At 67.6% G+C, this 82,889-nt stretch carries 78 protein-coding genes and 1 pseudogene; 52 read left to right on the top strand and 27 right to left on the bottom strand.

The window, feature by feature from the left end; translation table 11 throughout:
- The first annotated feature begins 145 nt into the window (after positions 1-145).
- From ABDZ95_RS11650 to ABDZ95_RS11635, 4 genes are read left to right on the top strand one after another with little or no spacing between them, the layout of a single operon-like run.
- Positions 146-664, top strand: a complete 519-nt coding sequence (locus ABDZ95_RS11650) for a hypothetical protein (RefSeq protein WP_343793902.1) — start codon at positions 146-148, stop codon at positions 662-664.
- Positions 661-2,667: a penicillin-binding protein 2 gene (gene mrdA, locus ABDZ95_RS11645; RefSeq protein ID WP_343793900.1), complete on the top strand. Its 2,007-nt coding sequence runs from the start codon at positions 661-663 to the stop codon at positions 2,665-2,667. Before ABDZ95_RS11650 ends, mrdA begins: the two co-directional genes overlap by 4 nt.
- Entirely contained in the window at positions 2,664-3,821 is a 1,158-nt protein-coding gene (rodA, locus tag ABDZ95_RS11640) for a rod shape-determining protein RodA (protein WP_343793898.1), read from the top strand. Before mrdA ends, rodA begins: the two co-directional genes overlap by 4 nt.
- 29 nt (positions 3,822-3,850) lie before the next feature.
- Positions 3,851-4,321 carry a DUF6173 family protein gene (locus tag ABDZ95_RS11635; protein WP_343793896.1) on the top strand — a complete coding sequence of 157 codons (471 nt, stop codon included), beginning with the start codon at positions 3,851-3,853 and terminating at the stop codon, positions 4,319-4,321.
- 144 nt (positions 4,322-4,465) lie between these two features.
- On the opposite strand, the gene pip is transcribed toward ABDZ95_RS11635, so the two are convergent.
- Entirely contained in the window at positions 4,466-5,440 is a 975-nt protein-coding gene (pip, locus tag ABDZ95_RS11630) for a prolyl aminopeptidase (RefSeq protein WP_343793894.1), read from the bottom strand.
- Between the two features lie 16 nt (positions 5,441-5,456).
- Entirely contained in the window at positions 5,457-5,831 is a 375-nt protein-coding gene (locus ABDZ95_RS11625; RefSeq protein ID WP_343793892.1) for a DUF423 domain-containing protein, read from the bottom strand.
- 48 nt (positions 5,832-5,879) lie between these two features.
- On the opposite strand from ABDZ95_RS11625, the gene ABDZ95_RS11620 reads away from it, so the two are divergent.
- On the top strand, positions 5,880-7,034 hold the full coding sequence (locus tag ABDZ95_RS11620) for an MFS transporter (protein ID WP_343793890.1): 1,155 nt from the start codon (positions 5,880-5,882) through the stop codon (positions 7,032-7,034).
- On the opposite strand, the gene ABDZ95_RS11615 is transcribed toward ABDZ95_RS11620, so the two are convergent.
- From ABDZ95_RS11615 to ABDZ95_RS11605, 3 genes are all read right to left on the bottom strand, one after another.
- The gene (locus ABDZ95_RS11615) at positions 7,031-7,630 is read right to left on the bottom strand and encodes a hypothetical protein (protein ID WP_343793888.1); all 600 of its coding nucleotides are present in this window, start codon (positions 7,628-7,630) and stop codon (positions 7,031-7,033) included. The two genes, ABDZ95_RS11620 and ABDZ95_RS11615, sit on opposite strands and share 4 nt — an antisense overlap.
- Positions 7,631-7,712: 82 nt before the next feature.
- Positions 7,713-10,217 (bottom strand): coiled-coil domain-containing protein, encoded by a 2,505-nt coding sequence (locus tag ABDZ95_RS11610; RefSeq protein WP_343793886.1) that lies wholly within the window; start codon positions 10,215-10,217, stop codon positions 7,713-7,715.
- A gap of 122 nt (positions 10,218-10,339) precedes the next feature.
- Positions 10,340-10,528, bottom strand: coding sequence for a hypothetical protein (locus ABDZ95_RS11605; protein ID WP_343793884.1), 189 nt, complete (start codon positions 10,526-10,528; stop codon positions 10,340-10,342).
- Positions 10,529-10,714: 186 nt separating this feature from the next.
- Here ABDZ95_RS11605 and ABDZ95_RS11600 point away from each other — a divergent pair, with 186 nt between their 5' ends.
- Positions 10,715-12,160, top strand: a complete 1,446-nt coding sequence (locus ABDZ95_RS11600; protein ID WP_343793882.1) for a phospholipase D-like domain-containing protein — start codon at positions 10,715-10,717, stop codon at positions 12,158-12,160.
- On the opposite strand, the gene ABDZ95_RS11595 is transcribed toward ABDZ95_RS11600, so the two are convergent.
- From ABDZ95_RS11595 to folD, 5 genes are all read right to left on the bottom strand, one after another.
- Positions 12,147-12,884, bottom strand: coding sequence for an endonuclease/exonuclease/phosphatase family protein (locus tag ABDZ95_RS11595; protein ID WP_343793879.1), 738 nt, complete (start codon positions 12,882-12,884; stop codon positions 12,147-12,149). The genes ABDZ95_RS11600 and ABDZ95_RS11595 overlap by 14 nt on opposite strands.
- 78 nt (positions 12,885-12,962) lie before the next feature.
- The gene (locus tag ABDZ95_RS11590; protein WP_343793877.1) at positions 12,963-13,655 is read right to left on the bottom strand and encodes a TPM domain-containing protein; all 693 of its coding nucleotides are present in this window, start codon (positions 13,653-13,655) and stop codon (positions 12,963-12,965) included.
- Positions 13,649-14,476: a TPM domain-containing protein gene (locus ABDZ95_RS11585; RefSeq protein ID WP_343793875.1), complete on the bottom strand. Its 828-nt coding sequence runs from the start codon at positions 14,474-14,476 to the stop codon at positions 13,649-13,651. Before ABDZ95_RS11585 ends, ABDZ95_RS11590 begins: the two co-directional genes overlap by 7 nt.
- Positions 14,477-14,486: 10 nt before the next feature.
- Complete coding sequence (locus tag ABDZ95_RS11580; RefSeq protein ID WP_343793873.1) at positions 14,487-15,182, bottom strand: LemA family protein; 696 nt, start codon at positions 15,180-15,182, stop codon at positions 14,487-14,489.
- A gap of 59 nt (positions 15,183-15,241) precedes the next feature.
- The gene (gene folD, locus ABDZ95_RS11575) at positions 15,242-16,171 is read right to left on the bottom strand and encodes a bifunctional methylenetetrahydrofolate dehydrogenase/methenyltetrahydrofolate cyclohydrolase FolD (protein ID WP_343793871.1); all 930 of its coding nucleotides are present in this window, start codon (positions 16,169-16,171) and stop codon (positions 15,242-15,244) included.
- 99 nt (positions 16,172-16,270) lie between these two features.
- On the opposite strand from folD, the gene ABDZ95_RS11570 reads away from it, so the two are divergent.
- Both ABDZ95_RS11570 and fni read left to right on the top strand, forming a co-directional pair.
- Positions 16,271-18,097 carry a PPC domain-containing protein gene (locus ABDZ95_RS11570; protein WP_343793869.1) on the top strand — a complete coding sequence of 609 codons (1,827 nt, stop codon included), beginning with the start codon at positions 16,271-16,273 and terminating at the stop codon, positions 18,095-18,097.
- 47 nt (positions 18,098-18,144) lie between these two features.
- Entirely contained in the window at positions 18,145-19,194 is a 1,050-nt protein-coding gene (gene fni, locus ABDZ95_RS11565) for a type 2 isopentenyl-diphosphate Delta-isomerase (RefSeq protein ID WP_343793867.1), read from the top strand.
- Here fni and hutH read toward each other — a convergent pair.
- Genes hutH through hutG form a run of 3 tightly spaced genes read right to left on the bottom strand, consistent with a single transcriptional unit; the run spans position 19,161 to position 23,226 of the window.
- Positions 19,161-20,690 (bottom strand): histidine ammonia-lyase, encoded by a 1,530-nt coding sequence (gene hutH / locus ABDZ95_RS11560; protein WP_343793865.1) that lies wholly within the window; start codon positions 20,688-20,690, stop codon positions 19,161-19,163. The genes fni and hutH overlap by 34 nt on opposite strands.
- Positions 20,691-20,692: 2 nt before the next feature.
- Positions 20,693-22,357: a urocanate hydratase gene (gene hutU / locus ABDZ95_RS11555; protein ID WP_343793863.1), complete on the bottom strand. Its 1,665-nt coding sequence runs from the start codon at positions 22,355-22,357 to the stop codon at positions 20,693-20,695.
- Positions 22,358-22,359: 2 nt separating this feature from the next.
- Positions 22,360-23,226, bottom strand: a complete 867-nt coding sequence (gene hutG, locus ABDZ95_RS11550) for an N-formylglutamate deformylase (RefSeq protein WP_343793861.1) — start codon at positions 23,224-23,226, stop codon at positions 22,360-22,362.
- A gap of 49 nt (positions 23,227-23,275) precedes the next feature.
- On the opposite strand from hutG, the gene ABDZ95_RS11545 reads away from it, so the two are divergent.
- The 3 genes from ABDZ95_RS11545 to hutI are packed head-to-tail and all read left to right on the top strand — an operon-like array spanning position 23,276 to position 26,558.
- Positions 23,276-24,664 carry a formimidoylglutamate deiminase gene (locus ABDZ95_RS11545; protein WP_425542987.1) on the top strand — a complete coding sequence of 463 codons (1,389 nt, stop codon included), beginning with the start codon at positions 23,276-23,278 and terminating at the stop codon, positions 24,662-24,664.
- Positions 24,661-25,362: a histidine utilization transcriptional repressor HutC gene (locus tag ABDZ95_RS11540; protein ID WP_343793857.1), complete on the top strand. Its 702-nt coding sequence runs from the start codon at positions 24,661-24,663 to the stop codon at positions 25,360-25,362. The genes ABDZ95_RS11545 and ABDZ95_RS11540 overlap by 4 nt, the downstream gene beginning before the upstream one ends.
- Positions 25,359-26,558: an imidazolonepropionase gene (gene hutI / locus ABDZ95_RS11535; protein ID WP_425542986.1), complete on the top strand. Its 1,200-nt coding sequence runs from the start codon at positions 25,359-25,361 to the stop codon at positions 26,556-26,558. Before ABDZ95_RS11540 ends, hutI begins: the two co-directional genes overlap by 4 nt.
- Before the next feature lie 137 nt (positions 26,559-26,695).
- Here the strand turns inward: hutI and ABDZ95_RS11530 are convergent, their stop codons facing one another.
- Positions 26,696-27,298 carry a nitroreductase family protein gene (locus ABDZ95_RS11530; RefSeq protein WP_343793855.1) on the bottom strand — a complete coding sequence of 201 codons (603 nt, stop codon included), beginning with the start codon at positions 27,296-27,298 and terminating at the stop codon, positions 26,696-26,698.
- A 45-nt stretch (positions 27,299-27,343) separates the two neighbouring features.
- On the opposite strand from ABDZ95_RS11530, the gene ABDZ95_RS11525 reads away from it, so the two are divergent.
- The 3 genes from ABDZ95_RS11525 (at position 27,344) to ABDZ95_RS11515 (ending at position 29,248) form a co-directional block, all read left to right on the top strand.
- On the top strand, positions 27,344-27,994 hold the full coding sequence (locus ABDZ95_RS11525) for an NUDIX domain-containing protein (RefSeq protein WP_343793853.1): 651 nt from the start codon (positions 27,344-27,346) through the stop codon (positions 27,992-27,994).
- 22 nt (positions 27,995-28,016) lie between these two features.
- Positions 28,017-28,838, top strand: coding sequence for a serine O-acetyltransferase (gene cysE / locus ABDZ95_RS11520; protein WP_343793851.1), 822 nt, complete (start codon positions 28,017-28,019; stop codon positions 28,836-28,838).
- 200 nt (positions 28,839-29,038) lie between these two features.
- Positions 29,039-29,248, top strand: a complete 210-nt coding sequence (locus tag ABDZ95_RS11515) for a DUF3126 family protein (protein ID WP_343793849.1) — start codon at positions 29,039-29,041, stop codon at positions 29,246-29,248.
- Between the two features lie 73 nt (positions 29,249-29,321).
- On the opposite strand, the gene ABDZ95_RS11510 is transcribed toward ABDZ95_RS11515, so the two are convergent.
- Positions 29,322-29,834, bottom strand: coding sequence for a hypothetical protein (locus ABDZ95_RS11510; RefSeq protein ID WP_343793847.1), 513 nt, complete (start codon positions 29,832-29,834; stop codon positions 29,322-29,324).
- A 181-nt stretch (positions 29,835-30,015) separates the two neighbouring features.
- On the opposite strand from ABDZ95_RS11510, the gene ABDZ95_RS11505 reads away from it, so the two are divergent.
- From ABDZ95_RS11505 to ABDZ95_RS11490, 4 genes are all read left to right on the top strand, one after another.
- Entirely contained in the window at positions 30,016-30,885 is an 870-nt protein-coding gene (locus ABDZ95_RS11505) for a 50S ribosomal protein L11 methyltransferase (RefSeq protein WP_343793845.1), read from the top strand.
- 57 nt (positions 30,886-30,942) lie between these two features.
- Positions 30,943-31,434, top strand: a complete 492-nt coding sequence (locus ABDZ95_RS11500; RefSeq protein WP_343793843.1) for a hypothetical protein — start codon at positions 30,943-30,945, stop codon at positions 31,432-31,434.
- Between the two features lie 37 nt (positions 31,435-31,471).
- Positions 31,472-33,286, top strand: a complete 1,815-nt coding sequence (locus ABDZ95_RS11495) for an aminopeptidase P family protein (protein WP_343793840.1) — start codon at positions 31,472-31,474, stop codon at positions 33,284-33,286.
- Positions 33,287-33,361: 75 nt separating this feature from the next.
- Positions 33,362-34,351 carry an aldo/keto reductase gene (locus ABDZ95_RS11490; RefSeq protein ID WP_343793838.1) on the top strand — a complete coding sequence of 330 codons (990 nt, stop codon included), beginning with the start codon at positions 33,362-33,364 and terminating at the stop codon, positions 34,349-34,351.
- 1 nt (position 34,352) lies between these two features.
- Here ABDZ95_RS11490 and ABDZ95_RS11485 read toward each other — a convergent pair whose 3' ends face one another.
- Both ABDZ95_RS11485 and ligA read right to left on the bottom strand, forming a co-directional pair.
- On the bottom strand, positions 34,353-34,724 hold the full coding sequence (locus tag ABDZ95_RS11485) for a VOC family protein (protein ID WP_343793835.1): 372 nt from the start codon (positions 34,722-34,724) through the stop codon (positions 34,353-34,355).
- Between the two features lie 19 nt (positions 34,725-34,743).
- Positions 34,744-37,065, bottom strand: coding sequence for an NAD-dependent DNA ligase LigA (ligA, locus tag ABDZ95_RS11480; protein ID WP_343793833.1), 2,322 nt, complete (start codon positions 37,063-37,065; stop codon positions 34,744-34,746).
- 112 nt (positions 37,066-37,177) lie between these two features.
- Between ligA and ABDZ95_RS11475 the strand changes: the two genes are divergently transcribed.
- The 3 genes from ABDZ95_RS11475 (at position 37,178) to ABDZ95_RS11465 (ending at position 39,473) form a co-directional block, all read left to right on the top strand.
- Positions 37,178-38,134 (top strand): M28 family peptidase, encoded by a 957-nt coding sequence (locus ABDZ95_RS11475; RefSeq protein ID WP_343793831.1) that lies wholly within the window; start codon positions 37,178-37,180, stop codon positions 38,132-38,134.
- Between the two features lie 45 nt (positions 38,135-38,179).
- Positions 38,180-38,734 carry a hypothetical protein gene (locus ABDZ95_RS11470; RefSeq protein WP_343793829.1) on the top strand — a complete coding sequence of 185 codons (555 nt, stop codon included), beginning with the start codon at positions 38,180-38,182 and terminating at the stop codon, positions 38,732-38,734.
- Between the two features lie 64 nt (positions 38,735-38,798).
- A complete protein-coding gene (locus ABDZ95_RS11465) occupies positions 38,799-39,473 on the top strand; it encodes a hypothetical protein (RefSeq protein ID WP_343793827.1) in 675 nt (224 codons plus the stop codon).
- 3 nt (positions 39,474-39,476) lie between these two features.
- Here the strand turns inward: ABDZ95_RS11465 and ABDZ95_RS11460 are convergent, their stop codons facing one another.
- From ABDZ95_RS11460 to ABDZ95_RS11445, 4 genes are all read right to left on the bottom strand, one after another.
- Complete coding sequence (locus ABDZ95_RS11460; RefSeq protein ID WP_343793825.1) at positions 39,477-40,985, bottom strand: Ppx/GppA phosphatase family protein; 1,509 nt, start codon at positions 40,983-40,985, stop codon at positions 39,477-39,479.
- Entirely contained in the window at positions 40,985-43,207 is a 2,223-nt protein-coding gene (locus ABDZ95_RS11455) for an RNA degradosome polyphosphate kinase (protein ID WP_343793823.1), read from the bottom strand. Before ABDZ95_RS11455 ends, ABDZ95_RS11460 begins: the two co-directional genes overlap by 1 nt.
- A 103-nt stretch (positions 43,208-43,310) precedes the next feature.
- On the bottom strand, positions 43,311-44,327 hold the full coding sequence (locus ABDZ95_RS11450; RefSeq protein WP_343793821.1) for an RcnB family protein: 1,017 nt from the start codon (positions 44,325-44,327) through the stop codon (positions 43,311-43,313).
- A 156-nt stretch (positions 44,328-44,483) separates the two neighbouring features.
- Positions 44,484-45,137: an RcnB family protein gene (locus ABDZ95_RS11445; RefSeq protein WP_343793819.1), complete on the bottom strand. Its 654-nt coding sequence runs from the start codon at positions 45,135-45,137 to the stop codon at positions 44,484-44,486.
- A 169-nt stretch (positions 45,138-45,306) separates the two neighbouring features.
- Between ABDZ95_RS11445 and ABDZ95_RS11440 the strand changes: the two genes are divergently transcribed.
- Together ABDZ95_RS11440 and ABDZ95_RS11435 are read left to right on the top strand one after the other, a co-directional pair.
- On the top strand, positions 45,307-46,026 hold the full coding sequence (locus tag ABDZ95_RS11440; RefSeq protein WP_343793817.1) for a glutathione S-transferase N-terminal domain-containing protein: 720 nt from the start codon (positions 45,307-45,309) through the stop codon (positions 46,024-46,026).
- A gap of 214 nt (positions 46,027-46,240) precedes the next feature.
- The gene (locus tag ABDZ95_RS11435) at positions 46,241-46,540 is read left to right on the top strand and encodes a sel1 repeat family protein (protein ID WP_343793815.1); all 300 of its coding nucleotides are present in this window, start codon (positions 46,241-46,243) and stop codon (positions 46,538-46,540) included.
- A 45-nt stretch (positions 46,541-46,585) separates the two neighbouring features.
- Here the strand turns inward: ABDZ95_RS11435 and ABDZ95_RS11430 are convergent, their stop codons facing one another.
- Positions 46,586-47,350: a polysaccharide biosynthesis/export family protein gene (locus tag ABDZ95_RS11430; protein ID WP_343793813.1), complete on the bottom strand. Its 765-nt coding sequence runs from the start codon at positions 47,348-47,350 to the stop codon at positions 46,586-46,588.
- 124 nt (positions 47,351-47,474) lie between these two features.
- Here ABDZ95_RS11430 and ABDZ95_RS11425 point away from each other — a divergent pair, with 124 nt between their 5' ends.
- From ABDZ95_RS11425 to ABDZ95_RS11415, 3 genes are read left to right on the top strand one after another with little or no spacing between them, the layout of a single operon-like run.
- A complete protein-coding gene (locus tag ABDZ95_RS11425; RefSeq protein WP_343793811.1) occupies positions 47,475-48,926 on the top strand; it encodes a GumC family protein in 1,452 nt (483 codons plus the stop codon).
- A gap of 60 nt (positions 48,927-48,986) precedes the next feature.
- Positions 48,987-49,688 (top strand): P-loop NTPase family protein, encoded by a 702-nt coding sequence (locus ABDZ95_RS11420; RefSeq protein WP_343793809.1) that lies wholly within the window; start codon positions 48,987-48,989, stop codon positions 49,686-49,688.
- A 30-nt stretch (positions 49,689-49,718) separates the two neighbouring features.
- Entirely contained in the window at positions 49,719-50,174 is a 456-nt protein-coding gene (locus ABDZ95_RS11415) for a hypothetical protein (RefSeq protein ID WP_343793807.1), read from the top strand.
- Here ABDZ95_RS11415 and metC read toward each other — a convergent pair.
- Positions 50,167-51,336 carry a cystathionine beta-lyase gene (gene metC / locus ABDZ95_RS11410; RefSeq protein ID WP_343793805.1) on the bottom strand — a complete coding sequence of 390 codons (1,170 nt, stop codon included), beginning with the start codon at positions 51,334-51,336 and terminating at the stop codon, positions 50,167-50,169. The two genes, ABDZ95_RS11415 and metC, sit on opposite strands and share 8 nt — an antisense overlap.
- Positions 51,337-51,416: 80 nt before the next feature.
- Between metC and ABDZ95_RS11405 the strand changes: the two genes are divergently transcribed.
- Both ABDZ95_RS11405 and ABDZ95_RS11400 read left to right on the top strand, forming a co-directional pair.
- Positions 51,417-52,532 carry an amino acid ABC transporter substrate-binding protein gene (locus ABDZ95_RS11405; RefSeq protein ID WP_343793803.1) on the top strand — a complete coding sequence of 372 codons (1,116 nt, stop codon included), beginning with the start codon at positions 51,417-51,419 and terminating at the stop codon, positions 52,530-52,532.
- A gap of 31 nt (positions 52,533-52,563) precedes the next feature.
- The gene (locus ABDZ95_RS11400; RefSeq protein WP_343793801.1) at positions 52,564-53,889 is read left to right on the top strand and encodes a dicarboxylate/amino acid:cation symporter; all 1,326 of its coding nucleotides are present in this window, start codon (positions 52,564-52,566) and stop codon (positions 53,887-53,889) included.
- A 28-nt stretch (positions 53,890-53,917) separates the two neighbouring features.
- On the opposite strand, the gene ABDZ95_RS11395 is transcribed toward ABDZ95_RS11400, so the two are convergent.
- Entirely contained in the window at positions 53,918-54,508 is a 591-nt protein-coding gene (locus tag ABDZ95_RS11395; RefSeq protein WP_343793798.1) for a 2'-5' RNA ligase family protein, read from the bottom strand.
- 63 nt (positions 54,509-54,571) lie between these two features.
- Between ABDZ95_RS11395 and ABDZ95_RS11390 the strand changes: the two genes are divergently transcribed.
- The gene (locus tag ABDZ95_RS11390; protein WP_343793796.1) at positions 54,572-55,282 is read left to right on the top strand and encodes an RlmE family RNA methyltransferase; all 711 of its coding nucleotides are present in this window, start codon (positions 54,572-54,574) and stop codon (positions 55,280-55,282) included.
- A complete protein-coding gene (locus ABDZ95_RS11385) occupies positions 55,279-56,292 on the top strand; it encodes a hypothetical protein (RefSeq protein ID WP_343793794.1) in 1,014 nt (337 codons plus the stop codon). Before ABDZ95_RS11390 ends, ABDZ95_RS11385 begins: the two co-directional genes overlap by 4 nt.
- Positions 56,293-56,299: 7 nt before the next feature.
- On the opposite strand, the gene ABDZ95_RS11380 is transcribed toward ABDZ95_RS11385, so the two are convergent.
- Positions 56,300-56,860, bottom strand: a complete 561-nt coding sequence (locus tag ABDZ95_RS11380; RefSeq protein WP_343793792.1) for a DUF2061 domain-containing protein — start codon at positions 56,858-56,860, stop codon at positions 56,300-56,302.
- Positions 56,861-56,989: 129 nt separating this feature from the next.
- On the opposite strand from ABDZ95_RS11380, the gene guaB reads away from it, so the two are divergent.
- The 6 genes from guaB to ABDZ95_RS11350 all read left to right on the top strand — a co-directional run bounded on the left by guaB (position 56,990) and on the right by ABDZ95_RS11350 (position 63,984).
- Positions 56,990-58,447: an IMP dehydrogenase gene (gene guaB, locus ABDZ95_RS11375; RefSeq protein WP_343793790.1), complete on the top strand. Its 1,458-nt coding sequence runs from the start codon at positions 56,990-56,992 to the stop codon at positions 58,445-58,447.
- A gap of 17 nt (positions 58,448-58,464) precedes the next feature.
- Positions 58,465-58,863 (top strand): MAPEG family protein, encoded by a 399-nt coding sequence (locus ABDZ95_RS11370; protein WP_343793788.1) that lies wholly within the window; start codon positions 58,465-58,467, stop codon positions 58,861-58,863.
- A 10-nt stretch (positions 58,864-58,873) separates the two neighbouring features.
- On the top strand, positions 58,874-60,175 hold the full coding sequence (locus ABDZ95_RS11365) for an RsmB/NOP family class I SAM-dependent RNA methyltransferase (protein ID WP_343793785.1): 1,302 nt from the start codon (positions 58,874-58,876) through the stop codon (positions 60,173-60,175).
- Complete coding sequence (locus ABDZ95_RS11360) at positions 60,172-60,882, top strand: 5'-methylthioadenosine/S-adenosylhomocysteine nucleosidase (protein ID WP_343793783.1); 711 nt, start codon at positions 60,172-60,174, stop codon at positions 60,880-60,882. The genes ABDZ95_RS11365 and ABDZ95_RS11360 overlap by 4 nt, the downstream gene beginning before the upstream one ends.
- Positions 60,879-62,441: a glutamine-hydrolyzing GMP synthase gene (gene guaA / locus ABDZ95_RS11355; RefSeq protein ID WP_343793780.1), complete on the top strand. Its 1,563-nt coding sequence runs from the start codon at positions 60,879-60,881 to the stop codon at positions 62,439-62,441. The genes ABDZ95_RS11360 and guaA overlap by 4 nt, the downstream gene beginning before the upstream one ends.
- Before the next feature lie 289 nt (positions 62,442-62,730).
- Entirely contained in the window at positions 62,731-63,984 is a 1,254-nt protein-coding gene (locus tag ABDZ95_RS11350; protein ID WP_343793778.1) for a tyrosine-type recombinase/integrase, read from the top strand.
- Here the strand turns inward: ABDZ95_RS11350 and ABDZ95_RS11345 are convergent.
- Complete coding sequence (locus ABDZ95_RS11345) at positions 63,941-64,231, bottom strand: helix-turn-helix transcriptional regulator (protein WP_343793776.1); 291 nt, start codon at positions 64,229-64,231, stop codon at positions 63,941-63,943. The two genes, ABDZ95_RS11350 and ABDZ95_RS11345, sit on opposite strands and share 44 nt — an antisense overlap.
- 173 nt (positions 64,232-64,404) lie before the next feature.
- Here ABDZ95_RS11345 and dinB point away from each other — a divergent pair, with 173 nt between their 5' ends.
- The 9 genes and pseudogenes from dinB (at position 64,405) to ABDZ95_RS11305 (ending at position 74,188) form a co-directional block, all read left to right on the top strand.
- The gene (gene dinB / locus ABDZ95_RS11340; RefSeq protein WP_343794295.1) at positions 64,405-65,481 is read left to right on the top strand and encodes a DNA polymerase IV; all 1,077 of its coding nucleotides are present in this window, start codon (positions 64,405-64,407) and stop codon (positions 65,479-65,481) included.
- Entirely contained in the window at positions 65,481-66,071 is a 591-nt protein-coding gene (locus ABDZ95_RS11335) for an alpha-ketoglutarate-dependent dioxygenase AlkB (protein WP_343793774.1), read from the top strand. Before dinB ends, ABDZ95_RS11335 begins: the two co-directional genes overlap by 1 nt.
- Positions 66,072-66,208: 137 nt before the next feature.
- Positions 66,209-67,219 carry an ABC-three component system protein gene (locus ABDZ95_RS11330; protein WP_343793772.1) on the top strand — a complete coding sequence of 337 codons (1,011 nt, stop codon included), beginning with the start codon at positions 66,209-66,211 and terminating at the stop codon, positions 67,217-67,219.
- Entirely contained in the window at positions 67,204-67,716 is a 513-nt protein-coding gene (locus ABDZ95_RS11325) for an ABC-three component system middle component 2 (protein ID WP_343793769.1), read from the top strand. The genes ABDZ95_RS11330 and ABDZ95_RS11325 overlap by 16 nt, the downstream gene beginning before the upstream one ends.
- Positions 67,709-69,568 carry a hypothetical protein gene (locus tag ABDZ95_RS11320; RefSeq protein ID WP_343793766.1) on the top strand — a complete coding sequence of 620 codons (1,860 nt, stop codon included), beginning with the start codon at positions 67,709-67,711 and terminating at the stop codon, positions 69,566-69,568. The genes ABDZ95_RS11325 and ABDZ95_RS11320 overlap by 8 nt, the downstream gene beginning before the upstream one ends.
- A 178-nt stretch (positions 69,569-69,746) precedes the next feature.
- A complete protein-coding gene (locus ABDZ95_RS11315) occupies positions 69,747-70,973 on the top strand; it encodes a hypothetical protein (protein ID WP_343793764.1) in 1,227 nt (408 codons plus the stop codon).
- Positions 70,973-71,086: pseudogene (locus ABDZ95_RS15340) on the top strand (SEC-C metal-binding domain-containing protein); the annotation flags it as partial. The gene ABDZ95_RS11315 and the pseudogene ABDZ95_RS15340, both read left to right, overlap by 1 nt.
- A 198-nt stretch (positions 71,087-71,284) precedes the next feature.
- Entirely contained in the window at positions 71,285-71,950 is a 666-nt protein-coding gene (locus ABDZ95_RS11310; RefSeq protein ID WP_343793762.1) for a hypothetical protein, read from the top strand.
- A gap of 237 nt (positions 71,951-72,187) precedes the next feature.
- Positions 72,188-74,188: a ParB/RepB/Spo0J family partition protein gene (locus ABDZ95_RS11305; RefSeq protein WP_343793761.1), complete on the top strand. Its 2,001-nt coding sequence runs from the start codon at positions 72,188-72,190 to the stop codon at positions 74,186-74,188.
- A 155-nt stretch (positions 74,189-74,343) separates the two neighbouring features.
- Here ABDZ95_RS11305 and ABDZ95_RS11300 read toward each other — a convergent pair whose 3' ends face one another.
- Positions 74,344-74,982, bottom strand: coding sequence for a hypothetical protein (locus ABDZ95_RS11300; RefSeq protein WP_343793759.1), 639 nt, complete (start codon positions 74,980-74,982; stop codon positions 74,344-74,346).
- Positions 74,983-75,080: 98 nt separating this feature from the next.
- Here ABDZ95_RS11300 and ABDZ95_RS11295 point away from each other — a divergent pair, with 98 nt between their 5' ends.
- The 7 genes from ABDZ95_RS11295 to ABDZ95_RS11265 all read left to right on the top strand — a co-directional run bounded on the left by ABDZ95_RS11295 (position 75,081) and on the right by ABDZ95_RS11265 (position 82,881).
- Positions 75,081-76,505: a hypothetical protein gene (locus ABDZ95_RS11295; RefSeq protein ID WP_343793757.1), complete on the top strand. Its 1,425-nt coding sequence runs from the start codon at positions 75,081-75,083 to the stop codon at positions 76,503-76,505.
- Complete coding sequence (locus tag ABDZ95_RS11290) at positions 76,489-77,364, top strand: DUF5677 domain-containing protein (protein ID WP_343793755.1); 876 nt, start codon at positions 76,489-76,491, stop codon at positions 77,362-77,364. The genes ABDZ95_RS11295 and ABDZ95_RS11290 overlap by 17 nt, the downstream gene beginning before the upstream one ends.
- Positions 77,361-77,939 (top strand): hypothetical protein, encoded by a 579-nt coding sequence (locus ABDZ95_RS11285; protein ID WP_343793754.1) that lies wholly within the window; start codon positions 77,361-77,363, stop codon positions 77,937-77,939. Before ABDZ95_RS11290 ends, ABDZ95_RS11285 begins: the two co-directional genes overlap by 4 nt.
- 106 nt (positions 77,940-78,045) lie before the next feature.
- Positions 78,046-78,963 carry a HEPN domain-containing protein gene (locus tag ABDZ95_RS11280; protein ID WP_343793752.1) on the top strand — a complete coding sequence of 306 codons (918 nt, stop codon included), beginning with the start codon at positions 78,046-78,048 and terminating at the stop codon, positions 78,961-78,963.
- A 16-nt stretch (positions 78,964-78,979) separates the two neighbouring features.
- On the top strand, positions 78,980-80,026 hold the full coding sequence (locus ABDZ95_RS11275; RefSeq protein WP_343793750.1) for a hypothetical protein: 1,047 nt from the start codon (positions 78,980-78,982) through the stop codon (positions 80,024-80,026).
- Between the two features lie 98 nt (positions 80,027-80,124).
- Positions 80,125-81,558, top strand: coding sequence for a hypothetical protein (locus ABDZ95_RS11270; RefSeq protein WP_343793748.1), 1,434 nt, complete (start codon positions 80,125-80,127; stop codon positions 81,556-81,558).
- 1,026 nt (positions 81,559-82,584) lie between these two features.
- Positions 82,585-82,881 carry a DUF736 domain-containing protein gene (locus ABDZ95_RS11265; RefSeq protein WP_343793745.1) on the top strand — a complete coding sequence of 99 codons (297 nt, stop codon included), beginning with the start codon at positions 82,585-82,587 and terminating at the stop codon, positions 82,879-82,881.
- Positions 82,882-82,889 lie beyond the last annotated feature (8 nt).

The raw sequence follows: 82,889 nt of genomic DNA, 5'->3' as shown, positions 1-82,889 counted from the left end.
CGGCCGCCGCTGCGCGGGCGACGCCTCCGCCTGCGGCGCAGCCCCGGACCACGACGCCGCCTCCTGCCGCGCGCCCGGCCCCGAGGCCAGCGGCGCCTGCGGCCGTCGCGCCCGAACCCGCCACGCCTCCTGCGGGAGACGAGGAATGAGACGCCCGGTCGCGGTCCGCGTCATCGGGCCGATGCAGTGGATCGTCTATCCGGCCCTGATCTCCGCCGCGATCACCTTCGTGCTGGCCACGCCGGTGCAGGTGTTCGGCCTGAACCTGCCCGAGCCGATCATCCCCTTGGTGCTGGCCTTCGCCTGGCCGCTGATCCGTCCGTCGATCCTCGCGCCGGTCGTTCTGATGGTACTGGGCCTGTTCCTGAACTTCATCCTCGGCGGGACGCTGGGGCTGTGGTCGCTGGCGCTGCTGGCCGTCTATTCCGTGGTCCTGTTCTCCCGCAGCTTCCTGATGGGGCAGGACACGGCGGTGCTGTTCGTCTGGTTTTCGGCCTGCTGCGGCCTGGCCTTCACCATCGCCTATCTGATCACGACCATCGTCGCCGGCCGGCCTCCGAGCATCCTGGCTCTTATCGGTCAGGTCGTGCCGACCCTGCTGCTCTTCCCGTTCGCGAACCACCTGATCGAGCGGTTCGAGGACGGCGACGTGAGGTTCCGATGAGCTCGGAACCGTCCATCTTCTTCTCCGATCCGAACGAGCGGCAGGGTTCGTTCCTGCGCCGCACATTCGTGGTCGGCGGGCTGACGGCGCTGGGCGGCCTGGCCCTGACCGGGCGGCTGGCCCAGCTGCAGGTGATCCAGTCGCAGCAGTATGCGACGCTGGCGTCGAACAACCAGTTCAACTTCCGCCTCGTGCCGCCGCCGCGCGGCCGCATCCTGGACCGTAACGGCGTGGTGATCGCCGGCAACCGGCCTAGCTTCCGCGTGCTGGTGGTGCGGGACGAGACCAAGGATCTGGACCAGACGCTGGATCTGTTGGGGCAGCTGCTGCCCGACACGGTCGACCGTCGCCGTTCGATCATTCGCGAGGTCAACGCCGCGCCGCGCTTCTCGCCCGTGCCGGTCAAAAGCGACCTTACCTGGGAAGAGTTCGCCAAGGTCAACATGTACGCCAACGAGCTGCCGGGCGTGATGGCGGACATGAACGAGGCGCGGTTCTATCCGTTCAGCGGCTCCTTCGCCCATGTGATCGGCTATGTGGCCAAGCCCAACGATCGCGATATCTCCGCGATCCGCGATCGGGGCGAGAAGGTTCCGGAATTGCTGTTCAACCCGGGTTTCCGCATCGGCCGGCAGGGGGTCGAGAAGTCCTTCGACACTGACCTGCGCGGCGAAGCCGGCGGCACGCGCGTCGAGGTGGATGCCCGCGGACGCGTCGTGGCCGAGGATGCCGGCGGTTCGCGTCCGGCGGTGCCGGGCAAGGACGTGGTCCTGACGCTGGACGCCGACATCCAGAACCGCGCGCTCGAGGTGTTCGGGGAGGAGGCCGGCAGCTGCGTGGTGATGGATGTCCGCAACGGCGACATCCTGTGCATGGTGTCGGCGCCGTCGTTCGACCCCAACCTGTTCGTCGCCGGCGTGCCCAGCTCGATCTATCGCGCCTGGGCCGACTATGAGCGCAGGCCGCTGACCGACAAGGCCATCAACGGGGTCTTCGCACCGGGCTCGACCTTCAAGCCGGTGACCGGCTTGGCCGCGTTGATCAAAGGCGCCAACCCGGATCGTCGCATCTTCTGCAATGGCGGCTTCTATCTGGGCCGTCGTTTCGCCTGTCACGCCACCCACGGGTCGCAGGACATGCGCGACGCGATCAAGAACTCGTGCAACGTCTACTTCATGACCCTCGCGGTCGAGATCGGCCCAGACGCCATCGCCGAGGTCGCGCGGACCATGGGCTTCGGTCAGAAGTTCGACCTCGGCGTCGGCAATCAGAACGCCGGACTGGTGCCCGACCGCGAATGGCGGCGGCGCAATCCGGTGCGGGGCGACGGCCGGTGGTATCCGGGCGAGACGCCCAGCTACGGGATCGGGCAGGGGGCATTGACCGTCAACGCCCTGCAACTGGCCGTCTACACCTCCCGCCTCGCCAATGGCCGCAAGGCTGTGATGCCACGCCTGATCAAGTCGGTGGGCGGTGTCGAGCGCCCGTCGTCCGGGGAGGTGGAGGATCTTCCCTACGACCCGTCGCTGCTGGCCATCCTGCGTGACGGCATGAACCGGGTGACGGACGTCGGCGGGACCGGCTTCCGCAACAGTCAGCTGGGGCTTGGCGCGGTGCGCATGGCGGGCAAGACCGGCACGGCGCAGGCCCGCAACTATGGCTCGGGCTCGCGCAAGGGCGCGGGGCGGCCGTGGGCCCAGAAGGACCACAACCTCTTCATCGCCTACGCGCCGATCGACAATCCGCGCTACGCCGTCTCGGTCATCGTCCAGCACGGCGGCATGGGCGGCGGCACCGCCGGCGCGCCCCGCGCCCGCGAGGTGATGAAGGTCGCCCTGCTGAAGGACCCGGAAATCCGGCAACGCCTCGAACAGGATGGTTTCGCCGAGACAGAAGATCCGGGCTCCCACGAGGCCGGAGCGCTGGGCGCCGCCGAGCCGACAGGTGACGTCGCAACTGACGTCGGTCTTCCTGTCCCGCCGGAAGGGGAGCCCCCGCAATGACCGCCTCGGCGCTGACGCGTCCCGGCGAGCGGGACCGGCTTTCGACCAAGATCAGCGAGCTGGACTGGCGGTTGATCGCCTTGCTGTGCGTGATCGCCGGCATGGGCACGGCCATGCTTTATTCGATCGCGGGCGGCCACTGGCAGCCGTGGGCGATCAAGCATCTGATCCGCTTCGGCATGCTGGTCGTCGTCATGCTGGCTATGGCGATGGTGCACCCGAAGTGGTGGTTCCGCGCGGCCTACCCGCTGTACGGCGTGTTGCTGGTTCTGGTGCTGATGATCGAGTTCACGCCGCTGGGCTATGTCGCCGGCGGCGCGCGCAACTGGCTGAACCTGGGCTTCATTCGCATCCAGCCCGCCGAGTTCATGAAGCTGGGTCTCGTGCTGGCCCTGGCCCGCTGGTACCACAACCACACGGCCAAGGAGGCCCGCTGGTCGTGGAAGCTGATCGTCCCGGCGGGCATGATCGGCCTGCCGTTCATTCTGGTGGCCAAGCAGCCCGATCTGGGTTCGGCCATGATCATCGGCCTGACCGGGGCGCTGATCATGTTCGTGGCGGGCCTGAGCTGGCGCGTGATCGCGGCCGGTGCCGCGGCGGCCGTCGCGATCATCCCGCCCTTCGTTATGTTCGGCATGCACGACTACCAGCGCAACCGGGTGCTGACCTTCCTGAACCCCGAAGCCGATCCGTCGGGCACGGGCTACAACATCATCCAGTCCAAGATTGCGCTGGGTTCCGGCGGCTTGCTGGGCAAGGGCTATGGGCTGGGCAGCCAGAGCCAGCTGGAGTTCCTGCCCGAGCGGCATACCGACTTCATCTTCTCGACCGTGGCCGAGGAGTTCGGCTTCGTCGGCTCCTTCTTCATGCTGGCCTGCTATGTCGGGGTGATCCTGATCGCCCTGCGCATCGCCTCGCTTGCGCACAGCCATTTTGGCCGGATCGCTGCGGCGGGAATGACGGCGTTCTTCGCCCTGTTCGTGCTGATCAACGGGGCGATGGTGATGGGGATGGCGCCGGTCGTGGGCGTGCCGATGCCGCTCCTGTCCTACGGCGGTTCGTCGATGATGACGGTGATGTTCGGCTTTGGATTGGTGCTGTCGACGCGGGTACACCGCTACGCCGAACTGCCGAAGGGCACGGGGCTGTTCTGATCCGGCGTTTCGGGCGTTAGGCTGAAGCCATGTCCGATACGCCGAAGCCCGACGCGCCCGTCACCGCCCCCGCCTCGATGTTCTCCGATTGCGGAGACCGACCCTGTCCCGAGCCCGTCCTGCCGACGGCCACGCCCGAACAGGCGGCGGCCCTGACCGACGGCGTGCGCATGCGCGAGAATCCCGCCGAGTGGGCGTTCGTGCGGCTGTCCAAGCTGATCGAGGATTATGAGAAGACGCTCGACAAGGACGAGGAGATCGGCGCGCGCATCGTCGGCCTGCCGGGCGACGGCGTCATGCAGATCGAGGATGTCGGCTTCTGGGGGCCGGACTTCATCCTGTTCCTCGGCCGGAACGGGGAGGGGCGACCGGTGCGCCTGATCCAGCACTACGCCCAGATCAATGTCCTGCTGGACGCCCGCAAGAAGCCCGATGAGCGTCCGGCGCGCCGGATCGGCTTCCAGCTGTCGGAGCTGGTGGAGAAGACGAACCCCAAGTAAGGGGCGGCACTAACCCCTCCACCCCCGCCTTCGGCGGCGGTCACCCTCCCCACCTTCGGTGGAGAGGTGAGGGTTCGCGTTCACCTCTCCACGCAGTGGGGAGGTGGCTCGACGGCGTCAGCCGGCGAGACGGAGGGGTAGCTTCTAAAGCCCCGCCGCCCAGTCCGTCGCGCGGACGAGGCTGTCGATGATGCCGGGTTCGCTGGAGGCGTGGCCGGCGTCCTTGACGATGTCGAGCTTCGCTTCCGGCCAGGCGCGGTGCAGAGCCCAGGCGCTGGTAATCGGGGTGACGACGTCGAAACGCCCTTGGGCGATCCAGCACGGGATGTGGCGGATGCGGTCGACCTTCTTCAGCAGCCAGCCTTCCTCGGGGAAGAAGCCGCCGTTCATGAAGTACCAGCACTCGATGCGGGCGAAGGCGACGGCGAATTCGGGATCGGCGAACTTGTCCGGGCGGGCGTCGGGGCCCTGGACGCTGACGGTGTCGCCCTCCCAGCTGGACCAGGCGATGGCGCAACGCTCACGCTCGGCCTTGTCGTCGCCGGTCAGCCGTTTGTAGTAGGCGCCCATCAGGTCGCCCCGCTCGGCCTCGGGGATGGGCTCGAGGAATTTCTCCCAGGCGTCCGGGAAGATCTGCGACGCGCCGTCCTGGTAAAACCAGTGCAGTTCCGGCTTCGTCAGCAGGAAGATGCCGCGCAGCAGAAGGGCGGTGACCCGCTCCGGATGGGTGATGGCGTAGGCCAGCGACAGGGTCGAACCCCAGCTGCCGCCGAAGACCGCCCAGCGCTCGATGCCCAGCAGTTCGCGCAGGCGCTCGATGTCCTCGATCAGTGTCCAGGTGGTGTTCTCTTCCAGCGAGGCGTTCGGGCGGCTGTTGCCGCAGCCGCGCTGGTCGAACATCACGATCCGGTACTTCGCCGGGTCGAAATAGCGACGCATGCCCGGATTGACCGCGCCGCCCGGTCCGCCGTGCAGGACGACCACGGGCAGGCCCTGCGGGTTGCCGCACTCTTCGTACCAGACCTCGTGCACGCTGCCGGTCGGCATGAAGCCGGTGGCATAGGGCTCGATCTCGGGAAACAGGTCGCGACGGGGCGTTTCAGGCGCGGGGAAGGCCATGCGGTACTGGTCTCTCTTACTCGGCGACGTCGGAATGTGACTGGAATGCGGCAACGAAAAGTAAAAGCCAGGCGGCGATCATGAGGAGGCCGCCGATTGGAGCCACGGCCCCCATCACGCGAAGGCCGAGCAGGCCGATCGACGACAGGGCGAGGGCGAAGATCAGTCCGCCGGACACGGACAGCCACCCACCGATTGTGACCAGCTTTGTGCGCGCGGGCCAAAGGGCGCACACCACGGCCAGCAGGGCGTGGACGATCTGGTAGTGCGAGCCGGTCGTCAGCAGGGTTTTCACCGCTGGCCCCGCGCCGTGGGCCGCGAAGGCGCCGAGGGCCACCGCCATGGCGCCGTTCAGGGCCGCAAAGGCCAGGAGAATCCGGTCGATCTTCATGAGTCGAACCTAGCCGACAGAATGTCCGTCGTCTGCTAGTTCCCGGCCATGAACTCCGCGCGCCGCATGGCCCTGCAATATGTGCTGCTGTTCGGCGCCAGCGGGGTCAGCCTGCCGTTCGCCGGCCTGTGGTTCCGGGAGCAGGGGCTGGATGGCGCGGCCATCGGGTTGCTGCTGGCGGCGCCCATGCTGGGGCGGGTGATTACGGGGCCGCTGCTGGCGGTTTGGGCCGATGGTTTCCGCAGCCGCCGCACGCCGATCGCGCTTCTGGGTCTGGTCATGGCGGCGGGGTACGGCGGGGCCGGGCTGTTCGAGTTCCTGCCGGTGCGAGGGCTCTGCTGGTTCGTCGGTGCGACTGCGGCGGCGGCCCTGATCCCCCTGACCGATGTTCTGACCCTTCGCCTTGCGAGTCGGGACGGGTTCACCTTCGCCCTGCCGCGCGGCTTCGGCTCGGCGGCCTTCGTGGTCGTCAACGTCGGCATGGGCGCGCTGCTGCTCAGGGCCCCCATAGATCTGGTTGTGATCTGGATCACCGTGCTGGGCGTCGGCATCGGTCTGGCAGGCGCCTTCCTGCTGCCGGACGAGCCGGTCGGGGAGGGAGCGCCGCTGAAGGGCATGGAGCGCTTCCGGGGGCTGGGGCGGCTGATGAAGGACCCGATCTTCATGACCGCCATCTTCGCCGTCGGGGCGGTGCAGGCGGCGCATGCCTTCCAGTACGGGTTCTCCACCATCCTCTGGAAGGCGCAGGGGATCAGCGAGGCGGTGACCGGCCAGCTCTGGGCGTTCGGGGTGGTGGTCGAGATCGCTCTGATGTGGGTGTTCGAGCCTTGGCGGCGAAAGGTCGGGATCGGGCCGTGGAGCCTGCTGATGGTCGGTTCGGGCGTCGCGGTGCTGCGCTGGACCGCGATGGCGTTCGCGCCGCCGCTGTGGCTGTTGTGGCCGTTGCAGGCGCTGCACGCCCTGACCTTCGCGGCCACCTTCCTTGCCGGGGTTCAACTGGTGGAGCGTCTGGCGCCGCGAGACAGCCAGACGGCTGCGCAGACGCTCAGCTCGGTGCTGTCGGCGGGGCTGCTCATCGGGCTGGCCACCGCTGCGGCGGGGACCCTGTACGATCGCTTCGGCGCGGGCGGTTATCTGGCGATGGCGGCGATGGCGGGTGCGGGCCTGTTGGCCGCCGCCAGCCTCAGGACCCGTCTCGTCTAGATCGCCCGGGCACGGCTGATCGGCGAGAGGTGGCGCGCCATCGCTTGGGCTGCGGTCTTCACGGCCTTGGTGAAGGCGGCGTCGGTGGCGCTTTCCGGCGCGCGGAGCATGCCGATGGCCGGGGTGTCGATGCCGTCCGGCAGGCCGGACAAGACGCTATAGAGCAGGAAGGTGCCGGTATCGTCCTCGGCTTCCGAAGTCGCCGCGGCCGGGACGCCGGCTTCGCCAAGCGCGCGCACCATCTCGGCGATGGGGGCGGTGGCGCGAGCCACGCTGGGGGCCGTGCCGTGGTCCGAGCGCGCACCATCCGGAGCCCGGTGCTCGGCGCGCAGCTGAAGCTGGAAACCGCCGGTGCGCTGGGTGCGGCCGACCAGCAGCAGTCCCCGACAGCGCGGGTCACGCAGGTGATCGGAGAGCTGGTCGGCGAGACGTGTCGGAGCGTCCGCCGGTACGGCGACGGTTCGTGCGCCTGTCGGGTTCCAGGGCTCGCCGGACAGGTCTTCGACCGGGTCCCAGCCCGTCTCGTCGGCGTCCCACGCACAAATTACGATCGCGGGTCGTTGATCCGTCTGCGTCGCGTCGGGTTCGGCGGTCATGCGGCGGGTCTATCGTGACAGTAACGTGACAACTGGTCACACCGTGTGGGTTGGGCGCGGGTCCGTCAAGATGAAACCCGCATCAGGACAGGTCGCCGATGGCGGCGTCCAGCAGCATGAAGGCCCGCCCGCCATCCGTGGTCAGGCGCGCGAGAACCGCGCCGGCGTCGCCCTGGTCGGCGAACCCGTCCAGTTCCCGGCCCAATGCGCGGACGAAGGCTTCGGAGTCGGCGCGCAGGTCCGGATCGGTCAGGACGCGGCGGGAAACGCTGCGCACGGCGGCCGGAGCCACGCGGCGCACGATCTGGCGGGCGCGGTCGGCGTCGTGCTGCGCCAGCGCCGAGGCGGCCTCCTCGACCCGTGAGCGGGGCAGCAGGGCATTGGGATCGACCCCCATGCGCCGGATCGCGGCGACCAGCTTCCCGGCCAGCACCTCGGTGCTTTCTCCTGCGGAAGGGCCGGCCGGCATGACTGGCGTTTCGAGGTCCAGCGGCGCTTCATCCGCCTGATCGTCGACGAGATCTGCCCAATCCAGGCGGTCCGGGGCCGGCGATGTCGGCGTCGGCTCCAGCTTCAGGCGACCGCGCAGGCCAAAGCCGCGCTCCTCGCGTCGGGGCGGGGTGCGTGCCGGCGCCGGTTCCGTCGGCAGGAGAGGGGCGGCCTCGCGGCGACGTGCGACGGCGCCGGGCGCCTCGCCGGACACCACGCCCATCAGGCGCACGGCCTCGGTCAGCATGTCGTAGTTGCGGCGCACGCGCTCCTGGAAGCTGGCGTCTAGCGCCTCGGTGTCGGCGGCAGCGCGCTGCGAGGCGGCGGACAGGGCGGTCAGGCCTTCCTCGACCGAGGCGCGGACTTCCTCGACGCGCTTGCGGGCTTCGTCGGGCAGGCGGATCGAACGGTCGTCCAGATCGCCGATCGCCTCGTCGATGCGGGCGAGGGCGGTTTCCATCCGTTCGACGGTGACCTCGAGACGCTCCAGCGCGCGTTCGCCGGCCTGATCGACCAGTGAGCCGGACTCCGACACGATCTTGCGGGCGCTCTCGACGCGGGCGTCAGCGGCCTCGTCGGCCTTGCGGGCGGCGTCGAACAGGGACTCGCTGAGCCGATCGGCGCGGAGCTGGGCCTGCTCGACGGCTTCGGCGGCTGCGGCGCGGGAATCCTCAGCCGTCGCCTGCAGGGCTTCCATCGCCCGGCGGGTTTCCTCGACCAGAGCGTCGCGGGCGTCGGCCGCGAGGGCTTCGAAGCGATCCAGCGCGACCTTGGTGGCGGCGTCGAAGCTGTCGGCTTCGCGCTGGGACATCTCGACGAGGGCGCGGAACTGATCGGCGGCGGCCTCGACCAGATCCTTGATGGTGTCGGTGGTGCGGCTCGAGGTCTCGTCCAGCTCGCCGGCGGCCGAGCGCGCAGCGGAGAGCTGCTCGGTTAGCTGGGCGCGTTGGCTCTCGACCTGGGCGGAGAAGTCCTCCTGATCGGTGCGGAGGGCGTAGGCGGCGGTGACCAGGGCGGCGCGCTGCTGGCCGAGGCCTTCCTCGACCGACTGGATCTGCTCGGCGACGCCGGAGCCGGCGTTCTCGAGGCGCAGGGTCTGGCGGGCCAGATCGTCGGCGGCCACGCGGGCGGCGTCCTGGGCCTCGCCGGCAGCGGCGGCCAGATCGGCGGCGCGGGCGGCGAGCGCGGCCTCGGCTTCACGGAGCTGGGTCTGGGCGAGATCGGAAGCGTCGACGACCATGCGCGACTGGCGCTCGACGGCGTCCAGCACCCCGGTGGCCTGGGTATCGAGCTGGGTCCCGAGGCCCTGAAGCTGCTCACGCTCTCCGCCCAGTTCCTCGACGAGACGACGGGCGGTGCGGCCGGCGGTCTCCGCGGCCTCGTTCAGGCGGGCGGTTTCCTCGGCCAGAGCCTCGCGAAGCAACTGCATGTCGCGACGAGCGCGTTCGGCGGCGAGAGAGGCCTGGTCGATGTCGGTGCGCAGGCTTTGCAGGACTTCGCCGGTCTGCTGGGCGGCGAGGGCGGTCGGGGCGACGAGGGCCTCGGACAGCTCGCGCGCGCGGCGGGTCTCGGCCGCGAGCCCGGCGCCCTGACGAACGGCGTGGGCCAGCATGATGGCGAGGCCGGCGGGGGCGAGGGCGATCAGGGCGTAGAGGGCCAGACGCAGGGGCTCGATTTCGGCTGATCCTGTCTCGAACGCGGCCCAGGCGGCGACGCCGGCGATCCACAGAGCCGAGGCGAAACCGGCGACCAGATAGGCGTTCGATCCGCTCGGCACGGGCTCCCGGCGACGAATGACCGGCTGACTCACGGGGCCGAGGGTGGCGGGCGGGGTGTCGGCGGACTGCGCCAGCGGCGGCGGCTCCGCCACGATGGCCAGTTCGGCTTCCCGAACGCGAGCCCGTTCCTCCGCCTCGGCCGCGGCGCGCTCGGCGGCGGCCTTTTCCTCGGCGAGGCGACGGCGGCGACGCTCCGACATCGGCCGTTCAACCGGACCGGACCCGACAGTCGCCTCGACGGCGACCTTGTCCGGTTCGGACGCGGATTCCGGCTCCGGATTGGTCAGGTTCAACGGCTGCCGTTGGCGAGGAGGCTTCATCACACGACGATCTTGCTGAATTACGGAGACTTCAGGCGCGCAAGGCGTTTCACGACCCTAACGGGTCAGTGGCGGCGCGGGAAGGTGAAGCCTGACGAAACCGGGGGATGTCCGGTTGTGGATCAGCAGTTGCTCTTGCGTTCGGCCGATGCGGTGAAGACCGCATTGCTCGCACCGTCACCGCAATCACGGACGCGGTGGATCTCCGCTCGGGGCTTTTCAGGCGCGTTCATGTCCACGCCGAACAGCGAGAGCGCTGCCGCGGCGAGCATGGCCACCAGTCCGGTAATAAGCTCGACCAGCGCTTGCACCGCCGATCCCCCTGCGAATGAATGTAACGATTATGCGCCCAATCCGTCGTCAGGACAATCCAAACCCGCCGATCAAGCGTGACTATTGACCGCAGCGCCGCGAGGATGGAACGGAAAGCGTCACGGCGCGTCTCCTGACGGGTGAGACGCATGCCGCCGTCATGCGAATCGGTCAGTGCGGGTGGCATGGACGATCTGGACGACAAGGTTTTCGAACCCGGCCGGAACTGCTGGCGCGTCGAACGCGCCGGACGGTTCGCCGTGCTCATGGAGAACGGGGCCTACTTCAAGGCTCTGCACTCGGCGCTGTTGAAGGCGAGGCGGTCCGTCGTGGTGCTGGGCTGGCAGTTCGATCCGCGCACGCGACTGGATGTCGAGGGGGCCATCGACGAGCACACCGATCAGGTCGGCCATCTGCTGCGCATGATGGTGAAGACGCGGCCGGAGCTGGATGTCCGCCTGCTGATCTGGAAGTCACCGCTGCTGATCGCCGCCTCGCAGGGCTTCTTCCCGCACCGCGCGCAGGCGTGGTTCCGCAAGCGGATGGTCGAGCTGCGGCTGGACCCCTTCGTACCGCTGGGCGCCTGCCACCATCAGAAGGTGGTGATCATCGATGACGCGGTGGCCTTCTGTGGCGGCGGGGACATTTCGGTCGACCGCTGGGACAGCGACGAGCATCTGGACGACGATCCCCGACGTTGTCAGCCGTCCGGGGTGATCGCGCCCCCGCGGCACGAGGTCATGTGTGTCATGGACGGGCCCGCCGCCCTCGCGCTGGGGGATCTGGCGCGCAAGCGCTGGACGCGGGCGACCGGCGAGGAGACCGTGGTCGAGATCGGCGAGGACGATCCCTGGCCTGACGGGGTCGAGCCGGATCTGGTGGACACGCCGGTCGCCATCGCACGCACCGAACCGGGGCGGGGCGATGATGAGGTGCGCGAGAATGAGGCGCTGCACCTCGATCTGATCCGGCGAGCGAAACGCCTGATCTATATGGAGAACCAGTACTTCACTTCGCCGCTGATCGCGTCGGCGCTGGCGGAGCGGCTGACGGAGTGGGACGGCCCCGAGGTGGTGCTGGTCAGCACGGGCGGCAGCCCCAGCTGGTTCGACCGCATGACGATGGACACGGCCCGGTCCGAGGTTCTGTACCGGCTGGAGCAGGCGGACCGGAACAATCGGTTCTTCGCCTATACCCCGCACACGACTGGCGGCGATCGCATCATCGTTCACTCGAAGATGACGATCATCGACGATGAGATCCTGCGGATTGGCTCGACCAACCTGAACAATCGTTCGTTCGGCTTCGATACGGAGTGCGATGTCGCCGCGGCGCCGACGACCGAGGCGGGCAGGGCGGCGATCCAACGCTACCGGCATCGGACGATGGGGCACTGGATCGGAGTGACGACGGAAGAGTTCGCCGCGGCGGAGGCGCTGACGGAGTCGGCGGGACAGGCCGTGCAACGGTTCGATACCGGGCGGATCAAACTGTTGGGCGCGACTCCGCCCTCGCGGCTGGAACAAATGATCGCCGAGTTCCAGCTGGGCGATCCGACCTCGGTGGGCGATGCGTTCCGGCCGTGGAAGCGACGGGTGACGTCGCAGCATCAGGCCGTCAGGAAGTTCTGATCTCGAAGTCGACGATCAGGGGCAGGTGATCCGAGGCGATGCGGGCCAACGGCGAGAACGGGGCGCTGACCGCCTTGATCTCGATGTGAGGGCTGACGAAGCAGTGGTCGATGCGGATCGCCGGGAAACCGGACGGGAAGGTCTTCACCGACGGCTTGAGCCCCAGCAGCCGCTGGGCGTCCGCCAGTTTGCGCACAAGCGTCTGGTACGGCCGGGTCACCGAGGTGGCGTTGAAGTCGCCGGTCAGCAGGGTCGGCCCCTCGCAGTCGGCGTGTCCCAGCCATTGTTCGCCGGTCAGGGCCGCCGCCTGCAGGCGCTGCTCGCGTGGGACCAGTCCGAAGTGGGTGTTGAAGACGTTCAGCCGGGCCTCGCCGATCTCGACCTCGACCCAGAGCGCGCCTCGCGGCTCGAGGCCCGGTACACCGCGAATGGTCGGCAGCGGCCCCGACCGGATCAGTCGCTCGGGCAGGTGGGTCAGGATGGCGTCGCCGTACAGCTCGGCCTCGACCTTCATTGCCGGATGGAAATGATAGGACATCGCCAGTTTGTCGGCGATCGACTGGGCCTGATCGACATAGCCTGTTCGCGCGCGACCGACATCCAGCTCCTGCAGGCAGACGATGTCCGGCTGATACTCGCCGATCACGCCGGCGATCCGGCCGACATCCAGCTTGCGGTCGACGCCGACGCAGCGATGAACGTTGTAGGTGAGAAGGCGGGGCATGAACTTCCGAAGCGGCCGTGCAGTCGGACCAGGCGGTCGTGTCCTCCCTGAATGCGACTTCAGGGAGGCGGGTTGCGATCAGATGATGACGAGACGGTCCGCCAGTTCGTTCCTGTCGCCGGTGGAGGGCGGGAAATGCTCTGCCAGAACCTCGCCGCAAAGCCCGATCGCCGCCTCGAAGCCCTCGACGGGATCGTTGCGCTTCAGCGCCGCGGCGAGGGCCTCGGCCGCGTCAGCCCAGACCTCGCGGTCGACCTTCGAATGGATGCCCTCGTCGGCGATGATCTCGACCTGGTGATCCTCGATGGCGGCGAAGATCAGCACGCCTGTCCGGCGTTCGGTCACATGCAGGCCGTGGGCGAGGAACTGTTCCAGCGCGGCGCGACGGACGCGGGCGCGACGGATGCTGCGCGGCGTGACCAGAAGCCTGACCAGAGGGATCGAGGTGATCAGCAGCACGACGATAAAGACCGCGGACTGGATCAGGGCGTAGGCGCCGATCGCCTGGCCGATCGTCAGCTCTCGCGCGGCCAGGTGTGCCGCCTCCCAGCCATCGGAGAAGCCGGGCACCCACGACGGCTCAAAGCCGAGCGGGATCAGCGCCAACGGCAGCAGGAGGGCCGCCGCGGCCGCCCAGGCCAGCGAGACATTGCGATAGCTGGAGACCTGCCGGGACAGGACGCAGAAGATCTCGCCGGAGGTCTGCGCCTCGGCCCTGACGATCGCGTCAGCGACCCGCTGGTGGGCCTCGGGGGTCAGTTGGGTCACCATCCGCCGGATGCTCCTCCGCCGCCGAAGCTGCCGCCACCGCCGCTGAAGCCTCCGCCGAAACCACCGCCGCTTCGGCCGCCCCATTTCCGGCTGCTCGCGATCTCCGACGCGGCCCAGATCAGTGCGGGCGAGACGCCATTGCGGCGACGGCCCCGGCGACGGCGTCCACGCCCGGCGACGCCGCCGATGATGGAGAGAGCCAGAAGGACGAAGACGACCGTGATCAGGATGGCGGGACCGATCGGCGCGCGCGAAGGCGGATGATCGGCGGCCTCCGCCCGCGCCCTCGCGGCCTCCGGGTCCAGTCTCAACTGTTCGTCGATCGCGTCCACGCCCTGGACGATGCCCCGCTCGAAGCGGCCCTGACGGAAGGAAGGAAGGATCTGGTCGTGAATGATGAGGGCCGACAGGGCGTCCGTCAGAACCGGCTCGAGGCCGTACCCGACCTCGATGCGTACCTTGCGCTCGGTCGGCGCAACAATCAGTAAAACGCCGTTGTTCCGGTCGGCCTGGCCGACTTGCCATTCCCGTCCCAGCCGGTAGCCGTATTCCTCGATCTCGTAGCCCTCGAGATCGGGCACGGTGACGATCACCAGTTGATCGGTGGTGTCGCGCTCGAGCGCTTCCAGCCTGGTCGTGAGGCTGCGCTCCGCCTCGGGTGAAAGCAGATTGGCGTTGTCTACGATCCGCCCGGTCAGTGGCGGGAAGTCGGGACCGCCCTGCGCCGCGGCCGGGGCCGTGGACAGCCACAGCGCGGCGAAAGCGACGGCGATCAACCCGGCCAGATGCGCGGCAGCTGGGCGAAGGGACGGAGCGCTCACGGATTGACGATCACTGGGCCGGGGCAGGGGCCGGAGCCGCGGGCGGCGCCGAGCCGGGGGCGGCGGATGAAGACCCGGCCGGCGGGCCGGATTGCGCGGGGCCAAGACCGTCGAAGTTGACGTTCGGCGCCGTCTGGGCGGCCTCGGTGGCGCTGAACAGTTGCATGGGCTCCGAACCGCCGTGAATGGTGTTGGCCCAGATCGTCGTCGGGAAGGTGCGAAGCGACGTGTTGTAGTCGCGGACGGCCTCATTGTAGTCGCGCCGCGCCACGGCGATCCGGTTCTCGGTGCCTTCCAGCTGGGATTGAAGGGCGATGAAGTTCTGGTTCGACTGCAGGGTCGGATAGTTCTCGGTGATCATCAGCAAGCGGGAGAGGGCCTGCGAGAGCTCGCCCTGCGCGGCCTGATAGCGCTGGAAGGCGGCGGGGTCGTCGAGCGTCTCGGGCGTAACGGTCACGCCGGTGGCGCGGGCCCGGGCCTCGATCACCTGGGTCAGGGTCGCGCGCTCCTGAATGGCTGCGCCCTGGACGGTGGCGACGAGGTTCGGGATCAGATCCGCCCGACGCTGATACTGGGACTGGACATCCGCCCAGCGCGCCTTGGCCGCCTCTTCCTTGGTCGGGATCGCGTTGATCCCGCAGCCGGCGACGGCCGGGGTCAGGAGGACTGCGGCCGCGAGGGCTGCGAGGCGAGGCTGGCGGATCATCGGAAACTCCTGACGACGACAACGGGACTATTGGCCCGGATCGTCAGGGGTTCAAGCGATCAGATTGAGGCGTCGAGCGATTCCGGCTCGACGCCGACGGAGCGGCAGGCGGCCGTGTAGGTGTTGGCCAGCAGGCAGGCGATGGTCATGGGGCCAACCCCGCGCGGGACCGGGGTGATCCGCCCGGCGACGGCCGCGGCTTCGTCGAAGGCGACGTCGCCGACGACCCGCGTCTTGCCTTCCGCCGCCTTGACCGGATCCTTCGAGGGAACGCGGTTGATGCCGACGTCGATGACCGTGGCGCCGGGCTTGACCCAATCACCGCGCACCATCTCCGGACGGCCGACGGCGGCGACGAGGATGTCGGCGGCGCGGCACAGGGCGGGCAGGTCCTTCGTGCGGGAATGGGCGATGGTGACCGTGCAACTCTCGCCCAGCAGCAGTTGCGCCATCGGCTTGCCGACAATGTTGGAACGGCCGACGACGACGGCGTTCAGGCCGGTCAGATCGCCCAGCTCGGCCTTCAGAAGCATCAGGCAGCCCAGCGGGGTGCAGGGGACGAGGCCCGGCAGTCCCACGGCCAGGCGACCGGCGTTGACGACGTGGAAGCCGTCGACGTCCTTGTCCGGCGAGATCGCATCCAGCACGGCGCTGCTGTCGATGTGGGCCGGCAGGGGCAATTGAACGAGAATGCCGTGAATGCCTGCGTCGGCGTTCAGGGCGGCGATGAGCAGGAGCAGATCTTCCTGAGACGTCGTATCGGGGAGGCGGTGGGTGTCAGAGCGCATTCCGGCGCGCTGCGTCGTTTCGCCCTTGTTGCGGACATAGATCTGGCTGGCGGGGTCCTCGCCGACGATGACCACGGCGAGACCCGGCTTCACGCCATGCGCGCCTTCCAGCCGCGAGGCGGCGGCGGCGACCCGGTCAACCAGTCCGGCCGCGAAGGCCTTGCCATCGATGGACGTTGCGCGGGCGGGTTCGGCCGTCATGGGTTTTCGGCTCCGGTCGTCAGGAATCGTGCGGTGCGCGCGGTTTACAGAGCAAGGGGTTCGGCGTCTATGATCGGGTCCGACTCCCAGGGGATATGCATGCGCCAGTTCGTTCTCGCCGCCGCCAGCAGTCTGGCCATCGCTATCGCGTTCGGAGGCGCCGCCCACGCACAGGAGGCGCGTCCGCTCGAGATCGGGGCGTCGGTCGAGGACAGCATCGGGCAAGGCGACGCCACAGACGACGACGGCGAGGTTCGTTACGACGTCTGGACGGTCGAACTGGCCGCGGGCCAGCGGATCGAGGCGATCATGCGCTCGGACGCCTTCGATTCCTTCCTCGATATCAGGGACGCGAAGGGGGAAGTGCTGGCCAGCGATGACGATGGCCTGGGTGAAGGTTACCACTCGCGACTGCGTTTCACGGCGCCCCACCCGGGCGTCTATGTCATTCGCGCCCGGCCGCTGTCGGGGATCGACACCGGCGGCGCCTACACCCTGAGCCTCGTCGAGCGGCCGCCGGCGCCGCCGACGGCAGATCCTGTCCAGATCCGCGTGGGCGAAACGGTGAGCGGTGAAATCGCCGGAGGCGACGCCGAGGGCGACGATGGCGCGCAGTACGACCGCTACATCTTCAACGGGCGGACCGATCAGCGTGTTCTGATCGCACTGGACAGCGACGCCTTCGATCCTGTGGTCCGCGTGGGACGGCTCGTGAACGGCGCCTTTGCCGAACTGGCCATGAATGACGACGGGCCCGGCGCGGGCCTGAACTCGCGCCTGTCATTCACGCCGCCCGAGAACGGGCAGTTCGAAATCCGCGCGGCCCCGTTGTCGGCGGGGCGCGAGGGCGCCTACAGCCTGACGCTGTCGGAAGCGCCGCCGCCGCCTCAGGCGCGCCGGATTCGTCTGGACGAGCGCGTCCGCGGCGAACTGAGCGAGAACGACGCCCTGAACGATGCCGGCGTTCGGGCCGACCTCTACAGCTTTGAAGGGCGCGAAGGGCAGCGGGTCCGGATCGACATGACGTCGAGCGCCTTCGACACCTACCTCGAGCTATTCGACGCCGACCGCACCAGCCTGGCGACCGACGACGATGGCGGGCCGGTGGGGACCAACTCGCGTCTGGTCTACACGCTGCCGGCGAACGGGACCTACACCGTCGAGGCGCGAGCCTTCTCGTCGGGGACGGGTAACTACAGCATCACGGTATCGGAAGTGCCGCCCGAGCAGCCGCCGGCGCCGATCGTGTTCGGCCGCACCATCGAGGGTGAGATCGACGAGAATGACGGTCGCGATGCCCAGGATCGCGGGTTCGACGCCTTCGTCTTCTCCGGAACCCAGGGGCAGCGCATCCAGGCGATCATGCGCTCGGGGGACTTCGACAGCTATCTGCAGATCGGTCTCGCGGGCGAGGAGTTCTCGGCGCTGTCGCAGGACGACGACGGGCTGGGCGAAGGGTTCGACTCGCGGCTGCGGTTCACCCTGCCGGAAGACGGGGAGTATGTGATCCGCGCCTCGCCGCTGGGGTCCGAGGGCAAGGGGCTCTACTCGCTGGAGCTGACCGACCGTGGTCCGCAGCCGGTCCCCGGAAGCATCCTCGTGGGAGCCACGGCGCGCGGGGAGCTGACCGAGGCCGACGCCACGGCCGACAACAACAGCGTCTATGACGCCTATAGGATCACGGTGAAGGAGGGCGAGGAGCTGGTCATCCTGATGGTCTCCAACGAGGTCGACAGCGTCGTCACGATCGGCCACGCCGATGGCGATGACTTCGAGGCTCTGGCGGCGGACGACGACGGGCTGTCGGACACCCACTCCAAGCTGGAATGGACCGCCCCGGACGATGGCGAGTACGAAATCCGGGCCGGGACCTTCTCCCAAGGCCAGACCGGCTCCTACGCCCTGATCGTGTTGAAGAAGTCCTAGGCGGATCGGAACGGCAGGTCCGCGCGTTGGGCGGGCCGGAGGCGCGTATGGCCGAAATCGCCGATCGCAAGGATCAGCATCTGGACGTGGTCCTGTCGGGCCGCGGCCGGCATGCGCTGGACAGCGGTTTCGACGCCGTGCGCTTCATGCATGAGGCGCTACCGGATCTCGACCACGACAAGATCGACCTGGGCGCGGACTTCCTCGGTCGCCGCCTCAAGGCGCCCCTGCTGATCAGCGCCATGACCGGCGGGCCGGCGCGGGCGGAGGCGATCAACGCCCGGCTGGCAGAAGCGGCCCAGCACCTCGGCATCGCCCTCGCTGTCGGCTCCCAGCGCGCCGCGCTGGAGGAGGGCGAGGCGGCCGGGCTGGATATGGCGCTCAGGCTCAAGGCGCCGGACACGCCGATCCTGGCCAACATCGGCGCGGCCCAGCTTACCCGCGGCTTCGGCGTGGACGAGGCACGGCGCGTGCTGGACATGGTCGCGGCCGACGCTCTCGTCGTGCATCTGAACCCGCTGCAGGAGGCCTGTCAGCCGGAGGGCAACCACGACTGGTGGGGCGTGGGCGCTGCGCTGGAGCGGCTGGTGCGGTCACTGGATGCGCCGGTGGTGGTCAAGGAGACAGGCTCGGGGCTTTCAGCCTCGACGGCGCGACGGCTGGCCGACATGGGCGTCGCCGGGCTGGACGTGGCGGGGGCCGGCGGCACCAACTGGGCGCTGGTCGAGGGCGAACGCGCCCTGTCTGACGCGGATCGGCAGCATGCCGAAGCCTTCGCCGACTGGGGCCTGCCGACGGCGCGGGCGATCGTCGAGGTGCGGCAGGCCTGTCCGCGCACCCTGCTGATCGGCTCGGGCGGGGTGCGCGACGGCGTTGACGTAGCGCGCGCCCTGCGACTGGGCGCGGACATGGTCGGGCAGGCCGCGGGCGTTCTGGCCGCCGCGACCGTCTCGACCGAGGCCGTCGTGACCCACTTCCAGATCGTGATCCGGCAGCTCCGCACCGTCTGCTTCTGCACCGGCTCGGCGAACCTGACGGCGCTGAAGAAGGCGCCGCTTCAGCCTCAGGCCGACGGCAGCAGGTCGCCCGCGAACTGACGGTATCGGCCGGCGCGAACGCCGTCGGTCGCCCGCTCGATATCCGGCGCGAAGTAGTGGTCCGAGGTGTAGGGCGCGGCCGCCTCGCGGACGATGCTCCAGACCTTCTCCAGATCCGGCGAACTGGTCAGCGGGCGGTGGAACTCGATGCCCTGGGCTGCAGCCAGCAGTTCGATCCCGACCACGGTCGCCGTGTTCTCGGCCATATCCAGCAGGCGGCGGGCGCCATGGGTCGCCATGGAGACGTGGTCTTCCTGATTGGCGCTGGTCGGCACGGTGTCGATCACGCAGGGGTGGGCGACCATTCGGTTCTCGGCCACGAGGGCGGCGGCGGTCACCTGGGCGATCATGAAGCCCGAGTTCAGACCGCTTTCCTTCACGAGGAAGGCCGGCAGCTCGCTCATCTTCGGATCGACCAGGATGGAGGTCCGGCGCTCGGAGATATTGCCGATCTCGCACAGGGCCATGGCGATCTGGTCGGCAGCATAGGCGACCGGCTCGGCGTGGAAGTTTCCGCCCGAGATCACGTCGCCGTCCTCGATGAAGACCAGCGGGTTGTCGGTCACGGCATTGGCCTCGCGCTGGAGCATGGCGGCGGCGTTGCGCAGGACGTCGAGGGTGGCGCCCATGACCTGCGGCTGGCAGCGCAGGGAGTAGGGGTCCTGAACCTTGTGGCAGTCCTCGCGGTGGCTGTCGCGGATGGCTGAACCGGTCATCAGGCCACGCAGGCGGGCGGCGACGTCGATCTGACCCGGCTGACCGCGCAGGGCGTGGATGCGGTGGTCGAAGGGGGCGTCCGAGCCTTTCAGCGCGTCCACCGACAGGGCGCCCGCCGCCACGCCGGCGGCGAAGACGGCCTCGGCGGCGAACAGGCCGGCGAGCGCGAGCGCCGTCGAGCACTGGGTGCCGTTCAGCAGGGCGAGGCCTTCCTTGGGGCCGAGCACGACCGGCGTCTTGCCGACCTTGGCCAGCGCCGCCTCTGCGGACAGGGTCTCGCCCCCGGCCCTGGCTTCGCCGACGCCGATCAGGACGCAGGACATGTGGGCCAGCGGCGCCAGATCGCCCGAGGCGCCGACCGAGCCCTTGGACGGAATGCAGGGCAGGACGTCGCCGTTCACCAGAGCGATCAGGGTCTCCAGCGTCTCGCGACGCACGCCCGAGGCGCCCTTCGACAGGGAGGCGATCTTCAGCACCATCAGCAGGCGGGTGACGCCCGCGTCCAGCAGGGCGCCGACGCCGCAGGCGTGGCTGAGGACGAGGTTCTTCTGAAGGGTTTCAAGATCTTCCGGCGCAATGCTGGTGTTGGCCAGCAAACCGAAGCCGGTGTTGATGCCATAGACGGTGCGACCCTCGGCGAGGATGGCGGCGACGACCGCCGCGCCCTTTTCGACATCCGCCCAGGCGGCGTCGGTCAGGGAGACGGTGACGGGGCCTTCCAGCGCGGCACGAAGCTGCGGCAGGGTGAGGGGGGCGGCGCCGATGGTGATGTTCGTCATGCTCAGCGCTCCATCGAGGGCAGGTTCAGGCCGTTGGTGCGCGCGGCGTCCCTGGCGATCTCATAGCCCGCGTCGGCGTGGCGCATGACGCCGGTGGCCGGGTCGTTCCAGAGAACGCGCTCGAGGCGGGCGGCGGCTTCCGGCGTGCCGTCGGCGACGATGACCACGCCGGAGTGCTGGCTGTAACCCATGCCGACGCCGCCGCCGTGGTGCAGGGACACCCAGCTGGCGCCCGAGGCGGTGTTCAGCAGGGCGTTGAGCAGGGGCCAGTCGGAGACGGCGTCGGAGCCGTCCTGCATGGCCTCCGTCTCGCGATTGGGGCTGGCGACCGAGCCGGAGTCGAGGTGGTCGCGGCCGATGACGATTGGGCCGGAAAGCTCGCCCGAAGCGACCATGTCGTTGAACATCAGGCCCGCGCGGTGGCGGTCGCCCAAGCCGATCCAGCAGATGCGGGCCGGCAGGCCCTGGAAGGCGATGCGCTCGCCCGCCATGTCGAGCCAGCGGTGCAGGCCGGCGTTGTCGGGGAACAGCTTTTTCATCGCCGCGTCGGTCTTGCGGATATCCTCAGGATCGCCGGTCAGGGCGGCCCAGCGGAAAGGGCCGACGCCACGGCAGAACAGCGGGCGGATGTAGGCCGGGACGAAGCCGGGGAAGTCGAAGGCGTTCTGGACGCCCTGATCGAAGGCGACCTGACGGATGTTGTTGCCATAGTCCGTGGTCGGAATGCCCTGATCGTGGAAGGCCAGCATGGCCTGGACGTGGACGGCCATGGAGGCGCGGGCCGCGGCCTCGACGGCGGCCGGGTCGGACTGTCGCTTCTCCTCCCACTCGGCGACCGTCCAGCCCGAGGGCAGATAGCCGTTCACCGGGTCGTGGGCGCTGGTCTGGTCGGTGACCAGATCGGGCCGCACGCCGCGCTTGACCAGTTCAGGCAGGATGTCAGCCGCATTGCCCAACAGGCCGATCGAAATCGGCTTTTTGTCTTCCAGTGACTTGTTCAAAAGCTCCAGCGCCTCGTCGAGACTTTCCGCCATGACGTCGAGGTAGCGGGTGCGCAGACGCATCTCGATCCGGCTGCGCTGGCATTCGATGGCGAGGCAGGAGGCCCCCGCCATGGTGGCCGCCAGCGTCTGGGCGCCGCCCATGCCGCCGAGGCCGGCGGTCAGGATCCACTTGCCCGACCAGTCGCCGCCGTAGTGCTGGCGTCCGGCCTCCATGAAGGTCTCATAAGTGCCCTGAACGATGCCTTGGGTGCCGATGTAGATCCACGAGCCGGCGGTCATCTGGCCGTACATGGCCAGACCCTTCTTATCGAGCTCGTTGAAGTGGTCCCAGGTCGCCCATTTGGGCACGAGGTTGGAGTTGGCGATCAGCACGCGCGGGGCGTCCGCATGGGTGCGGAAGACGCCGACCGGCTTGCCCGACTGGACCAGCAGGGTCTGGTCGGCCTCCAGCGCGCGGAGTTGCTCGACAATGGTGTCGAAGGCCTGCCAGTTGCGCGCCGCCTTGCCGATGCCTCCGTAGACGACGAGGTCCTCGGGACGCTCGGCCACCTCGGGGTCGAGATTGTTCATCATCATCCGCAGAGCCGCCTCGGCGGCCCAGGTCCTGGCGGTCATCTCGGTCCCGCGCGGGGCGCGGACGATGCGGGCGTTGCTGTTGGTCATAGTCAGGCTCGCTGGCTGATCGCGAAGTCGCGGGCGGCGGTGAGGACGTTTCGAAGCGTGGCGCGCATGGGCGCGGCGCGTTCGTCGATGAAGGGCGTGGGCCAGGTCGAGGCGTTGGTCTCGGTCGGTTCGTCGACATAGCCGCGGCAGGCCAGCTCCATCTGGATGGCGTGCACGACATTTTTGCTTGCCCTATCGCCTCGCGCGCGGCGCTCGGCTGCTTGAGGGCCGTGCGGCTGGCCGTAGTGACGCGTGGTCCAGCCGCCTTTGAAGCGGCCGTTGACGACATGGCTGTCGCCCGAGGCGATGCAGGCGGCCTCGACCGCGGCGGTCAGGGCCGGATCGCAGGTCGCGCCGCCGTTGTCGCCGATGTTGAACTGCGGCAGCTGGCCGTCGAACAGGCGCGGCACATGCGAGCGGATCGAGTGGGCGTCGTAGAGGACGACCGGGCCGTTCGCCGAGAGGCGCTCGATCTGGGCGGTCAGGGCGGCGTGGTAGGGATCGAAGAATTCAGTGCGTCGGCGCTCGATCTCGACCGCGTCGGGCTCCTGTCCCTCGCGATACAGGGGCTCGCCGTCGAAGGTCTCGGTGGGGCAGAGGCCCGTGGTGGTCATGCCGGGATACAGGGACTGGCCCGACGGATCGCGATTCACGTCGATCACGCTGCGGGAGATGGCGGTTCGGACCGTGGTCGCGCCCAGTTCGGTCGCGAAGGCGTAGAGACGGTCGATCCACCAGTCGGCATCCTTGCGGGCGCGCCAAGGATCGACCATCCGCGCCTCTATGTCCGCCGGAATGTTCGTGCCGGTGTGCGGGAAGGCGACGATCAGGGGGGCATCGCCGGGTATCACCGTCAGCCAGTCCGTCATCCCCGCCTCCTTGTCAGCTTGCCGATTATGTATAGACATATTCGGGTCGATGGAGAGTTGTCCAGTGCCTCAGACCGCCGCCCACAGCCTGTTCTTCGGTCGCGCCCTGTTGCCGCAGGGCTGGGCCGGCGATGTCCGGATCACGATCGCGGACGGCGTCATCGCCAGCGTCGAGACCGGTGCGACGCGGACGGGCGGGGAGGTCGATCTGGGCGTCGCCCTGCCGGGTCTATCGAACGTGCACAGCCACGCCTTCCAGCGCGCCATGGCCGGGCTGACCGAGGAACGTGGACCGAACGAGGGCGACGACTTCTGGTCCTGGCGGGCGCTGATGTACCGCTTCCTCGACCGGGGCGGGCCGGAGGAGATCGAGGCGATCACGGCCCTGGCCTTCGCGGAGATGCTGGAGGGCGGCTTCACTCGCGTCGGCGAGTTCCACTACCTGCACAACGACCCCGACGGCCGGACCTATGCCGATCGCGGTGAGCTGGCCGCGCGCATCGCCGGTGCGGCGGACCAGACCGGCATCGCCCTGACGCTGCTGCCGGTCTTCTACGCCCATGCGGGCTTCGGCGGTACGCCGCCCGCCCATGGACAGCGCCGCTTTATCAATGACATCGACGGCTTCTCGAAACTGATGGATGAAAGCCGGCACATCGCCTCGGCCCTGCCGGACGCCGTGGTGGGTGTGGCCCCGCACAGCCTGCGCGCGGTGACGCCGGAGGAGATCGCCGCCGTCGTGCCGATGGCCGGCGATGGGCCGATCCACATCCATGCGGCCGAGCAGACGAAGGAGGTCGACGACTGCCTCGCCTGGTCCGGCGCCCGGCCGGTGCAGTGGCTGCTGGACAATGTCGGGCTGGATCGCCGCTGGTGCCTGATCCACGCCACCCACCTGACTGCCGACGAGACGACGCGGATGGCGAAGAGCGGCGCGGTCGCCGGCCTGTGCCCGGTGACGGAGGCCAATCTGGGCGACGGCGTCTTCCCTGCGGTCGATTTCCTGTCGCAGGGCGGCGCCTTCGGGGTCGGCACCGACTCCAACGTCCTGATCGATGCGGCGGGCGAACTGCGCGCGCTGGAGTACAGCCAGCGGCTGACGCATCGCGGTCGCGCCGTGCTGGCGGATCGCGAGGCCTCGACGGGCGGAACACTGTATCGCCGCGCCCTGGCGGGCGGGGCGCAGGCGACGCAAGGGACGACCGGCATAGCGGTCGGGCAGGCGGCGGATCTGGTCTCGCTGGAACTCGAGGATCTGGCCTATGCCGGCCGCAGCGACGACGCCCTGCTGGACAGCCTGGTCTTCGCCGGGCCGAAGCGGGCGATCCGCACCGTCTGGCGGCGTGGCCGGGAGGTGGTCAAGAACGGCCGTCACATCGCCCGTGGGGCCATCGAGGCGCGCTATCGCAGGGCGTTGGACGCCGTGCTGGGCGGATGAGCGCGCTCCACCGCCGGATCGGCGCGGACATCGAGCAGCGGATCCGTTCGGGCGAGTGGCAGCCGGGCGCGCGGGTGCCGACAGAGGCCGAGCTTCAGGCCCAGTACGGCTGCGCCCGAATGACGGTGTCCAAGGCCCTGACCGACCTGTCGGCTCGGGGACTGATCCTGCGCCGCCGTCGCGCGGGCTCGGTCGTGGCGCGGCCGCCGGTGCATTCGGCCGTTCTCGACATTCCGGATATTGCCGCCGAGATCGAGGCGCGCGGCATGGTCTATGGCTATGAGCGGCTGGACTACGGCCTGCGCGCGACCGAGCCGGACGAGGCCTGGTTGGGCTTGCAGGTGGTGATGGTCTCGTGCCTGCATCGCGCCGACGGTGCGCCGTTCGCTCTGGAGCGCCGTCTGATCGGATTGGCGGCGACGCCAGAGGTCGAGGCCGAGACGTTCGAGGTGGTGTCGCCTGGCGGCTGGCTGCTGCGGCGGGCGCCGTGGACGGACGCCGAGCATCGCATCGCCGCCGTCGCTGCGGATCGGGAGACGGCCCTGCGGCTGGACCTGTCGCCCGGCGAGGCCTGTCTGCGACTGGAACGCCGGACGTGGATCGATGGGCTGGGCGTCACCTGGGCGTGGCAGACCTTCCCGGGGCAGGCCTATGATCTGGTCGCCCGCTTCTCGCCCGCGCGCCCGGAGGCCCGATGACCGACTATCTGCTGACCGACTGCCACGTTGCCACCATGGCCGCGCAGGGGAGCGCCTACGGGGCTATCGAGGACGGGGCGATCCTGATCCGCGACGGCCGGATCGCCTGGGTCGGCCCGCGTGCGGATGCGCCGGCGGCGGACGTCGTCGAGCGACTGGACGGGCGGTGGGTCACGCCGGGCCTGATTGACTGCCACACCCATCTCGTCTTCGGTGGCGACCGTTCGCGCGAGTTTGAACAACGACTTGGCGGAGTTTCCTACGAAGAGATCGCAAGGTCGGGCGGCGGCATCGTTTCGTCCGTGAAGGCCACGCGGGAGGCCGGCGAGGACGAACTCTACGCCAGCGCGGTTGCTCGGCTGGAGGGCCTGAAGGCGACAGGCGTGACCACGGCCGAGATCAAGTCCGGCTATGGTCTCGACCGCGACAGCGAGCTGAAGATGCTCCGCGTCGCCCGCCGGATCGGCGCCGAGGCCGGCGTGCGGGTGCGGACCAGCTACCTCGGGCTCCACGCGGTGCCGCCCGAGCACAAGGCGGATCGCACCGCCTATGTCGATCTGGCCATCGACGACATCCTGCCGGCCGCCCACGCTGCCGGGCTGGTCGATGCGGTCGACGCCTACTGCGAGCCGATCGCCTTCTCGGGCGAAGAGGTGTCGCGGCTGTTCGACAGGGCGAAGACGTTGGGCCTGCCGGTCAAGCTGCATGCCGACCAATTGTCCGACGGCGGCGGGGCGGCGCTTGCGGCGAAGTACGACGCCCTGTCTGCCGACCACGTCGAGCACACGACCGAGGCCGGCGTGCGCGCGATGGCGGAGGCCGGAGTCGTCGCTGTGCTGCTGCCGGGGGCGTATCTGATGCTCCGCGAGACCACGCCGCCACCGATCGCCCTGTTCCGCCAGTATGGGGTCGCGATGGCCGTGGCGACGGACTGCAACCCGGGCACCTCGCCGGTTGCGTCGATGACGGCGGCGCTGAACCTGGCCTGCGTGCAGTTCCGGCTGACGCCGGAGGAGGCGCTGGCCGGGGCGACGCGGATTGCAGCGAGAGCGCTGGGCCTGACCGATGTCGGAACTATCGAGCCGGGCAAGGCCGCGGATCTCGCAGTCTGGGACATCACGCGCCCGGCCGAGCTCTGCTACTGGCTGGGCAAACCTCTGTTGCACGCCCGCTACGTGTCAGGCCTGCGCGCATAGGTGGTTTGTTAAGGCGAATCCGTTCAGGCTTCGGGCATGAAGAGAGACGTCGTCGAACTCGGCATGTTCATCGCGCTCGGCGTGACGACCGTCCTGTATGGTCTCGGCATGAGCCTTCTGGCGGTCGGCGTTATTCACTAGTCGCGCCAGGTCGTGATCGCCGCGAGGTCGGGGCGGGGGCGCTCCAACGGCGGCTCGGTCAATGAGCCGATGTGGATGAAGCCGGCGACTTGCTCGCCTTCGCGAATGTCCATCAGATCAAGCGCTTCGCGGTCATAGCTGTACCAATCCGTGATCCAGCTGGTCGAGAAGCCGAGAGCCCCGGCGGCATGCTCGATGTTCATGCAGACGGCGCCGGCGGAGAGGTGCTGCTCCCAGACCGGGACCTTCTGGCTCTCGACCGGAGAGCAGACGACGAGGATGGTCACAGGCGCCGCCGTCAGCTTGGACAGCACCTTGCGCGCCTTGTCGGCGCCCGGCTGGCGGTCGGCCAGCGGCAGCAGGGCCTCGGCCAGGTCGGCGCGGGCGGTCGGTCCCAGCACCACGAAGCGCCACGGGAACAGCTTGCCGTGATCGGGCGTGCGGGCGCCGAGATGCAGGATGCGCTCAACCTGCGCCCGGGACGGGCCGGGGGCGGTCAGGGATTGCGCGGGCGCCGAGCGGCGGACGGCGAGCCGTTGCTCCAGTTCGGCGGACGGGACGGGCAGGGGGAGGGACAGGCCCAGATCGGCATCGGTCATGGGCGCTAGCTAGGCGTCGGCCCGCCGGTGCGCCATACCCCGCCCATGACCGACTCGCGAAAAGACTTCGACGCCGATCGCCCCTTGCCCGCCTGGGACGACGGGAGCGACCATCCGCCTGCATGGATCGACGCGGGCCAATCGACCCTGTTCGAGAGCCCGTGGATGCGGCTGACGCGGCACGATGCGACGGCGCCGACCGGCCACCGGGCCGACTATGTCGTGATGCGACCGCAGAACATGTCGGTCGGCGTCCTGCCGCTGCACGAGGACGGGACGGTGACCTTGGTCGGCCAGCAGCGCTTCGCCCTGATGAACTGGTCGTGGGAGATGCCCGAGGGCGGCGCGCCGTTCGACGAGGACCCGCTGGAGGGTGCGAAACGCGAGCTGGCGGAGGAGGCGGGGCTGAAGGCCGGGACCTGGCTGCCGGCCTACAAGGCCGAGATGACCAACTCGATCACCGACGAGCGCGCGATGGCCTGGCTGGCGTGGGACCTCTCGCCAGCGCCGTTCGCGCCGGACCCGACCGAGATCATGCGCGTGGCGCGCGTGCCGTTCGGCGACCTGCTGCGCGAGATCGAGCGCGGAGCGATCCGGGACATGTTCACGCTGGCGACCGCGCTGCGCGCCTACCATATGGCGCAGACGGGCAAGCTGCCGGCGGACCTGTCCAAGGCCATGCTCGCCAGCGTATGATGCGCGTCTGATGGAGCCCTCGATGCCCAAGCTCGAAGTCGTCGCCGCCCGGTCGGATGCCTGGTCGCTGCTGCGCGCCGCCGCCGAGGAGGCCGCTCGGGCCGAGCCGCATCTGGCCTCGCAGATGAACGCCGTCATCCTGTCGCACGGCGACATGGCGTCGGCCCTGAGCTTCCAGATCGCGCGCAAGCTGGGCGACGCCGAGCTGGGCGCCATGTCGATCCGCGAGGTCTGCCGTGACGCCTTCGAGGCCGATCCCGCCATCGTCGCCGCCGCCGAAGCCGACCTTCAGGCCGTGGCAGAGCGCGACCCGGCCATCAAGTCGCTGCTGCAGCCCTTCCTCTACTTCAAGGGCTTCCAGGCCCTGCAGGGACACCGCGTCGCCCACTGGCTCTGGACCCAGGGCCGCGACACCCTGGCCTTCCATCTGCAGAGCCGGATGTCCGAGCTCTTCCAGATCGACATCCACCCGGCCGCCCGCATGGGCGCGGGCCTGTTCCTCGACCACGGCACGGGCATCGTCATCGGCGAGACCGCCATCGTCGGCGACGAAGTCTCGATGCTGCATGGCGTGACCCTGGGCGGCACCGGCGCCGAGCGCGGCGACCGTCATCCGAAGATCGGCAAGGGCGTCCTGCTGGGCGCGGGCGCCAAGGTGCTGGGCAACATCACGGTCGGCGACTACGCCAAGGTGGCCTCGGGCTCCGTCGTGCTGAAGTCGGTTCCGGCGGGATGCACCGTGGCGGGCGTTCCGGCGCGTCTGGTCAACTGCCCGACCGAGGCGACGCCTGCGCGGACGATGGACCATACGCTGGCCGATGTCGTGTACGATTTCGTGATCTGAAAACCCCTCCGTCTCGCCGGCTGCGCCGTCGAGCCACCTCCCCACTGCGTGGAGAGGTGAATGAGGCGCTCACCTCTCCATCGAAGATGGGGAAGGGGAGCACGCGAAGCGGGGTGGAGGGGTGACGGCAAAACACCTTTCCCTGCCGTGCCCCATTCTCTAGGGTCCGGCCCAATTCCAGACCACCCAAGGACACCCCCATGAACGCTCACGACATGAAGCGCGTCGAGACGCACCTGAAGCGCACCTTCAACACGGGCGGCATCATCGTGAAGCCGCGCGGCAAGCCGGCCGACTCGGCCGAGGTCTATGTCGGCGACGAGTTCATCGGCGTGGTCTTCGAGGACGAGGACGAGGCCGGCAGCTTCATGTTCGAGATGGCGATCCTGGCGGAAGACCTGCCGGACTGATCCCGAGCGACGGGCAATGAAAAAGGGCCGGAGGAACGATCCTCCGGCCCTTCGTCGTTTCAGGCGGTGCGCCTTACTTCTTGCCGAAGATCGCGTCGGCCAGCTTGTCGAAGAAGCCCTTCTTCTCGGCGGGCTTCGGCGCGGCGGCGGCCGGAGCAGCGACGGGCGCCGGGGTCGGCGCAGGCGCCGGCTTGGGCGCAACGGCCGGAGCGGCGGCGGCGGGCTTCGGAGCCGCAGCCGGCTTCGGCGCAGCAGCCGGTTTGGCGGCCGGAGCGGCCTTGGCGACGGCAGGCTTCTTGGCAGCCGGCTTGGCGGCGGCCTTCGGAGCAGCCTTGGGAGCCGCGGCCTTGGCGGCGGGTTTCGCAGCGGCCTTCGCAGCGGCCTTCGGCGCAGCCTTGGCGGCCGGAGCCTTGGCCGGAGCGGCGGTCTTCACGGCCGGCTTCGCAGCCGCCTTGGGAGCGGCGGCTTTCGGCGCAGCCTTGGGCGCAACAGCCTTGGCGGCCGGCTTGGCGGCGGCCTTCGGAGCGGCCGCGGGCTTCGGCGCAGCGGCCTTGGCCGGCGCCTTTGCAGCAGCTGGTTTCTTCACGGCGCTCGACTTTGCCGCCGGTTTCGGCTTGGAAGCGGCGGACGCCGCCGGTTTGGCGGTACTCGACTTTGACGGTGCTTTGGCCATGGTATCCCCGACCCCTCGGAAGTTGTTGCGTGTGCTGGCGGTAGAGCGCACGCCAGCGCGTGTCTCGATTCGACAGCATACCGGCGTTTGAGAAATGTCCGAGTCCGCAGTTCAAATAATCGCACGCGGTTCGCGCAGTGTTGCAGAAGCCGCAGCCGCCGACCTGGATTCCGACGTCCTGCTGGAGGGCGCGACCTATTCGATTCTCGAGGAAGACGAGGACAAGGGCGTCTGGCGCATCGACGCCTTCCCGACGACCGATGAGGAAGCCGAGGGCATCGAGGCGCGGCTGAAGGCGCATGCCGATCTGGTCGTGACGGTCGAGAAGCTGGCCGATGCAGACTGGCTGGCCATGTCGCTGTCCGGCCTGCCGCCGGTCGAGGCCGGGCGCTTCTTCGTCTATGGCGCGCACGATCAGGGTCGGGTGCCGCCCAATCGCGTGAACCTGAAGATCGACGCGGGCGCCGCCTTCGGCACCGGTCACCACGGCACGACCGTCGGCTGCCTGCTGGCCTTCGACGAACTGCTGAAGAAAGAGCGGTTCGAGCGGGTGCTGGACGTCGGCTGCGGCACGGGCGTGCTGGCCATCGCGGCGGCGCGCACCGGTTCGAAGATCGCGGTCGGCACCGACATCGATGCACCCTCGGTCCGGATCGCCAACGAGAACGCCAAGCTGAACATGGCCGACGCCCGGTTCGTTCACGCCTCGGGCCTGAATGACCGCAAGGTGCGCGGGCAGGGACCCTACGATCTGGTGTTCGCCAACATCCTGGCCCCGCCGCTGGTCGCCCTGTCGCAGGACATCAAGGAGGCCCTGCACATCGGCGGCGTCGCCATCCTTTCGGGCCTGCTGCGCACGCAGGAGCGTCGGGTGACGGCGGCCTATCTGTCACGTGGCTTCGTGCTCGAGCGCCGCATCCATCGCGACGCCTGGAGTGCGCTGGTGCTGAGGCGAGTGGGTTAACGACGGAACATCGCGGGTCGCGGCGTCGTTTCGCCGGAAACGTTCTGGAGGAACGCCGTGACCCATCATGATCCCAACCTTGATCCCGCGCCGGGCGAGATCGTCCGCGAGACCGTCGTGACCCGCGGGCCGCGCACCGAAACCGTCGAAACGGTCGTGGTGCGCGAGTCCAACACCGGTTGGTGGGTGGCGGGCATCCTGGGCGGCGTCGTGTTGATCGCCGTGCTGTGGATCCTGTTCGCGCGCGGGGCGGAGACCCCGGTGACGGATCAGGCCCTGCTGGACGCCCAGGTCGATGCGGTCGAGGCCCAGGCCGCCGCCGATCGCGCGGCCGTCGCCGGTCAGGTCGCCAGCGCCCAGGCCAGCGTTGATATCGCCCGCGCAGACGCGGTCCGTTCGCAGGCCGAGGCAGCCCGCGCCAGCGCCGACGCCCGCGCTGCAGAGGCCCGCGCGACCGAACCGCTGATCATCGAACGCCAGACGACCTCGCCCGCGCCCCCGATGCCCTCCGCCGAGGCGACTGTTCGACCGACAGCGCCGCAGAACTGATCTTGCGATAGGGGCGGGGAACGCTAGTTTCCGCCCCATGCGCCAGACCTACGACGAAACCACCGATCCGTCCTTCGGGGCGAAACACCTTCCGCGCGTCCGCGCCCGCATGGCCGAGCAGGGCCTCGACGGCATGCTGGTTCCGCACGAGGACGAGCATCAGAACGAGTATCTGCCGGCGGCCAACGACCGGCTGGCGTGGATCAGCGGCTTCACCGGCTCGGCGGGTGCGGGCGTGGTGATGAAGGATCGCGCGGCGGTCTTCGCCGACGGTCGCTACACGGTTCAGGTCCGCGCCCAGGTCGATGCCGGGCAGTTCGAAATTCTCGACCTCGTCGAAGGCGGGGTGCCGGCCTATCTGGAAAAGGCTCCCAAGGGCGCCGTGATCGGCTACGACCCGCGCCTGCACAGCCCCGACGCGTTGGCTGTCCTGAAACGCGCGGCCGCCAAGGCCGGCGCCGAGCTGAAGGCCGTCGAGGTCAATCCGGTCGATCAGGCCTGGGCCGACGAGCGCCCGGCCCAGCCGGCCGCACCCGTCGTGCCGCATGACGATAAATACGCCGGCGAGAGCAGCGCCTCGAAGCGCGCCCGCATCGGCGAGGCGGTGAAGACAGCCGGCGCCGACGCGACCGTTCTGACCGCGCCGTCGTCCATCGCCTGGCTGTTCAATGTGCGCGGCGGCGACGTCATCCGCACGCCGCTGCCGCTGTCGCAGGCCATCGTGAAGACGGATGGTTCGGCCCGCCTGTTCATCGATCCTCGCAAGGTCACCAACGAGCTCCCCGGCTGGCTGGGCGACGCTGTGACGGTAGAGGCGCCCGAGGCTCTGGACGAGGCGCTGGACGCCCTGTCGGGCCAGAAGGTCCTGATTGATCCGGGCCAGTCCTCGGCCTGGTACTTCGACCGGCTGGAGGCCGCAGGCGCGACCGTCGTGCGCGGTATGGATCCCTGCACCCTGCCGCGCGCCGCCAAGAACCCGGTGGAGATCGAGGGCTCGCGTCAGGCCCACATCCGCGACGGCGCGGCGCTGGCCCGCTTCCTCCACTGGGTCGATACGGCTGCGCAGGAGAGCCTGCCGAGCGAGCGTGAGGTCGCCGAGACGCTGGAGCGGTTCCGCGAGGAGACCGGCGCGTTGAAGGATCTCAGCTTCGACACCATCGCAGGCGCCGGCCCGAACGGCGCCCTGCCGCACTACAAGCCGGTGACCCGCACCATCCGTCACATCGAGAGCGGAAGCCTGCTGCTGGTGGACGGCGGCGGCCAGTATCTGGACGGCACCACCGACGTGACCCGCACCATGTCGATCGGCACGCCGACGGCGGACCAGAAGCGGATGTTCACCCTCGTGCTGAAGGGCCACATCGCCATGGCGACCGTGCGCTTCCCGGTCGGCACGACGGGCCACCAGCTGGACGCCCTGGCGCGTCTGCCCATGTGGATGCAGGGCTTCGATTACGACCATGGAACGGGTCATGGGGTCGGCAGCTACCTCGGCGTTCACGAGGGGCCGCAGCGCATCGCCAAGGCGGTGAACACCCAGCCGCTGCTGACCGGCATGATCCTGTCGAACGAGCCGGGCTACTACCGCGAGGGCCACTGGGGTATCCGCATCGAGACCCTGCAGGTGGTCACCGAGCCGACCCCGATCCCGGGCGGTGAGCGGCCGATGCACGGCTTCGAGCAACTGACCTTCGCGCCCATCGACCGCAAGCTGATCGACGTCGCCCTGCTGACGCCGGACGAGCGCGCCTACGTCGATGCCTATCACGCCGAGACCTTGGCCAAGGTCGGCCCGCTGCTGGACGGCGAGGCGAAGACCTGGCTGGAGATGGTCTGCGCGCCCTTGCAGTAGGCGGGTCCGGCGCCCAGTTCTGATGGCCCGGCGAGTTCCCGTCGCCGGTTTCCAGACAGAGCAGGAGATACGCCGATGAAGACGCGCACGCTGGGCTGTTCAGGTCCCGAGGTTTCGGCCGTCGGCCTGGGCTGCATGGGCATGGCCGCCTTCTATGGGCAGGCGTCCGACGAGGCGCAGGCGACCGCGGTGATCCATCGCGCGCTCGATCTGGGCGTCACCTTCCTCGACACGGCCGAGATGTATGGGCCGCACACCAATGAGCTTCAGGTCGGCAAGGCGCTGGCCGACCGGCGCGACCGGGCCTTCGTCGCGACCAAGTTCGGCATCGGCTACAACGCCGACCGTACGGCGCTGAAGGTCGACGGTTCGCCCGCCAATGTCCGCCGCGCCATCGAGGGCAGCCTGCAGCGCCTCGGCATGGATCACGTCGATCTCTACTATCTGCACCGCGTCGACCCGGACACGCCGATCGAGGAGACGGTCGGGGCGATGGGCGAACTGGTGAAGGAGGGCAAGGTGCGCTTCCTCGGCCTGTCCGAGGCCGCGCCGGCGACCATCCGCAAGGCGCATGCGACGCACCCGATCACCGCCCTGCAAACCGAATACTCGCTGTGGAGCCGCGAGCCGGAGGACGAGATACTCGCCACCGTCGAGGAGCTCGGCATCGGCTTTGTGCCTTACAGCCCGCTTGGGCGTGGGTTCCTGTCGGGGGACATCAAGTCCATCGACGATCTGGCGGCCGACGACTTCCGTCGCTCGAACCCGCGCTTCATGGGTGAGAACTTCCAGAAGAACCTCGACCTCGTCGACGCGGTCGGCGCCATCGCGGCGGACAAGGGCGTGACGCCGGCCCAGCTGGCGCTGGCCTGGGTGCTGGCGCAGGGCGAGCACCTCGTGCCGATTCCCGGGACCCGGCGCATCCGCACGCTGGAGGACAACGCCGCGGCCGCCGACATCGTGCTTTCGGCCGAGGACCTGTCCCGGATCGAGGCGGTCTTCCCGAAAGGCGCGGCGTCGGGCGATCGCTATGCCCCGGCCGGCCGCTCTGCGCTGAACCGCTAGATCAGCCCGCGGGCGGCGCGCCCGGTTCCCACAGCTCGATGGCGTTGCCTTCGGGATCGTGGATCCGGGCGAACCGGCCGATCTCCGGATGGGCGTCCCACTCGGGCTTGGTGATGACCTCGATCCCGGCGGCGCGCAGGCTCGCCAGCAGATCGTCCAGCCCCTCGACCCGCAGGTTCAGCATCGTCTGTTGCTCTGCAGGGTAGTAGTCGCTGTCGGCCTTGAACGGCTGGAACACCGTCGGCCCGGCCTGCTGGTTCCAGATCCAGACGCCCTCGGGCGCGCCGACGCCCAGATGCGTCAGATACCATTCGCCCAGCGCCTTCGGGTCCTTCGACCGGAAGAACAGTCCGCCGATACCGGTCACAGGCACGGTCGCCTCCCTTGGCTGTCTATCCGCCTATCAGCGCCAGCCACTCGTCCTCGGTCAACACCGCGACGCCATGCTTCTGCGCCTCGGCCAGCTTGGAGCCCGCGCCGGGGCCGGCGACGAGGTAGTCGGTCTTCTTGGACACCGAGCCGGAAACCTTGGCCCCCAGGCTCTCGGCCCGTGCCTTGGCCTCGTCGCGGGTGAAGCGTTCGAGCGCGCCGGTGAAGACGACGGTCTTGCCGGCGACGGCGGTGTCGGTCTTCGGGCGCTCGGCGTCCTCAATCGTCTCGAGCTGTTCGATCAGGGCGTCGACGACGGCGCGATTGTGCGGCTCGTGGAAGAACTGGGCCAGCGCGCGGGCGGCGACGGGGCCGACACCCGAGATGCCGGCGATCTCGCCCAGCGTCATCGATGGCCCGTCCTCGCGGGCGATCCGGGCCAGCTCGATGATCGCGGGCCAGTCGGGAGCCAGAACGGCCAGGGCCCGGCGGGCGGGGGAGGCTACGCCGGGGAAGGCCAGCGACAGCTTCTGATCCAGCGGCGCCTCGGGCCACGGATCGGCGGATGACAGCTGGGCCTCGGCCATAACCGCGAGGGTGCGGGCGGAGACGCCGTGGCCTTCGGCCAGCTGGGTCCAGGCGGCGGTGGGAATGCCCTGCGACGCCGCCTCGCAGGCGGCGCGGAACGCGGTCCACGAGCCGAAGCGGCGGGCCAGCAGGATCGAGGTCTGCTCCCCGATGTCCCGAATGCCGAGCGCGAAGATCAGCCGGTCCAGCGCGATCGTGCGCCGCGCGTCGATGCCGGCGACCAGGTTGCGCACGCTGGTCTCGCCGTAGCCGTCCTCGGCGCGGAGCTGGGCCAGCCGGTCCTCGTCGCGGGCCAGCCGGAAGATGTCGGCGGGCTCCTTCAGCCAGCCGCGCTCGTGGAAGGCGACCAGCTGCTTCTCGCCCAGCCCCTCGATGTCGAAGGCGCGGCGGCCGACGAAATGCTTCAGCCGCTCGACCAGCTGGGCGTCGCAGACCAGACCGCCGGTGCAGCGCCGCCGCACCTCGCCCTCGGGCCGTTCGGCCTCGGAACCGCAGACCGGGCAGTGGGTCGGGAAGACATAGGGCGCGGCGTCCGCCGGCCGTTTGTCGGCCACGACGCCAAGGATCTGCGGGATCACGTCGCCGGCGCGTTGCAGGATTACCGTGTCGCCGATCCGCACGTCGCGGCGGGCGATCTCGTCCTCGTTGTGCAGGGTGGCGTTGCGCACCACCACGCCACCGACGGTCACTGGATGTAGCCGCGCGACCGGGGTCAACGACCCCGTCCGCCCGACCTGGATGTCGATGCCTTCGAGGACCGTCTGGGCCTGCTGGGCCGGGAACTTATGGGCGATGGCCCAGCGGGGCGTGCGGGCGACGAAACCGAGCCGCTGCTGCCAGTCCAGTCGGTCGACCTTGTAGACCACACCGTCGATGTCGTAGCCGAGCCCGGCGCGGTCAGTCTGAAGACCGTCGTACAAGGCGATCAGTCCGGCGGCGTCCTCGACCCGTTTCGAGCGCGGATTGACCTTGAAGCCCCAGCGTTCGAGCGCCTCCAGAGCGCCGGCCTGGGTTTCCGCGAATGGCTCGGAGGTCTCGCCCCAGGCGTAGGCGAAGAAGCGCAAGGGACGCGTCGCCGTGATCGCCGGGTCCTTCTGCCTCAGCGAGCCGGCGGCGAAGTTGCGGGGATTGGCGTAGGTGCGCCCGCCCTCGGCCTCGGCCGCCGCGTTGAAGGCGTCGAACTCGGCGTTGGGGGCGTAGACCTCGCCGCGGATTTCGATGACGTCCGGCCAGCCTGATCCCGACAGTTTCGCCGGGATGTCGGAGATGGTGCGCAGGTTGGCGGTGACGTCCTCGCCCTTGCGGCCGTCGCCCCGCGTCGCGCCCTGGACGAAGACGCCCTTTTCGTAGCGCAGGCTGGCGGACAGGCCGTCGATCTTGGGCTCGGCGACGAAGGCGACATGCTCGTCCGCCGGCAGTTTAAGAAAGCGCCGGATGCGCGCCTCGAAGTCCGCGACCTCGTCCTGCGAGAAGGCATTGTCCAAGGACAGCATGGGCACGCCGTGGCGGACTTCGGCGAACTGACTGGAGACCGGACCGCCCACGACCTGCGAAGGCGAGCTGGCGGAGGTCAGGTCGGGGAAGGCGTCCTCGATCTCCAAGGCCCGGCGCTTCAGGGCGTCGTAGTCGGCGTCGGTGATCTCCGGCGCGTCCTGCCCGTGATAGAGGGTGTCGTGGCGCGCCAGTTCCGCCGTCAGCCGGTCCAGCTCCGCGCGGGCGTCGCTCTCGCTCAACTGTTCGACGGGCATGTCGGTCATGGGGCGCTCCGGAATCGATGCCGTGTTCTAGCGTCCGTCCGGCGATGACAGGAAGTTAATCTGACGTGGCGCGTTCCGGCCGCTAGCGTTCGCGCGATCTCAGGAGAATCCCTTGGCCCGCTTCCACCTCGCCCTGTCGTCCGCCGCTGTCGCGCTGATCCTTGCCTCGTGCGCCCCGACCGAGACGGCTCCGACGCCGACGGTCGCCGTGGCTCCGGCCTTCCAGACGCAGCTTCTGGAGGACGTCCGCATCCTGGCCTCCGACGAGATGGCCGGCCGCGACACCGGATCGCCCGGCGGCGAGGCCGCGCGCAACTATATCGTCGGCCGCTTCGAGGCGATCGGCATTCCGGCGCCGGCCATGGGCCGCCTGCAGCCGTGGGAGATGACCGGCCGCACCCGCGCCGGGCCCAAGGTCTACAACGGCGTCAATGTGCTGGGCATGATCCCGGGCACGCGTGTCGGCGACCGCTACATTGTCGTCACCGCCCATTACGACCACGTCGGCGTGAACGACGGCCAGATCTTCAACGGCGCGGACGACAACGCCTCGGGCGTGGCCACCATGCTGGCGCTGGCCGCGGACCTGAAACGTCAGGCACCGGAGCATGGCGTGATCTTCGTCGCGCTGGACGGGGAGGAAAGGGGGCTGCTTGGCGCGAAGCATTTCGTCGAAGCGCCGCCGGTGCCGCTAACCTCGATCGCCATGAACCTGAACTTCGACATGACCGCGCGCGCCGAGACCGACGGCAAGCTGTGGGTCACGGGCACCTACCAGAACCCGACGTTCCGCCCGATCCTCGAAGGCATTCCTGCCGATGGCGCGGTCGCACTGGCCTTCGGCAAGGACACGCCCGAGGACACCGGCTCTGACAACTGGGTCGAGGCTTCGGACCACGCGGCCTTCCACCGGGCGCAGGTGCCGTTCCTGTACCTGGGCGTGAACTATCACCCCGATTACCACCGCCCGTCGGACGATTTCGAGCGCATCACGCCCTCGGTCTTTGTCAGCGCGACCAGCCTTTCGATTGCCTCTTTCCGGGCGCTGGATCGCGCGCTGAATCGCTAGACAGGCGAGGCGCATGGCCTCAGCCTTAGGGCTGAGGAGATCACCATGCGTCACGTCCCGGCTCTGGCCGCCATCCTGTCTGCTCTCGCCCTCGCAGCTTGTGGGGATTCCGGAAACGGGGGCTCGAATGCGCCCGCCGCACCCGCTGCGTCCAGCTACGCTGCCGGCTATGATCTGTCCGGCTATTACCTGCCGCTGGATCCGGTCCAGTCCGGCAAGTGGAGCCTGCACCACGTCTTCGTCGGTCAGGCGGCCGAGTTCGAGAGCTGGCAGGCGGGGCAGCGCAGCGGGACCTTCGGCCCGGTCATGCTCCAGTTCGACGACACCTCCAGCCCCATGGTCCAGAGCGAGATCGGTGAGGCGCACAGCGTGACGGTGCGGGTTCTGCCGACCTCCTACACGGTCAACGACGCCCAGATCCGCTTCGAGGGGCAGTCACCCGAACTCGGGCGCGTCAGCTTCGACGGCCGTCTGGACCAAGGCGCGCTGGCAACCTCGCGCCGCAACCTCGGCGACGAGGGCGCGGTCCTGACCGGCTCGCTCAAGATCGGCGACGCGCGCCCGCAGGCCGTGCGCATGCGCTGGTGGATGGGTGACTGAAAACTACCCGTGGATGGAGTGGAGAGTCGCGCGACAGGCCCGCGTCGTTCGCCTCCGCGAAGCCATGTTCCGGTCCCTGGATGAAGCACGGGCCGGATGGGAGGCCGCGTTGGTCAACGGCGCGTCCAACAGCTTCCTCTGGCACGGTTCGCTGTTCCGGGTGGATCGCGCGCGAGGGTTCGTCTTCGCCGGCGATCCGGGCAATCCTTCAGGAGTCGTGCCCCCCGAAGAGGATGAAGTCGACATCTATGCCGGTGAGTATCAGCTGGAGGATGTGGGCCAGCTGTCGAGAGCATGGGCCTCGCTCCTCGGCGGCTTCCAGCGTCGGGCGGTCTGGGAAATTTCACTGGCCAAATTCTTCAACCTCGCGGTCGTCCAGCCGCGGGTGAACCCGGCATTCGGTCCGCTGTTCTGGCTGTTCCTCGCCGACGACAGCGGGCCGGGACCGGTCTGGGACTGGTCGGAGAACATGTTCCACCGCGTGAGCCCGATGATCTTCCAGCTGTCGGAGCATCCGGATCTGGTCCCGTCCCCCGCAGAGGTTCGACAGGCCCAGATCGCGTTCCTCGAATCCGGTTGGCCCGGCTCGACGGATGCGACCTGCGCCGGACTGTCCGAGGAGGACTGGACCCGGCGGTGCGAGGCCATGCGGGTCGAACACCAGCAGATGGTCGACGACCGGTTCTTCGATCGCATTCTCGAGCGTATCGACGCCGAGACCGGCGGTGCGTTCGACTGAGGCTCAGTCCCTTCCGTCGATCTGCAGCTTCAGGCCCGCGGCGTCCGCGAGCGCCTTGGCCCGGCGGCGGGTCTGTTCGCCCAGAAGCACGTCTGCATAGCCGTCCGAGGCGGTTAGCGACAGCAAATCGCCCCTTACCGTCGCGCGGGCGTTGACCAGCAACTGCGCCGAGCGGCCGGAGAGGTCGCAGGCGAGGCGGATCGCGAGGCCGAGCGCCCGCGCCGCCTGCCGTTGTTCCTCGTTCAGCAGGCGGACGATCGTATCCGGCTCTGGCGTGGCCGAGGGGCCGCCGTAGCGGGCGTTGATGGCCGTGGCGAGGAAGGCGCGCTCGGCGTGGGTCTGGCCCGGCACGGGCGCTCGCAGCACCTGATCGAAAGCCAGTTCGACGCGGTGGTCGGGATGAAGACGCGCGCCGAGGTCGGCGAGGCGGCACAGGGCGTCGGCCAGTTCGCCGTCGCGCTTCGCATCGAAGCCGGTCGGCAGGGCGGCCATGAGCGGCTCGATCCACGCCCGAAGCGCGCCGGGCAGGGTGGGGGAGATGCCTTGCCGCGCGCCCAGCGCCGACGACCCCGCCAGCAGGGGATCGACCGAGGCGACGTCGTCGTCCAGCGCCTCGAACAGCAGGCCCTCGCGTACGCCCCAGGCCGAGAGAACAATGGTCTTGAGCCCCAGCCGTTCGATCAGGCCCTCAAGCACGAGCGCGGCGTGGGGCAGGGTCTCGGCCCGCTTCTTCGACAGGCCCGGCCATTTCTCCAGCGAGGCCTTTGACTGCCGGGCGACCAGCCGGGCGACGTCGCGCGCCTCGTCGGCGTTCATCGCGTACTGATGGACGATGTGCAGCGGGTAGCCGGACACATCCATGTGGACCTGCGCCAGGGTGCGCCATGCGCCGCCGACCGCGTAGAGAGTATCCGTCTGGTAGTTGCCGGCGGGCTTCAGACGGCGCGCGATCTCGTCGCGACGCTTTCCGGCGTCGAAAGCCTTCCCGTCGGCGAGGGCAAACGGGCCCAGCGGCAGGGTGATGCCCGTGCCGACCTGACCGTTCTCCATGCGCACCAGTTCGAGGCTGGAACCGCCAAGGTCGGCGGTCACGCCTTCGGCATGAGGAATGCCTGCCAGAACGCCCAGCGCTGCGTATCGCGCCTCTTCCTCGCCGGACAGAACCCGGACTTTCAACCCGGTCTCGGCGGCGACGGTGTCGCAAAACGAGGGGCCGTCCTCGGCCTCGCGCACGGCAGCGGTGGCGGCGACGAAAACGTGGGCGGGCTGGACGCCCTCGATCACGGCGGCGAAGCGTTTCAGCGCGGTCAGGGCCTGCGCCGCGCCTTCGACGGACAGGCGTCCGGTGGCGGCCAGATCGCGGCCGAGGCCGGCCAGAACCTTCTCGTTGAATACCGTCCAGATCGCCCGCCCTTCCAGCCGGTACAGCACCAGACGGACCGAGTTGGAGCCGATATCGATCGCGGCCACGTCGCGCGGGGCGCCGATGGCCGACAGCAGGGCCTCGGGCATCAGCGCTTCTTACGCTCCGGGCGGTAGGTGAGGTGGCCTGGAAGGGTCTTCACCTTGCGGCCGCGGCCCGAAAGGCTGGGGTTGGTCATGAAGTATTTGTGCGCCGAGAACGGCCGCTCCGGATCGACCGGCGCGACACGGTGGTAGACGCCGTCGGCGTCCAGCACCCAGCTTTGGGCATCGTCCTTGAGGTTGGCGAGCATGATCTGGTCCAGCACCTGATCGTGAACCGTGGCGTTCAGCACCGGGGTCATCAACTCCACCCGACGGTTCAGGTTGCGCGGCATCCAGTCGGCGGACGAGATGAACAGCTTCGCCTTGTCGTTCGGCAGGTCGCGTCCATTGGCGAAGGCTATGATCCGGCTGTGCTCCAGGAACCGGCCGACGATCGACTTGACCCGGATGTTCTCGCTCAGCCCTTCGACGCCCGGCCGCAGGCAGCAGATGCCGCGAATGACCAGTTCGATGCGCACGCCCCATTGGCTGGCGCGATACAGGGCGTCGATGATCTCCGGGTCGACGAGCGCATTCATCTTCACCCAGATCGCCGCCGGCTTGCCCTGGGCGGCGGCGGCCATCTCCTTGCCGATGAGGTCGATCAGCGTCGACTTCATGTTCATCGGCGAGACGATCAGGCTTTCGAGTTCGTCGGGCTCGGCATAGCCGGTGATGTAGTTGAAGACCCGTGTCGCATCGCGAGCCAGCCGTGGATCGCAGGTGAACAGGCTCAGGTCGGTGTAAACCTTGGCGGTGACCGGGTGATAGTTGCCGGTGCCGAAGTGGCAGTAGGTCTTCAGCCCGTCGCCCTCGCGCCGGACCACGACGCTGACCTTGGCGTGGGTCTTCCATTCGACGAAGCCGAAGACGACGTGGACGCCGGCGCGCTCCATCGCGCGGGCCCACTTCAGATTGGCTTCCTCGTCAAAGCGGGCCTTCAGCTCGACCAGTGCGGTGACGTTCTTGCCGTTTTCGGCCGCCTCGATCAGGGCGGCCACGATCGGGCTGTCCTTGGAGGTCCGGTACAGGGTCTGCTTGATGGCGATGACGTTGGGATCGCGCGCGGCCTGACGCAGGAACTGAACCACCACGTCGAAGCTCTCGAACGGGTGGTGGATCAGCATGTCCTTCTCGCGGACCGCCGCGAAGATGTCGCCGCCGTTGTCGCGCACCCGCTCCGGATAGCGCGGTTCGTAGCCGGTGAACTTCAGGTCGGGATGTCCGCCGGGGATCAGTTCAGCGACCTGGGCCAGGCCCAGCATGCCATCGACCAGAACGATGTCCTGCGGTGCGGCGTCCAGCTGGTCCGTGATGAAGATACGCAGGTCGTCCGGCATGGACGCCTCGATCTTGATGCGCACCACCGAACCGAGGCGTCGCTGCTTCAGCGCCTCCTCGAACTCCATCACCAGATCCTCGGCCTCTTCCTCGATTTCGATGTCGCTGTCGCGGATCAGGCGGAAGACGCCGCGCTCCAGCACCTCGCAGCCGGGGAACAGGTGGTCGATGAAGAGCATCAGCAGGCTCTCCAGCGTGACGTATCGTTTGCGCCCCGGCGTCGAGCGCCCGTCGGTCGCCAGAGGCCAGAACCGCTTCACCTGCGTCGGCACCGGCACGAGGGCGTAAAGGGTGCGGTTGTCCGACCGCCGCTTCAGCTTCAGCGCCAGCGAGAAGCCGAGGTTGGGCAGGAAGGGGAAGGGGTGCGCCGGGTCGATCGCCATCGGCGTCAGAACCGCGAACAGCTGGTTCAGGAATTCCGGCTCCAGCCGGTCCCGTTCGGTCTTGGTGATCCGCTGGGCGTCGACGACCTCGATGCCTGCGACCGCCAGCTCACGCTTCAGCTTGCGCCAGCGGCGCTGCTGCTCGGTCATCAGGACATTGGCGGCGACGTTGACCTTCTCCAGCGCCTCCAGCGGCGTCAGCCCGTCGGGCGACACCACGCGGACCCGCTCGCGCACCTGGCCCTTGATGCCGGCCACGCGGGTCATGAAGAACTCGTCCAGATTGTTGGCCGAGATCGACAGGAAGCGCAGGCGCTCCAGCAAAGGATGCGCGGGGTTGGCGGCTTCCTCCAGCACCCGGCCGTTGAAGGCCAGCCATGAGGTTTCGCGGTTGAAGAACCGCTCGGGCGAGGCCATCAGCTCTTCGGACAGCCTGAACTGCGGGGCGCGGGAGGAGGGGACCTCCTCGCCGGTCGTGCTGTCGGTGATCGCGGCGTCGGTCATCGGACGGTTCTGACCCGTCGCGACCTTCGCCGCAACCTCGGTTTCGTAACGAAAAACGCCGCCCGACGCGGGTCGGACGACGTTTCCTCAGTGCTCGGATGATCTACCAGCGCCAGGCGTCGTAGATCACGTCGATGATGTATCCGTCGTACTCGTCGATCAGGTAGATGTGGTTGTCGACCAGCACCCAGCGCGTGCCCTCGGGCGGATAGCCGAGGCCGTAGGTGCGCCAGTCGTCCAGTCGGTAGCGCCAGAAGATCGAGGGCAGGAAGTCGCCCGCGTACCAGCGCTGGTTCCAATAGTTCCGCGGCACGCTGTAGTAGCCGTAGCCCGGCGCGAAATAGAAGCCGATCCGGACGCCGCTGTACCCGCGCCAGCGACGGTCGTTCCGCCACCAGCCGGAGGTGTTGCGGCGCTGCCAGTCGCGCCGCCACTGGTCGCCATTGAAACGACGACGGAACTCCTGACGGTCGCGATCGCGGTCGCGTCCACGGTTCCAGCCGCCGTTGCGGTCCCGATCGCGGTTCCAGTCGCCCCGGTCGCGGTTCTGGTCGCGATCGCGGTTCCAGTCGCCGTTCGGGCGGTCCGGACGGTTCGGCTGGCCGGGACGGTCGGGACGGCCCGGCTGGCCCGGGCGATCGGGTTGCCCCGGACGGTTCCAGCCACCATCGCGGTCGCGGTTCCGCTCGCCATCGCCACGCGGACGATCCGGGCGATCCTGACGCGGCGTGTCGGGCCTCGGCTGGCCGCGGTCGCGATTCCGGTCGCCGTCGGGACGATCCGGTCTGGCGCCGCGATCGGGGCGTTCGCCGGACTGGCCTCGATCGCGATCCCAACCGCCCTCAGGGCGGCTCGGGCGTTCGGGGCGGGATTCCCGTGGCGGTCGCTGCTGCTGGGTTTCCGACCGCTCGGACCGCTCCGGACGAGCGGGGCGCGGTTGTTCCGGTCGCGCCTGTGGAGGCGCGGCCTGCGGCATGGATCGCATCATGCGTTCCTCGCCGCCGTTCTGCTCGGCGGCTCCGCGCCGTTGGCCGCGGTCCTGGGCGACCGCCGCAAGTGGAGAGACGGCTGGCACGACGAATGTCGTAACCGCGACCGCCACCATGAAAGAGCGCTTCATTCTCGTTATTGTCCCCGCACGCCCCTGTCAGACGGCTTGATGCAAGGTTCGCTCCACGTCGATGAACCGTGACTGAACGAACGGCGTCGTCCCTGAATGCAAAAGCGCCCTGCAGACCGGGATCTGCAGGGCGTCTCTGAAGTTCGGCGTCCGGCTCTAGAAGACGCCCGACATCACGCTGGCGATCAGGCCGGTGGCGATGGCGATCATGACGATGTCATTGCCGGCGTGGACGTAGCGATAGCCGCGAGGCGCTTCGCGCAGGCCGTACACATAGGGGTCACGGACATAGTAGTTGCGATAGGCGGCGGGCAGGTATCCGCCGCGCTGCCAGCGATAGCCGTAATAGCGCGGTTCGACCCGGTAATAGCCGTAGCTCGGCGCGTACCAGTAGCCGCTGCGGGCGCCGCGATAGTCACGGAAGTCGCTGCGGCCGCGCCACCAGTCGCGATTGTTGCGATCCCAGCGGCCGTTGTTCCAGTCGCGACGGTCATCCCGACGTTCGTTGCGGAAGTCCCGGCGGTCGTCGCGGCGCTCATTACGGAAGTCGCGGCGATCATCCCGGCGGTCCTGACGATAGTCGCGGCGGCTATCGTAGTCGCCCTGACGCCAGTCGCGCCGATCATCGCGACGTTCGTTGCGGAAATCCCGACGGTCGTCGCGCCGATCCTCGCGATGGTCGCGGCGGTCGTCCCGGCGATCCTGGCGCCACTCGCGGCGGTCGCCGCGATCCTGCGCCTGGGCGGCGATCGGCGCGGCGGTGGCCGTAAGCGCCACCCCGATGATCGCGGCCTTGATGAAGCGGTTCATGATCCATCTCCTGCTTCGGGCCGGCGACGGAAAGTCGGGGCGGTCCCGTTAATCATGAGGCGAAGGTCTGCCTCGCCGCATGAACTGCCGCTGAACATCTCTGTCAGCTTTGGCGGTTGCGCCCCTGCGCGCCCGCGCCCATGTCGGAACCAGCGTTGCAGGAGCCGACATGACCCGTCCGATCGAACTCTGGTACTGGCCCACGCCCAACGGCTGGAAGGTCTCCATCGCGCTGGAGGAGATGGGCCTGCCCTATGAGATGAAGCCGGTGAACATCGGCGCGGGTGAGCAGTTCGATCCGGCCTTTCAGGCCATCAGCCCGAACGGCCGCATGCCGGCCATCGTCGATCCGGATGGTCCCGACGGCCAGCCCCTGTCGATCTTCGAGTCCGGCGCGATCCTTCAGTATCTCGGCGTGAAGTCGGGCCAGTTCTATCCGCAGGACCCGCGCGGCAAGGCCGAGGTGGACCAGTGGCTGTTCTGGCAGGTCGGCGGACTCGGGCCCATGGCGGGCCAGACCCACCACTTCCGTCAATACGCGCCGGCCATCGTGAAGGATCAGCGCCAGTTGGCCTATGGCGTGAACCGCTACACCAACGAGACCCACCGGCTGTACGGCGTGCTGAACCGGAGGCTGGCGGATCGGGATTTCCTCGCTGGCGATTACTCCATCGCCGACATGGCGGCCTGGCCATGGATCCTCCCGGAGCTGCAGGGCCAGTCGCTGGACGAGTTCCCGCACCTCAAGGCGTGGATGGCCCGCGTCGGCGAACGGCCGGCCGTGCAGCGGGGAAGGGCGCTGGGCGACGACCTGCGCAGGAACCTCGCCGCCTCGGGCAAGGCGGCCGAGGACGCACGCAAGGTGCTGTTCGGACAGCGCGCCCGGTAACCTTGCGGGAAGGTTCGCGCAACTCTTCGTTAGGGTGGGTAAACCGGAGATTTCGGAGAGATTTCAGAGGTCTTTACGGCCGCGATTATTCTCGTCCGAAAGCGTGAAATCGGCTGTTCCGGGCCTCCGTTGTTAATCTTACCTTCAAACCGCGGGTATTTCATTCGTGTCAGAGGGCGACGCTAGAACGGCGAGGGGCCCGGGAGATACGAGAATGAACGCGCAAGAAATCGCGCCGAACCTGGTCGAAGAGGCTCTGCCGCTGCCGACCGTCGACATGAACGGGGACGACCTGTTCCGTCTGGGCATGATGTACTCGACCGGTCAGGGCGGCTGCCCGATGGACCGCGTCTCGGCCCACATGATTTTCAATCTGGCCGCCCTGAAGGGCTCCATGGAAGCGCGCGTCTACCGCCGCGAGATGAGCCAGGAGATGGACCGCGAGGAAATCGCCGAGGCCCAGAAGGCCGCGCGCCACTGGATCGATGCGGGCGTAGTTCGCCTCGCTGCATAAGCTCGCGCTCAAGCAGCGAGCCGTCGCGCGGCGAGCGATAGCGCCCTAGAAGTTCTGATACTGCCCGCCGAGGGCGTAGGTGAAGCCGACGGGCAGGGCGTTGCGGAACTGGGTGACGAAGTTCGCTACCTCGCCCAGCGTCGAACGCGGCACGAAGATGATGTCTCCTCGCCGCAGGGCGATGACCTCGCCGCGGCGCGGCCTGAGATCGGCCGCTCTCATCATCCGGACGCCGCCGGGCCCGCGGCGGATAAGCGCCACCTCGCCCTGTCTGGCGGTCGGAAGGAAGTCGCCGGCCTGGATGATGGCCTGATAGGCGTCCAGATCGCCATTCATCTCGATCATGCCGGGCGTGCGCACTTCGCCGCCCACCCAGACCCGGATCGGCCCCGCGGTCTTCAGCGTCACTTCCACGACCGGACGCCTCAACTGACTGGCATAGGCGCTCGAGGCGTCTGCCTCCAGTTCGGCGATGGTTCGATCCGCGGCCATGATCTGGCCAACCAGCGGAAGGGAAATCCGGCCGTCCGGGCCGATCCTCTGGGTGCGCGTCAGCTCCGCCGCGGTCGGCGTGGCGATCTCGATCTCGTCGCCTGGATACAGGACGTACTCCGGCTCCATATCCGTCCAGGTCGCAAATCCGATCTCGGGGAATGAGGTGCGGTCGGTCGACTGCACGCGCCCCGCGCTGGCCTGCGAGGGCGGGGGAATCCGCGAGTCCTCGCCCATGAGGCCGCCACCGCAGCCGGACGCCATGGCTCCGCTTGCGCCGATGAGGCCCAGCAGCATGAGACGGCGGTCGATGGACATGACGGAATCGTTCCCGAAGCGGCGTTGGACGCAGGTTGTTACGCTTATGGGTAACCCATGGTTAACGCGGGTAAGCGAAGGCTGACACCCAACAGTCCCGTTTGATGGAATCAGTCCGCCCCGCATGCGCGCTACGGCCTACACGACAGTCCGCCCGCGCTACGGGATCGCCGACGTCATCGGCCTGCTGTTCCGTGAACTGCTGCTGATGATCGTGATCTTCCTCGTGATCTTCGCGATCGGTACGGCGGCCGTGCTGACGTTGAAGCGCAGCTACACCGCGACCTCGACGGTCTACGCGGGCGTGGGTCAGGAGTATGTCTATCAGCCGCGCGTCGGCGCGATCCCGACGGATCGCTCGGGCCAGCCGCTCGAAGCCGATGCCGTCGCCCAGTCGGAGGCCGCGATCCTCGGCAGCCTCGAGGTCAAGCGCCGCACCGTCGCCGCACTCGGCGCGGACCGCATCCTCGGCCCGACAGCCAAGGGAACGCCAGCCGAGCGCGAGGTCGCGGCACTGAAGGTTCTGGACGGTGGCCTGGGCGTCGGGGTCACCCCGGGCAGCGCCATCATCTCGGTGGCCTTCAAGTCCGACGACGCCGAGCGTGCCGCCCTGATCCTGAACGCCGTGGTCGACCAGTACCTGATCCAGCGCCGCGCCGTGTTCCGCGGACAGGGCAGCCAGGCCTTCGCCGACCAGCGCGAGGCGTTCGAGAGCGAGCTGACCTCGGCGGACGAGGCCTATGAGGCCTTCCTGCAGTCCAACAATATCGGCGACTTCGCGACGGCCAAGGCGACGTTGGCGGCGACTTATCAGACAGTCTTCGCCGACGCCCTGTCGGTCCGCGCGCAACTCAATCAGGCCAGCCAGCGTCTGGCGACGCTGGAGGCCCAGCTGGCTCGGCAGCCCGCCGAGGTGGTGCTGCAGCAGGATCTGAACATTTCGGCGCAGGACCAGATTCTGCAACTGCGGACCGAGCGCGAGAACCTGCTCGCCCGTTACACCGAGGACTCCCAGCCCGTTCGCGACATCGATGAGCGGATCGCCGGCCTGCAGGCCTATGTGGCCACCGGCACGACAGTCGGCCCCAAGGAGGTCCGCACCGGCCCCAGCACCATCTTCACCGAGATCGAGACGACGCGGATCAACGCCGCCGCCGATCGCGACGCTCTCGGCGCGCGTCTGGCGGTTCTGGAAGGCCAGTTGAACCAGTTGCGCTCCCGCCAGGCCGACCTGACCCGACTGGAATCGACAAACGCCACCCTGATGGGCAACCGCGATAACCTCAGCGCCGCGGTGCGCGACTTCCAGCAGCGCGAGAGCCAGTCCCGCGCCGACAGCGCCCTGGTCGCCGCCGGCGCCGACAACGTCCGCGTCATCGCCCGGGCCGAGGCGCCCACGCGCGGCTCCAGCCTGAAGATGCCTTTGCTGGCCGCCGTCTTCCTGTTCGCCGGCTTCACCGCCCTGTGCGTCGGCCTTCTGCGGATATTCACCCGCCGTGGGTTCACCACGCCGGAGTCGACAGGCCGGACGCTCGACCTGCCGGTGCTGGCCGTCGCTCCGGTGAAGGCCCGATGACCCCGCACGGGACCCGAGGCGTGATAGCCTGCGGGCCTGTTGTCCGCATCTGACGATTCGATGGTCGATCTCACTTCCGAAATGGCCGCTCTCTGGGCGGCGCTGGGACCGGCGCCGGCTCACCGCGGGCGCGTGATCCAGGTCGTCTCGGCCAACTCGGGCGAGGGATCCTCGACGGTCGCGCGCGAGTACGCCCGTCTTGCGGCTGTCCGCGCCCGTCGCCCGGTCTGGCTGGTCGACGCCGATCTGGCCCAGCAGGGGCAGGCCGAACAGATCGCCGCCGCGCCGGATCGCTTCGGCCGCATCGGCAAGGCCGCGATGGCGACGCCCGACGGCTCGATCTTCTTCGCGGTGACGCCGCGCGTCATGGATCGCGAGGGCAAGCCGGTGCACCCGGCCCGCCTGATCAGCGCCCGGCCCTGCCTTGGCGGACGCCTCTGGGTGACGCGGTTCACGACCGAGAACCTGCGCTCTGGCCAGCGCGCCGAGGTGGTCGCCGATGCCCGCTACTGGGACTCCCTGCGCCGCCATGCCGACACGGTGGTGATCGACTCGCCCTCGACCGACCGCAGCGACACGGCCATCACGCTGGCGCCGTTCGTCGATGCCACCGTTCTTGTCGTCGCGGCCGAAAGCACCGCGCCGGGCGATCCGCTGATCCTGCGCGACGAGATCGAGGCCGTGGGCGGCAAGATCGCCGGCGTGGTCGTCAATCGCTCCAGCTACAAGCCGCCGGCCTTCCTCAAGCGCCTGACGGGCTGAACCGGAGCCGAAGCCGGACGTTCGCGCGTCATGGCCCGTGCGCTGAAAACCTTCTCCTATTCCGACGGCTTCCACGTCTGGACGGTCGCCGCCTCTTCACGGATCAAGGCGCTGGAGGCCTTCGGCGTGAAGCGCGACCTCTTCAAGGACGGCTCGGCGAAGGAGATCGATAGCGGCCCGGATCGTGAGGAGGCCCTCAAGTCTCCCGGCGAGTTGATCGAGCGTGGTCTGTCTGTCGATGTCGGCAAGGTCACCAAGGCGTCCGCGACACCGAAGTCGAAGAGCGACGTCGGAGATCGAAAGCGCGTCGAGGCGCTGGAACGCGAACTGGATGCGCTCGATCAAACCCAGACGACCGAGCGCGAGGAACTGGCGGACCGTCGCACGGCGCTGGACAAGGAGGCGGCTGTGTTGGAGCGGACCCAGACGAAAACGCGGGAGGCGTTGAAGTCGAAGCTGAAAACCGCCCGGGCGAAACTCAGCTAGGGGCCCGCCACGCTTCAAGGCCTGCTTCCAGATCCGCGATCAGGTCGGCCGGATCTTCCAGCCCAACATGCAGCCGCAGCAGTTGACCTTCGATCTGCGGCGGCCGGTTGCGCATCGAAATCTGCCCGTTCTCGTGGGTAATCAGGCTCTCGAACCCGCCCCAGGAGTAGCCGAGCCCGAACAGCGTCAGGGCCGACATGAAGGCATGGGCCGCAGCTTCATCTCCACCCTTCATCACGACCCCGAACAAGGAGGCGGCGCCGGTGTAGTCGCGGTTCCAGAGCGCATGCGCCCGATCGCCGGGCAGGGCGGGCCACATCACGCGGGAGACCTCAGGCTGTTGCTGCAACCAGTCGGTGACGATCTGCGCCGAGCGCGCCTGCTCGGCATAGCGCAGGGACAGGGTGCGAAGGCCGCGTAGCGCCAGCCAGGCGTCGTCGGGCGATACCCGCCAGCCCAGATCCTCGATGGTGTCGGCGATCTCCCGGCGCAGCATGGGGTCGGTCGCGGCGATCGAGCCCATCAGCAGATCGGAGTGGCCGCCGGCATACTTGGTCAGGGCCTGCACGCTGACATCGACGCCATGCTCCAGCGGGCGGAAGGCCAGACCCGCCGCCCAGGTATTGTCCATGATCGTGATGACGCCCCGCTCGCGGCAGGCTGCGGCGAGGGCGGCGACATCGACCATCTCGAACGTCAGCGAGCCCGGCGATTCGATCAACAGCACGCGCGTGCGGGCCGTCAGGGCGGCGAGGATCTCACCGGTCGAGGCGTCCGGCGAATGGAAGGTCGTCATTACGCCTCGCGCCCCGAGATGGCGCTTCAGGAACCGGCGGGTCGGACCATAGGCGGCGTCCGTGGTCAGCACCTCGTCGCCCGGACGGAGAAGGGCCGTCAGCGGCACGGTCACAGCGGCCAGCCCCGACGGGACCAGCCAGGCGTCCGCCGCCCGCTCCAGATCGGCGATCGCCCGGCGCAGCTCCGTTGCGGCGGACAGGTCCTCGATCCCGTACACCGGCCCCAGCCGCTCGTTGCGCATGTCGCCCGGCGCGTCGTTCAATATCGTGGACGCGCGTTCGATCGGCGGCGAGACCGGCCGACGACCGCGTCCGCGGCGCGTCGCGCCGGCGATCAGGCGGGTTCTGTCGGCTGGATCGGTCATTCGGTCGGTCCCGGGGTTGCGGATCACGCCCCAAAGGCCTCTAAACGGGCCGGGGCGCAAGCGGGCACAGGCGAGGCGGCATGCGGGCACGACGGACGGACTGGATCAGGCTGACGGCCACGGGGCTGGCCCTGTCGATGGGGTTGCTGGCGGCCGCCTGCGGTCGCGGCGAGGCGCCGGCCGACGATCAGGCGACCCAGGAAGCGCAGGAAGCCGTCGCCGCGCCCGAGTTCACCAGCCCGACCCTCCAGGCCATCAAGCGCCGCGGCCGCCTGAACTGCGGTGTGCACGAGGGCCTGGTCGGCTTCGCCTACACCGATAACCGCGGCCAGTGGCGCGGCTTCGATGTCGACTTCTGCAAGGCGCTGGCCGCTGCCGTGCTCGGCAACGCCGATGCCGTGCGGTTCGTGCCCCTGACCAGCAGCCAGCGTTTCGACGCCCTGCGGAGCGGCCGGGTCGACGTACTGTGGCGCACCACCTCCTGGACCCTGTCGCGTGAGGCGCAGGAAGGCGTCCGTTTCGCCGGGGTGAACTACTACGACGGGCAGGGTTTCCTCGTCCGCCGCTCGCTGGATCTGGCCAGCGCGGCCGAGCTCAACGGCGCCCGCATCTGCGTCCAGCGCGCCTCGACGTCCGAGCTGAACGTCGCCGACTGGTTCCGCGCCCGCGGCATCGAGTACCGCCCGGTCGTCACAGCGAACGAGGAGGCTGCGCGCGAGGCCTATGCGCGTGAGGACTGCGACGCCTTCAGCGCCGACATCTCCGCCCTTGCCGCGGCGCGGACCCTGCTGTCGAACCCGGAACAGCACACAATCCTGCCCGACGTGATCTCCAAGGAGCCGCTCGGCCCGGCGGTGAAGCGGGGGGACGAAGCCTGGACTTCGGTGGTCCGCTGGACGCTGAACGGCCTGGTTCTCGCCGAGGAGCTGGGCGTCACGCGGGAGAACGTCGACAGCATGGTCGGTGAATCGCGTGATCCGCGCGTCCGTCGCCTTCTGGGCGCCGAGGGTGAGCTCGGCGAAATGCTGGGGCTGTCCAGAAACTGGATGAGGAACGCGATCAAGGCCGAGGGAAACTATGGGGAAATCTTCTCCCGGAACATCGGTCCGGATTCCCCTCTCGACCTGGCGCGTGGCCTTAACGCACAATGGAATGCTCGGCCGGGCGGCCTGATCTACGCCCTGCCGATCCGATAACGACGCCTGCAGGGAGCAGGGCGGGGGACGAATGGACACCACCACCACCAAACGCGGGCTGCCGCTTCACTGGATGATGCTGATCGGCTTCATCGTCGGTCTGGCCGGCGGCATGGCCGTCAATCTGCTGATCGGGCCCGAGACGGCCTGGGTCGTCTGGCTGACAGAGAACGTCACCGGGCCCGCCGGTCAGATCTTCCTGCGCCTGCTGTTCATGCTGGTGATCCCGCTGCTGTTCTCGGCGCTCGTCGTCGGCGTGGCCGAGATGGGCGACCTGAAGTCGCTGGGCCGCGCGGGCATCAAGACCCTGCTGCTGACCATCGTGGTGTCGGGCATCGCCGTCGTGATCGGTCTGGCCATGGTCAACATCTTCCGTCCCGGCGACGGCGTTGATCCCGAACTGGCCGCGCGACTGCTGGCCCAGGGCGCAGAGGGCGCCAACGCCATCGTCGGCAATGCGCCCGAGAGCGTGCAGTTCGGCCAGTTCTTCCTCGACCTGATCCCGTCGAATGTGTTCACCGCAGCCGCCGAGAACCAGATCCTGCCGGTGATGATCTTCGCCCTGTTCTTCGGCGTGGGTTTGGTGATGGCGAAGAGCCGCGCCACGGATCAGCTTCAGACGACCATCGAGGGCATCCTCGAGGTGACGATGAAGCTCATCAACACCGTCATCAAGCTGGCTCCGTATGCGATCGCCTGCCTGATGTTCAACCTCGCCGCCCTGTTCGGCTGGGACTTGCTGGTGCGTCTGGCCGCCTATGTCGGCGTCGCCGTCGGGGCCATGGCGATCCACATGTTCGTCGTCTATCCGCTGGTCGTCTGGCTGGCGGGCGGCATGAACCCGATCAAGTTCTTCCGCGGCGTGCGCGAGCCGATGGTGGTCGCCTTCTCGACCGCCTCGTCCAACGCCTCGCTGCCGGTGTCGCTGCGCGCCGCCGATGAGCAACTGGGCCTGCCGCGCAAGATCGCCCGCTTCGTCCTGACCGTCGGCGCCACCGCCAACCAGAACGGCACGGCGCTGTTCGAGGGCGTGACCGTCCTGTTCCTGGCGCAGTTCTTCAACATCGAGCTGTCGTTCACCCAGCAGATCATCGTCATGCTGGTCTGCATCCTCGGCGGTGTCGGCACCGCCGGCGTGCCTGCGGGCTCGCTGCCGGTGGTCGCGATGATCCTGGTCATGGTCGGCGTGCCGGCCGAGGGCATCGGTCTGATCCTTGGCGTCGACCGCTTCCTGGATATGTGCCGCACGACGCTGAACGTCACCGGCGATCTGGTGCTGGCCACCGTCGTGTCGCGCGGCGAGACCGATGCGTCGGTTCCTGCCGATCTGGAAGAGCCGACCGCCCCGGGGGTCTGACGCCGGAAGCCTGCGCTGGCCTTCGGGTTCAGCGCAGGGGCCAGCGGCCGAGGGTGTGATAGATCGACCGACCCACCTCGCTGTGGATCAGAACGAACTCCTCCGGCCGCCAGCCGATCGGCGGGATGGGGCGTTCCGGCAGACGTCGGTCGGCGTAGGACAGGGTCACATGCGGGTTGAAGTCCTGTCGCGACAGGGGCTTCACGCCGTGGCGGATGACGGCCTTCAGAAGTTCCGAGCGGAAGGCCTTCAGGGCGTCGAGACCCTCCGCGCCCGAGAGAATGTGTGGATACCGGCCGGGCGCGCCCGAGAAGCTGGTCTCACGATCGAAGATGACATCGAAAGCGGGCAGGGCGAGGCTTGCGCCCGCGTTGAGGGCCTCATCGACGATCCGTTGCGGCAGGGCGTTCTCGTAGTCGCCGATATGGATCAGGGTGATGTGCAGCCGGTCCTTGCGGATCGGCTGGCCTCGCAGGCCTTGTTCGCGCCGGGATTCTTCCAGAACCTCGACGGCGGCCTGGGCAGGCGTCTCGGGCAGCATCAGGCCGAAGAACAGACGCTCGATCGTCGCTTGCTTCGGCGCTTCGCCGGCCGGGGTTGAGAAGAGATCGTAAGTCATGCGCGTGGCTCCTGAACCTCATCAGTCTACCCACGCGGGCGTCGGGATGGCATAGCCCTGTCCATGTCCGACGAAGAGCCCAAGCCCGAACGCCGCCGCATGGTCCGTCCGCCCTCCGGCGGGACGGCGGCCGGGCGTGGCATGGGGACCAAGATGAAGACGGCGGACACCAAGTCGATGTCCAGCCAGCAGTGGATCAAACGGCAGCTGTCGGACAAATGGTCCGAGAAGGCGCGCGCCGAGGGCTGGCGCAGCCGGGCGGCGTTCAAGCTGATCGAGATTGACGACCGCTTCCGCCTGATCAAGCCAGGCAGCCGGGTCATCGACCTTGGCGCCGCGCCGGGCGGCTGGGTGCAGGTGGCGCTGGATCGCGGGGCCAAGGCGGTGGTGGGCGTGGACCTGCTGATGATCGAGCCGATCCCGGGCGCGGAGCTGATCCAGGCCGACTTCACCCATCCCGGCGTGGCCGAGCAGATGATGGATCTGTTGGGAGGGCAGCCGGATTTGGTGCTGTCTGACATGGCGCACAACACGGTCGGCCATCGCCAGACCGACCACCTGAAGATCATCGCCCTGATCGAGATCGCCGCCGATTTCGCGATCCGGACGCTGCGGCCGGGCGGAAATTTCGTCTCCAAGAATTTCCAGGGCGGGGACGCTGGCGGCGTGCTGGCCCGGCTGCGCGAGGAGTTCGAAACGGTGAAATACGTCAAGCCGGCCTCGAGCCGTAAGGACAGCGCGGAAGTCTTCCTCGTCGCGCTGAACAAGCGATGAGCGTCGCGGCGCTGGCCATCGCTGGCGTCCTTCAGGCAACCACGCCGCAAGCCGTGGCCTTGCCTCCGGTACGCGTGCCGGTCTCCGAACTGATCGGCGCAACGCCGGCCGAGGTGGCGGCCCGCATCGGGGCCGCGGACGTTGTAGCGGACGACGACGTCATCCGGATGCGCGACGGCGACCGGTCCCTGACCCTTTATCCGGCTGTGCGGTTCCAGCGGGCGTGGCCGCAGGGTGGCGTCTGCGTGACCGGGTTCCCGGAAGTTCCGCTGGCGGGCGAGCCGGACGCCAATCCGCGCTCCGAGCTGATGCGACGCGGCCGCGGCTGGTTTGTGTTCGAAAACAATCGGCTGATCGCGGTGCACCCGGAGACGCCTGTCCCTCGCCGTCCATCGGACGGCCGGCCGGCGACGCGGGAGTCGACGCAAGCCTTTGTCCTCGGGCCCCGGCCTCAATCCGTGATGACGGTCGAGATGGGGCGGCTGCCGCTTTCGGATGGCGCGCGCGTACTGGAAAGACTGCCGGCAGCGCCGGCCGACCTTTCGGTGACCAGCAACTGCGTCCAGCTTCCCGAACGAGCCCAGCCGCAGAGCGATGTCGGCATGGATGTCATCTGGGCCATGGTCGGGCTGACGGTGCTGCCCTTCGTACCGTTCCAGAAGGCCGAGGAGAGCCGGGCGGATCGCGAGGGCGGGGCGCTGCTGGACTCGGTGGAGCCGGGTTCGGTGCTACCGGGCGGGGCGGAGGCCTTCGTCGGGCGTCGCCGGGGCGTGCGGGTCTATCGCGACGCGGTCGATCCGGGCTTCGCCGTGATCGCGGTCCGTCTGGGCAATGGCGCGGACAATGTCGCCGATGTCGGCCTGCTTGGCGTGCGAGACGACCGGGTGGTGTGGGAGGTCCGACGCGACGCCGGACGCGCCAGCCTGGCGCCGCTGATATGCCGTGATGGCGAGAACCGGCCCAGCGACGACCGGCCCGGCTGCAACGACTACGGCTATCTGAGGCCCTGAGCGGGCGTCAGGCCTCGGCCAGCTTGGCGGCGCGGCGCTCGGCCTTGCGGGCCTCGATGCGGGTCCAGACGCGGTCGTGGACGGTGAAGAACACCGTCTGCACCAGCGGCTCGATGATGCCGATGGCCAAGGCCGTGCGGATGTTTCCGGTCAGGGCGTAGGCGACGGCGACCGCGACGGTGAAGTGCATCAGGCCGTAGGTGACCGTCTTGGCCGCGATCTGCCTGAATGAGCGGGGCAGGGCGTGGCTGTGGCCGTGGTGGCAGGCGGCGCCATGGGCGCGGGTCTGCTCCTCGGGCGTCATCATGCCGAGGCGGGCGGTGAAAGCCTCGGACGCCTCCTCGACGCCGGACAGCATCCGGCGCCGTTCGATCCGGTGCCAGACGCGGTCGTGGATCGAATAGGCAATGGTCTGGAAGAAGGGCTCGACGATGCCGACCGCCAACGCCATGCGCCAGTCGCGCGTGATGGCGAAGGCGACCAGGATGGCCACCACCAGGTGCATCACGCCATAGCTCGCGATCTTCAACGCGAGCTGGCGGGCCGTGGTGAGCAAGATGCGAACCATTCTCGCCAGATTGGGTGCAAAGCCTCGCGACGCAAGGCAATTTTTCTTATCAGTCCGATAGCGACGCCCAGCCCCTTGCGGTTCCGCCCCGGCTGCGGTTATACGCGGCCCGCAAAACGGAGACTCCTCATGGAGATACGCGAAGGGCTCACCTTCGACGATGTTTTGCTGGAACCCGGCCCGTCAGAGATCATGCCCGCGGATGCGGATGTCTCGACGAAGCTCACCCGCGACATCAAGCTGAACATCCCGCTGACCTCGTCGGCGATGGATACGGTCACCGAGGCGCGGCTCGCCATCGCCATGGCCCAGGCCGGCGGTCTGGGCGTGCTGCACCGGAACCTGTCCATCGAGGAGCAGGCCGATCACGTCCGGCAGGTGAAGCGCTACGAAAGCGGCATGGTGGTCAATCCGGTGACGGTGACCCCCGAAACGACGCTCGGCGAGGTTCGCCAGATCGTCGCCGCCCGCAAGATCAGCGGCTTCCCCGTCGTGGACCCGGCGACCGGCAAGCTGGTCGGCATGCTGACCAACCGGGACATGCGGTTCGAAAGTGACCTGAACCGCAAGGCCGCCGAGCTGATGACCACGGGTGATCTGGTCACGATGCGCGAAGGCGCAGGCCGGGATGCGGCGCGTGAGCTGCTGCGAACCCGCAAGATCGAACGCGTCATCGTCGTCGACGAGGATTACCGCGCGGTCGGCCTGGTCACTATGAAGGACATCGAGAAGGCGCAGGCCTTCCCGAACGCGGCCAAGGACGAGCAGGGGCGTCTGCTGGTCGGAGCGGCCTCGACGGTCGGGGATGCCGGCTTCGAGCGGGCCATGGCCTTGGCCGACGCCGGCGCGGACGTGGTGGTGATCGACACCGCCCACGGCCACTCCGCCCAGGTCGCCAAGGTCGTCGAGCGCATCAAGCGCGAGAACAACCGCCTGCAGATCATCGCCGGCAATATCGCGACCTATGACGCTGCACGCGCCCTGATCGACGCCGGCGCCGACGCGGTGAAGGTCGGCATCGGGCCGGGGTCGATCTGCACCACCCGCATCGTCGCGGGTGTGGGCGTGCCCCAACTGACCGCCATCATGGAGGCCGTCCGGGCCGCCCGCGAAAGCGGCGCGCCGGTTATCGCCGACGGCGGGATCAAATACTCGGGCGATCTGGCCAAGGCGATCGCCGCAGGCGCCAGCGTGGCCATGATGGGCTCGATGTTCGCGGGCACCGACGAAAGCCCCGGCGAGGTCTTCCTGTACCAGGGCCGGTCCTACAAGTCGTACCGCGGCATGGGTTCGGTGGGCGCCATGGGTGCGGGCTCGGCGGATCGCTACTTCCAGAAAGAGGTCGAGACCCAGAAGCTGGTGCCCGAGGGCATCGAGGGCCAGACGCCGTACAAGGGCCCGATCTCGCCGGTGCTGCACCAGATGGTGGGCGGTCTGCGTGCGGCCATGGGCTACGTCGGCGCCGCGACCATTCCGGAACTGCAGGAACGCGCCCGCTTCGTGCGCATCACCGGCGCCGGCCTGCGTGAGAGCCACGTCCATGACGTGATGATCACGCGGGAAGCGCCCAACTATCGTCAGGGCTGAGCCGGGGAGGGCAAGTCATGGATATGTCGCCTGAATTCATTCTGGTAGCGTTCACACTTGTCCTCGCCATTATCCAGATCGGTGCGGCGGGCATGGCCCGCACCGCCGAGCTGGGGGCGAAGTGGAACGCCGGTCCGCGCGACGGCGAAAACCAGCCGCCGGGCAAGCTGGCCGGTCGTCTGATCCGCGCCCAGGCCAATCTGTTCGAGACCCTGCCGATCTTCATCGGCGCGGTCGTCATCGCCAGCATCGAGGGCAAGTTCGGCGTGCTGACCTTCTGGGGTACGCACCTCTATTTCTTCGCCCGACTGATCTACGTCCCGCTTTACGCCTTCGGCGTGCCCTACATCCGCTCGCTGGTCTGGCTGGTCGGCCTCGCCGGCCTGCTGATGATCATCGCCGCCCTGTTCGTCTGAAAGTTTCGAGTTGACCCCAGCCGCCCGTCTCGCCGCCGCCGCTTCCGTCCTGGACTCCATCGCCCAGGGACGCCAGCCGGCCGAGGCTGTCCTGAAGGCGTGGGGCGCGGCGAACCGCTATGCCGGCTCCAAGGACCGTCGGGCCATTGCGGACCGGGTCTACAAGGTGCTGCGCGCCCGCGGACGTCTGGTCTGGGCTATGGGCGGGCGCGAGGACGGCCGGGCGCTGGTGATCGGCTCGCTGAGCCTGATCGACGCCCTGCCGCTGGAAGAGATCGAGGCCCTGCACTCGGGCGAGGGCTACGGCCCGCGTCCGCTGTCGAAGCAGGAAAGGGCCCGGATCACCGCCGGCGAGGGCGATCTGCCGGGCTGGGTCTCCGCCGGCCTGCCCGAGTTCGCGGTCGAGGATTTCAAGACGACCTTCGGCGAGCGCTGGACAGAGGAAGCGCGCGAACTGATGGCGCCGCGCGCGCCGATCGATCTGCGGGTGAACGCCCTGCTCACCACGGTCGCCGACGCGGAGGCGGCGCTGCACGAGGCCGGCCTGTCGCCGGAGCCGACGCCGTACTCGGCCTATGGCCTGCGTCTGGCCAGCGAGCCGCCGCCGAATGTGCAGGCGCTGGAGGCCTTCAAGGCCGGCCATATCGAGATCCAGGACGAGGGCAGCCAGATCGTGTCGTGGCTGGCTGGCGCGGCGCCGGGCATGACCACGGTCGACTATTGCGCTGGCGGCGGTGGCAAGACGCTGGCGCTCGCGCAGGCGATGCAGGCGCAGGGCACGCTGGTGGCCTGTGATGTGGTGCAGAAGCGTCTGGACAACATCCGTCCGCGCCTGACCCGGGCGGGCGTGGCGGCTGACCTGTGCCTGATCGGCCAGAACGGCGGCGGGGTCGAGGACCTGAACGGACAGGCCGATCTGGTCTTCGTCGATGCGCCGTGCAGCGGTTCGGGCACCTGGCGTCGCCGGCCGGAGGACGCGTGGCGTCTGACGGCCGAAGAGGTCGAGCGCCTGCACCTGCTGCAGGTCCGCATCCTCGGGCAGGCGTCCCAGCTGGTGAAGCCGGGCGGGCGTCTGGTCTATGTGACCTGTTCGATGCTGAGCCGCGAGAACGAGGCCAGCGTGGACGCCTTCGAGGCGACGCACTCCGATTTTACGCCGGTGGCGATCGCGCAGGCGCTGGGCGACAGCGGCCTGACCGACGCGGCGCGCACCGAACTGGCGGCGAAGGCCGACGGACACCGCTTGCGCCTGTCGCCGGCCTGCACCGGCACCGACGGCTTCTTCGTCGCCGTCTACGAGAGGGCGGCGTGAGCGGGGGCGTGACCCTGTACCGCTGCGGCCCGACTTCCGTCCTGTGCGTCATGGCTGCGCCCGCCGAGTACGGCGCGGCGCTGCGGGCGCGCATCCAGCCCCTGATGACGGGCATCGGCCCGGTCGAGGCCGCCGTTTCGCTGACCGCGGCGCTCGCCCGGCTGGAGGCGGCGGGCGAGCTGCCCGACGCAATCGTGTCACTGGGCTCGTGCGGCTCGCGCGATCTGGAGCATGCGGCGGTCTGTCAGGCTTCGTCGGTCGGCTATCGCGACATGGATGCCAGTCCGCTGGGCTTCGAGAAGGGCGTCACGCCGCTGCTGAACCTGCCGGCGGTGATCCCACTGCCTTGCCCGATCCCCGGCGTGCCGATGGCGCGGCTGTCGACGGGCGGCGATGTGATCTCCGGCGCGGCCTATGACCGGATCGACGCCGAGATGGTCGACATGGAGACGTATGCCCTGCTGCGCTCGGCCCAGACCTTCGGCGTGCCATTGATCGCCCTGCGTGGCGTCAGCGATGGCAAGTCGGAGCTGACGAAGCTGGAGGACTGGACCTCCACCCTGCACCACGTCGACGCCAGTCTGGCCGACGCGTGGGACCGGCTTGTCGCCGTGCTGCAGGAGAGGGGGCTGGACGCCCTTGATCCCGCCGCTCCGACCCTTCAAGACCCCGCCTGTTTCTCCCGCCCGGAATCGCTCACGCCATGACCACTCAAGCCGCCCACCAGAAGGTCCTGATCGTCGACTTCGGCAGCCAGGTGACGCAGCTGATCGCGCGCCGCCTGCGCGAGGCGAGCGTCTATTGCGAGATCCACCCCTACGCGAAGGCCGAGGCCGCGATGGCGGCGATGAAGCCGGCGGCGATCATTCTGTCGGGCGGTCCGGAAAGCGTGCACGAGGAGGGCAGCCCCCGCGCGCCGCAGTCGGTGTTCGAGGCCGGCGTGCCGGTGCTGGGCATCTGCTACGGCGAGATGACCATCTGCGAACAGCTGGGCGGCAAGGTCGAGGGCGGTCACAATCGCGAGTTCGGCCGTGCCGAGATCACCGTGCGCAAGGATTCGCCCCTGCTGGCCGGGCTGGCCGCGGTCGGCGAGGACGAGACGGTCTGGATGAGCCACGGCGACAAGATCGTCGCCATTCCGGAAGGCTTCGAGGTGGTCGCCACCTCGGAGGGCTCGCCTTATGCGGTCATCGCCGATGAGGCGCGCCGCTTCTACGGCGTCCAATTCCACCCGGAGGTGATGCATACGCCGCGCGGCCACCAGATGCTGAAGAACTTCACCCACGGCATCGCCGGGCTGAAGGGCGACTGGACCATGGCGGCCTATCGCGACGAGAAGATCGCCCAGATCCGCGAGCAGGTCGGCGACGCCAGGGTCATCTGTGGCCTGTCTGGCGGCGTCGATAGCTCGGTCGCGGCGGTGCTGATCCACGAGGCCATCGGCGACCAGCTGACCTGCGTGTTCGTGGATACCGGGCTGCTTCGCAAGGACGAGGCCAAACAGGTCACGACCCTGTTCCGGGATCACTACAACATCCCGCTGATCCACGTTGATGCCTCGAAGGAATTTCTTGGCGAGCTGGCCGGCCAGTCGGATCCGGAGACGAAGCGCAAGACCATCGGCCGGGTCTTCATCGAGATCTTCGATCGCGAGGCCGCCAAGATCGAGGGCGCCGAGTTCCTGGCGCAGGGCACCCTGTACCCGGACGTGATCGAGAGCGTCTCGTCGTCCAGCGGCAAGGCCCACGTCATCAAGAGCCACCACAACGTCGGTGGCCTGCCGGACTACATGAAGCTGAAGCTGGTCGAGCCGCTGCGCGAGCTGTTCAAGGACGAGGTCCGGGCGCTCGGTCGCGAGCTGGGCCTGACCGAGGCCTTCGTCGGTCGCCACCCGTTCCCCGGACCGGGCCTGGCCATCCGCATCCCCGGCGAGATCACGCCGGAGGCCGTCGAGACCCTGCAACAAGCGGACGCCATCTATCTGGACGAAATCCGCAAGGCCGGCCTCTACGACGACATCTGGCAGGCCTTCGCCGTGCTGCTGCCGGTCAAGACGGTCGGCGTGATGGGCGACGCCCGCACCTACGAGAAGGTGCTGGCCCTCCGTGCGGTCAGCTCGACCGACGGCATGACCGCCGACTTCTACCAGTTCCCGTGGGAGATGCTGGGCCGCACCGCGACCCGCATTATCAACGAGGTCCGCGGCGTGAACCGCGTCGTCTACGACGTCACCTCCAAGCCGCCCGGGACCATCGAGTGGGAATGATTCAGGGTCTTCTGAATCTTTCCAGAGCGCTTCCGAAAGCCGCGCTAAAACGCTGTCTTATAAGATAAATGATTTCGCAGCCTCTCGATACCTTTCGAGGGGCTGCTTTCGTCTGCGTCGGTCCCGCTGACGGTCCCGCAGCCATTGCCCGGCCGGACTCCGCTCCATACCGTCAGAAGGCCGAAAGGGTCCTGACGGTCTTTTTTTTAGCCAAGCGACGGATTTGGCTAAGGAAAATGATCCCGAAAGACCTCGAAAGCGCCTGACGGTCTTTTGGAGTCAAAACGGCATGCTTACAGACGCCGCATTGCGAAATATTCGCCCAAAATCAAAATCTTATAAAATGACCGACAGGGACGGTCTGTACCTGCTGATTTCGCCCAAGGGCGGCATCGCCTTCAAGTACGACTACCGCTTCAACGGGCGGCGGGAATCCGTCACCCTGGGCACCTATGGTCCGGCGGGCCTATCGCTCGCCAAGGCCCGCGAGAAGGTCATCGACGCCAAGCGGATGATCGCCGAAGGCGTCTCGCCCGCGCTGGAGAAGCAGCGGGCCAAGCGGCGCCTGCAGCAGGCGCGGAGCTTCGAGCATGTGGCCCAGCGGTGGATGGATCATGCGCCGATGGCGGACAGCACCCGCAACATGCGGCGGTCCATCTTCAACCGGGAAATCCTGCCGCAATGGCGCAACCGGCTGCTGAACGAGATCACGCCCAACGACCTTCGCGCCCATTGCAAGACCATCGTCGAGCGGGGCGCGCCGGCGACGGCCGTCCACGTCCGCGACATCGTCAAACAGATCTACGCCTACGCCATCCTGCACGGCGAGAAGATCGACAATCCGGCCGACGGGGTCGGGCCGGCCTCCATCGCCACCTTCCGGCCGCGCGACCGGTCGCTATCGCCGACGGAGATCCGGATCGCGCTGAACCTGCTGGGGGAGGTGGCGACCCTGCCGACGATCCGCCTCGGCCTGAAGTTCATCCTGCTGAGCATGGTCCGGAAGAGCGAGCTCCAGGACGGGGTCTGGGACGAGGTCGATTTCGAGAACGCCGTCTGGTCGATACCGAAGGAGCGGATGAAGCGGTCGCGGCCGCATAACGTCTACCTCTCGACCCAGATGCTCGACATCCTGATCGCGTTGAAGACCTGCGCCGGGAACTCTCGCTACATCCTGCCGTCCCGCTATGACGCCGATGCGCCGATGTCGCGGGCCACCTTCAACCGGGTGACGACGGCGATCGCCGAACGGTCGCGGGAGCGGGACCTGCCGCTGGAGCCATTCACGGTTCACGACCTGCGGCGGACGGCCTCCACGCTGCTGCACGAGATGGGCTTTAACTCGGACTGGATCGAGAAATGCCTCGCCCACGAGGAGCGGTCCTCTCGCGGGGTCTACAACAAGGCCGAGTTCGAGGCTCAGCGCCGACACATGGCCCAGGAGTGGTCAAACGCCGTGGACGCCTGGGAGGCGGGGCGAGCGTTCACGCCCGTACTCGTCATCCCGGAGACGGCCGGTCCTCGTTTCGATCCGCGGCTCTGACCGGTCGGCTGACCCGCTTGCGGACGTCGGGCGGTGGCGCCCGACGGATCGGCTTGGCCCGGCGAAGGGCCAGCCAGGCCTCGACCTCGGCCAGGTCCCAGACGACGCAGCGCGGCGTCAACAGGAACCGCCGTGGGAACTGGCCGCGCTGCTCCATCTCCCAGATGGTGCTGTCGGCCAACGGCACCATCTGACGGAGTTGCGGCTTCTTGATCGTGCGCTTCAGCGGCGGGTCGGCCTGGGCCATCGGTCTCTCCTGGCGTTGCGACTCGATGGAATCCGAAAGAGGGCGAGGCCGCCATGCGCAGGTTTGCCCACGGCGATGCCCGTCCGGCTCCCTACGGGTTGCCGGGATCGGCCACCGTCCCGGGCGGCGACTATCGTGTTCACTTTCTGTTCCAGCCTTGCTATGTCGAAGGCATGACCGACGGGCCGGTTCGCAAGATCATTCACGTCGACATGGACGCCTTCTTCGCGTCGGTCGAACAGCGCGACGACCCGGCCTTGCGCGGACGTCCGGTGGCGGTGGGATACGCCGCCCAACGCGGCGTGGTGGCGGCGGCCAGCTATGAGGCGCGGGTCTTCGGCGTGCGGTCCGCCATGCCGTCGACCACGGCCTTGCGGCAGTGTCCCGACCTCGTCTTCGTCCCGCCCCGGTTCGAGGTCTATCGCGCCGTCTCGAAGCAGATCCAAGCGATCTTCGCGGACTACACGTCTCTGGTAGAGCCGCTGTCCCTGGACGAGGCCTATCTCGACGTCACCGAAAACCTGCGCGGCCTGCCGACCGCCTCGGAGACCGCCGTCGAGATCCGGGGCCGCGTCTTGGAGGAGACCGGGCTGACCGCATCAGCCGGGATTTCCTACAACAAGTTCCTGGCCAAGCTGGCCTCCGACCAGCGCAAGCCGAACGGCCAGTTCGTCGTGCCGCCCGGACGAGGGGAGGCCTTCGTCGAAACCTTGCCGGTGAAACGCTTTCACGGGGTAGGGCCGGTGACCGCCGCCAAGATGAGCCGGCTGGGCATCGAGACCGGCGAGGACCTGCGGCGTCAGTCGCTCGCCTTCCTCCAACAGCACTTCGGCAAGTCCGGTCCCTGGTACTACGCCATCTCGCGAGGCGAGGATCATCGCGCGGTGAACCCCAACCGCGAACGCAAGTCATCCGGATCGGAGACGACCTTCGGTAGTGACCTGACTGATCCCTCGGCGATCGAAGCCGGCGTCATCGCCATGGCGGGCGATGTCTGGGGCTGGTGCGAGAAATCGGACGCCTACGGACGCACGGTGACGGTGAAGGTCAAATGGGCCGACTTCCAGCAGTCGACGCGCAGCCGCTCCTTCCCAGAGCCGGTGACGTCCAAGGAGCGGCTGGAGGAGATCAGTCTCCTGCTGGTCCGATCTCTCTATCCGCCCGCCAAAGGCATCCGCCTGGTCGGCGTCAGCCTGTCCAATTTCAAGGCGCCGGCGGCCTCGGCGTCCGACCAGCTCGCCCTGGCCTGATGGGCGTGCAGGCAGACCTCTTCAGCGAGCCGGTCCCCGCCGGCCCCGCCGCCCCGGACGGATTCCGCTACTGGCCTGATCTCCTTTCAGAGGGCGAGCAGGCGAGGGTGGTGCGCGCGCTGCAGGCCTTGTCCTTCAAGCCCTACGAGCACCTCGGCTATCTCGGCAATCGCCGCATCGCCGCGTTCGGACAGCGCTACGATCAGGCGAGTCAGACGTTGGAGTCGGCTGAGCACTGGCCAGCCTTCCTGCAGGAGCTGCTAGGCCAGTTGACCGACTGGGCCGGTCTGCCGGCGCAGGACTTCGTTCAGGCCCTTGTCAACGAGTACCAACCCGGCGCCGGGATCGGCTGGCACAGGGACCGGCCCGTGTATGGTCGGATCCTCGGGGTCTCGCTGCTGTCGCCCTGCACCATGCGTCTCAGACAGAAGCGCGGCGACGGCTGGACGCGAGCCGGCGCGCCGCTGGCGCCGGGGTCCGCTTATCTGCTGTCGGGCGAGGTGCGGCAGGACTGGGAGCACTCGATCACGCCGATGACCGCGCTGCGCTATTCGATCACGTTTCGGACGCTGGCGTGCCCAGCGCCGTGATCCCAGCATATCAGGCGGAGCGATCGCTAGGAGACGGCAGCCTCCAGATTGGTGTCTTACGCGAGGATTGCTGTGGTCCTCGCGTATGGGTAGCGTTCGCAGGCGGGAGAGACTCGCTCGGGGAAGTTCTCCAAGCCATGGTGGCAACGTACGATCGACAGCTGCTGGCCTTGACGGCGACGGACCTGGAAAAGTTCGTTCGCGACTGGGCGCTTGAGAAGAAGGCAGGCTACTTCAAGGTCGAGGTGTTCAGCGGCTCTGGTGATCGAGGCCGAGACGTCGTGGGTTTCGTCGATCAGACGCTTCATGAGGGCGACTGGGACAACTTCCAGTGCAAGCAATACGGCAAGACGCTTCCGACCGCCTCGGCCTTCCATGAGATCGGCAAGATTCTCTACTACGCGAGCCTGGGTGAATTCACCCCGCCTCGGACCTTGTCGTTCGTCGCGCCAAAGGGTGTGAATCGGAACCTGCAGCGCCTCCTGTTCAAACCGATCGAGTTCAAACAAGCCTTCATCGCGGGCTGGGACGAGTATTGCGAGAACACCATTATCGACGGCGCCAGCGTGCCTCTGACGCCGGAGTTGACGGCCTTCATCGAAGCCTATGACTTCTCTCGTATTGGCCGCATCGGCCTGGATGACCTTCTCGGCGATCCCGCCGCCAAGCCGGTGCTCTATAAATGGTTCGGCGCCGATCCCGGGCCGGCGCCGTTGGGGGCCACGCCTGATGCCGTCCAGGAGGATGAGCTCCCTTACATCGGCCAACTGCTCGCAGCGTACTCCGAGCGCGCCGGCGCGCCCATCGCGGATCATCAGTCCGCAGCCAGCCACCCACAGTTTGGAACCCATCTGGCTCGGCAGCGCGAACGCTTCTACGACGCCGACGCCTTCAAACGATTTTATCGCGACAACACCGACGCGGCCGCGATCGAGACGTTCGAAAGCGACATCTTTCATGGGGTGGCTGACACCTGCGATGGACCTCACGCCGATGCGCTCGGACGGGCTGATGCCGTGATGTCTCAAGCAGCGGCCGTTCAGCCGAGCGGCATCCTTGCTCAACATTCCCGGGTGAAGGCGAAGCAGGGGATTTGCCACCACTTCGCCAATGAAGCGGAGCCGAGGCTGCGATGGCAGAAGCCATGAGCGCCGCCGCGGCTACCTTGTTCAACAGCCCGCTCGAAACCGGCGTGAGGGCGATCGTGGTCCTGAACGCGGCCTATCCCCGCGCGTTTGATGTCACCGAGATCGCCTGGTTCGATCATCTCATCGTTCACACCGGCGATATCGGTGGACCGCAGAGCCTCCATCCCGATGTACCGCAACGGAGCGGTGAACTGCTCGTGCGCCGTCGGTTGGTGGAAGACAGCCTGTTGGCGATGCGCCGGCTTCATCTGGTGGAGTTCGTACCCGACGGCGATGCTGGTTTACTCTATCGGGCGAGCGAGGAAGCTGTGGGCGTGATCGAGTTGATGCGTTCGCCCTATTCCACCGCCTTGAGAGAAAGAGCCGAATGGCTCGCTTCCAATGTACTCTCGCGGTCCCGACTGGAACTGGAGCAACTGGTTGCCGAGCGTATCGGGCGCTGGCGGATCGAATTCCATGGCGGCGACGTCGCCAGCGAAACTAGCGCTCATGTCTGACCGGATCGTTCTGCGCAGCTTAACCTTCACCGGCCCGGACAAGGCGTCGGCGGCTCTGACGTTCGGCGACAAGCTGACTCTGATCTGGGGTGCGTCCAACACGGGCAAGTCATTCACCCTGAAGGCGCTGGACTTCATGTTCGGCGGCTCAAAGGCGCTTCCAGACATCAACGAACGGCAAGGCTACGACACCGCCTGGCTGGCGCTCACACTCCCGAAAGAGGGTGACGTAACACTGTCGCGCGCTCTGAGCGGTGGGGCCTTCTCGCTTCACCAGGGACACGTCACCGCGCCCGTCGCCGGAGAGACCACTCGGACCCTGCAGCCAAAACATGACGCCGTTTCAGACGGAAATCTGTCAGCGCTGCTTCTGACGGAGGTCGGACTGCGCGGCAAGGAAGTCGCCACCAATGCGTTTGGCCAGAAACGGCCTCTGAGTTTCCGCGATCTGGGCCTGATCTATCTGGTCGATGAAACGAGCATCCAGATCGAACGATCGCCGATCGAAGGGGGGCAGCGTGACGCCCGAACAACCGAGCGAAGCGTCTTCCGGCTCTTGCTGACGGGTCTGGACGACAGCGCGATCGTGGCCGTTGAGGATCCAAAGACCTTCAACGCCGCCAAACAGGTTCGGCTTGAGGTCGTCGACGATATGATCGCCGGGATCGAGGCCACGATCGAGGCGGACTATCCGGACACCGAAGATCTCTTGGGCCAGCTCAAACGATTGGAAGGATCCATTGATGCGGCGAGCGCGAGCTTCGCCGCTCTGCAGACCTCGATCCGCGGCCTCATGGCCGAGAAGCAGACGTTGGCGCGCGCCATTCCGGATGCGGCGAGCCGGCTCGACGAAGTGAACCTGCACATCGACCGCTTTGAACAGCTTCAGGAGGTGTACGCCTCCGACGTCGCCAGACTTGAGGCCCTGGAAGAGGCGGGCTTCCTGCTGAACCTGTCCGCCGAACGGCAATGCCCGTTGTGCGGAGCACCGCCGGACGCTCAGGTTCATGCCCATGACCATCAGGACATTGCGTTGGTGAGAGAAGCGGCTCTGGTAGAGATCGCCAAGATCCGCCGACAGTCGGAGGATCTGGCTAGCACACTAGCCACCCTCCGCGATGAGCAATCGCTTCTCGGTGACGAACTGCCCCGCCTGACGGAGCGGCTTGGCAAACTAGAGGCCGATATCTCCGACCTGACGCCCCAGGCTGCTCAGTCCCAATCGGACCTCGGTCAGATCGTGGCGGCGCGGGACAAGGCTCAACGCGGCCTCGCCCTTCTGACGCAGCGCGAAGAGCTTACGCGACGTCGTGACGGGTACGAGGGCGCTAAGGCGACGCCCAAGGCGGACAGACCTGTATTGGGCGTCGCTGGCAGCATCACCCATGAGTTCGCCCAGATCGTCAGCGGCGTGCTCGAGCAATGGGGCTTCCCCGGCGAGCACCACGTCTCGTTTGACGACGAGACCTACGATCTGAAGATTGACGGCAAGGCTCGCGTGGCCAACGGCAAGGGCGTTCGCGCCGTCACCCATGCTGCGTTCAAGGTCGCCCTGCTGTTGTTCTGCAGGGAAAAGGGCCTGCCTCATCCGGGCTTCCTTGTTCTGGACACGCCGCTTCTGACCTATCGCGATCCACTGAAGACCCCGAAGTTCGGAGAACTCGAGGACGACGAGCGCGCGCTGGCGGCGACATCGCTTAAGGACCGCTTCTTCGATCACCTCGCTTCGCTGGAGATCGACGCCCAATTCATCATTCTGGAGAATGTCGATCCCCCGGACGGACTGGAAACTCGGGCGCACCTGGAAGTCTTCTCCGGTGGCGACGGGCGACGAGGGCTGTTCCCCATCTAGCCGCTGCTGTTGGCCCGTCTGAACGCCGCCAGCTTGCGTGTGGATTGAGTCCTGCGCCTGCTCATAGACCGCCTCGGTTTCGGGAGCGCTTGGGAACGGTTACCGTCGTCTCATGCTGGATTTCCGGAAGCCGCAGGCGTTTTTGGGCCGCCTCTCGAGAGGCGGGGACCATCATGACGTGGCGTTCAAGCTCACCCTGACCCCGTCCGGATCGCTCGTCTTCAACTTCGAGGAACTGGCCTTCACTAGGGCTACCGCCTGGCTGCGCGACCCCGACGACCGCGGTGAGACGGTGTCGTACTTCAGCTTGGTCGCGCGGTCGGGCGAGGTGACGCTAACGACGGATCATCTGCACCTCAACGCCCCCGTTCATGACGATCAGGAGGGGTCTTATCTCGCCTTGAAGGGGCAGGCCCAGCTGGCGACCCTGACAGCCTCTCGGAGGCACGAGGAGCCGTTCCTACGTATGGGATTGCGGGCGTTTCAGGGTTTCGGCCGGCACCAGGTCGAGACGGCTCTCGGAACGATCTATGTCGGCGGCGGCCCCGCCAAGCCCGTCGACGACAAGATTTCGGGGTTCATAACCATCGTCGCGCCGTCCGCCGTCGCCGATCTTCCAGCCTGGCGGACTGAGGCGGGGCGGCTGCTGGAATACCTCAGGCTCATGACGAGCTTCGCAGCGGGCCGGAATCTCAAGGGCCCGACCCTGGAGTACGCGAGCGGCACGGAGTGGACGCTCGAAGTTCTCGAGCAGGCCGGCGGGGGCGATACCCATCAGCCCGTCATCCATTTCCTCAACCAACAGGCCTTCGTGCGCGCAGCCGTCGACGCCTGGTTTTCACCGGTGTTCAAGGTCGAGCAGCTGATGTTCGCCCTCGAATGGTACGTCATGGCCGCGGGTTACACGGAGATGCGGCTGGTTCAGGCCATGACCGTTCTCGAGAACCTGAGCCATGCCAACCTGACGTCTCGCCAGAGCCATTTTCTCTCGCCGACGCAGTTCAAACGGCTCTCGACCGCCATGCGGACTGCGGCTCCAGTGGCTCAAGGCGATCCTGACCTTGAAGCGCTATTGACGGCCCTGCCGGGTAAGATGGCGGACCTGAATCGCCGGCCGCTGAAAGACAAGGTCAGGCTGCTTATGAAGCAGTGGAATGTCCCGGTCGCTGATCTCAATCTCGAGGCGCTGGATCGTGCAGTGAACGTCCGAAACGAGATCGTGCACCGGGGCCACTATCGCGCCGACGCGCCACGATCCTCGGTAGGATCGGGACTCTGGCCTCACGTGCAGTTCGTCCGGGAGATCATCGCTCGGATCGTGTTCGCGATGATCGCTTATGACGGCCAGCGGATCGGCTGGATCGGCGGCTATCACCTGACAACCTATCCGCCCTCGGAGGTCTGATGGCGGCCCGGCGTTGGATCACTCCGCCCCAGGATCAATGGGATTTCCCCTGGACGCGCAGCGACAGCTGTCCCTGCGATAGCGGGAAGCCGTTCGGCGACTGTTGTCTGAGGTCCGACGGGCGGCCCCATCTGAAGCTGGGTCCAATCCAACCGACGCCGCCGGCCACCGGCTATGCCCACCCCAGATGCTATCTCAACCGGTCCTGCGACTGCTCGCGCACCATCAGCCGGGAGCATTACATCAGCCGGGGCCTGATCAGCCGGCCGGGCCTCAAGGTCAGGGGCATGCCGTGGCAGGCGGAGCCGGTCATGGCGACGTCCGCCGACGCACTGATATCCAAGATCCTGTGTCAGCGCCACAACTCCGCGCTGTCCCCTCTGGACGCCCATGCCCAGCGGGCGTTCCTGGCTTTGGAGGCCGCGCAGATGCACGCCACCAAGGCGTCCCTGTCGCGCAAGCGGTTCTCGACCCTCATCTCCGGCGAGGCGCTCGAACTCTGGGCGATGAAGACCCTGGCCGGTCTCTATGCGACGGGCATGGACTTCAAGGTCGGGCCCTACCGGTTCCGCGACTACCCGCCGCCGATGGCGAAAATCGCCGACGGCCTGACGGCGATCCCGCCCCGAAGCCTCATGCGTCTGGAGGTGCCGACGGATGCGGACGCGCACGAGGCGTCCCTTGGCCGCTCAGCCGTCTCGACCCTTCCGGTCATCGACGAGGATCAGGGCCGGCTGGTCGCGGTGATCTTCCGCCTGCAAGGGCTGGGATTGAAGTTCCACCTCGAAGACAAGGGTGCGCCGACGCCGTCCGACGCAGTGCTCAGACCCCACATGATCGATGTGGTGGGGCCGGACCGAAGCAGCCGCATCTACGTCAGCTGGGGCGAGGCCAGGCCCGGTCAAATTGTCTTCCTCAAGCTGAAGCCCGCGACGCCGCGCCAGAAGGATGCGTGGCGGGCTTCGCAGAAGGGCTAAGGGCTCCGCCCTCGCGCGGGCCAGGGTGAAGCGGCTGCGCCGCCGGACCGGCCGGTCTCCCCGACCTTCCGCGCCGGCGAGGGGCGTAATGACAATCATCAGGGGCAGGCTTGTGCAGGTCGGGCGATCCCCCTCCGGCCGGTCCGCCCTGGCCCTTGCTACCCCGGTCTCGCCGACGGGCATGGGTTTCAGGCGCGCAGTTCGCGTGCCTGCAACCCATGCCCAAAGGAGGCAGACATGACTGCTCAATCCACTCAGACCGTCGCGACGGAGCCGCAACACGGCGCCGAGATCACCGTGCCGCTCAACCGGCTCAAGGCCTCGCCGAAGAATGCGAGGAAGACCCCACACAGCCCGGCGACCATCGAGGCCTTCGCGGCCTCCATCAAGGCCAAGGGGGTGTTGCAGCCGCCCGTGGTCGAGATCGAGCGAGACGGGGAGGGCGTCCCGACCGGGAACTACCTCATCACCATTGGCGAAGGGCGCCGTCAGGGCCTGCGGCTGCTGGCCAAGCGCAAGGCGATCAAGCGGACCTATCCGGTGCGCGTCATCGTGGACGTCGAGAACGACGCCCACGAGATCAGCCTCGACGAGAACATGACCCGCGAGGCCATGCACCCCGCCGATCAGTTCGAGGCCTTCCAGCGGCTGGCTTCGGAGAAGGGGTATGGGCCAGAGGAAATCGGCGCCCGGTTCGGGGTGTCGGCCCATGTGGTGCGCCAGCGGCTGCGGTTGGGATCGGCGGCGCCGGAGTTGATGGCTGCGTATCGGGCCGGGACGCTGGCGCTCGACCAGTTGACCGCCTTCTGCGTCAGCGAGGATCAGGGCCGGCAACGGCAGGTGTTCGAGCAGATCGGGCCGCATACCCCGGCCTACGCGATCCGGCGCGCCATGACCGAGGCCAAGGTTCGCGTCGATGATCGGCGGGTCCGCTTCGTGGGCGTGGAGGCCTACGCCGTGGCGGGCGGCGGAATTCTCCGTGACCTGTTCACCGAGGACGGCGGCGCTTGGCTGGAGGACGTGGCTCTGCTGGACCGGCTGGTTTGCGAGAAGCTGGTCGGGCTGGCCGACGAGGCCCGCGAGCGCGAAGGCTGGAAATGGGCCGAGGCGGGTCTGGACTATCCGGACGTGTCCGCGTTCGGGCGAGTCTATCCGGTCGCGGTCGAGCGGTCGGAGGCGGACGCCGCCGAGATCACGGCCCTGTCGGAGGAATACGACGGCATCGTCTCCGAGGCCGGGGACGATGGCCTGTCTCCCGAGGCGGATGCGCGGCTGGAGGAGATCGACAAGGCCTTGCAGGCCTTCGGCCCGGACTTCGCCTATGCGCCCGAGGCCAGGACGCGCGCCGGGGTCATGGTGACGCTCGGTCACGACGGCCTTGCCCGCTTCGAGCGCGGTCTGGTCCGGGCCGAGGACGTGCCCGCCGACCTGCCGTCGCCTTGGCCGGAGGACGAAGGAGCAGACGATGGTGCGGACAGCGAAACGCAGTCGGGTTCGGACGCGCCTGAGGGCGAGACGCCTTCGGCCCTGTCTGACCGTCTGCTGATCGACCTCACGGCCCACAAGACCATGGGCTTGCGGGATGCGGTGCAGGCCGATGTGAATGCGGCGTTGGCGACCGTGGTCCACGCCCTCGTTCTGCAGGTCTTCTATCCGGGCTACGGCGTCTGGACGCCGTTGCAGCTCCGGCTGACGACGACCGGACTAGAGCGGCTGGCCCCGGGGGTGGACGACGGTCCCGCAGGGCGTCGGGTCCGCGACCGGTGCGAGGCGTGGGGCGCGCGTCTGCCCGAGCGCCCAGAAGACCTCTGGGGCGTGGTGGCCGCGCTGGCGCCGTCGGATCAGCTGGACCTGATGGCCTGCTGCGCCGGGGTCGGCCTCTACGCCGTGCGCGACCCGCACGACCGGCGCCCCGGCGCCTTGGCGCAGGCGGAGACGCTGGCGACGGCGGTCGGGCTCGATATGGCCGGGAGGTGGACGGCGACGGCGGCCAGCTACTTCACCCGTGTCGCCAAACCCAAGGTGCTGGAAGCTGTGACGGAGGCGGCGGGCGCCCAAGAGGCCGCACGGATCGCCGGGTTCAAAAAGGCGGACATGGCCGAGGCCGCCGAACGGCTAGTGGAGGGAAAGGGGTGGCTGCCCGTTCCGCTGCGGACGGTGTCTGACGCGGCGGAGCCGGAAGAGCCGGGCGCCGAAACGCCCCGTGATGACGACGGCTATTCGTTCGCCGCCGAATAGCACCGTCTGAGACGAAAACTCGCCGCGCGCCCTTTGGGGGCGCGCGGCTTTTTATTGCCCGTCGAAAGGTTCGTCATGACACGAACGCGAAGGTGCACGCGATGGCGCGCAAAGGTTGGCCGGATAAGGACGTCTGCGATCCGATCCAAGATCCGCTAGCGAAAACGCTTGAATGCCCACAGATGCCCGTAGAGTTCGGCCAGCTCCTGGGCTGCGGTTTTGGAGAAGCCGCTCTCGACCAGCGATGCCCGAAGCTGCCCTTCCGGGATTTCCTGACGTCCCTCCCTGACCAAGGCGTAGAACCGCCTCCAATCGAGCGGATGCAGCGACGAAGAGTTCGCGAGCAGGGCAAACCGGTCGAGCAGCGTTTTGCTGTGTGGAGAGATCTTGAACCGCCCGGTTCCCAGCCGTTCGATCCGTAGGCGATACCGTGTGGCGTTGTTGCGGTTCAGGATGGTGAGCAGCGTTCCGGTCAGACTTCGCGCGGCCTTGCAGTAGACGGCATGGGTTGGCGGGTCTGCTTCCCAGCGCTGCGCGCGGACTTCGACGGCGACCCGACCGGGCGTGTCTGAGTGTGCAAGGAGCTGAAAGCCCAACTCACGATGAACGCCCTTTTCCCGAACCCGAAAGTTCACGGCGTCGAACCCGATCGTGCCGACGGCATGATGGCGGAGTTCAACATCGAAACGACCTGACGCCCGGCCGATGTCGGCCATCTGGTTCAGGAAGGCGCCGGGCTCACCGGCGACAGAGATGTCGATGTCAGGCAGCCAGTGCGAAGTCTCAGCGTCCATTCTCATCCTGTCAGCAGCCGGCGGCTGCGCTCCACGACGTTCTCCCTGCACCAAGAAAATCTGCGACACCTAAACCAGCGCTTCTTTAGATAGGCGGAATGGAAGAACTTCCGCAGAGCTTGTTCGACGTCTACGCCTTGAGCCTTCCGCGTGGCCATGGTTTCGGCGATCGCCCGCCAGTCGGCGCTTGGCGGGACGCCGGGGGAAGGGCCTGTGGCATCGCCACCCGCGATGACCACAGCGGAATGTTCGGCCTGATCGTCATGCGACGGCGCGTTGATCAGGTCTGGGTGATTACTGCCCAGCAGGACGGCCTCGCCTCGCTTCGAGAGGCGAAATCTCTGATCGAGCCGTTGCTCCGCGAGGGCGCGCCTCCTGAGCCACTTCCCGCGAACACTGCCCCACGACCGGCGCTGTATGATCTGCAAGGACGCACCCCGGGCAGCACCTTCAACCTTCTCCGGGCGCAGACCCACCAACGAGCCGGATGGATACTGAACCAGCTCTACCTGGCTCTGCCCAATCCCGACAAAAACTGGGCCAGCGATTGCCAGACGACCAATTTTCACACGCGCCTGTGGGAGGCCCAGTTGCTCGCGTCGTTTCGCGAGCAGGGATTGCTGGTGACCCAACCGCATGAGTCTCCGGATTTTCGCATCGTGAACCGAACAGGGGGCGAGGCTTGGGTGGAGGCGGTGACCGCCAACCCGCCGGTCCCCTACGACCACGTCAATGCACCACGTAGCCTGCCGCCGCAGGGGCGTGAGGAACTGTTTTTCGGACCGGCCGCACTGCGGTTCGCCAAGACTCTCGGCAACAAGCTGGCGCGCAGCTACCACACACTGCCCCACGTCGCTGGCAAGCCGTTCATGATCGCTCTGGCTGACTTTCAGGCGCCGGCGTCGATGACCTGGAGTCGCGAAGGTCTGATCGGCTATTTGTACGGCCAGGGCGCCCAGGTGACCGAGATCGATGGCGCCGCCGTAGCTACGTCGGTGTTCGCCACTCACCTGCACGGGCCGTCGGCATTTCCGGCAGGCCTGTTCGCAGATGACCGGCATGCTGAACTGTCCGCCGTCATCTTTTCGAACGCGTGTTCGACAGGGAAGCTAAATCGCGTGATGGCCTCGGCGGCCGGCCCCCCGGAGGGGCTGCGCTATGTCCGTATGGGTCGATTTTTTGATCGTGACCCCGGCGCTCTTGAGGGTATTCCGTTCTGCCTGGACGTCGCCGGCGAGGAATACCGGTCCTTGTGGCCCCAAGGTTATGAGCCGTGGACGGCGGAGATGGAGGTGTTCCACAACCCGTTCGCCCGCCATCCGGCTCCGTTTGAACTCTTACCGGAGGCGACCCATTGGTTTGACGAGGGTGGGGAGATGATGTGCCGCTCGCACTATCCCTATTCCATTCTGTGGTCCCAGACTCTGATCCAGGACGCTGACCAGCCCATGCCGCGTCTCGAGGACTTCCTTCCCGCGGAGGTCGCTGAAGACCAGGGAGGACCCGATGCCGATGAACCCTGAACTCGACACCCACCCCGCAATCATTTCCATTCGACGCGACGGCTTCCTGTCTGACGCGATCGCGAGCGCGGTCCCGAGCCTGCGTGAGATGAACCGGCCTTGGTTTGACTTCTCCACGCGCGCCAACGGCGTGGGTCAGCGCATCATGAATGCCGCCGAGGTCGCTTGCATCGGCCATAGCACCCATGACCCGATTTGTGTCGCGACGCGCTTACTCATCCGCAGCCTGTCAGGCTTTCAGGCCGTCGTGGTCCTCGCCGAGCGAGGGATGACCCTGGAGGCGGACACTTTGATCCGCGGCCTCTACGAGAACAGCCTGTGGCTGGGTTATCTGCACACGGCGCCCGCAGCTGCGGTCGAAGCGCTCCGAACCGACGAGCTCCACAGCCAGCGTGGTCGGGACCGAGCCGTGCTCGGTCAACTCGATCGCACCGACGCCCCTGATCTGGTCCTCAAGGCACGCCTGATGGAGCGTGTGGCGGAGGTTGAACAGACGCTGCGCGGTCGCCGCAAACTTGGCATCGAGGCGCTGGCGGCCGAAGGGCAATCCGACGACTTCTACGCCTTCTACAAGATGCTGTCGTCGGGATCGGCGCACCCGTCCTTTCACTCCTTGTCCAGGCATGTGGAAATGAACCCCGATGGGACGTGGTCGGGCCATGTCACCGGACCCGATGGGGATGGCATCAAGCGGACGTTGACGCTTGGCACCCAAGCCCTGCTGGCCTGTCTAGCAGCCTTCAATGTGACATGGCCTCACGCCGAAGGCGCGGGGGAGGTCCAGCAGTTGCTGGAAGAGCACCTTGTCTTGGCTGGTGTTGGCCTTGGCGCAAATCCGCAATCCGAGACGACTGCATGACAGACGAAACCGAAGACGATCCCGACGCTGAGTTCCAGGTGCGCGAAGTGTTCGCCTACTATGGCCGAGCGGCCTATGCGGCGAGCTGCGTGGAGACGGGCCTGGCTATCGCGCTCATGCACGTGGAGCTCATGTCTCAGGTTCATGGCCGCGCGCGACGAGAGCGCAAGGCGCCGACCAAAGCCGAATGGGAGGCGATGTTCGACGCCTACATGGACAAGCATCACTTGCTGACCCTCGGGACGTTGATCGACCGTTTCAGAAGCGTCCATAGGGTCGATGCATCGCTCGACGACCTGCTGACGGACTCCCTGCGACGTCGCAACGCCATTGCCCACGAGTTCTTCAGGGAGAACGCGGTCGCGTTCGCCCACAGCGCGGGGCGTTTGACCATGATTGAAGAGCTCGATCGAGACCACGATCTGTTCACGCGCACGGACGAGGCCGTGCAGGCGGCCGTGGCCCCGATCCTCCCTCGACTCGGGATCGACCCCGAAACGCATCAAAGGCAGATCGATGAGATCAGTCGTCGGGAACTGGAGTCGGCGCGGGCGGCCCACCGCGAGACCTCCTAGGAGACGCGCCACGGGACGCGACCGTCTCAACTCAAAGGCGTTTCGTTGAACTTGCGGTGGGGCAATTGGCTTGCCGTCCGCGTCACCATCGGGGAGACTCCAAACGATGAAGAAGAGTCTCGATCATTTGCCACTGCGGAAGCAGGCGGAGCTCCGTCACGTCGTGGACGTGATCCGCGGCGCGTTCGAGGAAGCGATCTCGACGCGCCGGGCGGCGCGTCTGAAGAACGGCAAGATCCTCAAGATCATCCTGTACGGATCATACGCACGTGGCGACTGGGTCCACGACCCGGTCGGACGCTACTTCTCTGACTTTGATCTATTGGTCGTCGTCGATCATGAGGACCTCACTGACGGCGAGTTCTGGCATGACGCCGAGAACCGCACGATGCCGGGCGAGGGCGAAATCCGGACGCCGGTGAGCATCATCGTTCACGGCCTCGACGACGTGAACGAACAGCTTGATCGCGGGCGCTACTTCTTTGCTGATATCGTCCGCGACGGCGTGGTCCTCTACGACACCCCGGGCGCCAAACTGCACAAGCCGGCGGATATCAAAGCTCAGGCCGCCTTGGTTGAAGCTGAAGGCTTCATGGAAGAATGGATGTCGAGCTCAGCGAGCTTCGCAAGAGGTGCGAAGTTTTACATGGGGGACGGTGACGACCCAAAGCTCGCGGCCTTCAGCCTCCATCAGGCGACCGAGCACCTCTATCACTGCATCCTGCTGGTGGTGACGCTGTATAGCGGGAAGGCACACAACTTGGCCTTTCTGCGCAAAAAAGCCGAAGCGATCGATGCGCGCTTGTCCGAGGCCTGGCCACGCGAGACCAAGTTCGAACGCCGCTGCTTCGAACTGCTGCGCGAGGCCTATGTGAAGGCCCGCTATTCGAAGCACTACAAGATCAGCACCGAAGAGTTGGCGTGGCTGACGGAGCGGGTGGAGGTGCTGCGAGGCTTGGTCAAGATCGTGTGTGAGGAACGGCTGATCCAGTTGCGGCAAGAGGCCGGGGCCGACGACGCGTGAGCCGCCCGTCGACGCCATGATCGACAACCGTCCAGCCTATCTGATCAAAGATTCGAACTACGCCGTCATTCCGGCGCTGCCGATCGGTCTGGAGCTCAGCACCGTGCCCGACTGGGTGAAGCTCAGCATGCTTCACCTTGGCGGTGTCCAGCCGATCACGGGCGAGATGATGGATGCCGCCGCCTTCGTTCTCGAAGACCGGCCGTCCGACGGTGAGATTGAGCTTTTCCGGAGCAAGGGAACGCGATTTCAGATGGTCTCGGTGGTGACCAGCATCGCCGCCTTCCGCGAAGTCGATGGCGTCATGCTGGGGGTGCCGTATGCGATCTCGCTGGTGCCGGCGAACAAGCGCGGGACCGTCCTGTCGAATGTCGATGTCGAATATGTCCGTAAGATGGATCTGAATGCAGTGCTCCAGCAGCAGGAGCCTTGCTATGTCGATTTCAATCCGTTCACGGGTCACTGGGGCGGTTGGGGCAACATTACCGTGTTTCTCGGCGATCAGCCGCGGAACGCGTTCCCGGACGCGCTCGGCCTGGTGACGGACATGTACTACCTGCAACTCGGTTTCGATCCCGAGACCGTGGGCGTGGTCAACTTGGGCATGGGGGAGGGCAAACCCTTCCGCAAATATCACCGGCACCGTACCAGGCTGATGTTCTCGCCGTTCGAGACGTTTCAAGCACGTCGCGTCTGGGGGGCGGAATCCCCGATCGAACTGTTCCTGCTGCAGGGCCTGCTGCGGGAGAACCTGACCCCGATCTTGCAGATGCTTCTTTTCGATGATGGCTCGGCTCATCCGTCCCTCTACGATCTTTGGGCTCAGGATCTCAGTGATCTGCCGGGGTTGATCACCGAAGCCGATATGTTCTTTCCCGACCAGCGATTGGCGGTCTTCTGCGACTCGACCCGCCATCACCGTGGCGGCAAGGCGGCTCGGAAGGACGAGGCGATCAGCCAGCGCTTGGAGGCGGCTGGAATGCGGTCGGTTCGCGTGCCCGGGGCTCTCATCGTTCGCGACCTGAAGGCGGCTGTCGAATTGGTGCTTCAGGCCCTGCAGTGACGGGTCACAGTGGTCCCGGAGGCTGGCGCAAAGGTGTTGGTTTGGATGTCGCTCGCCGCTAGGCATGTTGTCATGACCCCCAGGCCCGCGAGTGTTTGATGATCCCCAGTCCAGCATCCATCACGGCCACACGACGGAAGCAGGTTGTTGCGACGACCTCTCTGCTGAACCGGCTTCGGGGTTCCGAAAATCTTGATGAGTTCGTCTATAATTTCGGCGAAGAGACGCGGGAGTTCAAACAGGTCGAGGCCGCTATCAAGCCCTTGCGCCTCGAGCTTCACGCGCTGCTGAATCAACAGGACGTGCACGTCGGGATCGAGATCATCGATCCTCTGATTTTCAGGCTGATCCGCGACGGATCTGTCGATCCGGTCGGCGATGCCGTGGCTGAACTGAACCAGCAGTCATTCCATGAACCCGGGTTCGTTCTTTACCCGCTTCACGGCTATGGCGTGATGCGGCGGTTTCGGCTCGGGGCGCCAGAGATCGAAGATGTCGCCTTCGCGGCGCTGGGCATCGCCGTAGTGCCGCAGACCCAGTCGATCCAAAAGACCGTCGAGTTCGTTGAGCGAGCGGCCCTGGCTCTGGGAATCTCGTCGCCCATTCCGACCCACGCGCTTCTTCAGGAACACGCCAATCCGCGGCTCAAGTGGTTATCCGAGAATCCATTGATGATGATCCGCGTGCGGTCGTATGCCGTGGGGGCCTACGAGAACCAATCTGAGTATATGCGCAAGCTCGGGCTCGGCGCCGCGCTCGTCATGCTGCTTTCGGTTCTGATCGATCCGCAGTCCGGCGGGCGATACAGCAGCTCGCGCTCCAGCGGGGAGACGCTGGATATCAGGCACTACCTCGTATTCGAGAATGCCGGCGGGGGCCGTGACCTGTCGTACCGTCGCGTTCCGATGAACCTCTCCGCAACCGGGTTAGCGCAACTGTCTGACCTGAACGTGGATCTGCAGCTCGAGGCAATGGCCGCCGCCCAAGCTGTGAAAGACAGGGTAGAGGCTGCCGTGACCGCTTTGGGAGATTTCCATCGCGCCAATGTTGGGACGGGGCGGCCCAAGACAGCTCGAACCCGCTTTGCTGCCAAGGTCAGCGATTCCGTCTATTGGTTTCGGCGATCTTTTACCGGCAGTGGAACGGATCACGAAGCGATCGTCAGTTTGGCCGTCTCGTTTGAGTCCCTGCTGATCGACAGCTACGCTGGAGGCGTGACGGCCCGTATTGTGGATCGGGCAGCTCACATCCTGACTGCAGAGGGGCAGCCGGACCCGGTGGTCGAGATTGTGCGGAAACTGTTCAGCGCCCGTGGGGACGTGGTTCATTCCGGCTCCACATCATCAAAGCTTGATCTACCCTTGGCGCGCAAAGCCTATGCGGTTTGCCTCGTTCACCTGCTGGAGAAGCTCGGGCAGGCACAAGAGGATACGACCACGGCGGTCGGGGACCTTCTCGGTGAAGTCAGGCCCGTCAGACCGAAGCTGTGGGAACGGCTTGCCAAGGCTTGGCGCGCGTTCAGCTATGGCTGATGAGCACGGAGCGGACCGGCGCACAGATACCGGAACATAACGAGAACTTCTGGCTTGTCTCCATCGGCTGCCGCCCCTAGAGCGAACCCGGGTCGGTTGGCTGGTTGGAGCGGACCGTGATGATACAGTGTGAGCGGCGAACGTCGCGAGAAGACATAGTCCCGAGATCAGGCGGCGCCTGGTCGTGCGGTGCGACAGTCCGCTGTGCGATAGTGCGGTCTTGATGGATCCGCGTCCGGTCTTCGGCGCGCCTAGGTATTGGCCGGCCAGCAGCCCGTCCTATCGGTTCCGATGCCAGTGCGGGCATCGGGTGGCGTGCGTCTCCTACACCGACAATGGAGATCAGGCCGAGGGACCGATTTCTTCGGCCGCGCTCAAGCTTTGGTTCTAGATGCACAGGCCGTTTGGGCCGCCGTCTCCCCCGCGCCTCGTGACGGTGCAGTCCGCTCGGCGGCATGGTCTGCTGTTGCGCATCGCCTGTGAGCCCTGCGGCAGGACCCAATCGATCGATGGAGCCGCCTTGCCCGTAATCCCGCGCGCCATCGCGGTCGGCGAACTGTGGTTCGCTGGCCGGTTTCGGTGTGCGGCGTGTCAGCGACCGGCGTCCCGGCTTGAGCTGATCGAACGGGGACAGATTCAGAAGACCCTGGAACGATGGGGCCTGGGCGAACCCTTCGTGGCGGAGCGGCTGCGTCGACATTGGCGGCATGATCCCTACGACCGGCGTGACTGGCCCGCGTGGTTCAGGCGTGGGTGACCATGGTCGTCTTACCTGCAACAGCCAGCCTTGCGCGGCCTCTCAATGGCCTGATCTGACCGAAGCCCGTCCGGCTTCCGCAACCGGTCGCGCGGCTTTCTTCCCCGGCCTGACGGCCTTCCTCGCGAGGCAAGAAAGCCGCTCTCCCGGTCCTCCGCTGCGCTGCGGGGTCTCGCCGTGCTCGCCCTGCGGGCCGACCAGTCTCCGATCCGCCGATCGCCATCGAGGCCGCGGCAGGCGTGGTCCGACATCAGCAAGGAGAGACTTCCATGGCCACCATCGGCACCTTCACCCAGCAAGCGGACGGCAGCTACAGCGGTTCGATCAAGACCCTGACCCTTAACGTCAAGACGGCCCAGCTGCGGGCCAACGAGAAGAGCGACGACAAGGCGCCCGACTTCCGCATCTTCTCCGGCCAGACCGAGTTCGGCGCCGCTTGGAAGAAGACGAGCCAGCAGAACCGCGAGTACCTGTCGGTCAAGCTCGACGATCCCAGCTTCCCGGCCCCGATCTACGCCTCGTTGGTCGAGATCGAAGGCGGGCACAGCCTGATCTGGTCCCGCTAGGCCGTTGC

Origin of the sequence: Brevundimonas kwangchunensis (assembly GCF_039523815.1) — a bacterium.
Classification (GTDB): domain Bacteria; phylum Pseudomonadota; class Alphaproteobacteria; order Caulobacterales; family Caulobacteraceae; genus Brevundimonas; species Brevundimonas kwangchunensis.
This window is presented reverse-complemented; position numbering and strand designations above follow the sequence as displayed.

Bases quoted from the DNA above. Each gene is read 5' to 3' on its own strand.
- ABDZ95_RS11650 (WP_343793902.1), top strand. From the start codon at position 146: ATGAGACGCCCGGTCGCGGTCCGCGTCATCGGGCCGATGCAGTGGATC.
- mrdA (WP_343793900.1), top strand. From the start codon at position 661: ATGAGCTCGGAACCGTCCATCTTCTTCTCCGATCCGAACGAGCGGCAG.
- rodA (WP_343793898.1), top strand. From the start codon at position 2,664: ATGACCGCCTCGGCGCTGACGCGTCCCGGCGAGCGGGACCGGCTTTCG.
- ABDZ95_RS11635 (WP_343793896.1), top strand. From the start codon at position 3,851: ATGTCCGATACGCCGAAGCCCGACGCGCCCGTCACCGCCCCCGCCTCG.
- pip (WP_343793894.1), bottom strand. From the start codon at position 5,440: ATGGCCTTCCCCGCGCCTGAAACGCCCCGTCGCGACCTGTTTCCCGAG.
- ABDZ95_RS11625 (WP_343793892.1), bottom strand. From the start codon at position 5,831: ATGAAGATCGACCGGATTCTCCTGGCCTTTGCGGCCCTGAACGGCGCC.
- ABDZ95_RS11620 (WP_343793890.1), top strand. From the start codon at position 5,880: ATGAACTCCGCGCGCCGCATGGCCCTGCAATATGTGCTGCTGTTCGGC.
- ABDZ95_RS11615 (WP_343793888.1), bottom strand. From the start codon at position 7,630: ATGACCGCCGAACCCGACGCGACGCAGACGGATCAACGACCCGCGATC.
- ABDZ95_RS11610 (WP_343793886.1), bottom strand. From the start codon at position 10,217: ATGAAGCCTCCTCGCCAACGGCAGCCGTTGAACCTGACCAATCCGGAG.
- ABDZ95_RS11600 (WP_343793882.1), top strand. From the start codon at position 10,715: ATGGACGATCTGGACGACAAGGTTTTCGAACCCGGCCGGAACTGCTGG.
- ABDZ95_RS11595 (WP_343793879.1), bottom strand. From the start codon at position 12,884: ATGCCCCGCCTTCTCACCTACAACGTTCATCGCTGCGTCGGCGTCGAC.
- ABDZ95_RS11590 (WP_343793877.1), bottom strand. From the start codon at position 13,655: ATGGTGACCCAACTGACCCCCGAGGCCCACCAGCGGGTCGCTGACGCG.
- ABDZ95_RS11580 (WP_343793873.1), bottom strand. From the start codon at position 15,182: ATGATCCGCCAGCCTCGCCTCGCAGCCCTCGCGGCCGCAGTCCTCCTG.
- folD (WP_343793871.1), bottom strand. From the start codon at position 16,171: ATGACGGCCGAACCCGCCCGCGCAACGTCCATCGATGGCAAGGCCTTC.
- ABDZ95_RS11570 (WP_343793869.1), top strand. From the start codon at position 16,271: ATGCGCCAGTTCGTTCTCGCCGCCGCCAGCAGTCTGGCCATCGCTATC.
- fni (WP_343793867.1), top strand. From the start codon at position 18,145: ATGGCCGAAATCGCCGATCGCAAGGATCAGCATCTGGACGTGGTCCTG.
- hutH (WP_343793865.1), bottom strand. From the start codon at position 20,690: ATGACGAACATCACCATCGGCGCCGCCCCCCTCACCCTGCCGCAGCTT.
- hutU (WP_343793863.1), bottom strand. From the start codon at position 22,357: ATGACCAACAGCAACGCCCGCATCGTCCGCGCCCCGCGCGGGACCGAG.
- hutG (WP_343793861.1), bottom strand. From the start codon at position 23,226: ATGACGGACTGGCTGACGGTGATACCCGGCGATGCCCCCCTGATCGTC.
- ABDZ95_RS11545 (WP_425542987.1), top strand. From the start codon at position 23,276: ATGGAGAGTTGTCCAGTGCCTCAGACCGCCGCCCACAGCCTGTTCTTC.
- ABDZ95_RS11540 (WP_343793857.1), top strand. From the start codon at position 24,661: ATGAGCGCGCTCCACCGCCGGATCGGCGCGGACATCGAGCAGCGGATC.
- hutI (WP_425542986.1), top strand. From the start codon at position 25,359: ATGACCGACTATCTGCTGACCGACTGCCACGTTGCCACCATGGCCGCG.
- ABDZ95_RS11530 (WP_343793855.1), bottom strand. From the start codon at position 27,298: ATGACCGATGCCGATCTGGGCCTGTCCCTCCCCCTGCCCGTCCCGTCC.
- ABDZ95_RS11525 (WP_343793853.1), top strand. From the start codon at position 27,344: ATGACCGACTCGCGAAAAGACTTCGACGCCGATCGCCCCTTGCCCGCC.
- cysE (WP_343793851.1), top strand. From the start codon at position 28,017: ATGCCCAAGCTCGAAGTCGTCGCCGCCCGGTCGGATGCCTGGTCGCTG.
- ABDZ95_RS11515 (WP_343793849.1), top strand. From the start codon at position 29,039: ATGAACGCTCACGACATGAAGCGCGTCGAGACGCACCTGAAGCGCACC.
- ABDZ95_RS11505 (WP_343793845.1), top strand. From the start codon at position 30,016: ATGTCCGAGTCCGCAGTTCAAATAATCGCACGCGGTTCGCGCAGTGTT.
- ABDZ95_RS11495 (WP_343793840.1), top strand. From the start codon at position 31,472: ATGCGCCAGACCTACGACGAAACCACCGATCCGTCCTTCGGGGCGAAA.
- ABDZ95_RS11490 (WP_343793838.1), top strand. From the start codon at position 33,362: ATGAAGACGCGCACGCTGGGCTGTTCAGGTCCCGAGGTTTCGGCCGTC.
- ligA (WP_343793833.1), bottom strand. From the start codon at position 37,065: ATGACCGACATGCCCGTCGAACAGTTGAGCGAGAGCGACGCCCGCGCG.
- ABDZ95_RS11470 (WP_343793829.1), top strand. From the start codon at position 38,180: ATGCGTCACGTCCCGGCTCTGGCCGCCATCCTGTCTGCTCTCGCCCTC.
- ABDZ95_RS11465 (WP_343793827.1), top strand. From the start codon at position 38,799: ATGTTCCGGTCCCTGGATGAAGCACGGGCCGGATGGGAGGCCGCGTTG.
- ABDZ95_RS11460 (WP_343793825.1), bottom strand. From the start codon at position 40,985: ATGCCCGAGGCCCTGCTGTCGGCCATCGGCGCCCCGCGCGACGTGGCC.
- ABDZ95_RS11455 (WP_343793823.1), bottom strand. From the start codon at position 43,207: ATGACCGACGCCGCGATCACCGACAGCACGACCGGCGAGGAGGTCCCC.
- ABDZ95_RS11450 (WP_343793821.1), bottom strand. From the start codon at position 44,327: ATGAAGCGCTCTTTCATGGTGGCGGTCGCGGTTACGACATTCGTCGTG.
- ABDZ95_RS11445 (WP_343793819.1), bottom strand. From the start codon at position 45,137: ATGAACCGCTTCATCAAGGCCGCGATCATCGGGGTGGCGCTTACGGCC.
- ABDZ95_RS11440 (WP_343793817.1), top strand. From the start codon at position 45,307: ATGACCCGTCCGATCGAACTCTGGTACTGGCCCACGCCCAACGGCTGG.
- ABDZ95_RS11435 (WP_343793815.1), top strand. From the start codon at position 46,241: ATGAACGCGCAAGAAATCGCGCCGAACCTGGTCGAAGAGGCTCTGCCG.
- ABDZ95_RS11430 (WP_343793813.1), bottom strand. From the start codon at position 47,350: ATGTCCATCGACCGCCGTCTCATGCTGCTGGGCCTCATCGGCGCAAGC.
- ABDZ95_RS11425 (WP_343793811.1), top strand. From the start codon at position 47,475: ATGCGCGCTACGGCCTACACGACAGTCCGCCCGCGCTACGGGATCGCC.
- ABDZ95_RS11420 (WP_343793809.1), top strand. From the start codon at position 48,987: ATGGTCGATCTCACTTCCGAAATGGCCGCTCTCTGGGCGGCGCTGGGA.
- ABDZ95_RS11415 (WP_343793807.1), top strand. From the start codon at position 49,719: ATGGCCCGTGCGCTGAAAACCTTCTCCTATTCCGACGGCTTCCACGTC.
- metC (WP_343793805.1), bottom strand. From the start codon at position 51,336: ATGACCGATCCAGCCGACAGAACCCGCCTGATCGCCGGCGCGACGCGC.
- ABDZ95_RS11405 (WP_343793803.1), top strand. From the start codon at position 51,417: ATGCGGGCACGACGGACGGACTGGATCAGGCTGACGGCCACGGGGCTG.
- ABDZ95_RS11400 (WP_343793801.1), top strand. From the start codon at position 52,564: ATGGACACCACCACCACCAAACGCGGGCTGCCGCTTCACTGGATGATG.
- ABDZ95_RS11395 (WP_343793798.1), bottom strand. From the start codon at position 54,508: ATGACTTACGATCTCTTCTCAACCCCGGCCGGCGAAGCGCCGAAGCAA.
- ABDZ95_RS11390 (WP_343793796.1), top strand. From the start codon at position 54,572: ATGTCCGACGAAGAGCCCAAGCCCGAACGCCGCCGCATGGTCCGTCCG.
- ABDZ95_RS11385 (WP_343793794.1), top strand. From the start codon at position 55,279: ATGAGCGTCGCGGCGCTGGCCATCGCTGGCGTCCTTCAGGCAACCACG.
- ABDZ95_RS11380 (WP_343793792.1), bottom strand. From the start codon at position 56,860: ATGGTTCGCATCTTGCTCACCACGGCCCGCCAGCTCGCGTTGAAGATC.
- guaB (WP_343793790.1), top strand. From the start codon at position 56,990: ATGGAGATACGCGAAGGGCTCACCTTCGACGATGTTTTGCTGGAACCC.
- ABDZ95_RS11370 (WP_343793788.1), top strand. From the start codon at position 58,465: ATGGATATGTCGCCTGAATTCATTCTGGTAGCGTTCACACTTGTCCTC.
- guaA (WP_343793780.1), top strand. From the start codon at position 60,879: ATGACCACTCAAGCCGCCCACCAGAAGGTCCTGATCGTCGACTTCGGC.
- ABDZ95_RS11350 (WP_343793778.1), top strand. From the start codon at position 62,731: ATGCTTACAGACGCCGCATTGCGAAATATTCGCCCAAAATCAAAATCT.
- ABDZ95_RS11345 (WP_343793776.1), bottom strand. From the start codon at position 64,231: ATGGCCCAGGCCGACCCGCCGCTGAAGCGCACGATCAAGAAGCCGCAA.
- dinB (WP_343794295.1), top strand. From the start codon at position 64,405: ATGACCGACGGGCCGGTTCGCAAGATCATTCACGTCGACATGGACGCC.
- ABDZ95_RS11335 (WP_343793774.1), top strand. From the start codon at position 65,481: ATGGGCGTGCAGGCAGACCTCTTCAGCGAGCCGGTCCCCGCCGGCCCC.
- ABDZ95_RS11330 (WP_343793772.1), top strand. From the start codon at position 66,209: ATGGTGGCAACGTACGATCGACAGCTGCTGGCCTTGACGGCGACGGAC.
- ABDZ95_RS11325 (WP_343793769.1), top strand. From the start codon at position 67,204: ATGGCAGAAGCCATGAGCGCCGCCGCGGCTACCTTGTTCAACAGCCCG.
- ABDZ95_RS11320 (WP_343793766.1), top strand. From the start codon at position 67,709: ATGTCTGACCGGATCGTTCTGCGCAGCTTAACCTTCACCGGCCCGGAC.
- ABDZ95_RS11310 (WP_343793762.1), top strand. From the start codon at position 71,285: ATGGCGACGTCCGCCGACGCACTGATATCCAAGATCCTGTGTCAGCGC.
- ABDZ95_RS11305 (WP_343793761.1), top strand. From the start codon at position 72,188: ATGACTGCTCAATCCACTCAGACCGTCGCGACGGAGCCGCAACACGGC.
- ABDZ95_RS11300 (WP_343793759.1), bottom strand. From the start codon at position 74,982: ATGGACGCTGAGACTTCGCACTGGCTGCCTGACATCGACATCTCTGTC.
- ABDZ95_RS11295 (WP_343793757.1), top strand. From the start codon at position 75,081: ATGGAAGAACTTCCGCAGAGCTTGTTCGACGTCTACGCCTTGAGCCTT.
- ABDZ95_RS11290 (WP_343793755.1), top strand. From the start codon at position 76,489: ATGCCGATGAACCCTGAACTCGACACCCACCCCGCAATCATTTCCATT.
- ABDZ95_RS11285 (WP_343793754.1), top strand. From the start codon at position 77,361: ATGACAGACGAAACCGAAGACGATCCCGACGCTGAGTTCCAGGTGCGC.
- ABDZ95_RS11280 (WP_343793752.1), top strand. From the start codon at position 78,046: ATGAAGAAGAGTCTCGATCATTTGCCACTGCGGAAGCAGGCGGAGCTC.
- ABDZ95_RS11275 (WP_343793750.1), top strand. From the start codon at position 78,980: ATGATCGACAACCGTCCAGCCTATCTGATCAAAGATTCGAACTACGCC.
- ABDZ95_RS11270 (WP_343793748.1), top strand. From the start codon at position 80,125: ATGATCCCCAGTCCAGCATCCATCACGGCCACACGACGGAAGCAGGTT.
- ABDZ95_RS11265 (WP_343793745.1), top strand. From the start codon at position 82,585: ATGGCCACCATCGGCACCTTCACCCAGCAAGCGGACGGCAGCTACAGC.